Raw genomic sequence first — 115,343 nt, forward strand, 5'->3', positions numbered from 1 at the left:
TGCGACGGCGCGGTTACTGTCTTCAACCAGAGACTGGGCCTGATTCTGGGCGGTTTCCAGTTCGTTCATCAAGTGCTGTTGGGTTTGCAAACCGCGGCTAAAAGACAGCGCGCGCACCAGACCAATATAGAAGCGTTCCGGATAATCTAGATTCAGAATGTCATAAATACCTTTATGGACATATTGTGCGTATTGCTCAGCCTTATAATCTTCAGGCTTGAGTAAAATAATGGGAAGTTCAGGCTGGTGAGAAAGACGAACCAGACTCAGGGCCTGCTCATATTTCAGGTCATAGGCACGACCGAAAATAATCAGATCCCAATTAAAATTCAGCTGTTTTTCAAAAGACTGCAGATCATCCAGCAGGACGGCATCCACCTGATATTGATTATTGCTCAGAAGGTCACGGATTTGGTTATATCTAATTTGATTATCATCAATAATCAGTAAACGTGTTTCAGTACGTTTCAACTTTTTAGACAATAATGGATTTCTCACTTTAATGCTTCCCATAAATCGTGATTTCTAGCTTCATTTGTATGCTTATGAATAAAGCGTTCAATAAGCTCTTGTTCCTGATCATTTAATAATTCGTAATCAAAGCGGATAAAACTTTGGGTAATCAGGTGGGCCTTGGTTAGATAAATCTTGAGCTCTTGCTGGCCAAGACGTAAATGAATGGTTTGTTTTTCCCGGAACATCTGTGAACCCGGCACAATGATGCTGGTCGAAACCTGATCCAGTTGCGTGGTCTGGACCAACAGAGCTGGCTGGTAATTGGCCTTATGAAGTTCTGTACGGGTGTAGACGGCACATGGATATAGCTCCTGTGTCAGCATTTCCAGACCAATTTCTAGGCTTTTATCTGTAGATTGCTTGATCCAGCGAATCACACCGCCGCGCCATTGACTCTGTGATTTTTCCTGTACCAGAATAAATTCACCAGTTTTTAGAAGGGGCGGTGTTATGCCAGACCATTTAATCCGGTAACCATTGACACTAATATCCAGCACTTCGGCACTATGAATCTGTTTGGTTTCCCGGTCCAGTGCCTTGATACTGCTAAATCCATTTGGAATGGCGCTTTGCAGGGAGCTGACAAAGCTGCTTTCGCTTTGTAAGTTGTAATTGGCCTCTAAGTCCAGTGTCTCATTAAAGTTCTTACCTTTGGACAGATAAAAATGAGCAACCGTCAGGCCAAAGCAGATATTAATTTGTGCCGAATATTCATAACGTTCATGACGGCGTTCCACATTATTTGAAAGCAGATGATAAATATGAAAATGCAAGGCAGGGGTCAGGAACAGTTTTTCATTGCGTGACAGGTATTGGGCATTTTTGGTTTGCGTACCGGCCAGATGTTCCATCAGGCTCTGGGTAGCAATAAAGAAACTTGGCTTAAACTGCTCGCCCTGATGAGCGTTGAGTAAAGGTGGATGATCCTTGCTGGCATCTACCACATAACGAGACAGAGTGGTCTCTTTGGGCAGAATCTGAACCCGTTTCGCCCAGTCCGCACTGCATAAATATAAGCCCTGAATTTCTGCGGGACGAATCTGGTTGGTATTAAAAATATCCAGCAAGATGAGCTGTGCATAGGCTTGGGCAATATTCTGGATGTCATGTTCTGTTCCCAGAATCTGGTTGATATTGACCTGGTAGAAGTTATGCGCCATGGCACCTTCAAGCAACTGATGGGCAGCCAGCCATTGTCCCGGCCCGGGTGCGCTATACAGCATGTTTTGCTGGTAGAACAGCAGGCTCAGTTGCTGTAGCGCATAATAGGTGGAAACAATTCGGGCGGTTTGCAGACTTTTCTTTTTGCCTAGAGAAAAGAGCGAAAATTTTTGATGACTCAGCTGGTAATTGCAGCGTTTGACAATATCAATATAGATTTTGGTAAAGTAAGTACGTAACAGCATCGCCAATTCAATGATCTGGTCATTGCGGTCAGTCGTAATCAGGCCCTGATTAATGAAATGCTTTTCCAGACTGCCCAGCACATTTTCAAGCGTGGGATGAAGGATTTGAATCAGGTCAAAGCGTAAGGTCTCAGCACACTTCAGTTCTGAAATTTCGAGTAAGGCGCTAAACAGGGATTTAGAAGAATTACCCAGTTGCAAGACTGAAATACCGGTAACCCACTCCTGTAAAGCCTTGGCATTGGTCGCACAAAAGCTTAACTCGTCGAGTTGAAGCTCAGTCGGTGTCTGAAAGATATCTGAAGTAAGTTTACTCATCTTTATTATTTAACTCAAAAATGTTGAATCCCCAAAAAGCGGTGTCTTATTTTTTTCACCCGCTATTTCTCTCACCAGTTTAGGAACCAAATACCCCGGTAGGCTCGCTAAAACTTCAGTGTAAATTTCATGAATACATTCAGGTGATAAATCAAAATGCTGCGCACCTTTTACTTTATCAAGTACATGTAAATAATAAGGCATTACGCCGGCATCGAATAAGCGATAGCTTAAGTCAATCAAAACCTGGGCGGAATCATTGACTCCTTTTAATAATACGGCCTGATTGAGTACGGTGATATGTTGCTGAACCAGTTGATTTAACTGGGTACAGGTTGAATCATCCAACTCCGATGCATGGTTTGAGTGTACCACTAGAATAATTCGTAGCCTACTGTTTTTCAACATGCTCAGTAGCTCTTCATCGATCCGATTTGGGATCACAATAGGAACTCGTGAATGTATTCTTAAGAATTTGAGATGTGGTACAGATTCTAGACGCTCAATCCATAATTTTAATTTTCGGTTTGACAGCGTTAAGGGATCACCCCCGCTCAAAATAACTTCATTAATTTCTGGCTGGCTTTCCAGATACTGCCTGATATTGATCCAATCTTCATGTTTAGGCAGGTTTTCCTGATAAGGAAAATGCCGGCGGAAACAGTAACGGCAATGTACGGCACAGGCGCCTGTCAAGGTCAGCAGGAATCGGGAGCTATATTTATGCAGTACGCCTGGCTGCTGATTCGCCTGTTCTTCGCCCAGCGGATCTGTTACAAAGCCGGGATGCTCTTCCAGTTCCAGATGATGAGGCAATACTTGCAGTAACAGCGGGTCTAGAGGATCTCCAACCTGCATCCGTTCTACAAAAGCACGAGGTACGCGTAATTTAAACTGCTTGGACGCCAGCAGAGCGCCGGATAAAAGTTGCTCAGGGGAGAGTTTTAAAATTTCGAGAAGTTCATGCGGGTCGGTAATCAGGTCACTGAGTTGTGACTGCCAATTATGTTCTTGGTATAAATACTGTGTCATGCCGGAAGATTAAAAGAACTGAAAATTAAATGAAGCCAGCAGTTTAGCAGTTTGTCGGTCAATGAGAATAAAAGCCGGCTGCAAAATTTTTAAAAATCCCTGTAATTTGCTATGGTAGGAGAAACTTAGTGCTTTTCTGCTTTGTGAGCCTCAGCAAGTACACCGCTTTGTGATAGCTGCTGTTAAGTTAAGCAGAGTCAGCCAGTTAAATCAGATTTTTTCGTTGCGGCAAAGTGTATTGCTCATTTAGAATACGCAGCATTAAATGAATGTGCATGTGGCAAACCATGTTCTTGTCAGACTTGCTAAATGACATTGCAACAGCCCATAGCATCAATAGATTAAAGTTAGTAAGTTTGGAGTGAGCCAATCATGGCCTATTATTCTACGAACGATTTCAAGTCTGGCCTTAAGGTTATGCTTGATGGTAACCCATGTGCAATCATGGAAAACGAATACGTTAAACCAGGTAAGGGCCAGGCGTTCAACCGCGTTAAACTACGTAATCTTCGCAGTGGTAAAGTTTTAGAAAAAACATTTAAATCTGGTGATTCACTAGAAGCTGCGGATATTGTAGAAGTAGAAATGGAATACTTGTACAACGACGGTGAAATGTGGAACTTCATGGATCCGGTATCATTTGAACAGATCGCTGCTGATAAAACAGCAATGGGTGATGCTGCCAAATGGTTAAAAGACGATTCAAATGAAAAATGTACCATTATGTTATGGAATGGCGTGCCGCTTACCGTCAGCCCTCCTAACTTTGTGGTATTAAAAATTGTTGAAACTGATCCAGGTGTACGTGGTGATACCTCTGGCGGTGGTGGTAAACCTGCGAAACTGGAAACAGGTGCTGTGGTACGTGTTCCATTGTTTGTTCAGCAGGAAGAAAACGTTCGTGTAGACACCCGTACTGGTGACTATTTAGAACGTGTATAATGGTTTAAAAATAGACTATTATCAAAGGGGTGATGAAAATCATCCCTTTTTTTATGCCAAAGTCTTAGAGGAAATTAGAAAAAATTTGCCTAAAGTCGCAAAGGAAAAAACAGCAGTACCTCGAATAACACAATTATGCTGATTTGTATGCATCACAAATATGAGGGATTAAATGGAAACTTTACAGCAGAAGTCGACGCTGACTTCAAAAATCATCTGGCTTTTAGTAGCCATCGTCGGGGCAGTCTCCTTTGGAGTTCTAGCACTGAGTCGTGGTGAGCATGTCAATGCAGTCTGGCTGGTTCTGGCCGCAGCTTGTGTGTATAGCATCGCTTACCGTTTTTATAGTTTATTTATTGCCAATAAGGTTTTTGAACTGAACGAGCGCCGTCTGACACCTGCGCATCGCTTGGTCGATGGTCTGGACTATGTGCCTACCAATAAGAGTGTCTTGTTTGGCCACCATTTTGCAGCAATTGCCGGGGCTGGACCACTGGTCGGACCAATCCTTGCCGCACAGATGGGCTATTTACCGGGAACTATCTGGCTGCTGGTCGGTGTAGTGTTGGCCGGTGCGGTACAGGATTTCCTAGTCCTGTTTATTTCTACACGTCGAGATGGCCGCTCACTGGGTGAAATGGCGAAACAGGAACTCGGTACTTTTGCCGGGATTGTGGTCATGCTGGGTGCGCTGGGCGTGATGATTATCATTCTGGCGGTACTTGCACTGGTGGTGGTCAAAGCACTGACCAACAGTCCATGGGGGGTCTTCAGTATTGCCGCCACCATTCCGATTGCGATTTTTATGGGGATTTATATGCGCTTTATCCGTCCGGGTAAAATTGCAGAAGTTTCCATTATTGGTTTCGTATTGATGATGCTGGGCATCATTTATGGTGAAAACATCGCACAGCATCCGTATTGGGGACCCTTCTTTACGCTGTCGGGGACTGAACTGACTTGGGCCTTGATCATTTATGGTTTTATCGCTTCGGTATTGCCAGTGTGGTTGTTACTTGCACCACGTGATTATTTATCTACTTTCCTGAAAATTGGAGTGATTGCGGGTCTGGCCGTAGGTATTATTTTTGCAATGCCAGAAATGAAATTACCAGCCGTAACTCAATTCATTGATGGAACAGGTCCGGTCTTTGCGGGATCTATCTTCCCATTTCTGTTCATTACAATTGCCTGTGGCGCCATTTCCGGCTTCCACGCCTTGGTTTCTTCGGGAACCACGCCTAAACTGGTCAACAATGAACGCGATATCCGGATGATCGGTTATGGCGGTATGTTAATGGAGTCCTTTGTGGCGATCATGGCACTGATCTGTGCGGCAGTGCTGGATCCGGGGGTATACTTTGCCATTAACTCGCCGGCGGCATTGCTGGGTACTACGGCAGAAAGTGCAGCAGAAGCGGTGCGTAATCTTGGCTTTGTTGTTACCCCTGAGGCCCTCACTGTACTGGCTCAGGAAGTCGGTGAGAGCTCGATCCTGTCGCGTACCGGAGGTGCACCAACCTTTGCCATTGGTATGGCGCATATCATTACTGAAATCTTCAATAGCCGTGAAATGATGGCCTTCTGGTATCACTTTGCCATCCTGTTTGAAGCACTTTTCATTCTGACTGCCGTCGATGCTGGTACGCGTGCCTGCCGTTTCATGGTTCAGGATACAGTCGGAATTGTGATTCCTGCGGTAAAAAAATCGCATAATTTTTTTGGTAACCTGCTTGGTACAGCTGTGGCTGTTGCCGGTTGGGGCTTCTTTGTCTATCAGGGCGTAGTCGATCCATTAGGCGGGATTAACAGCTTATGGCCGCTATTCGGTATTGGTAACCAGATTCTGGCTGCAATGGCACTCATTCTGGGTACTGTCATCCTGTTCAAAATGAAGAAAGAAAAATATGTATGGGTCACTATTGTTCCCACCATTTTCCTGTTTATTACTTCGATGACTGCGGGCTGGCAGAAGATTTTCCATGACAATCCAAAAATCGGCTTTCTGGCACAAGCAGAGCGCTTTAATACTGCTATTGCCAAGAACGAAATTCTGGCACCTGCCAAAACAATGGCTGAAATGCAGACTGTCGCAATGTCCAACCAGATCAATGCGGTACTGTGTGCCTTCTTCATGATTGTGGCTTTTGTCATGCTGTTTGCCGCAATTGGGGTTATCCGTCGTGCACTTGCAAGTCCTGTACCGACTGTCAACGAAGCAGAAGCGGTTTATCGCGATCCCGAAGACATTCAGCCTGTAAAAACACATTAAGAGGGGTATGACTGATGAACCTGAAGTTTGCCAAAGCGGGTAAAACAGTGATGTATAAAATCATCAAGATGACAGTGATGGCCCAGAAGGAGTTAATTCTGAACCCGAAAAACTGGTCACGGATTGCAACTTTGTGGCAGCGTTTGCAGCAGAGCTTCCGCCTGATGGTGGGCGTGCCAGATTACCAGACCTATCTGGCGCATATGCAGCAGCATCATCCTGATCTGGAGCCAATGGATCCTAAAACCTTTTACCGTCATTGTGTGGATTCTCGCTATCCATCCGCTGGCGGAGAGATGAAAAAATGTCCATGTTAATCGGTTGAAAAATAAGCGCCTTTCGGGGCGCTTTTTTATGCAGGTGATTTAAGGCTTAAATAAGATAAAAATGGTCATTAATTTTGACGTTTAAGCCCTTAGGTTTTTCTGTTGTCGGGTTATTGGGGTAAACATTGGAAAGATGGTTTTTCAGTAAAACATAGAGCATTTTAAATAATTTTTTTGATTGGTTTATCGAAGAAAATGGTTTACAAAAGTTTATGGCCTTATAGCGTGAGAGTTTAAAAACCTGTTATCTGACAGGTCAGTGATCTGGAAAGAGGAGCGGACATTTGGGGGAATATTAAAAAAGAGTGTATGTTACTCTTAAGCCATGTTTTATTGGGGAAAATACTGTGATCTGGGGCATGAAACAAAAAGAAAAATTAGATATTGCACACGTTAATGATGAGCTTGAGCAGAAGGTGGTCAGTTATGCACCCAAAATCCAGCAATTTTTTGAAGAAATTAATGCCATTATTTTAGATAAACAGGCAAAAACCCGATTGGCGCTATGCTGCCTGATTGCAGGGGGGCACGTACTATTTGAAGATTTACCTGGTCTGGGAAAAACCACTTTAGCAAGCAGTCTGGCGCATCTGACAGGGCTTCAATTTCAGCGTATCCAGTTTACTAATGACATGCTGGCCAGTGATGTGATTGGGATTAATATGTTTAATCAGAAAGAACATCAGTTTGAATTTAAGCAGGGGCCTATTTTTACTCAGATTTTACTGGCAGATGAAATTAACCGTTCCAGCCCTAAAACTCAAAGTGCCTTGCTTGAAGCCATGGAGGAAGGCTATGTCACTGTCGATGCTGTACGTTATGCCTTGCCGAAACCATTTTGGGTAATTGCCACCCAAAATCCACTTTTCCAGAGTGGCACCTATGCTTTGCCTGAATCGCAATTAGACCGCTTTTTAATGCGGTTGTCTTTGGGCTATCCATCCCGACATGCAGAGAAAATGCTACTACAGCAGGAATCACGTTTTGCCCTCATTGCCAGTCTGGCGCATGTCTTTACAGAATATGAAGTATTGGCATTACAACAGCTGACCCAGCAGATTTTTATCAGTGAGGCGGTACAGGAGTATATGCTGGATCTGGCAGAAGAAACCCGCAAAAAACAGCATGGACTGTCTACCCGCGGCTTATTGGCACTCAAGCGCGCAGCACAGGCCCATGCCTTGATCCAGCAGCGGACCTTTGTCACGCCTGATGATATACAGGCGGTATTTGTGGCGGTCGCCTCACATCGTCTGGGTTTAAGTGAAGCAGAAACTTTAAACCTAATGCAACAGGTTGCAGTGAGCTAAAGGAGTTTTCTTTTGGATAAAACCTGGCGAAACTGGCTCACCAAGCGCTTTCAGTTTAGACAGCAAAAACAGTTTTCACAGCGCGATATTCTGGTCTTTATTTATCGGCAGGGTTATCTGTACCTGATTTTGATCCTGATTACTTTTATTGCTGGTGTGAACTATGCCAATAACCTGATTTTGGGATTCTGCTTTTTAATCAGCGCCATATTGTGTATCAGCTTTTATTTAACTTTTAAACAGTTACATGGCTTACAGATTGAACTGGTTGCAGATGAAGTGGGGCAGGTAGGGCATGATATGAATCTGCATTTTTATTTTCAGCAACAGCCGCCACGACCGCGTTATCTGTATATTCAGGCGGGTGAGCAGCTACATAAGGTATATCTGGATGAGTCCAGGCAGCACTGGATTCTCCCTTTTTATGCCGAACAACGTGGGAAATTTGACTATCCTCCGATTCGGATTTATTCAGTTTATCCTTTTGGGCTGGTGCGGGCCTGGACCTATTTATATCATCAGAATTTTGCCTGGGTTGCGCCTCAGGCCAAAGCTTTCAGTGCAGAACATCGTGCTTATCAAAACCGTTTTGAACCGGATATGGATGAGTTTCGCGAACTGCGTAACTATCAGTCTGGAGATTCTTTGCAAGCCGTCTCCTGGAAGCAGTTTGCGCGTGGACAGGGCTTATACGTCAAGGTCTTTGAACAGTATCAGGATGAGCACAGTATTGAAATTCATTATGAGCATATGCCCAGTCAATCGCACGAGGAAAAGCTGGAATTTGTCATGGGGCTGATTGAGCAGTATGAGCAGCAGCAATGCGCCTATATGCTGCATTTACCGCAGGCAGCATTGCCCAAAGGCGCTGGCGAGGAACAACTACGCAAAGCTAAGCGGCTTTTGGCACAGGCATAAGGGTACACATGGAGATAATCAATACAAAACTACGAGTATCGGTCGTGTTAAGTTTGGGATTCATCCTGCTGGCCCAGATCGCCTTTTTACCCGTTTTATTGAGTCTGATTTTTGCCATTAGTTTGATCTGTATCTGGATTTCACTAAAAAGACAGAGGGCCTTTTCTAAAAAATGGACCTTTTCACTGACAGTCTTGGCATTAGCCAGCATTTATCTGGATTATCAGAGTTTTTTAGGTGTAGAGGCAGGCGTAGCGGTACTGACAACTTTTCTCTATGCCAAATCCCTGGAAACCCGAAACAGACGTGATCTGATTATTGTTTTTAATTTTGCACTATTTGTGGCTGCCAGTTCATTTTTATTTAGCCAGTCGTTTATGATGGCATTGGCCATTCTATTGTGTCTACTCAGCTGTCTAATTGGGTTGTACCGAATCCAGACCAGCGAGTTTGAGCAAGACCAAAGCTCCCAGCGCCAGGCTTTGCAGCAAGATGCCAAATATGTCGGTAAATTTATCGTCTATGCCATTCCATTTTTTCTGCTGCTTTTTATCTTTTTTCCGCGTCTGCCACCCCTCTGGCATATTCCTATTCCTGAAAATAAAGGCATAACCGGCATTAGTGACAGCATGTCGCCCGGTGATATTGCCGAACTGTCGCAGTCCAGTGCGTTGGCATTCCGGATTATCGGGGACATGAGCAAGTTACCGCCGCGTTCGGAATTATATTGGCGAGCCTTGGTACTGGATGATTATGACGGCCAGCGCTGGACCAGCCATCCTGTGAATCAGCAGCCTTTAATCCAGCAGTCGCGGAACCTTGCTGCAATGAATCATCGCTGGGATTATCAGTATCTGGCAGCTGATCCTTCAGTGTTCTGGATCATGGGGCTGGAAAAATCCATCCCCTTGGAACGCCGTTATTATAATCGTCAGGACTGGAGCATTGTTCCAAGACGCCTGACCCAGAGGGTGGAGCCGATTCATTTACAGTGGATAGACCAGCCAAATGCAGGCCAGGCGTTGGCGCCCCACTATATGCAGCGTATCAATACCCAAATACAGTCCGGTTTAGATCCTGAGGCCCAGCGACTGGCTCAGCGCTTATATCAGCAAAGTGGTGCCGAGCCACGCCGTTATATACACAATGTGCTGAACTGGTATCAGCAGAATAATTTTGTCTATACCCTGAAGCCCGGCGTCATGGGAAAGAACCGGATTGATGAGTTTTTATTTAAATCCCGGCAAGGTTTTTGCGAACACTATGCTTCCAGTTTTGTCATGCTGATGCGCTACGCAGGAATTCCGGCCAGAGTAGTGACAGGTTATCAGGGGGGGGCAAGCCGCGCCGGATGGACGCAGCTGGGAGGTACGGCAACTGGATGCACATGCTTGGGCCGAAGTCTGGATAGATGACACATGGCAGCGTTTCGATCCCACTGCAATGGTTGCGCCACAACGCATTGATGACGGAATGCAAAATCTGATGACTGAGGATGAGCGAGTTCGGGCCAATTCATCCGGCTGGCCTACCCGGCATCATCTCTGGCTTACTACAATGCGGGTCTGGAGTGATTATGCGAGTTATCAATGGCAAAGCAAGGTGGTGGGTTATAATACAGAATCTCAGCAAAGCTGGATGTCTAAACTCGGTCTAAATTCAGTTTATTCCAGTATTATGCTTATGGTTGCTGGTATCGTCATTCTTGCTTTACTGTATGCGCTCAGCATTTATTGGAAAATTCGGCAGGCGCAATCACCTTTAGAACGCAGCATACAGCAGTTAAACCAGTCTTTAAGCCAGCCTTTAAAGCAGCAGTCTGCTGAGACCTTTCGCCAGTGGATGTTGCGTTTGTCGAAACAGGCAGATGGCACGGATCCGGCTTTATTTTCTGATGCCATTCAAATTTTTGAGAAACAGGCCTATTCAGGTGTGCAATTAGACACCCAAGAATTAAGCAGATTCAAGGATTTGCTTAAAACTTGTGCATCTGTTTTAAGAGCTAAATAAAAATGCTTGTCTTTGTCAGAAAAAATTTATAAGATGCGTGGCATATAGGCGTATAGCTCAGTTGGTTAGAGCGCTACGTTGACATCGTAGAGGTCTCCAGTTCGAGTCTGGATATGCCTACCATATTTACTGAGTAATCAGTTGCTTAAAACCCACCTTATCAGGTGGGTTTTTTGTTTTGGGATATCTTTGGAGGGAATTAATAGTTGTCGAGTGTGGACAAACACCCCTCTTGAATCTGTTGATTCTTAAATGAAGACTCCTTCATTCAGGATAAAACCCTTAAGTTGAAAGACACAAAATTATCTTCATCATTAAATATGATATGTATTGGTGATTATTATCATTTATTCTTATTGAATGTTTTGTCCAGCTTTAAAATTCATATTTATTTCCCAGCGTTTTATAGAAAGCTAAAAACTAACCATCTAACAAACAAATAAAACTTATTTAAAACTTAGATTAGCATTTGAAGTGCAACACCATGTTGTTGCCATAATACCTGACTCGGACTTTTAAAGCCGAGTCTTTTTCTTGGACGATGATTCAAGCACTGAGTAATTCCTGCAATGTATGCATCCGTATAGTCATTCAAGTCACTGCCTTTTCTAATATATTGTCTGATCAATCCATTCGTATTTTCATTTGTTCCTCGCTGCCAGGCGCTATAGGGATCAGCGAAATACCAGTCGACATCTAATTCCTGAGCAGCATACTCATGCAGACTGAACTCCTTCCCATTGTCCGCGGTAATTGTTTTTAGATGTGCTTTGATCGGTTCCAATAATCTGATCGTAGCCTGGCAAACTTCCTCAACCTTGCGCGTGCTGCACTTTTTCAGCCAAAGATAACCTGTCTTCCTATCTACAATTGAAACCAGGGATTGTTGGTGGTTCTTGCCAACTATCGTATCTATTTCCAAATCACCAAAGCGGGAGCGCTGCTCAATCTCAGCAGGTCTATCATGGATACTTTTGCGGTTTGTCAGTTGGCCACGAGTCTCAATGGAGCCATATTTTCTCTTTCTTTGATTTCTGAAACGTAAGTTGTGGAAGAGCACACCACCTCTGCTTTTATCCTGCTGTATAAACCTGTATATGGAATGCAGGCTGACTGAAACATGAGAAGCAATCTGTTCGGGGCTCCACTGAAGTTCAAGGTAAGCCATAACTTGTGCCCAAACCTCTCGAGAGATTCTTTTAGGATTAGGACAATGCCGTCTGCGAGCTAATTTATTGGCATGTTGAGCGAAGTAACCATTCCTTGCCCGATTGCGTGCTATTTCTCTGGAAATAGTGGAAGGCGAGCGATTTAGCCTCCAGGCGATATAACGCTTAGAAAAACCTTCACGTAACAATGTAGAAATCTGATATCTTTCTTCTTGAGTAAGATGCGTATAGTTCATGATGCAACTTTGACTTTGGTCGGTCGGAAGCAAAATGCTAGCTCATCTTGCTTCCTTCCAATAATTTAATCTCTGTTGCACTTCATTTGAGAATCCAAGAAAAATATATTATTGATTTTGTTTGGTTTATTTTAGGTTTGCTATATGGTTTTTATAGAGTGAATTTACCAATAAGTAAAAAGTGTAAATATTCCAAATTTCCAACCTTAAAATATTCCTATAAATTTAAGATTTTATTGAGCATTTTAGCTTTAGCTATTTAAGTCAAATTATGAGAAAATAGGATGAGCAGCAGGGGTAAAGGCTTCCTGTTTTAGACTTAAAATGTCTAAGATAAGAAACACCAACTCTTATTCTATTGTTGGTTTACGCAATAGGACGATAAGCTGCTATTTCGTACGAAAAGCATATGAACTATACCAGGTTGTGCTGTGTCGTACAGATTTGGAAAAAATCCGATTCTAACGTCAGTGTAAGGGCTTCAGTTTTGCAACTGCTGTTAAGAGCAGCCAGACCATGCAACGCTATCTTTGATCTGATGGTACGGTTCGAGCATTTATCTCAATATGATGAAAGAAATAAGGTGATCCCATCAGATCTGTATCCTTATAGGCTGGCTTCATGAGCTAAAGCATCATTTCGTTTATTTATGGTAAAGTACTCATTTCTCTACTGAGATGTCTATTCAGCCAAGTAAAATAGTTTTAAACCTATGTAAGTTTCATGGAAACTTAACCATGTATATCTATAAATAAAGCGTAAATATGCGCAAAGAAGGGATTACATGAGGAAAAAGCTAGAAACGGAATGAAAAAAAGAGTCGTTAAGTACTATTTCGTTTCGAAATGTCATCATCACAGGATATTTCGTTGACTGGAATGCAATCAGGCCCGATACTCTCAGGGTTTATTTAAGCAAATCGGTTCGCAGGAACTGGGTCAAAAGCTCGGTTCTTAAAAACTCAATCTAACGCAAGGGGCTATATATGGCTGGTGGAAAGTCAACCATCATTTACACACTGACTGACGAGGCGCCATTGTTGGCGACTTATTCGCTGCTGCCGATCATTGAGACCTTTACGAAGCCGGCTGGTGTTAAAGTTGTTAAAACTGACATCTCTGTGGCTGCACGCGTGCTCGCTGAATTTTCAGACTACCTCAGTGAAGAACAAAAGGTAGCAGACAATCTTGCAGAGCTAGGTCGTCTTACCCAAGATCCAGATACGAATATTATCAAACTTCCGAACATCAGTGCTTCTGTGGCTCAGTTGATGTCTTGTATTAAAGAGCTTCAATCTAAGGGTTATGCAATTCCTGACTATCCGGAAAATCCTGCGACTGAAGAAGAAAAAGCAATCAAGGCGCGTTATAGTAAATGTCTGGGTTCTGCAGTAAACCCTGTATTACGTGAAGGTAACTCTGACCGTCGTGCACCCGCTGCAGTGAAAAACTATGCGAAAAAACACCCGCATTCAATGAATGAATGGAAACAGTGGTCACAAACTCACGTTTCTCACATGGATGAAGGTGATTTCTACCACGGTGAAAAGTCAATGACTCTGGACCGTGCGCGTAATGTGAAAATGGAATTGATCACCAAGTCAGGTGAAACCATTGTTCTGAAGCCAAAAGTTGCGCTGCAAGACGGTGAAATCATCGACTCCATGTTCATGAGCAAAAAAGCGCTTTGCGACTTCTATGAAAAAGAACTAGATGATTGTAAAGAAGCTGGCATTTTGTTCTCTTTACATGTTAAAGCAACCATGATGAAAGTTTCACACCCGATCGTATTCGGTCACTGTGTGAAAATTTACTACAAAGATGCTTTTGAAAAACACGGTAAATTGTTTGATGAGCTGGGTATCAACGTAAACAACGGTATGGCAGGTCTTTACGAGAAGATCGAAACTCTACCGACATCTTTACGTGAAGAAATCATCGAAGATTTACACGCTTGCCAAGAACACCGTCCAGCACTGGCAATGGTTGATTCTGCAAAAGGCATCACCAACTTCCACTCACCAAACGACGTGATTGTAGATGCTTCTATGCCTGCAATGATCCGTGGTGGCGGTAAAATGTGGGGTGCTGACGGCAAGCCTTATGACTGTAAAGCAGTTATGCCGGAATCGACTTTCGCGCGTATTTACCAGGAAATGATCAACTTCTGTAAGTGGAATGGTAACTTCGATCCACGTACGATGGGTACTGTACCTAACGTTGGTCTGATGGCGCAAAAAGCCGAAGAATACGGTTCACACGACAAGACTTTCGAAATTCCTGAAGCGGGTATTGCGAACATCACTGACCTGGAAACAGGTGAAGTGTTGATGTCTCAAAACGTGGAAGAAGGTGATATCTGGCGTATGTGCCAGGTGAAAGACGCACCGATCCGTGACTGGGTAAAACTGGCTGTAACACGTGCACGTAACTCTGGCATGCCTGCAATCTTCTGGCTTGACCCGTACCGCCCACATGAAAACGAACTGATCAAGAAAGTTCAGGAATACCTGAAAGATCACGACACTGAAGGCCTGGACATCCAGATTATGTCTCAGGTTCGTGCGATGCGTTATACACTTGAACGTGTTGCTCGCGGTCTGGACACTATTTCTGTAACCGGTAATATTCTGCGTGACTACCTGACTGACTTGTTCCCGATCATGGAGTTGGGTACTTCAGCGAAAATGTTGTCTATCGTGCCGTTAATGGCAGGTGGCGGCATGTACGAAACAGGTGCAGGTGGTTCTGCACCTAAACACGTACAGCAACTGGTAGAAGAAAACCACTTACGTTGGGATTCTTTGGGCGAGTTCTTGGCGCTGGCTGTTTCTCTTGAAGAAATGGGTATTAAAGAGAACAACCCGCGTGCGAAACTGCTTGCAAAAACGCTAGATGCTGCAACTGGTAAATTGCTGGACAATGACAAGTCTCCATCACGTCGTACTGGCGAGCTGGACAACCGTGGCAGCCACTTCTACCTGGCTAAATTCTGGTCTGAAGAACTTGCTGCGCAAGATGAAGATACAGAATTGAAAGCGAAATTTGCTCCGATTGCTCAAGCTTTAGCTGAAAACGAAGAGAAGATTGTCGCTGAGTTGAACGAAGTTCAAGGTAAGCCTGCAGACATCGGTGGTTACTATGCGGTAGATCCGGCGAAAGTAAATGCCGTGATGCGCCCAAGTGAGACATTGAACCAGATCATTGGATCGCTACAAGCTTAGGTACAAGCTGTGCTGATCTTCGGGTCAGTCAAGTCAGATAAGAACCGGTGCTTAGGCGCCGGTTTTTTGTTTTTTATTTCTAAATTTTAATAAGATGAGTATTCAAGCTGTTTAAGGAATAATTGAAAATTTTCTTTTTCAATACAACATGCTGTCAGCAAAAATCTGCCAAAAATTGATTTTAAAAATATTTTTACTTTGGCCATATTGATTTAAAAAACCTGCATTACACTGAACCTACCTGCTCTCATTTCATTGAGGATATTGTCATGAGTCATGCATTTATACAGCCAACTTTCACAGGCCCAGTTGATATTATAGGGGATATTCATGGAGAGATTGAGGCACTGAATCGTTTGCTGCACGTGTTGGGCTATGATAAGGATGGGAATCAAGCAGAACAACGCAGGCTGATCTTTGTCGGAGATTTATGTGACCGTGGTCCGGATAGCGTGGCGGTACTCAAACGGGTTAAATGCTTGGTAGAAGCGGGTCGGGCACAATGCGTCTTGGGAAACCATGAAATTAATCTACTCACTGATACGTTTAGAGAGGGGAATGGCTGGTTCTTTGGCTCAGCGCATCAGGATGATTTTAAAGCTTTTGATTCAGTTCCAGCATCCGAAGGACATCGAAAATGGATTCTGGACTTTCTAAACAGCCTGCCTCTGGTTTTAGACGCGCCGCATTTAAGAGTGGTACATGCCTGTTGGGATCAACGCTCGGTTGATCAGTTGCGATCATCTTCTTTTTACTCACTGCGTCAGGCTTATGAGTATTTCCTGGAGCAAACTGCGCTTGAGCTACAGGCTCTGGGAATAAGTGAACAGATTCAGGCAGAACAGCAGCAATATCAGGGGCAATTGAAGGACCCCGCTGCAACCATTCCGTTATTAAAATCTCTCGCAGAAAAAGAGTGGCGCGACCAGATGCAGAATCCGATCCGAACCTTGAGTTCAGGTGCGGAAAAAATTGCCCAGAAACCGGTTTATGCCGGCGGGCGCTGGCGCATGATCGACCGTCTGGCGTGGTGGGAGAACTATGCAGATAGAGTACCAGTCGTAATCGGGCATTACTGGCGTAACTTTAAAAGTGCTGAAGAAAAGTCTGGCCTGTTTAAAGATATTGATGCGGTGATGTGGTTCGGGCAGCAGAGCAATGTATTCTGTGTTGACTACTCAGTTGGTAAGCGTTATCACGACCGACAGCAGCAGGCTGAGTTCAGTCAACATCTGGGCGCTTTGAGATTGCCTGAACAACGTCTGATCTTTGAAAATGGCAGGCAGTATCAGACGCAGAAATAACATAAAAAAGCAGCCTGAAAGACTGCTTTTTTAGTGAAATCAAAAGATTACTCTACTTCAATGATTTCATAATCATGGGTAATTTCGACACCACCGTCAGACAGCATTTTGCTGGCAGAACAATATTTTTCCGCAGACAATTCTACTGCTTTGGCCACTTGCTTGTCTTTAATTCCTTTGCCACTAACCACAAAGTGTAAGTGAATTTTGGTAAAGACGGCAGGAATCGTATCAGCACGTTCAGCTTTCAGTTCGCAGCATACATCGCTAATATCCTGACGTGCTTTCTTTAAAATCGTCACAATATCAAAAGAAGCACATCCACCTAAACCGGTTAAAATGAGTTCCATTGGACGCGGGCCACGGTTTTCACCGCCATATTCTGCTGAGCCATCCATGATGATACTATGTCCACTTTGGGTTTTTGCCTCAAAAGCAACATTCTCTAGCCAATGAACACTTGTTTGCATTGCAACTACCTAAAAAAAGCTATAAATTTGTAAAGTAACTGTACACTAACATAAATTGGGTTGATACGGAATTTCATCCCACTGTGTGATACGTTCACATTAGGTCTTGTGCGATCTATAAATTATCCATATTCGGAACCGTAAGCATGACTTCAAACTTTTCACAATTAAGCACAGACGCACTTTCTCCGGGACAATTACCGGAATCTGTGAAGGCGTTATTAAAACGTGCATATATTAATCGTTATCCGAAACGTACCACGATCGTGGATGCAGGATCAGAATCTAAATCTTTGTATTTAATTCTGAAGGGGTCTGTATCTATCATTCTTCGAGAAGATGATGATCGTGAAATTGTCGTTGCATATTTAAATGCGGGTGACTTTTTTGGGGAAATGGGTTTATTTGAAGCAAATCCACAGCGTACCGCGGAAGTGTGTACTCGTGATGTCTGTGAAATTGCTGAAATTACCTATGACAACTTTCACGAAATTAGCAAGCAATATCCAGACCTGAGTTATGCCGTATTTGCCCAGCTGGTACGCCGTCTGAAAAATACCACACGTAAAGTGACTGATCTGGCATTTATTGATGTGTCTGGCCGTATTGCACGCTGTCTGATTGATCTGTCATCACAGCCTGAAGCAATGATTTTGCCGAATGGCCGTCAGATCCGTATTACCCGCCAGGAAATTGGCCGTATTGTCGGCTGCTCCCGTGAAATGGTCGGTCGTGTCCTGAAAAACCTGGAAGAGCAAGGCATGATTGAAACTGATGGTAAGGCCATTCTGATTTTTGATGCCTCTTTGGAAGAGCCGGAAATCGTGGACACGGACGAGCTTGAAGACGAATAATTCCAAAGACAAAAAAGCAAATCTCCGGATTTGCTTTTTTTATTCCTTTTAAATGCTGTTTTTCTTTAAAATATAACAATTAAGTACAGAATTTTTGGAAAAGGTGATTTAGTCCTTCTTATAATTCCTATAGGTTAGACCTTACTCATATTAATAAACATTTACTTATTCTTAGGATGCGACTATGCAATTTAGACCCTTGGCCGATACTGGAATTTTATTGCCTGAAATCTGTTTGGGTACTATGACCTTTGGTGAGCAAAATACTCAGGACGAGGCATTTCAACAATTAGACTATGCGCTGGATCAGGGATTGTATTTCTGGGATACCGCTGAAATGTACCCGGTGCCGCCAAAGCCAGAAACTCAAGGGGCAACCGAGCAAATCATTGGTAACTGGATTGCCTCACGTGGTCGCCGCGACAAACTGTTTTTAGCTTCGAAAGTTGCTGGGCCTTCACAAGGGGGTAGCCATATTCGTGATGGAAAAACCCGTTTTGTGGCAGATGAAATTGCAGCAGCTATTGACCAGTCACTGGCTCGTTTGCAAACCGATTATATTGACCTGTACCAGCTGCACTGGCCGCAACGGCCGACCAATTTCTTTGGCAAGCTCGGCTATGGCAATGCAGAAGCAGTTGATGATCGTGCAATCACCGATCTGGCTGAAACCCTGAGCGCTTTGCAAGCAGAGATTCAAAAAGGCCGGATCCGTTATATTGGCCTATCTAATGAAACCCCTTGGGGAACGATGAAGTTTTTACATCTGGCAGAAAAGCTCGGCTTAAGTAAATTTGTCAGCGTACAAAATCCTTATAACCTGCTGAACCGTACCTATGAAATTGGCATGTCAGAAATTGCCAAATACGAAGGTGTTGGTTTATTGGCATATTCTCCGCTTGCTTTTGGTTATTTGACCGGTAAATTCCGTAACGGTGCACGTCCAGCTCAGGCACGTGTTACTTTATTCTCACGCTTTAGCCGTTATAGTAATCCACAGAGTGAGTGGGCGACCGAGCAATATGCGCAGCTGGCAGAACAGCATGGCCTGACTTTGACTCAGCTGGCACTTGCATTTATCAAGCAGCAGTTCTTTGTGACCAGTACCATTATTGGTGCGACCAATCTGGATCAGCTAAAAGAAAACATTCAGGCTTTTGAAATTGAACTGTCCGAAGAGGTGTTGCAAGGCATTGATGCCATTCATCGTCAGCAGCCAAACCCTGCACCTTAAAACTCCTATTTTTAAATACCCTCATCATGAGGGTATTTTTTATCTGCTTCTAACTGCCATTGCATAGAAATTATTTTAATTCATACTCTTGAAATCAAATGTTGCTATACCGATATTAATACTAAGATCTATCTACTTTAATATTTTAAGTTTTTGAAAAATATACGAAAAACTATTTGAAATTCTCTGCTGAGCACCCATATACCAATCAAGTGAAAAAATTGTTGTGAGGAATAACAAGAATGCGTTTTGAGAAATTTACCAATCGCCTGCAGCAAACCCTCTCCGATGCACAGTCTCTGGCAATGAGCAAAGATCATGCTTCTATTGACGGGATTCATATCTTGGCCGCCTTGATGGAAGAAGCATCGAATGCCAGTCTGCTACAACAGGCGGGGGCGAACCTGCCTGAATTGAAAAGCAAAATACAGACAGCCTTGAATGATACAGCCAAGCTTGGCAACCCTTCTGCTGATATTAATATCAGTCAGGAAGCAGCCAGAATGCTGCATCTGGCCGACAGTTTTGCCCAAAAAGCCGGTGATGAGTTTCTCTCAACCGACTGGGTATTATTGGCACTGGCAGAAACAGGTACAACCAAAACTCTATTAAACAGTGCTGGGGTGAAGAAAGACACTTTACAGCAGCTTATTAATCAAATTCGAGGCGATGAAAAAGTCATGAGCAATAATCATGAAGATCAACGGGACTCATTAAATAAATATACGATTGATTTAACTGAACGTGCTTTGGCAGGCAAGCTGGATCCTGTCATTGGCCGTGATGATGAAATTCGTCGTACCATTCAGGTCTTGTCACGCCGTACCAAAAACAACCCGGTACTGATTGGGGAGCCAGGCGTGGGTAAGACTGCGATTGTTGAAGGTCTGGCGCAGCGTATTATTCACGGTGAAGTTCCAGAGGGTCTGAAAGGTAAGCGTGTATTATCTTTAGACTTGGGGTCTTTGCTGGCAGGTGCCAAATATCGAGGTGAATTTGAGGAGCGTCTAAAAGCGGTTCTGAAAGATCTTGCCAAACATGAAGGCGAAATCATCCTGTTTATTGATGAGCTGCACACCCTGGTAGGTGCTGGTAAGGGTGATGGTGCAATGGATGCCGGGAATATGCTGAAACCTGCGCTGGCACGTGGTGAGCTGCGCTGCGTGGGGGCAACTACTCTGGATGAGTACCGTCAGTACATTGAAAAAGACGCTGCCCTGGAGCGCCGTTTCCAGAAAGTGCTGGTCGATGAACCTAGTGTAGAAGATACCATTGCAATTCTGCGTGGTCTGAAAGACCGTTATGCCACACACCACGGAGTACAGATTTTAGACTCGGCGATTATTGCTGCGGCGAAAATGTCACATCGTTATATCACAGATCGTCAGTTACCGGATAAAGCCATTGATCTGATTGATGAAGCGGCATCACGGATTAAAATGGAGCTGGACTCTAAACCTGAAGCGCTCGATAAGCTTGAACGCCGTTTGATTCAGCTGAAAATGCAGCTTGAGGCTGTGAAAAAAGATGAGGATAGCGGCGCGAAAGCCGAGATTCAGCATCTGACCCAACAGATTGAAACGGTCGAGAAAGAATATAGCGAACTTGAAGAGGTCTGGCGTGCAGACAAGGCGCTGGTGGCCGGGAATAAAGACATTCAGGTTAAACTGGATCAGGCGCGTATTGCCCTTGATAAGGCTCAGCGTGAGGGTGATCTGGCAGAAGCAGCACGTTATCAATATGGTGTTATTCCAGAGTTGCAAAAACAGCTAGAGCGTATCGAAGCTGCTGAAGAGAGTGAAGCACCGAAACTGCTGCGTGACAAAGTGACTGATAATGAAATTGCCGAAGTGGTCAGTGCAGCGACCGGTATTCCGGTGGCAAAAATGCTGCAAGGTGAACGCGACAAGTTGCTGCATATGGAAGAATTCCTGCACAACCGTGTGGTCGGACAGGACGAAGCTGTGATTGCTGTGTCTAATGCAGTCCGCCGTTCACGTGCTGGCCTGTCTGATCCGAACCGTCCGAGTGGTTCATTCCTGTTCCTCGGACCAACGGGTGTCGGTAAAACTGAGCTGACCAAAGCGCTGGCCAACTTCCTGTTTGACAGTGACGATGCCATGATCCGGATTGATATGTCCGAATTTATGGAAAAACACTCGGTCAGCCGTTTGGTCGGTGCGCCTCCGGGCTATGTGGGCTATGAAGAAGGTGGAGTATTGACTGAAGCCGTACGCCGTAAACCATATAGCGTGGTGCTGTTCGATGAGGTCGAAAAAGCACATCCGGATGTATTTAACATTCTGCTACAGGTGCTGGATGATGGCCGTTTGACTGACTCTCAAGGCCGTGTAGTAGATTTTAAAAATACCGTGATTGTGATGACTTCAAACCTGGGTTCACAGGATGTTCGTGAGCTGGGTGAAGGAGCAACCCGTGATGAAGTTCGTAACGTAGTCATGAATGCAGTATCGGAGCATTTCCGTCCGGAATTTATTAACCGTATTGATGAGCTGGTGGTCTTCCACTCACTGGAAAAAGACCAGATTCGCGGTATTGCCGATATCCAGTTGAACCGCTTGCGTCAGCGTCTGGCAGAACGCGATATGCGTTTGTCGGTCGATGACAGTGCTTTCGATCAGCTGATCGAGGCTGGCTTCGATCCATTGTATGGTGCGCGTCCATTGAAACGTGCCATTCAGCAACGTATTGAAAATAGTCTGGCACAAAGTATTCTTGCGGGGGAATTTAACCCGGGTGATACCATTGTCGTTCGGGCTGAAGGCAATGAGTTGATCTTTGAGAAAATGAAATTGAGCTAAGTTCATTTCCCTTAACATAAAAAACCCCAGCCTAGGCTGGGGTTTTTTATGTTGTACGAAAATATCGAGTGCTTGATAAATTATACCGCAGGAAGTGCAAGAAGCTGATTTAGAACAATCAGTACAATATGCCTGTCATGATGTGAAACCGTAACATTCATACCCCGGCGGGCACACTAATGTCGTTTTTAACTTCAGCATGCCTCTTATGCAAAAAACAGTTCATTCACTCTGAAATTACATTTGTGGATGAGTAATTTTCCAGGCACGGTGAATTTTCTGGTTACGCTTGAAATCAGGACCAATAGTTTCATGGGTAATTTCTTCCACATCAAACAGACCTTCAATCATCTCATCCATTTCAAAGCCGCGATAGTTATTGGAGAAATACAGGGTTCCATCAGTGGTCAAACGGTTCATGGCACGCTTGATCAATGAAGTATGGTCACGCTGCACATCGAAAGTACCGTAGAATTTCTTTGAGTTGGAGAAAGTTGGCGGATCGATAAAGATCAGTTCATATTGCTCATGACCTTCTTTTAACCATTCAAAACAGTCAGAAGCAAAGAACTGATGCTGCTGGTCAGCATGATCTACGGTGAGGCCATTCAGTACGAAATTTTCCTTTGACCAGTTCAGGTAAGTATTAGATAAATCCACACTGGTGGTACTGGCTGCACCGCCCAAAGCCGCATGTAAGCTCGCCGTAGAGGTATAGCTGTACAGGTTCAGGAAATGCTTGCCTTTGGCTTCTTTGGCAATACGTAAACGTATTTGGCGGTGATCCAGGAACAGGCCAGTATCCAGATAATCCGTCAGGTTAACCAGAATTTTGGCCTGACCTTCCTGTACGATAAAGCGTTTCGATGCCGTACTTTGCTTGGTGTACTGGTTTTTACCTTCCTGACGGGCACGGGTCTTGATAAAGATTGCATCACGGTTCAGACCGGTGACAGCACGAATCGCCTGTAAAGCCAGATTGAAACGTTTTTTCGCTTTTTCAGGATCAATTTTTTTCGGTGGTGCATATTCCTGAACGTGTAAGCGCTCGCCATACAGGTCTACCGCCACATTAAAATCTGGCAGGTCGGCATCGTATAGGCGCAAACAGTGGACATTTTCTTTAACCGCCCATTTTTTCAGGGTTTGCATGTTTTTGGTCAGACGGTTGGCAAACTCCATAGCACCTTCGATCGGCTCAAACTGTTGTGGCTGCCAGCCTTCTAAAAATGGACGCGCTACTGTGGCTGGTTTGACTGTACCGAAACGGATATAAATGGGTAATTTACCATTCATCAAACGCAGGATTTGCGGCTCATTAAAGGCCAGTACGTCGGCCTGTTCGACTTGTGCTGCAATGACTGCGGCTTTCTGATTCGGGAAGTTTTTCTGTAACAGGTTGGATAAACCCAGATACAAGGCACGGTTCGAGGCCTTATCACCCAGACGCTCACCATAAGGAGGATTGGTTACGAAGAAGACTTTCTTGCCTTCTGCCTGGAAATCTGGCCAGTCTGACAGGGTGCGCTCTTCAATGAGAATCCGATCCAGTAAGCCTTCAAAGCCCGCAGCAATAATATTCTGGCGAGTGGCTTTAATGGCTTCCCAGTCCGCATCAAAGGCATAAAATTTTGGTAGCGGATTTTCTAGTGCAGTTTGATGGCGCTCGGCAGCTTCGGCCTTAATGGCCATCCACAGTTCATGGTCATGACCACTCCAGCCATTGAAGCCGAAACGGCGGACCAGACCAGGCGCACGGTCGGTGAGAATCATCAAGGATTCAATAATAAAAGTACCTGAACCACACATCGGATCGACGATAAGGTCTGGGTTGAGCGCTTTTAAGCCACCTTTTTGCAGAATCGCAGCCGCCAGGTTTTCCTTGATCGGGGCATCCGTCATGAAACGGCGGTAACCGCGTTTATGTAAAGAGTCGCCAGACAGATCCAGGCAATAAGTATGTTCTTTCTTGCCCGCCAGAATATACATGGTGATTTCCGGGGCTTTGGTATCAATACTTGGGCGCTTGCCGACCGCTTCCATAAAGGAATCGACCACACCATCTTTGGCACGCAAAGTAGCGAACTGGGTATTGACCTTGATGTCACGCTCTACATGCAGACGGATAGCAAAGGTACTTTGTGGGGCAAAAATCAGTGACCAGTCAAAACTGATGGCGCCCTCATACAGCTCTTCAGCAACATCACGGGCATCATGTGAAAATTCAATTTCATGGGTGTGGATTGGCATCAGGACACGTGAAGCCAGACGTGACCACATGCAAATACGATACGCATTTTCCAGATTGCCTTTAAAAGTAAGACGTCCTGGAAAACGTTCAATATTCTGAACACCTAAGCCTTGTAATTCTTCTTCTAAGAGGGTTTCGAGTCCATCGGCACAGGTAACCCAATAGGTGCTTAAACGTGAAGAGGTATTCATAAAATAGAGAGACCAAAATAAACAATAAAAAACTCTAGCAAGTTTAACGTATTTTCTGTCTTAAAGCTTTTTAAATTCTGAAAAAGCCGGGTGACTGTTGTTAGAAAAAAGCCGCTCTTCATGGCTTAACTGATGCATGGCGATACATGTTAGCCTGTTTTAACCTGATCAAGCGGTCAAGTAAAGCAGGTGCGGGCAGTTGTTATTGAGCTTGTTTTAATCAATCGGAAGAAGAGATAACAGCTATTGAATAATGTAAAAATAAAATCTTTTCAATTTCTGGTTTATAGCTGTTTAAGATGGGTGTCGGGTGAGGGGAATCATGGATCTGGCCTGAAATCGCCGCTAGCTACAGGATTAATTGGCTTGCACAGCATAGACAGCAGAGTCGGAATGACTGCATCTACTTTAGAGTTTACAAGCTATTCTGGATGGATCGCCAGTATCGAGTTAATGATTGAAACAATCGGCCCAGAAGAACTGAAAACTGAAAACTGAAAAATTAAATCAGGATAATAGCTCTCGTGTTCAGCTTTTTTTCTTATGATATGAGGGCATGGTACTGAAAAGAAATGAGGGCGGATGCCCGAGGCTAAAACATTTATTTTTGTATACAAAGACATTCATATAAAAATCTGATCGAGATGATCTTATTGAAAAAATATAGAGGAATTTCAATTTCTACTCTTATTATCAAGATGGTTTTTGTACAACTAAACCGGCATCTAACTATAAAGATTCGCCAGTTTCTGTATAATACGTTGACTTAACGTATAAGGAATCTCTCATGCACTTGGCGGCATTGCATACACCGAGCCAGATTCAACTCAATAAAGCAGGAAATCTCAAACATTTCCTGACCATCGAAGGTCTTTCCAAAGAAACTCTTACAAAAATATTGGACACTGCGTTGTCCTTTTTTAATGACCAAAATCAGCTAATCACCAACAATTTGCTTGAAGGCAAGACGGTGATGAACCTTTTCTTTGAGAATTCTACGCGTACGCGTACGACCTTTGAGGCGGCAGCCAAGCGTCTGTCGGCTAACGTGCTCAATATCGACATTGCGCGTTCCAGTACATCTAAGGGTGAAACCTTGCGTGATACTTTGTGGAACCTTGAAGCGATGGCAACGGATATTTTCGTGGTGCGTCATTCTTCTTCAGGTGCAGCACATTTTATTGCCAAAGATGTGTGTCCAAATGTCGCGATTATTAATGCTGGAGATGGTCGTCATGCCCATCCGACGCAGGCTATGCTGGATATGCTGACTATTCGCCGCGAGACCAACAAAAAATTTGAAGATATGTCGATTGCGATTATTGGCGATATTAAACACTCACGGGTAGCCCGTTCAGATGTGGCTGCATTACAAACGCTGGGTTGTAAAGATATTCGCGTAATTGCACCGAATACCTTGCTGCCTTATGGTTTCGATGATTATGGTGAAGGTGTTCGTCTATTCAATAAGATGGAAGCGGGCATCAAAGACTGTGACGTGATTATTACCTTGCGCATTCAGAATGAGCGGATTGATTCACCGGCTCTGTCTTCTCAGGCTGAATTCTACAAAATGTACGGTCTGAACAAAGAGCGTTTAGCCCTGGCCAAGCCGGACTGTATCGTCATGCATCCAGGGCCGATGAACCGTGGTGTGGAAATTGATTCCAGTATTGCAGACGGTCCGCAATCCGTGATTTTAAATCAGGTCACCAACGGGATTGCCGTGCGTATGGCGGTATTAGCGCTGGCGATGCAAGGCCAGTTGCAGGAGCAGGGTTTGATTGAAGCGCTTGCGGTATAAGGAATAAGTCATGACTATAGTAAAAATTGAAAATGTTCGTGTTCTTGATCCGATTCAAAACACTGATACCGTAGAAACCGTTTATCTGCAAAATGGCAAACGCATTGCAGCAAGCGAAAATGTTTCAGAAACCCTGGATGGACAAGGTAAATGGCTGATGCCAACCATGGTGGACTTATGTGCACGTTTACGTGAGCCAGGCCAGCAGCAACATGGAACGCTGAAATCTGAAGGCAAGGCCGCTCGTGCAAACGGGATTTTACACGTATTCACCCCACCAGATTCAAAACCCATCGTACAAGACAATGGCGCACTGATTCATGGTCTGGTTGAAAAGGCCATGCTGGATGGCGGCATCTATCTGCAGGTGATTGGGGCACAAACCCAAGGGCTGCAAGGTAATCAGCCAGCCAATATGGCAGGTTTGAAAAAGGGTGGCTGTACAGCCGTTTCCAATGCAAATGCAGCCTTTGCCAATGATGATGTTGTTCTGCGCACTCTGGAATATGCCGCAGGTTTAGACCTGACAGTGGTGTTCTATGCAGAAGAGCCGCAAATTGCCAAAGATGGCTGTGTGCATGAAGGCTTTATTGCTTCACGCCAGGGCTTGCCTATGATTCCGGTGCTGGCAGAAACAGTCGCCATTGCCAAGTATCTGCTGATGATTGAAGCTACAAAGGTACATGCTCACTTTGGTTTACTGTCTTGCGGTGCATCGGTAGAATTGATTCGTGCTGCCAAAGAAAAAGGCTTGCCGGTGACCTGTGATGTGGCGATGCATCAGTTACATCTGACAGATCAGCTGATTGATGGCTTTAACTCGATTGCTCATGTGCGTCCACCGCTTCGTTCTGAGCAGGATAAGGAACTATTGCGTCAGGGCGTAAAATCAGGAGTGATTGATGCGATTTGTACCCATCATGAACCGCTGAGCAGCTCTGCAAAGATGGCGCCATTTGCAGAAACACAGCCAGGTTTTACTGCCTTTGATACCTATATTCCGTTTGGGATTCAATTGGTGAATGAAGGCCTGTTTACACCGCTAGAATGGGTTGAAAAAGTCACTATTGCACCCGCCAAAGTTGCCCATATGCTTGAGCGCTGGAAAAAGGAAGCCGGCTGGGTGTTGGTAGATCCTGAACAGGAATGGACGCTCAGCAAAGACACCATCGTATCTCAAGGTAAAAATACGCCCCTGATCCAGCAACAGGTAAAAGGAAAAGTGGTGCAGAGTTTTATTGCTGTATAAATATTGCCGAGTTAGAGCTTGGATGGAGATTTAAAAAGTCAGCTTCGGCTGGCTTTTTAAATGACTGGATAAAAATTACTGATAAAAATAGCTCACGATAAATCGTGAAGCTTTATGATATTAATACAATTATTTACATTTATAAGGGGATCGCTGGATACACTGGTTGAGAATATTACACATTAAAAAAGACATAAAAATATAAAAGGATCGACAGGATGAATATAGATCTCATTGAAAAGCTCAAAAGTGAAGTCAGTGCGATTGTTTTGCAGGGTGAAACCGAACATTTATATGCAAAAGATCAGGCATTGGTTCAGTTCTATCCGATACTTTTAAGTATTTTACGAGCCCGCCCCGCCTGGATTGATAGCTTAAGCCAGCAGTTAAATCCAAAAGTCGATGAATTATTCAATACCAACCCGGCCCTAAAACAACAGTTTTTTGACCAGCTGGCTGTGGATGCTCCGCAAGCTGAAATAGAAAAAACCTTGAATAAATCAATTGTTCCAACTATTAGCTTTTTACAGACTGAAGCCGGAGCACCCAGAGCTGAAGCGGTCAGTTATTTACTGGAAATGTATGCAGATTCAATTGAAAGGGCTTTACCGGCATGGGCCAAGCCATTTCTGGCTTCCTTAGGGGTTTCTACGCTAGCCGCACAGAGCCTGAATCAGGCACCTATACTGGAGGCGGAACATGTGGCAGAGGTTCGGGAGGAAAAGAAAAAAGCCGCCTTGCTATGGCCTTTTATTATTTTCGTGATTATTGCCGCTATTATTTTATTTTTCTTTCGCGGCTGCATGCGTGAAGATGATCCTGAAGTAGGTCTGGATGGCCAGATTCCTGCCAGTGAGGCTGCTGTTGCCCAGCCTGCGGCATTACAGCTGAGTACAGGCAGCAATGGTGAGCTGGTCAGCTGTCAGTTGCAACTCAACAATCCGCAATACATGCAAATTCTGCAAGACGAGATCAAGCAGATCTTTAATTATAATATTGGTTGTGGTGCACTTAGCAGTGACGTCTATCATTCGGAATTTATTGATCAGGATACCATTCCGACTGTGTTGAGAACAATCCAGGGAATGCCAAATGTATCACTCGACTGGATTGGCAAGCAGGTTTCGGTTCGTGCAGCAACTAATGCAGAAGCCGAGCGGCTGGCAGCACAAATTCGTAGTCTGGCCAAAAATGTCACTGTGGTTACCCAACAGCCACTCAATAGAAGCGATGTGATTAATACTGCCAACAACGAAGCAGAACAAGCCTTGGCCAGTATCAAGACCGATAATGTTAAAGCACTGGATGTGGCGACTGCACTGAATTTACAGATCATCAATTTTGATACCGCATCGACTGAAGTTCCAGAGGTCAATAAACTGGTGCTGGATCAAGCTGCTGCATTATTGCAACGAGCGCCTCATGTGCAGCTGATCGTGAAGGGCCATACCGATGCTGAAGGAAGTACCGCAGCAAATGAAACGCTTTCTTTACGACGCGCTCAAGCGATTGTGACTTATCTGGTTCAGAAGGGAGTAGATCCTGCTCAACTGCGCGCAATGGGGATGGGACAGGCACAACCTGTTGAAACGAATGCAACGCGTGCCGGGCAATTTCAGAACCGTCGCGTGACCTTTGAGGTTGTGAATACCGAAACAGGGGTTGTACGTGGAGTAGATGCTGAAGGTGTGGTTGAGAAGACAGCCAACTAAGAGCGCGGCCTAAACGAAAAAGGACGAATTTTCGTCCTTTTTTAGCCATTAGAGTTGCATTTGAAATGCCATCCTATGTTATTGCCATACTACCTGACTCGGACTTTTAAAGCCGAGTCTTTTTCTTGGGTGATGATTCAAACCTTGAGTGATTTCTGAGAGATATTCATCTATCTAGGTATTTAATCACTGTCTTTTTAATCTATTGCCTGATTAAAGTCGGCTTAAGCAGACTGATGCTGGTCTGGCAGATGTCCTCTGTCTTAGGTGAGCTACATTTTTAGCCATACATAACCGGTCTTGCGATCAACACTCGAGATCAATAATGGTTGATGGTCCTTACCAAGCACTGTATCTATTTTTAGATCATCAAAGCGACTTCGCTGTTTAATTTCAATACGTCTGTTATGCAGGCTTTACCCTTATTTTCATCTTGTTGGACGAAGCTCAAGACCAGAGATAATATATGCCCACATTTCAGCATGGATTTTTTAGGATTTGAAACATAACATCTTTGCGCTAATTTATGGGCCTGCTTGGCAGAACAATCATTTCTTGCTCGATTGCCTGTAATTTCCCTAGCAATCGTTGCAATCTTGAAGAGCGATATGCTGTTTAAAAAAACCTTCACCTAACACGGTATATATGTGGTGTCTTTCTTCTTGAGCAAGAGGAGTATAGGTCATGATGCAATTTTGACTTTGGTTGGTCGGAAGCAGAATGTTCGCTCATCTTACTTCCTTCCAACACTTGAATCTCTATTGCAGTTCTGAGAATCCAAGGTGTGAATTAAGAAAATACCGGCGGACTATAAGTTAAAGTTCGGCCCAAGAACCAGAGCAGGAACAGTACCAAAGGTAGGTGGAAAATTAGCTGGGTAACCGTAAATCCAATCACGTCTTTGGCTTTTAACTTTAAGATGCCCAGCATCGGCAGCATAAAGAAAGGGTTAATCAGATTGGGCAGGGCTTCTGCCGCATTATAAATCTGTACTGACCAGCCCAGATGCACTTTCAGGTCATGTGCGGCCTGCATCACATATGGTGCTTCAATAATCCATTTGCCGCCGCCAGATGGAATAAAGAAGCCCAGAATCGCTGAATAGAGTCCCATCACGATGGCAAAGGTTTCCTGCGAGGCAATTGAAACGAAAAATTCAGCAATATAATGTGACAGCGACAGATCGGCCGGGTTCAGCGCATTGGTCATCATAAAGGCAATACTGCCATACAGTGGAAACTGGATCAGTACCCCTGAAATAGCCGGAACAGCCTTGGAAACTGCATTTAAAAAATTTCGTGGCGTACCGTGCAAGGCCACGCCCAAAATCAGGAAAATAAAGTTATAGGTATTTAAGCTGGAAATGGCCAGAATCGGATTGCTTTTGGAAAATTCGTTAAACATCCAGACTGCACCCAGAATCACAATCAGAATACTCAAAATCGGTGAATTTTCCAGCCAGTCCCCCGGTCTTTTTTCAGCAGATACTTGCGGTTTTTCTTCTTCAATCTGAATCGGGAAGTGCTCTATAGTTTTAATGTCAGACCCTTTAGGTGCTGACCAGTAAGCAATCGCAATTGAAGCCACAATCAGTACCGCCGTCATGATCATGGATTGCGGCAAGAAAATAGTCTCGGTAAACGGAATGACCCCAGTCAGGTTATAAATTGGCTCAGGCAGACTGGATTTATTGGCCTGTAACTGGGCTGCTGAGGAACTGATGCCCAGTGCCCAGGTGGCTCCCATCCCGATAATCGCGGCTGCGGCTGCAGCGCGGTAATCCATATTAAGTTCTTTGCGCTGTGCCAGTGCAATGACAAGTAGTGCAGTCAGTACGGTGCTCATGGCCCAGTTAATCAGGGAGATGAGCAGGCTGACGGTGGCGACCAAGACAATCGCGCCACGTCCGGAATGCGGCAGGCGTGCCATTTTCTGAATTAGTATTTGTACCGGCTTGGACACTGAAACTACATAACCGACCACGATCAGCATGCACATTTGCAAGGTAAAGGGAATCAGGCTCCAGAAGCCGTCGCCAAAGGAAATCGCCACATCCTGTGCCGGTGCACCAATTCCGATTGCGGCAATCGCTACAATGATCACGCCAAGCAGGGCAAAAATATAAGAATCAGGAAACCATTTTTCTGACCAGTCGCTGACGCGCAAGGCGAAGCGCTGCAAGATATTTTGTTGTGTCGACATGATTAAAATCCATTTATTCTGCGATTATTATTTTGAAATGCAGCAGTTGAATATAAAAAAAGCCCTTAAGAAAATGTATTCTTAAGGGCTGGATAGATCAGGCAACGTTACGCAGTAGCGGTACGCCAGTAACTTGCTGGATTTCCTCAAAACTTACCTCCGGTGCCAGTTCAACCAGACGAATTCCATCAGGAGTAACATCCAGTACCCCCAGATCGGTAATGATCCTGTGGACGACTGCTTGGCCAGTCAGTGGCAGGCTGCATTCTGAGACGATCTTTGGTGTGCCATCTTTGGCACAGTGTTCCATCAGGACCACGACTTTTTGTACACCCGCGACCAGATCCATGGCGCCACCCATACCTTTCACTTTTTTACCGGGAATCATCCAGTTCGCTAGATCGCCTTGGGCTGAAACTTCCATGGCTCCCAGAATGGCGATATTGACATGACCGCCACGGATCATGGCAAAGGAGTCAGCGCTGGAGAAAAATGAAGCCCCTTTACGTGCAGTCACGGTTTGTTTACCGGCATTGATCAGGTCGGCATCGACAGTCTCTGCCGTTGGAAATTCACCAATCCCCAGCAGGCCATTTTCCGACTGCAGCCAGACATTGATATTTTCCGGAATATAGTTGGCAACTAACGTGGGCAGGCCAATCCCGAGATTGACATAGAAACCATCTTCAAGCTCTTGAGCGGCGCGCTGCGCCATTTGATTACGTGTCCAAGCCATGATCAAGCCTCCGCCTTTAAAGTCATCTGTTCAATACGTTTTTCCGGTTGAGCGTTCAGGACTATCCGGTTCACATAAATTCCCGGTAGATGAATTTCGTCCGGATCCAGTACGCCAATTTCGACAATTTCTTCCACTTCAGCAATAGTCACTTTGCCAGCCATGGCACAGACCGGATTAAAGTTCTGGGCGGTTTTACGGAAAATTAAATTACCCGCTTTATCGGCTTTATAGGCTTTGACTAGCGCAACATCGGCAGTTAGAGATTCTTCCAGAATATAAGACTTGCCATGAAACTCACGGACATCCTTACCTTCAGCGATCACTGTGCCGACACCCGTCGCGGTATAAAAGGCTGGAATGCCTGCACCACCTGCGCGTAATTTTTCGGCCAAGGTGCCTTGCGGAGTTAATTCCACTTCCAGTTCGCCGCTTAAGTATTGACGTTCAAATTCCTTATTTTCACCGACATAAGAGGAGATCATTTTTTTAATCTGTTTGGTTTCCAGTAGAAGTCCCAGACCAAAGCCATCCACGCCAGCATTATTGGAAATACAGGTCAGGTTTTTTGCCCCAGTTTCTTTTAAGGCCGCGATCAGTGCTTCCGGAATACCGCACAAACCAAAACCACCTACGGCCAGGGTCTGTCCATCCTGAACCACGCCGTCTAAAGCAGCTTCTGCACTGTCATATACTTTATTTGCCATTTATTACCTCGATTTATTTTTTTCTTGCAGTTCGTTTGAGAAGATCTGCGGACTTATATCTTTGAGGACTTTTTAGGTCCAAATTAGGCTGCTTTAAGCACAGGTTTTTTGCCAATAGGCATTGGCATAATTGGAGGGATTATTGCGCTGCAAGACTGCACTAATATTACGGCTGGCCTGCATCAGGGCATCCAGTTGAATTCCGGTTTCAAAGCCCATATTCGAGAGTAGGTAATACAGATCTTCGGTCGAGACATTCCCTGAGGCCCCTTTGGCATACGGACATCCTCCGAGGCCAGCAATGGAGGAATCAAATACCCGAATACCTTGCAATAATGACTGGTAAATATTGGCAATCGCCATGCCATAAGTATTATGAAAATGTCCTGCCAAAACTTTAGCATCAAGTTCAGCCAGACAAGTCTCCCAGACTTTTTTCACCCGATCAGGCGTGGCCGTCCCAATGGTTTCACCCAAAGACACTTCATAGCAGCCCATATCGAGTAAGCGCTGAGTGACTTTGACCACCTGCTTCGGATCAATCGCACCTTCATAAGGGCAGTCCACCATGCAGGACACATAGCCACGTACCTTAATATCATTGGCTTTGGCAGCACTCATTACGTCGCTGAATTTTTCAAAGCTTTCATCAATCGAGCAGTTGATGTTCTTGCGGGTAAAGCTTTCAGAAGCTGCGGTAAATACCGCAACCTCTTTACAACCCACAGCCAAGGCAGATTCAAAACCTTTCAGATTTGGGGTTAACAAACTGAACTGAATATTCGGATCTTTAGGCAGGCTGGCAAACAGCACATCACTGTCTGCCATTTGTGGTACCCATTTCGCTGAAACACAGGAACCCACTTCAATGGCCTGTAAACCGGTTTTCATCAGATCCAGAATCAGGTTTTTCCGGTCATCCAATGTCAAAGGTGTTTTTTCATTTTGCAGGCCATCGCGTGGCCCGACCTCTACGATTTTGACAAAATCTGTCATGCGACTTCCTCCGCCAGTGGCTGGAACTCTACCAGTTCATCACCCGCCTTGACCTGATCTCCTTTTTGGAAATATGAACTTGCGACAATGCCATCATGGGGTGCACGAATCGAATATTCGATTTTCATGGCTTCCAGCGTCATCAGCACATCGTCTTTTTTTACCTTATCATTGGCAGAAACCAGAACTTGGGTAATGACGCCCGGCATTGGCGCAGTCAGGTTGTTTTCGGTGCCTTGCTCATCTTGACCATTAAAATCAGTGTTTAAATAACTGAACTTATGGCTTTGCCCATTCTGGAATAGGGTAATGCCATGTTCAGTCCGGCTAAAAGCCAGTTTTTGCTGTCTCACACCAAGATTCAGCTGAAGTAAATGCCTATCCAGCAGTTTTCCTCTAAGCTCTACACATTGATCCGCATAAGTGGCCAAAAAGCCTTCATCCTGTGTAGTAAAGCGAACCTCACACAATTGATCATTGCATTGTAATTTGATGCAATGAGTATTTTGCTGATTGAGGCGCCAGAATGAGCTGTGCTGCCAGACCGGATTGTTTGGAAGCGGATTTTGCGCCTGACGTGACAGGAGTTCAATCAGTGCAGCACTGATCACGAGTTCGGCATCAATCTCTGCAGAAGGGGGGAGCAGGAATGCTTCTTCACGCTGAATCAGACTAGTATCTAAATGTGCATTTTTGAATGAGTCACACAGCACCAGGCGATCTAAAAAGGCGATATTATTACCAAGACCATCGACATGGAATTGGCCCAGTGCATGATGCATCTGGGTGAGGGCTGCTTCACGGTTTTTGCCCCAGACAATCAGTTTGGCAATCATCGGATCATAATAGGTGCTGATTTCATCGCCTTCGACAATACCGCTATCGACACGTACACAGTCACTTTGCTCCGGATAATGTAAATAGCTGATCTGGCCGATTGCCGGGATAAAGCCTTTTTCCGGTTCTTCGGCATAGACACGCGCTTCAAGGGCATGACCATGAATCTGCAATTCATCTTGCTGCTTTGGTAAAGGCTCACCGAAAGCCACACGTAATTGCCATTCTACCAGATCCTGACCAGTAATCATTTCTGTGACCGGATGCTCGACCTGTAGACGGGTGTTCATTTCCATGAAGTAAGCTGTACCGTCTTGCTCCACGATAAACTCGACTGTACCGGCACCGACATAGTTGACTGCACGCGCAGCATCAATCGCCGCCTGACGCATCGCCTCAAGTTTGTCTTCCGGCATTTTCGGTGCAGGCGCTTCTTCCAGCACTTTCTGGTGACGGCGCTGTACCGAGCAATCACGCTCGAACAGATGTACATAATTGCCGTGGGTATCACCAAATACCTGCACTTCAATATGACGTGGCTGTACCACATAACGCTCAATCAGCACATCGTCATTGCCAAAGCTGGAACGTGCTTCACTTTTACAGGAAGCCAGCGAACCTAAAAAGTCTTCACTGCGCTCGACCAGACGCATGCCTTTACCGCCACCGCCGGCACTGGCTTTAATCAGCACCGGATAGCCAATACTGTCTGCCTGCTGCTTCAGAAAATCGGCATCTTGATTGGTACCATGATAACCGGGTGTCAAAGGCACACCGGCTTTTTCCATCAATGCTTTAGAGGTGGCTTTGAGGCCCATCGCCAAAATAGCCTCGACTGGCGGACCAATAAAAACAATATTGTGATCCTGACAGGCCAGGGCAAACTGGTCATTTTCAGACAGGAAACCATAGCCCGGGTGAATGGCTTGGGCACCCGTGATTTTTGCAGCCTCGATAATACGCTCAATCTGCAAATAACTTTGTGCTGCCGGTGATTCACCAATATGGATCGCTTCATCTGCCAGTTTCACATGCTGTGCCTGCGCATCGGCATCGGAGTAGACGGCAACGGTGGCAATCCCTAATTTTTTTGCTGTACGAATGATACGGCAGGCAATTTCGCCACGGTTGGCAATTAAAATCTTTTCAAACATTGTAGGATCCTTCTTGTTGTTATGCCGTGGTCTTGATCCAGGCCGGGCTTTGTTTGTTCAAAAATGCATTCAGGCCATTTTTCGCCTCATCTCCCTGGCGAACATGGGCAATATGCTGTGCTGTTTTAAGCAGTAAATCTTCGCTCAAAACTTGCTGGTCGACCAGTTGAATCAGCTGTTTAGAGGCATGTTGTGCCGCTGGCCCACCGAGCAATAAGGCTTCCGCAATTTCATCAATTTTGCTATCGAGCTGCTCTGGGGCAGTCACTTCATGTGCCAGTCCAATGTTTTTGGCCTGTTCCGCTGAAATACGCTCGGCAGTCAGGAAATAACGTGACGCCTGACGGGCACCAATCGCCCGAATAACATACGGGCTAATGGTGGATGGGGCCAGACCTAAACGTACTTCTGAGGTGGCAAATTTGGCATCGGTGCTAGCCACACAAATATCACAGGCCGAGGCTAGACCCATACCGCCACCAAAGGCAATCCCATGTACCCGGGCAATGGTCGGCTGTTTTAAGGTCGCCAGACTTTGCAGCATTTTCGCCAGTTTTAAGGCATCGGCTTCATTGTCGGCTTGTGAGGCCTGACCGGCCTGTTTCATCCAGTTCAGGTCGGCGCCAGCCGAGAAGCTTTTGCCTCGTCCGGCCAGAATCACCACGCGCACATCATCACGTGCATTTAAAGACTGAAAGCAGGCATATAATTCTTCAATGACCTGAGTATTAAAGGCATTGTGCAGTTCAGCACGGTTGATCCAAACCGTTGCCACCTGATTCTGCTGTTCGAGCTGTAAAAACTGATAATCCATTGTCGTCACCTCTTACATACGGAACACGCCGAACTTGGTTGGCTGAATTGGCGCATTCATCGCTGCAGCCAGACTTAAGGCCAGCACTTCACGCGATTGTGCCGGATCAATCACACCGTCATCCCATAAACGGGCTGAAGCATAATAAGGATGACCCTGACGTTCGTATTGATCACGAATAGGCTGTTTAAACTGATCTTCTTCTTCAGCTGACCAGCTACCGCCTTTTTGCTCAATCTGATCACGTTTGAGGGTCGAAAGTACACTTGAAGCCTGCTCACCGCCCATGACCGAGATTCGAGAATTAGGCCAGGTCCACATAAAGCGCGGCGAATAAGCACGGCCACACATGCCATAGTTGCCGGCACCAAAAGAACCGCCAATCACCAAGGTCAGTTTTGGCACATTGGCATTGGCCACCGCCATCACCAGTTTGGCACCGTTCTTGGCAATGCCTTCATTTTCATACTGGCGACCCACCATAAAACCGGTAATGTTCTGAATGAAAATCAGCGGAATATTGCGCTGGGTACACAATTCAATAAAATGTGCGCCTTTTTGTGCAGACTCGGAAAACAGAATGCCGTTATTGGCAATAATCCCGACTGGCATCCCATAAAGCTTGGCAAAACCGGTCACCAGAGTCGTGCCGAAACGCGCCTTGAATTCGTCAAAGCGTGAGCCGTCAACAATACGTGCAATCACTTCACGCACATCAAAAGGCTTGCGGGCATCACAAGGAATAATGCCGTACAGTTCTGAACTGTCAAAGCGTGGTGCCTCAACTTCCTCTGCGGTCTTGTTGGGCTTTTTGTTCAGATTTGCCACAATGTTGCGTGCAATGGCAAGGGCATGCTCATCACTTTCTGCCAGATGATCAGCAACACCAGACAAACGGGTATGTACATCACCGCCACCGAGGTCTTCACTCGACACCACTTCACCAGTTGCAGCTTTGACCAGCGGCGGGCCACCCAGGAAAATCGTACCCTGGTTGCGCACAATAATAGTTTCATCCGACATGGCAGGCACATAAGCACCACCGGCAGTACAGCTACCCATCACCACTGCAATCTGGGCAATTCCCTGACTGGACATACGCGCCTGATTGTAGAAAATACGGCCGAAGTGATCGCGGTCTGGAAATACTTCATCCTGTAAAGGCAAATATGCACCACCAGAATCGACCAGATAAATACATGGCAAATGGTTCTGTTCGGCAATTTCCTGTGCGCGTAAATGCTTTTTCACTGTCAGCGGATAATAAGTCCCGCCTTTTACCGTAGCATCATTGGCCACGATCATGCAGGTCACACCATTGACCTGACCCACACCAGCGACCACACCTGCCGCAGGCACGTCATCCTGATAGACTTGATAGGCAGCCAGCTGACCGATTTCCAGAAAAGCGCTACCTGGGTCAATCAGCTGGTTAATCCGTTCACGTGGTAACAGTTTGCCACGGTCGAGGTGTTTCTGGCGGGCAGTTTCTCCACCACCCAAGGCAATTTTTTCAACTTTCTGCTTCAGGTCATCCACCAGTTGCAGCATGGCAGTCTGGTTGGCTTTAAACTCTTCACTACGAATATTGATTTTGCTCTGTAACTGATTCATGACGAACATCCTTGTTTTATTCTCAGTATTAAGGTTTAGGCTGTTTCGTTAAAAAGCTCACGGCCAATGAGCATGCGGCGGATTTCTGAAGTGCCGGCACCAATTTCATACAGTTTGGCATCGCGCCATAGACGGCCTGCTGCAAACTCGTTGATATAACCGTTTCCACCTAAAGTCTGAATGGTTTCACCGGCCATCCATGTGGCTTTTTCGGCCGCATATAAAATTGCGCTGGCAGCATCTTTACGCAGGCTGCGACTATGCTCGGCCTTGTCACATTCAGCGCCGACGGCATAAACCAGTGCCTTACATGCCAGCCAGGTCGAGTACATATCAGCCATTTTGCCTTGCATCAACTGGAATTCACCCAGCGCCTGACCAAACTGTTTACGGTCATGAATATATGGAATCACGGTATCCATGCAGGCATCCATAATGCCCAGCGGACCTGCACTGAGAACCGCACGTTCATAGTCCAGACCACTCATCAGCACTTTGGTGCCATTGCCGACACCACCGAGGACGTTTTCTTTAGGGACTTCGACATTGTCAAAGAACAGCGGGTAAGTGTTGGAACCGCGCATACCCAGTTTATCCAAATGGCTGCCGTGGCTGAAACCTGGCATATTTTTTTCAACCAGAAAAGCAGTCATGCCTTTGGCACCCGCCTGTAAATCGGTTTTGGCATAAACCACTAATACATCAGCATCACCGCCATTGGTGATCCACATTTTGGAACCGTTCAACAGATAGTGATCGCCTTTGTCTTCGGCCTTGAGTTTCATACTGACCACATCCGAGCCGGCATTCGGTTCAGACATCGCCAAGGCACCGACATATTCGCCAGAAATCAGTTTTGGCAGATAACGCTGCTTTTGTTCTTCATTACCATTACGCTTAATTTGGTTCACACATAGGTTAGAATGTGCGCCATAGGACAAACCAATGGATGCTGAAGCCCGGGAAATTTCCTGCATGACAATAATATGTGCCAGATAACCTAAATTGGTGCCGCCATATTCTTCACCAACTGTCAGACCCAGCAGGCCCATATCACCAAATTTTTTCCAGAGCTGAGCCGGGAATTCGTTATCGCGGTCAACCTGTTGGGCAATAGGGGCAATTTCCTTGGCGCAAAAGGCAGCCACTGAATCACGAAGCGCTATCAGAGTTTCATCTAAACCGAAATCCAAGCTTTGTAAATTCATTCTTCATCCATCCTGAGGTTATATTTGTTGTGTCCAAAAAAGCATTTTTGTTGTGCTTGCTTTTTAACATACAACGAAAAAACAAAAAAGTGAACCTATATTCACAAAATGATTTACAATTCATTTTATCTTGTTGAGAATAATATTATGAGTTATAAAAGATCATCACTGATGCAGGAGCGAATGGAACAAAATCGCTTGTCGATTTTACAGTCTGCTCGTGAACTGATTGCTCAGGGGGGCTTTAAAGAGGCGTCGATTCAGGCCATTGCAGAGCGTGCAGGCGTTTCTACAGGGCTGGTATATCGGTACTTTGATAGCAAAAGCCAGATTTTGATTGAGGTTTTGTCGGCAGCGATTCAGCATGAGGTGGGAATTTTAAACCACATCGTTCAATCAGATTTATCGCCAGAACTGAAATTGCAAAAATCTGTTACAACTTTTGTGAAACGCGCCATGAATAGCCCTCAACTGGCGTATTCACTTATGTTCGAACCGGTTGATCCGGAGATGGAGCATGAGCGTTTTCGTAGTAAACAGCTGATCAAGCAGAGTATTAAGGAGATTCTGGCCGAAGGAAAGGTAAACGGAAAGTTTGAGTTTGAAGACTTGAACACGGCGGCGCTAGGCGTGGTAGGTGCCATGACTTTTGTCGTAATCGAGCCTTTAAATCCATCTCGCAATATGATGTTTGATCAGAAGTATAAGGATCACTTTGTCAAACAGATTGCCGATTTTTGTGTAAACGCAGTACGTCGACAGGAGGGAAGTTCAGTAGCATAAATACACAAAAAACAGGCACACAGACAAGGTCGTCGTGGTCATAAAACAATTAGTAAAGTTGAAATCAGAATTACAAAGAATCAAGGAGATCGATTCAATGACACAAGTACGGTTAAGCTATGCCTATGGAACCAGCAGCCAGCCCTTATTGGGGATGACAATTGGTGAAAAATTTGACCAGGCTTGCGAGCAGTATGCGGATCGGGATGCAGTGGTAAGTCTGCACCAGAATGTACGCCTGAGTTATCGGCAGCTACAGGAACAGGTCAATGCTTTTGCCTGTCAGTTGCTGAAACTGGGCCTGCAAAAAGGTGATCGTCTGGCGATCTGGTCGCCGAACTGTGTGGAATGGACCATTACCCAGTTTGCTGCTTTCAAGGCTGGCATTATTCTGGTCAACCTGAATCCGGCCTATAAAAGCAATGAATTGGAATATGTGCTGAATAAGGTGTCCTGTAAGGGCTTGGTCATTGCTTCACAGTTTAAAACCACGGACTACCAGGAAATTCTGACCAAAATTGCACCAGAGTTAAAAGAGACCGAAGACAAGTTGCTTAATGCAGAGCGCCTGCCACATTTAAAGCATGTAATCAAAATTGATGACCAGCAGCATACAGGGATTCACCGTTTTCAGGATTTACTGCCTCCCCCAAGTGCCCAAGAACTGGAACAACTGCAACAGATCTCCAGTGAATTGCAGTTCGATGAAACCATTAATATCCAGTTTACCTCGGGCACGACTGGTAATCCGAAAGGCACCATGCTGACCCATAACAATATCCTGAATAATGGCTATTTTGTGGGTGAGGCAATTCACCTTGCACCGGAAGACCGGGTCTGTATTTCAGTGCCGCTATTCCACTGCTTTGGTATGGTGATGGGGAATCTGGCTTGTATTACCCACGGTTCAGCCATGATTTATCCGTCTGCAGTCTTTAATCCGCTGGAAACCTTAAAAGCCATCCAGCAAGAAAAATGTACGGCAGCTTATGGCGTCCCGACCATGTTTATTGCCATATTGGAACATGAACGGTTTGATGAGTTTGACCTGTCCAGCTTGCGTACCGGCATTATGGCAGGCAGTCCATGTCCACAAGAGATTATGCAGCGTGTGATTGAACGCATGCATATGTCTGAAATAACCATCTGTTATGGTATGACTGAAACTGCACCTGTGAGTGCACAAAGCTCGACTGAAGACAGTGTTGAGCAGCGAGTCAGTACGGTTGGTCGCGTCCATCCGCATCTGGAAGTTAAAATTGTAGATGAACAGGGTAAAGTGGTTCCGCGTGGTCAACTGGGCGAGCTTTGTGTACGAGGTTATTCCGTGATGCTCGGCTATTGGGAAGATCAGGAAAAAACCCACGAAGTTATTGATGCTGCCCGCTGGATGCATACCGGTGATATTGCTGAAATGGATGACGCAGGCTTTATTAAAATCAAGGGGCGTATTAAGGATGTGGTGATTCGTGGTGGCGAGAACCTGTTCCCGAAAGAAATTGAGGATTTTCTCTATACCCATCCTGCGATCTCAGATGTACAGGTCATTGGTGTCCCAGACCATAAATATGGGGAAGAACTCTGTGCCTGTATCATTCTGCATGAAAATGATTCATGTACTGAAGAGGCGATTCGTCAGTATTGTATCGAGCATATTTCTCATAACAAAGTGCCACGTTATGTGCGTTTCTTTCATGAATTCCCGATGACAGCTTCAGGTAAGGCGCAGAAGTTCAAGCTGCGTGAATTTATGCGTGAAGAACTAAATCTAAAAGAGATTGCTTAAATTAATTAAAGTTAAGTTTAAATAGTATTTGATCAGATGACCTGGCGGCATGGATGCCGCCGTTTCATTGTATGGCAAGGATGCCATATCAATGAAACAGAGGGGTTTGGTTACGTTGCCCAGTCAAAGTAACGAAGCACCTGCAGAATGGAAGAAGAATCCATCGTGCAAATTGAGGTCATGCGTTTAGCAATTTCTTTAAATAGATAAAAATGCATTTCTATATAAAGTCTTATTGCAATATAAAACTTCATATATCGACTATCTAAATCAGAGTAAACAGATGGCAAAAAACTTTCACAGTGAAGTGGTGGTCGCCAGTTATGATGATCACATCCGTAAATTAATTCCTGCTTATGAACTGGTGCATCAGCAGATTGAGGCTATTCTCAGTACGGAATTACCAGAAAATGCACATATTCTGATTGCGGGCTGCGGAACAGGATATGAGTTGTCCTATCTGTTAGAGCAGCATCCACACTGGACTTTTACGGCGATTGATCCTTCAGTCACCATGCTGGAACAGGCAAAAAAAAATCTGGCTCCTTTTGCTGCCGAGCAGAGAGTCCGGTTTATACAGAGCACTACCCACGGACTGGAGCGGGATACTTTCGATGCAGCACTGGCGATTCTGGTCGCTCATTTTATTCCTGAGCCACAGAAAACCGAATTTTTTCAGCATATTTATGAAAGTCTTAAAACAGGCGGGATCATGTTGACTTATGACCTGATGCAGCCAGAAAATGAAACTGCACTACAGATCATGCAAAAAATGGCGCAGCAGACGGGATTAAGTCTCCGGCAAAGTGAAAACATGCTGGCCAGATTACAGCAGGATTTTGCATTGATTCCGACTGAAGACTTCAAAGGCCTTTTGACAAAAGTCGGATTCAAGCACTGCAAAACTTATTGTCAAATTATGAATTATTATGGCTTTTTTTTGGAAAAATAAAGATCATAAAGCATTATATTTGCGATAAAGTTAAAGAGATTATTCAAGGAAGTAGAGAGAAGAATGTCGGCATATTACAGTTTAATTCAACGTGAGCAGCATGCAGATGGTAGTACTACGGCTTATTACCGTTCCAATATTCATGCCCAAGGCGCATGGAATCCTCATGAACAGCATATGGCCCCAGCAACAGGTATCCTCTGTGTAGAGCTGGAACAGTTTCAGCCACGAGAGGATATGCGAATTGGTCGGGTCGGACTGGATATCTTTGGATTGATTGCTTTTGGTGAGTTTTCAATTACCACCCGCATGCTTCGTCCGGGTAAAACCATTGAGCTGGTTGAAGCAGAAATGTGTGCGAATGGAAAAACCTGTATCGTTGCGCGTGCCTGGAAAATGCTAACTTCGGATACTCGCGCCATCGCCGGTCTAGAAGATTTTCCGATTGAAAGTCCAGAGTTTTTACCCGTGTGGGAAGGCATGCGCTGCTGGCCAGGCGGTTATATCCAGAGTATTGAAACGCGTGCGCATGCCGATCATCGGGCAGGCAAAGGGATTGTCTGGCTCAAAAACTCTTTGGACATGGTAGAGGGACAGACAACGACCGCCTTTAGCCGTTTGCTCGGTATGGTCGACACGGCGAATGGTATCGTGCCACGTCAGGACCCGAGTGCAGGCTGGGGATTCCCGAATCTGGACTTGCAGATTCACATGCACCGTCTGCCACAAGGTGAATGGTTGGGGCTGGAAGTAGTGCAGCAATATGGCGAAGATGGTATCGGTTTGACCAGCGGCATTCTGCATGATATTCACGGGCCATTCGGACGCAGTGAGCAGATTCTGACCCTTCGGAAATTTTAACATCTCTTTAAAAATCAGGACGAATTGCTTCGTCCTTTTTTTATTGGCATGCTGTGTGCAATTTATCAGGAATATATGCAGATGCGGATAAGTATCATCGGGGCAGGGCGCGTGGCTTATCACTTCGCCCGTGTATTGTCAGGCCAGCATGAAATTGTACAGATCTATAGCCGGAGTGTTGAAAAAGCCCAGCAACTGGCTGATCTATGCACAGCTCAGGCCATCACCAGCCCTGAACAGCTGGATAGTCATGTAGATCTGGTTATTATTGCAGTCAGTGACCAATCGATCCAAACAGTCATCCAGCAGGTACATAACTATCTGCCAGACGTATTGATAGTACATACATCAGGCAGTACGCACTTAAATGTGCTGCGTGATGTACATCCAAAATCCGGAGTGTTTTATCCTCTTCAAACCTTCAGTTTGGAGCGTGAAATTGACTGGTTAAATACCCCTTTGTTTATCGAAGCACATGATGATGAAGACGAGGGGAAACTTCATACTCTGGCAAATAGCCTGAGCAAGAAGGTCTATCTCTACAGCTCTGAGCAACGTTTAAGCCTGCATTTAGCAGCGGTATTTGCCTGTAATTTTAGCAATTACTGTTATGATATGGCCAAACAGGTGGTCGATGCGCAGCAGGTTGATTTTAGCCTGCTTTCTCCATTGATGCTGGAAACGGCCAAGAAAGCCACTCAGAATGATCCACGCCAAATGCAAACCGGACCTGCAATGCGAGGGGATGAAAATATCCTTAAAATGCATCAGCAGATGCTGGCGAAAATGCAACGAGACGATTTACAAAAGGTTTATCAGCTGTTAAGCCAGCAGATTTTAGCGCGTCATCAAAAATGAATGGGTTGATTTTTAATTGAATAAGCTAGATTTGGTTGCATTCACTCTTTAAATTTAAGTAAAAATGCGCAGAAAAAAATAATAAAAATGGACATGCTATAGGGGTGAAGCGTTGTTTGTCTTTTAAGCCCGATGATAGGCGCAGGATTTGCACTAATCTTCTGGCTGAAAGATAAAATTTTCCAATAAAAAAAGCGCTGATCAGGTCAGCGCTTTTTTAAAACTTAGATTAAGAAATTTTCTTGAAGATAAAATCATTAATCTTGTGGCCGGCTTCAATGCCGCGACGCTCAAATTTGGTTTGTGGACGCCAGTCCGGGCGTGGGTAGCTGTTGCCTTTGCCCGCCAGATTTTCCAGTCGTGGACGTTCTTCCAATACTTCAAGCATCCATTCCGCATACGGTTCCCAGTCCGTTGCGGCATGGAAAGTTCCGCCAAGCTCCAGCTTTTGCTCTACCAGTGGCATACGGTCATGCGAAACAAAACGGCGTTTGAAGTGACGTTTCTTCTGCCATGGATCAGGGAAATATAACTGAACTGTATTAATGCTATTGTCCGGCATTTCACGCAATACCTGAATTGCATCGGCATCTAGCACACGCAGGTTAGTCAGGCCTTCAATTCCAGCCTCATAGACACATTGGGCAATTCCTGGAACATGTACTTCAATCCCAATAAAGTTGCGCTCAGGATTGGCTTTGGCCATTAATACCAGGGAACGGCCCATGCCGAAACCGATTTCTACCGTTAACGGACGTTCAGGATGTTCAAAATGCTGACGTAAATCACCTACCGGATATTCCAAAATTAAGTGACCATATTGTTCAAGCGCAGTACGTTGAGAGGTATTTAATGGCGCTGAACGCCGCATAAATGTCACAATTTCACGGTGTTCGCTTAAATTGTCCAGCTCTACGACGTGCTGGTCTAATTGATCGTTCGACATAATTTTGGCAAAACTAAAAATTCAGAATGCGGTATTTTAAGTCCTGAGCGGAGCAAGTCAAACTTTTCTCGGTATTTATCCATAAAAAGCCGGTTGGATTCCCAAAGTCAAATAAAAAGAACTCTTGGCTCTATTTGTCAATAAAACTAAATGAGATGTTCAAATATTTTTGACTTTAAATTTCTGACCCAAGTGATCCAGTATATTCACCGAAGTCATCTCTTAAACCCATGCATGAGTCAGATCCAGTCCCGAATATTTAAGCTTGCTCGTAATTCAGGCTTCATCCTCTGCTCTGTCAATACACTCTCCAGACACTAGAAAACTTTCCACTTTTAAGGCGTATCACAAAATCGCCTCTCAATAAGGAAAGCCCGTGTCTCTTAAACAGATACAGATAAAAATCTACACAAGATAGGCTTGCAAAAGCTTGTGATTTCCTCAATATTGAAGAAGTAAATGTCTTGGAATGACAGTTACGCTTTTTTGCAATTTACAGGTTTGATCGCTTGAAAGTTTGTCAGAAGCGTTTTAAAACATTGAGAAGTGTAGAACAAGGATCAGAAATGAAGCTTTACTATTCGCCGGGTGCCTGCTCATTGGCAGCACATATTATTTTAAATGAAATTAATGTCGACTTTGATTTAGAACGTGTTGATTTAAAAAGCCATACAACAGAAAAAGGTACGGATTATTACGAAATTAATCCCAAAGGCTATGTACCTGCACTTGAAATTAACCCGGGTTTAACTCTGACAGAGAATGTGGCAATTTTACCGTTTCTTGCACAACATGATCCCAAACAGGATCTGATTCCACCCTCTGGCATGGGACGTGCCAAAGTGCTGGAATGGTTAGGTTATCTCAATTCAGAATTGCATGATGCTTATGCGGTGTTCTTTGGTGGCAAGTTATCCGATGATGAAAAGAAAAAAGCCTATGCAGAAGTCGATCGTCTATTAAGTTATATCGACAAAGCGATTGCTGAATCAGACAATGACTATCTGGTTGATGATAACTTTGGCCCAGCCGATGCTTATCTGTTTGTGTTGACTAATTGGTCGAATCATATTGAGCATGATTTAAGTCCGTATAAGAATATTATTCATCTTCGAAACAAAGTTGCGGCGCGGCAGTCTGTACAGATTGCAATGCGAGATGAAGGTCTAATTCCTTAAAATTTTAAAAAAAGCATAATTATTATGCTTTTTTTTTGACTTTCATTTAATAATTGCTATTGGAATAAATAAGATGAAGAAAATACTAAATTTAGTATTAAGTTTTGGGTTAACGGGCATGTTGGTTGCATGTAGTAATGTTAAAAATCCAGAAAATGTAGCTCAAGAATATGTTACAGCAGCCTATAAAGGCGACTCAGAAAAAATGCTCTCTTATATTTATATACCTGAAAATGTTAAAGCCCAAGCAGGTTCTGAAGAAATGATTCAAGGCAAAATAAAAGCTGGCGCGGCAAAGGCTAAAGAGCAAGCTGAACGTAAAGGCGGAGTCAAAGAAATTAGTGTGGTAGACAAAAATATCGATGAAGCAAATGGCAAAGGACGGGTGACTATCGGAGTCAGCTTTAAAAATGAAGGCTCTAATTCTGTAACAGATCGAGTAAAACTTATCAAAAATGAAGATAAATGGAAAGTTGATTTATAATCGGTTTATTTTGTTTTTGGGCGGATTAGTTATTCTAATCTGCCTTTTTATTGGGTTCTCCTCCAAAGATACTATAAAGCCAGATAAACAGATTTATATACCCGAGCATGCATTTCAAGTGGGTGATTGGATTGTTCGGGAGGGGGTGGGTTACGAAAGTTTTTTAATCAAAAAGCTGAGCGGGAGTGAGTATTCACATATTGGCGTGATTGCAGCGACTCAACCGAATATTTTGGTGGTGCATGCGACCACAGATGACGATCCCTCATATTTAAATCAAGTGATTCAATCAGATATCAGTGATTTTGTTGACTCAAAACGAGCAAAAAAGTGGGCGGTTTATAGAGAAAGCAGTTTAGAGCCAGATAAAAGAAAAGATATTGCTAGGGCCGTGGCAAGGCAGGTAGGAGAGCAATTTATTTTAGGATCAAGAGGTGAGACGCATCGTTATTGCACTACGATTATTGCGGAGAAACTTCCATTATCTTTACGTAATAAACTGGTCTGGAGTAAGGTTGAATTGCCAGGCTTGCAGGGGGAGTTGCTTTTTCCTGATGCTTTATTAAAGCGTGAATCCGTCGAACTGATTTATAAAAATAGATAATTTAGGATGAGTAAAAGCTAAATTATAGTCAAAGAATCATACAATTCTTTGACTATAATGAGATTTATTTAAAGAAATAACCAGTTTCCGGCGAACTGGCATTGGCCATACGCTTACGCGGCATGCGACCTGCCAGGAAGGCTTCACGGCCTGCTTCTACTGCTTTACGCATCGCAGAGGCCATCAGAATCGGGTTTTGTGCAGCTGCAATTGCAGTATTCATCAGCACGCCGTCACAGCCCAGTTCCATCGCAATGGCGGCATCACTGGCTGTACCTACACCTGCATCGACCAGTACCGGAACTTTGGCATTTTCCTTAATAATGGAAAGCGTATGCGGGTTGAGGATACCAAGTCCTGAGCCGATCAGACTGCCCAATGGCATGATCGCCACGCAGCCCATGCTTTCAAGCTCCTGAGCCACGATTGGATCATCTGAAGTATAAACCATGATTTCAAAACCATCGTCAATCAGAGTGCGAGCTGCTTTTAAGGTCTCAGTCACATTCGGATAAAGTGTTTTTTCATCACCTAAGACTTCCAGTTTGACCAGATTATGTCCGTCGAGTAGTTCCCGTGCCAGCATGCAGGTCCGTACTGCACTATTGGCATCAAAACAACCTGCTGTATTGGGCAAGATCGTATATTTTTCAGGGGGAATCACTGAAAGTAAATTTGGTTGATCCGGATGCTGGCCAATATTTACACGGCGAATCGCAACGGTCACAATTTCTGCACCACTGGCCTGAATTGCCTGATCCGTTTCATTTAAATCTTTGTATTTGCCTGTACCTACTAAAAGGCGAGACTGGAATTGGCGTGAACCAATCTGTAATAAATCTTGCATAGTTATCCCAAGTATTAGCCGCCACCGACTGCATGAATAATTTCTATCTTGTCTGCTTCGCAAATTAATGTTTCACCTAATCTGCTTTTAGAAATAATCATTTCATTGACCTCAACTGCAAAGCGCTTGCCTTCAAGTGCAAGACTTTGAACCAGTTCCAGCAGGTTTTTGCATTGAGTATCTTGTTGTTCGCCATTGATATAAACCAGCATTGGCAACCCTCCATGATTGATTAAAGCTTCAGACTTATTTGATATATTTTACGGCATTCCAGGCCAGAATTAACCAGCCGGCAATCATTAAAGCACCGCCAATGGGCGTAATAACAGCTAAACCACGTGGCAGGCCTAGTGCCATAATATAAAGAGAACCACAAAAGAAGAAAATTCCAGCCTGAATCAGGACAAAGCTCCACTTGATCGGCAACTCTGGAATGACTCGGCTCATGATGGCCAGAAGCAGTAAACCCAGCGCATGATAGAAAAAATAATCTGTCGCTGTCTGCCACCAGGCCAATTGCGCTTCAGTTGCCCGTGCCTTTAAACCATGTGCACCAAATGCACCGAGCAGGACTGCAAGTGCAAGATTGAGTGCTGAAATCGCAATCCACATTTGAATTGATCTTCCCCATAAAGTTTGCGCTTAACTTTAGCATAAAAGTCAAATTGCCGGCATAAAAAAGCCTTCTGGGAGGAAGGCTTTTTTTGACAATATCAAATCATGCAAATTCAAAATATCAGTTAGATGACATTGCAACTTTAATTTTTTCCATGGCATTTTTTTCCAGCTGGCGAATACGTTCGGCAGAAACATTGTATTCGGCTGCCAGTTCATGCAGAGTCGATTTTTCATCATCGAGCCAGCGGCGCTGCAAGATATTACGTGAACGGTCATCCAGTTGTTCCATGGCGTCGTGCAGGGCAGAGGTACTTTGTTCCTCATAGTCCTCATTTTCAATCAAACGCGCCGGATCATAACGGTTGTCTTCAAGATACAAAGCCGGTGCAACATGGGTTGAACCTTCGTCATCGTCATCGCCTGAGGCATCAAAAGCAGCATCATATGCCGTCAGACGGCCTTCCATTTCCAGTACTTGTTCTGGTGTGACATTCAAGTCATTCGCAATTGATTTTGCTTCTTCGAGCGTCAGTTTTTTCGATGACTTTTTCAGGCTGCGTAAATTAAAGAAGAGTTTACGTTGTGCCTTGGTGGTGGCAATTTTGACAATACGCCAGTTACGAATCACATATTCATGAATTTCAGCTTTAATCCAGTGCACTGCAAATGACACCAGACGTACACCCATGTTCGGGTCAAAGCGTTTTACTGCTTTCATCAGACCCAGGTTACCTTCCTGAATCAGGTCACCCTGAGGCAGGCCGTAGCCTGCATAACTACGTGCAATATGCACCACAAAACGCAAGTGTGACATGACCAGCATTTTTGCTGCATCGAGATCTTGGTCATAGTAATAGCGTTCAGCCAACTCTTTTTCTTGTTCGGCTGTTAAAATAGGAATTTGATTGACAGTACTAATATAAGCACCGAGATTGACACCTGGCGCCGATAATGACAGGGGCATCAATTGATTGCGGCTGTCACTCATGTGTTCTCCTTGAAGTGCGGGGGATTTAACCCTTAACTAGGTTTAATCTTAATCCAAACTCTCCGCAAATAATGGATATTTGGGTAGAGAAATGTAAAGTTTTATACGTTTGTGAAGCTATCCAGTCTAATTGAATTTTTTTAAGATTCAATCAGGTAGTGAAACTCTGTGGCCGAAATCTGTCTAAATTCATATGTTAAATGATGGATTTGACAATAGCGTGTCACATCAGTCTGGCTATGCGGATCAGAAGACTTTAGTAAAAATGTCAGACCAGGTTGAGCTTTTAATGCACGCTTTAACATAAGTAGCGGCATCGGACAGGGTTTGCCCATCGCATCTATGATACTGATTTGGTCGCTATTTTGCCCCATGACTGCTTTATCCGTACCACCTTTAAAAAAGACCATAAATAATAGCAAATAGGATGCCAAAACCCAAATTTTTGAGCAAAAAGATACATCAACTAACACTTATCTGCTATTTGACATATTTTGTGAAAAAAATAACTAAATCAAAAAGAACAAAGCTAAAAAATATCTATTAATTGTCATAAACCCGTGCTAAGCTCGTTGGGTAATTAGGATTTCAGTTAAACAACTTAGTTGTTTTTCACCCTATAACACCATGGATGTAACCGGGATTTTGTTAATAGTTTTACAGAATGATTACAAGCTTAAAAATAATATTTTCAAACTTGTTTGCTCTGCTGTTTGCAACACCGGGTGGTCCTTTTTTTAGTATCAATGAGGATTAACTAATGACAGCTGCTCGTGAACAAGGCGTAGTAAAATGGTTCAACGACACTAAAGGCTTCGGCTTTATTCAACGCAATGGCGGTGATGACGTATTTGTTCATTTCCGTGCTATCCAAGGTGACGGTCATCGTTCACTTCGTGACGGCCAGCGTGTTGAATTCAGTGTTGTAAAAGGCCAAAAAGGCTTCCAAGCTGAAGAAGTTCAACCTTTAGACTAATCTTCGGATTAATCTGAAAAGCGCTCCAATATAAATTGGGGCGTTTTTTGTTTATACTATTCCCATCTTTTTGATCATTGAATTAGAGCAGCGCTTTATGTCATCTGGTTTTGAAACCTTAAATTTACACCCCCAACTGAAAAAAGCAATTGATGCCTTAGGCTTTAACTCCATGACGCCGATTCAGCAGAAGGTTTTAAAATTCACACTGGCGGGTCATGATGCGATTGGTCGTGCACAAACAGGTACCGGAAAAACAGCAGCCTTTTTAATTAGTGTGATCAACGACCTGCTGAATAATCCGATTAAGGAGCAGCGTTATCGTGGGGAGCCGCGTGCCCTGATTTTGGCGCCTACCCGCGAGCTGGCTTTGCAGATTGAAAGTGATGCTCAGGACCTGACGAAATTCAGTGGTTTGAGTGTCGTGACTTTGCTGGGTGGTGTTGATTTTGACAAGCAGAAGGCACAACTGGATAAAGCACCCGTGGATATTATGGTCGCGACTCCAGGTCGTCTGATCGACTTTGTTGACCAGAAAGAAGTCTGGTTGGATCAAATCGAGTTTCTGGTCATTGACGAAGCGGACCGTTTGCTCGACATGGGCTTTATTCCATCAGTTAAGCGGATTGTGCGTTTCTCTCCGCGTAAGGAGCAGCGCCAAACTCTAATGTTCTCTGCAACCTTTAGTTATGATGTTCTAAATCTGGCACAGCAATGGCTCTTTGAACCTGTTACCGTAGAGATTGAGCCGGAAAAGAAAACCAATGCTGATGTTGAGCAACGTGTTTATATGGTCGCTAAAGCGGATAAATATAAATTGCTGCAAGAAGTGTTACGGGATGAGCCGATCGAGAAGGTCATGATTTTCGCCAACCGCCGTGACCAGGTGCGTAGACTGTATGATCATTTAAAACGTGATGGTTATAAAGTGGTGATGCTCTCTGGTGAAATTGCACAGGACAGACGTCTGAAGATGTTGGATCAGTTTAAAAATGGCAACCATAACATCATGATTGCAACGGATGTCGCAGGACGTGGTATTCATGTTGACGGTGTATCGCATGTGGTGAATTTTACTTTGCCAGAGCAGTCAGATGATTATGTACACCGTATTGGTCGTACTGGACGTGCAGGAAGTCGAGGTGTGAGTATCAGTTTTCTTTCTGAGGATGATGCGTTCTATCTGCCTGAAATTGAAAAAGCAATTGGGCAAAAGCTGCCATTAACCCGTCTGGAAGGTTACTGTTAATCAGATTGGCAGTGGATGAATATAAAAAAACCGCTCTTAAAGAGCGGTTTTTTATGCTTATTTATTAAAAAATTATTTAGCCTGACAGCGGAAAGTTAAGGTGGTTTGATAGTCATCCTTCTGGTTTAGCCCGGTATTGGTTCCGGCAATATTCCCTAAAACTGTTGCAGCGGCTTGAATAATTTGGCCTGTCTGCTCATCCACAACACCTTTTAATGCACCATTATAGGCAGTCTGCTCATCTACAACGATGGTGGTGCTACGCGACCCACAGGCTTTATTGGCTGCTGCAATTGCATTGTTTTTCGCAATTAACTGGGTTTTTCCTAAACCGGTTACCTCAAACAGATTGTTTTCTTTTTGCACTGCTAGTGAGGAAGTTGGGTTGGAAGCACATGCTGTTAAAATGAGCGTAGAAAGAGCTAGCCCGCCGAATGCCATTGTTTTTTTCATGATGCTGTCCTGATAAATCCGCTAAATAGAAGTTATTTCACCACAGAAAGAACTACAAATTTTGTGGTTGATGTATAAGTTTAGCAATTTTTAGTATAGCCCTGTGCACTTAAGCATGCTTATACTTTTGCTTTGTTAAACAAAACGATGCCTTGTTTCCGTTTATGTGGCTAAAACGATCTCAAATTTGGTTATGAAGCTTGCTATTAATATTCCGGCCTTGCTATTCGCTTCGTTTTATACCTGATCTGCTCAGTTTTAGCTTATGGCGCAATCCATTTCTGAAATTTCAATAGTTGCCGATTCTCTTTAAAACAGGAAATAATGGCTGTCAGCATCTGGTGTATGCTGGCAATACTTGTGAAGTTTCTAGAGTATTCAGCTATGAATATGCTAACCTTAAAAGTAGTTTTTAAGTGACAGATTTAGAAAGCAATGACGGAATCAGTGGTCGACATCGTTCATCAAAATATTCACCAGCGACAGTCTATTGGAAGTCTAGTAGCGCCTGCACCCACTGCAGAACAGTTAGAGTATGCTTTTCAGGCTGCCTTAACTGCACCGGACCATCACCGGTTAAAGCCTACCAGCTTTGTGGTGGTGCCTGATGAGCAGCGTGAAGCTTTTGGACTTTTATTGTCTCAGGCGTTGATTGATCTGGGTGAAACTGAAACGGCACAGATTGAGCGAGTTAAAAACCATCCTTTTCGTGCGCCATTGCTGGTGCTGGCATTGACACGTTTGCAGGATCATCCCAAAGTTCCGCATTTTGAACAAATCCTGAGTTCTGGGGCCGCAATTCAAAATTTCCTGTTGTCTTTGCAAGCACAGGGTTTTTCGACCATGTGGCGCAGTGGAGTAGTGGTGGAATCGACTTTGTTTAAGCAGGCTTTAGGAATCTCCAAAGATGACCTGATTTCTGGCATTATTTATATTGGTACGGCGGCCAAAACCATTGCATCACGCGCAGACATTCAGACCAGTAATTATGTCAGTTACTGGCATCCAAATAATTAAACTGCACTGCAAAACAGGATATTAAAAACAAGATGTCAGAGTTGAATTTTTCCGATTTGGTTGAACCGGTAGCAGTAAATCAGAATACTGCTTTAAGAGTTACGGTCCTGGGTGGTGGTAGTTTTGGAACTGCTATGGCCAATACCGCAGTGCGTAATGGTTGCAATACCATGATCTGGATTCGTGATCCGGAAGTCGCAGCTGATATTAATGCGACACATATTAATAAGCGCTATCTGGCGGATTTTCAGTTAGAGTCCAATTTGCATGCTGTATCTGACTTGGAGCTGGCTGTGCGTGATCGCGATATTATTCTGGTTGCGATTCCAAGTCATTCTTTCCGTGATGTCCTGCAGCAGATTAAGCCTTTTATTAGTTCTCAGGCAGTCATTTCCCTGACCAAGGGAATTGAGGCGAAAACATTTAGCTTTATGAGTGATATTATTCGTGAAGTTTTACCAGAAGTGCCTTGTGGTGTACTTTCCGGTCCTAATCTGGCCAAGGAGATTATGGCGGGGCAGCCGGCAGGTACAGTGATCGCCAGTGAATCTGAGCTGGTGCGTTATGCAGTGCAGCAGGCCTTGCATAGTGCCTTGTTCCGTGTTTTTGCCAGTGATGATGTGCATGGCGTGGAGCTGGGCGGAGCCTTGAAAAATATTTATGCGGTTGCCATGGGAATGGCCGCTGCCTATAACGTGGGTGAGAATACCAAAAGTATGATTCTGACCCGTGCATTGGCTGAAATGAGCCGCTTTGCAGTAAAGCTCGGTGCCAATCCGCTCACCTTTTTGGGGCTTTCTGGTGTGGGTGATCTGTTTGCGACCTGTAACAGTCCGCTGAGCCGTAACTATCAGGTGGGTTATGCCTTAGGTAAGGGTAAAACTCTGGAACAGGCCACCACCGAACTGGGCCAAACTGCAGAAGGGATTAATACCATTGTGCAGGTTAAGATGCGTTCTGAAGAGCTGGAAGTTTATATGCCGATTACCACTGCATTATATGAGGTGATTTTCCAGGGGGCGCCACCCTTGTCGATTGCGTTGTCGCTGATGAAAAATGGGCATCGCAGTGATGTTGAATTTGTTTTGCCCCATCATCAGGTCTAATTTATTACCCTAATTGTATAATGTCTGTCATATCTGATCGTTATCATACAAATACAAGAAATGAAGGAATGAAAGATGCAACTGACTTTAGTACGACATGGCGAGGCCGCTCCTCCGGTCAATGGTCATGACAGCAAACGTCCGTTAACGGAGCGTGGGCATCAGCAGGCAGAACAGACGGCGCAGTTTTTAAAAGATAGGATCAAGCCTGAAGTCTTTGTGGTCAGTCCTTTGGTGCGTGCACAGGAAACTTTGGCACATTTACAGCATTACTTTAAAGATGTGCCTGTGGTGATCTGTAATGCCATCAAGCCAGATGATGATGCAAAAGTAGCTGTGGAATGGTTATCGCAACTGCCTTATGAGTCGATTGCAGTGGTCTGTCATATGAATGTCGTGGCACATATTGCTTCAATTCTGGTGGGAGATTCTTTTCAGCCTTATGCGCTGGCTGAAGCGCGTATTTATGATCAGGCGGTGATTGCAGCGGGTTTATCAACCCAGATAAAAAGCTTTAGCCCAACAATATAAAACCAGTTAAAAAAACGGTAGAACACAATCGATGTTGTATTTATGGATGCCAGAAGCCAATGGAATTTGGCAATGGTCAGTGGGGGAGTTCTGGAACCAGGCAGCGACACTAGAGCAGCTGATTCAGGACATACAAGCTTATCAGGCCAAAGAGGCGGTGGTTTTTTTTCCAAGCCGTCATGTGCAAATCTTGCAGCAGACTTTGTCACGCAGCCAATATAAGAAAATGGGCAATGAAGGCATTAAATATTTGTTGGAAGAATATGTGGTGCTGCCGGTCGATGCCATGAAGGTTTTGCATCATTTTCAGCAGCCTGACCAGATCAGGCTTATGGGAATTGCAAACTCTACGGTAGAAACCTTGCAGCATGCCCTAAACTTGATTCCGGTAAAAGTTACCGCATTGTTGCCAGATTTTCTGATTGTGCCTGTGCCTGCGCATGCCAATCAGCGGGTGATTACACAAATTGGCGGACAATTGCTGGTTCGAGAAGATGAGTATATAGGCCAGTCACTGGATGACCTAAGCTTATATCTGGATTTTCAACCCAAAGATTTACAATACCAGGTCAGTGGTCTGGATGTTGAGCAGTTAAATAGCTTGGAAGCGGTGACGACGCGGGAGCAAATTGAATCTTTTCAGTACACATTACCAGTTATTAAAAAACCCAAGCAGCACCCGTTTAACATTCTGCCTAAGGCAAAATCTGAAGGTGTAATTTCAGGCTACTGGAAGGCTTGTGCTGCGGTTTTCGTGGGGATTCTGCTGGTTCAGTTTAGTTATGATGCAGTGCGTTGGTATCAATATAAAAAAGTTGCCAATCAGACGGCCATGCAGGCCATAGACCAGTTTAAATACTGGTTTGGGCAGAATTATCCGGTGACCGAGCAAAATATTGAAAGCCAGTTTGAGGCGCAGTTGCGTCAGAGCCAGACTGCCAATATGCATGCTTTACAGTTAATGAGCCGCGTGGGGCCAGTGTTGATGCAGAATCAGATGGTGGCGCAGCGCGTTCATTATGATGCGTCGGGACTGAGTCTGGAGTTACAAGCTGCAACCTCGGAAAGCTTGAATGGGCTTTCCCAGCAGTTGAATCAACAGGGATTCAAGGTGGAGTTAGGCAACATACAGGCAACAGCTACAGGTGCGGTAGGACTGGTGAAAATACAATAATGAAAACGATGCAACAATTACAAAACCGGCTTGACCAGCAGTTTGAAAGATTCAGTGATTATTTGGACAGCTTGTCCGTGCGTGAGCGGGTGCTGGTCATTTTCACCCTTATATTTGTGCTGGTTGCAGCAATTGGCTCTGCACTCTGGTATATGCATCAAGCTGCGGATACCCAGCAAAAGCGTTTAAATCAGCTTAAAGATACAATTGTGTGGATGCAGAGTAATGCCGTGACCATGAAACCCGCTGGAGACTTACAGCTGGATGCTGCGGAGAAAGTCCAGCGTGTTGCTCAGCAGCAAGGTTTGTCTGTTGCTTCCCAGCACATAGATGGAAAAATTCAGTTGGTCGTTCTGCATGAAAATTATGCAGTGCTGGCAAACTTCCTGACCCAGTTGACCCAAATGGGGCTAAGTATCGAAAAAATGGAGCTAAATAAGGAAGCAGAGCAGATTAAATTAGCAGCGACTGTGCAATAGCAGCTGAAAATAAAGATTTACAAAGCATGGTTTTTTGGGCTGCCTATGCCTATAATATGGCGACTTAAAAAGTAGCAGACTTTTCTAGATATGTTGTACTCTCTAGCCCGCCCTTTGTTGTTTTCTTTAGCACCAGAGCGTGCACATGAGCTAACACTATCATTATTACAATCAACCCATAAAATGGGCTTGGTGCATCAACGTGTAGCTGCAAAACCTGTCAGCTGTATGGGAATTGAATTTCCGAATCCGGTCGGTCTTGCTGCCGGTCTGGATAAAAATGGTGCCTATATTGATGCTCTGGCTAGCCAAGGTTTTGGTTTTATTGAAATTGGGACGATTACCCCACGACCGCAAGCCGGTAATCCACACCCGCGTTTATTCCGTCTGCCACAAGCCAAGGCAATTATTAACCGGATGGGTTTTAATAACGATGGGGTAGACAAGTTAGTTGAAAATGTCAAAGCGGCAAAATTTAAAGGTGTTTTGGGTATTAATATCGGTAAAAATGCCGATACACTGGTAGAAAAAGCTGTAGATGACTATCTCATTTGTTTAGAAAAAGTCTATAATTATGCTTCCTACATTACTGTAAATATCTCTTCTCCAAATACCAAGAACCTGCGTAGCTTGCAAAGCGGCGATGCGTTGACTGAATTGTTAGAAACGCTGAAAAATCGTCAACTGGAATTGGCGCAGGAACATCAGCACTATGTGCCGTTAGTATTGAAAGTAGCTCCGGATCTGGAATCAGAAGATATTGCCTTTATTGCCAAGCAGTTATTGCAATATAAAATTGATGGTCTGATCGTGACCAATACCACATTGTCGCGTGAAGGCGTTGAAGGTCTGGCGTATGCGGAAGAAGCAGGTGGTTTATCGGGTGCACCGGTCTTTGAGAAAAGTACGGCATGCCTCGCTGCGTTTGCAGGGATTTTGAAAGGACAAATTCCATTAATTGGTGTGGGTGGTATTCTTTCAGGTGCAGATGCTGTTGCCAAAAAACAGGCAGGAGCCAGCTTGGTACAGGTTTATAGTGGTCTTATCTATACTGGACCAAAACTTGTCAAAGACTGTGTAGACGCACTTTAAAACTTATGAATGCCATTGACATCTTTATACTGATTATCCTGCTTATTGGAGGGTTAAACGGTTTGCGTCAAGGATTTATCAAAGCCTTTGCGAACTTGGTGGGATGGATTTTCGCCTTAATTGTTGCGGCGAAATATTCAACACTACTTGCGCCTTCCATGGTGGCTCTCAGTACTGATCCGGTGGTACAGAAGATTGCGGCCTTTGCTTTTATTGTACTAATTATTGTTGTTTTGACCTGGATCGTCACCTTTCTTCTGAACCGTATTTTAAAAACACTTAAACTTGGCCCGCTCAATCGTCTTGCAGGCGGTGTTTTTGGAAGCCTGAAAGGGTTGCTGATTGTCCTGATCACACTTCAGGGAATTGGTCCATGGGTAGAAAGTTCCCCGCACTGGAAACAGTCCAAGCTCATTCAGGCTTTAATTCCGTATGCACCTTGGGCAACCGAGCTGTCGAAAGACGCTGCAAACGGTGCCTTAAAGCACATCAAATCTGAAGGTACACCGAGACTTTCAGATTCTTCATCTGAATCTTCTAAAGACGGAATTTCAGATGCATCTACGAATAATCCTTTTATTAATCCCTAGCTTGTCTGCGAGGTTGCTATGTGTGGAGTAGTTGGTATAGCTGGTAAAACGCCCGTTAACCAAATGTTGTTTGATGCATTAACGATGTTACAACATCGTGGACAAGATGCTGCTGGGATCGTGACATGCGATGAAGGACGCCTGTTCCTGCGCAAAGATAATGGTATGGTGCGTGACGTATTTCATACCCGTCATATGCGTGCCTTAAGAGGAAACTACGGCATTGGTCATGTGCGTTATCCCACTGCGGGTTCTTCAAGCAGTGCTGAAGCGCAGCCATTTTATGTGAACTCACCGTACGGAATTACCTTGGCACATAACGGTAACCTGACCAATTCGGCTGAAATTCATGAAGATCTGTTTAAAACAGATTTGCGTCATATGAATACCGATTCAGACTCGGAAGTTTTACTTAACGTTTTTGCACATGAACTGCAAAAACGCGGCAAACTGATGCCGACTTCAGAAGATGTGTTTCATGCGGTAACGCGTGTTCATGAGCGTTGTAAAGGTGCTTATGGGGTAGTTGCCATGATTACTGGCCAAGGTCTGGTAGGGTTCCGTGATCCGAACGGTATCCGTCCATTGATCTATGGTTCACGTCAGACTGAAGAAGGCATGGAATATATCATTGCTTCTGAGTCGGTTGCGATTACAGCGCTGGGCTTTAAGGTTGAACGTGATATTGAGCCGGGGGAAGCAATATTTATTGACCTCCAGGGTAATTTCTTTACCCAGCAATGTGCGAGTAAGCCGGCATATCGTCCATGTATCTTTGAATATGTGTACTTTGCCCGCCCGGATGCAATCATTGATGGTATTTCAGTGTATAAAGCCCGTCTGAAAATGGGTGAGAAACTGGCTCATAAAATCCTGCGTGAATGGAGTGAGGAGCATGATATTGATGTGGTCATCCCGATTCCGGATACATCACGGACTTCAGCGCTAGAGCTGGCGAATACGCTGGGCGTGAAATTCCGTGAAGGCTTTATGAAAAACCGCTATATCGGTCGTACTTTCATTATGCCAGGTCAGCAACAGCGTAAAAAATCGGTCCGCCAGAAACTTAACCCGGTTGAGCTGGAATTTCAGGGTAAAAATGTTTTACTGGTTGATGATTCGATTGTACGCGGTACCACCTGTAATGAAATTATCCAGATGGCGCGTGATGCAGGGGCAAAAAAAGTTTTCTTTGCTTCAGCTGCACCTATGGTGAAATATCCAAACGTTTATGGTATTGATATGCCGGCAAAATCAGAACTGATTGCTTCTGAACGTAGTGTAGAAGAAATCCGTGAGATTATTGGTGCAGACCGTCTGGTGTTTCAGGATCTGGAAGACCTGAAAGAAGCAGTACGTACGACCAAGGTGCCGAAATTACGTGAGTTTGATTGCTCGGTATTTGACGGTATCTATGTCACAGGTGGAATTGATAGAGAATATCTCGATAACTTACAGAAAAAACGTAAGGAAAGTGCCAAAAAAGGTGAGAACTATATCGATGTTAATATCGATGCCGCTTCAGTCGACCTGACGGGTGTACGTGAATCCTAAGCGATTAAAGCGATAAAAATCATAATGAAAAAGCGGGAACTTCCCGCTTTTTTGTTTTATGATGAGCGCATTGCAGATCATGTGACTTAGGGTGGTACATTGAGAAGCGTAAGCTATACGTTTATAAAGAATAAAAATATGTGGCTGCCAGCGAGCTTTTGCCTGATTGCAGTATTATTAACAATATTTATTATAAATATAATTGCCGGCTTATTTGCCTTCTATATTGATCCCACCCAGTCTTTAGTTTGGCATAGCTTCAGTCCTTATCTGATTGCGTTTGTCCTGTTTTTAATGGCAGTTTCGGTATCACATGAATTTTATGTACTCCGTGCCGGTGGCTATTCGCTTGCCAAGCAAATGGGCGCACGCCGGCTGAGCCAGATAGAAAGTATTCCTGAAGAAAGCGCGGCATTACGGATTACCGAACAGCTTGCGGAAACTTTTTTGATTGAGGCTCCAGCGGTTTATGTACTACCCGATGAAGTCGGAGTCAATGCCCTGACAGCAGGTTTCGGCCCGGCAGATACCGCAATTATTCTGACTTGGGGCGCTCTACAGACGCTAGATGAAATGGAATTGTATGGTCTGCTAAGCCATGAGTTTAATAAAATTCTGTCTGGTGAGGCTGCTGAAAATACCCGATTAAAAATCCTGTATAGCAGTCTGGTGACTTTTAGCCAGTGGGGCAGTAAGTTGGCCAAGTCCGGATTTTACCGTCATGGTATTCCGCGTGAAAACCGGTTTGAAACGCTATATGTGGCGCTGGGTGCAGTCATCTGGCTGGTTGGCAGTTTAGGGGTACTCATTTCTCGTTTTATCAAATATATATCGCTAAGCGGGCGAACTTTCAAGAATGACCAGAAAACCAGACGCCTGATTCAAAATGACGCCAACATTCAGACCTTATTAAGGATTTATGTGCATCATTCCGGTTCGCAAATTTATAGTGAATATGCTGAATCAATTTCCCATATGTGTTTTGCCAACTCCCTGAGCCAGCAGAACTGGTTGAATATTCATCCGGATATTAATCAGCGTATTTATGAGTTAAATCCTGGGCTGATTCAGGAACTGCAACTTGAAAATCTGAAAAAGTTGAAAAATCAGCCCTTATTTAGCTTGTTCCGCTCTTTAGAGGATGTGGTGCCTCAAAGCACAACCACCTGGAGCTCACCACAGCCGTTACCCTTGCTGCGCCTGTCACCCATTAGCTTTGCGATTAAAGATGCGATCAAGCCGCTGAATCCGGAATTTCGCACCAATATGCCACGTCCGGATCTGATTGAACGGGCTTTGCAGACTTCGACGGGTTCTCGTGAAGTCATGGTTGCTATTTTAATGATCCGGCAATATCGTGAATTTATACCGACTGAAGCAGAGGTCAGCCGTGCGATTGTGGACTCATTGTTGAATCTGGATGGTCGTGTTCATACTCCCATCTTTTTACAGGCTTGCAAAAATATTGGTGGCATGCCGATGACTGTTGCCCGGCAGTTTCTGATGAAGCTGGCACGGATTATTCAGGAAGATGGAGAAATTGGCTTGCTGGATGCTTTACTGCTGGAGCGAGTCAAGCATGAATTGAATTTGTTGCCTGTACATACACCCACTTCACTGGAAGAAGTTAAGTCCCAGATTGTGCGCCTGATTGATGCTTTACTGCATGTCCAGCAGATTAACAGCGGGAACCAGCTCGAAGTCCGGGAGCGGATTTTAAACCGTATTTTGACCTTAAAAGAGCAGGAGATGTATGCTGAAATTTCTGATGAACCAATTGATCTGGCTGAAATTTTGAATGATATTGCCGGGTTATTGTTGCGTGACCGTTTAAGCATATTGGGGATTGCGGAAGCCTGTTTGTGGAGCGACCGGATTGTGACTCAGGATGAGCTGGATGTGATGGAATTGCTATACTGGCGTCTAGGGTTTGAAACGGATGAGATCATTGAGCAAATGCTGAAAAAAAATAGCCTGATGATTGTCTAGGTTTCTCTTTAGGTCGCTGAGACGAAGTGGACCCATCTTCATGCTAAGATAGGCATTCAAATTTCAGGTCTGAGGTTATAGACATAACAGTGTGGAAAACAGGCAAGATAGAACCCTAAAACTAGAAAAAGTTCGGCAGAGTAAGGCGAATCCGGCTAAAATGTTTGACCTGAAATGGGTGATGATGAAAAAATGATAAGGCATCAGCGTGGCATACTGGCAGCATTGGGAATTGATATATGGATTCCTAGGGATGAGGCATGCCAGCAGCATCAGGTTTCCATCTGGCGAGATCAGGCAACTCCTGAGCTTCATAGCGAGATTATTTTACCGCAAACTGCGCGTCATGAGCCGCTGCCACAAGAAATTGTACCTGTACCAGTTCGCATCGTTGAGCTTGATGAAGTAAAGGAAGTTGTTGAAGCTCCAGTAACCGCTGCTCCAGTTCAGGAAGAGCGGCAAATACAGCATATTCCGCCATTCAGTTTACAGGCCCTTAATTTGCCGCATTGTGTCATTGTGATGAATGCCACAGAGATGACAGAAGAGACCCAGCATTTGTGGAGTAATATCCAGCGCGCCATGCAAGGTGAATTTTATGAGTTAAACTGGCCATTTCCATGGGCGAATATGCAGGACGGCCGTGGGGTAGAGTCTTATATTCAGGGCTTTCTGGATATGATGAGTATGGAGAAAAATATAATTTTTCTGGGCTCTGTTCCCTATGTCCATCCCGTAAAAATGATTCAGCTTGCTTCCTTGCAGGAGATGCTGGAACAGCCCATTCTGAAAAAACGTTTATGGCAATTTATGCAAAATAAACCGGATAGTGTGGATTAATATCCGTTAAGACCAAAAGGAATTGGAATAAGAAGTATGAAACAGAAAGTTGTAGTATTCAGTCAGATTGATCCAGACATTCAGGAAAAACTCGAACAGCGTTATCAGGTGGTCTGTTTACAGCCAAAGTTGGGTGATGTCAATGAACAGCTCTTGACGCATGTACAGGATGCAGAGGGCATGATCGGTGCAGGACGGTGGTTGAATCGTCATAATCTGGCCACTGCAAACCGATTAAAAATTATTTCCAGTGTCAGTGTGGGTTATGACAACTATGAGCTGGATTATTTAAATGAAAAGCAGATTTATCTTGCTCATACGCCACATGTATTGACTGAAACTACGGCTGACCTGGCTTTTTGCTTATTGATGTCCGCTGCCCGAAAAGTTCCTTATCTGGACCAATGGACCAAACAGGGACAATGGCAGCGTACTGTAGGCGAAGCACAATTTGGTGTAGATGTTTTTGGAAAAACGCTTGGGATTATTGGCCTTGGTCATATTGGTGCTGCAATCGCACGCCGTGGTTTTTATGGTTTTAATATGAATATTCTTTACCATAACCGCCACGAAAAACCGGAGTTGGCCCAAAGCCTTCGTGCAGAATATTGTACTTTAAGTCAGCTTTTACAGCGTTCGGATTTTGTGGTGATTGCGGTAGATTTAAATGCAGAATCAAAATCCCTGATAGCCGCAGCAGAACTGGCCCAAATGCAGCCTCATGCTGTGCTGGTAAATATTGCCCGTGGTTCAGTAATTGATGAGCAGACCTTGATTGATGCCCTAAAAGCCAGGCAGATATTTGCAGCAGGGCTAGATGTTTATCAGAAAGAACCTTTAAAAGAGTCAGAGCTGTTTAAGCTGGAGAATGTAGTCACTTTGCCTCATGTGGGTTCGGCGACAGCAGCGACACGGAAGAAAATGGCAGAACTGGCCTATCAGAATCTGGTGGATGCACTGGAGGGGAAAGTGCCACGCTATGTGGTTAATCCGCAGTTTTAGATTTATACGAAGTTAATATTAAATAACATTTTCTTGCATCTATGCTCAAGCTTCAATGCTATATTCTTGGGAGTTGGAAACATTAGGCTCAGAGAATTTTCATTGAAACGTTTGCTACTGGCTTGTAGTTTAAGTATATGTATGTCTGCAGGACATACCGACAGCACTTATTTTGATCGACCCACAGCATCATTTACTGTGCCCGATATTGGGGCTGGTATAGGCTTGCTGGATCAGCAAAAAGAAAAAATGATCGGTGAAAAAGTCTATCGCGAAGTACATAGGCAGATGCCAGTGATGCAGGATCCCTGGCTTGAAGATCAGCTCCTCTCAGTGTTTTCCCATATTCTCAGTCAAACCCAGTTATCCCAGCCGATTGGCCTGCTAGTTATTAATGATCCACAAATTAATGCCTTTGCCGTGCCCGGTGGCTTGTTTGCTTTAAATGCAGGTCTGATTAATTCTGCGCGTAATATGGATGAAGTGGCTGGGGTGATGGCGCATGAAATTGCTCACGTTTCCCAGCGCCATTATAGCCGTTCCCAGGAGGCCTTTAAGGGGCAAGGCTTATTGGCTTTGGCAGGAATTCTAGTGGGAGCCTTGGTGGCTTCGCAGGCAGATGGTGATGCAGGTGCTGCGGTCATGATGGGCTCTCAGGCAGCTTTACTTGATCAGCAGCTCACTTATAGCCGTAATCAGGAACGTGAAGCGGATCGCATCGGTATGCAGTACATGTACGCATCGGGTTATAATCCGCATAGCATGGCAGATTTTTTCGAGGTCATGCATCGATCTACCAGCCGTTTAAGTTTTTTACCGGATTTCTGGCTTACTCACCCTTTGACGACCGAAAGGATGAGCGAAGCGCGACTGCGTGCTGGTCAGCTTCCGGCAGTCAAACCAAAGCTGAATGATCAGGATTTTGAAATTATCAAATGGTATAGCCGGGTAGTGTCCCGTCAGGCCAGTGAAAAGCAGTTAAGTTTGCTGGCAGGGCGCAATAGTTTTGCTGGTCAATTGGCCTTGGCGACGTATCATCTGCAACAGGGAGACTTTCAGGCTGCACAGGCTGTGCTTGATCAGGTGAGTCAGAAGCACCAGAAGCATCCTTTATGGATATTAAGTCAGACGGATATATATCTGGGTCAAAATCATGTTAATGAGGCTTTAAAAAGTGTGAGTTCAGCAGCACGCATTATGCCGGAAAACCGGGCATTGAATTATAAGCATGCTGAGGCGCTGATTCGTGCCAAACAGCCTGATCATGCTAGAACTATTGTACAGCGCTTTTTAAATGCAAATCCGCGAGATGTCAGTGGTTGGCGTCTTATGCAAATGGCTGCAAATGCTCAGCCCGCCTCCGAGATTAAAGCCGCGACTGTTCTGCGCTATCGGGCTGAAGTGGAATACTGGTCAGGTCATGAGGAAACAGCGATTAAATCTTTATTACATGCACAGCGGGTCAGTAAAAGTAATCAGTCTTTATCGGCTACCATTAATCAGCGTTTAAAGCAGATGCAGCGGGAACGACAAGATAAAATCTAAAAATAGTTTTATACCGGTTTTGTGGGGGAAGATGTATCCCAATCCGGGTAAATCACGCTACAATCGGGCCAAAGAGAATTGTTTATTTAAATCATTGTATGAAAAAAATATTATTAGCGGTATTGCTATTGGGGTTTGGGGTGAATGGTTTTGCTGCAAGTGCAGTCGAGTATGTAGAAGCGGTTGAGCAGATTAATACCGATTATCAAAAAGAATCACGTCAGTTTTTAAAAGCGTTAAATCCACAGCAGCAGGGTTTTACGGCGTCGCAGCAGCAGCAGTTTTGCGCTATTGTGCAGCGTTATGTTGACCGTTTATATCAGGCAGCAGATCAGAACCGGGCCTATCTGGATCGTCAGTTTCAAAATGTAGGCAAACAAGAGGTGATATTGCAGGTCAAATCTTCTAAAGAGATGCAGTTGTTAAAACGTCATCATGTGAATTGTAATTTGCAATAAAACAGAAAATAAGAATATGACGAGAACTGTCTAAAAAGTGAGGCAGTTCAGCACGGATTTAGAGCTGAATTGAATAGGGGATTAAGCAAGCTTGGCTTTGATTTTGGCTGAAACCTGTGCAGGATCGGCGCGCCCGGCTATGAGCGGACGCAGAGAATTCATCACCTTACCCATATCTTTCATGCTAGTAGCTTGTTGCGCTGCAATCGTTTGCGCAATCACGGAATCAAGTTCTTCCTCAGTCATAGCTTCTGGTAGAAATTGAGAGAGAACCTCAACTTCGGCTTGTTCCTTACTAGCTAAATCTTCTCGACCAGCACCTGTAAAGGCTTTGATCGATTCTTTACGTTGTTTAATTTGTTTTTCAATGACCGCAAGAACTTGAGCGTCGTCAAGTTCTTTACGCTCATCGACTTCGATTTGCTTAATTGCGGCTTGGAGACTACGAATGACCGTTAACTTGTCCATTTCTTTAGCACGCATGGTGGCTTTCAAAATGTCAGTAATCTGGTTTTTTAAAATAGTCATTATTTATTCCAAGCGGTCAATCACAAATTAATCTTAGTAAAGGCGAGTTGTACGTACTGATTCACGCGCCAATTTCTTTTGGTAGCGTTTAACAGCAGCAGCTTTTTTGCGCTTACGTTCTTGAGTTGGTTTCTCGTAGAATTCACGCTTACGTACGTCAGCTAAAACACCCGCTTTTTCACATGAACGTTTGAAGCGACGGATAGCTACGTCTACTGGTTCGCCTTCTTTCAATTTAACTTGTGGCATGAAGAATCCTCATTAAGTTATGGATAAGATCAGGGCCGAATTGCCCTTGATCACAAGTGAAGGTCAGTATTTTACTCATTTACATCTCATACCACAAGTCTATAATAGTTGCTGCAATAGATTTGATACAGGTTATAGGCAGTTTAATGATCGTTTTGGGCTTGGAAACGTCGTGTGATGAAACAGGACTGGCACTGTATGATAGCGAGCTGGGGTTGCGCGGACAGGTGCTGTACAGTCAGATTAAACTGCATGCAGAGTATGGTGGTGTAGTTCCCGAACTGGCTTCGCGTGATCATGTGCGTAAGTTAATTCCGCTCATGAATCAGCTGCTTGAACAAAGTGGCGTGAAAAAATCTGAAATTGATGCAGTGGCATATACCCGTGGACCGGGCCTGATGGGTGCGTTAATGACGGGTGCATTGTTTGGTCGTACCTTAGCCTTTGCATTGAATAAGCCAGCGATTGGTGTACATCATATGGAAGGTCATATGCTGGCACCATTACTTTCGGCAACGCCACCGGAATTTCCGTTCGTGGCTCTTTTAGTGTCAGGCGGCCACTCGCAGTTGATGGCCGCTTATGGCATTGGTCAATATGAGCTCCTTGGCGAGTCGATTGATGATGCGGCTGGTGAAGCTTTTGATAAAGTCGCGAAAATGATGGGCTTGCCCTATCCAGGTGGTCCGAACATTTCTAAACTGGCGGAGCAGGGCGATCCGAATGCATTTCCTTTTCCACGTCCAATGCTGCATCAAGGCTTAGAGTTTTCATTCAGTGGTTTGAAAACTGCAGTTTCTGTGCAAATGAAGAAATTAGGTGATGAAAATCGTGATGCCGATATTGCAGCCAGTTTCCAGGAAGCCATTGTGGATACTTTGGTGAAAAAATCTGTCAAGGCATTGAAACAGACTGGCTTAAAACGTCTGGTGATTGCCGGTGGAGTAAGTGCCAACAAGCGTTTGCGTGAGCGACTGGAAGTGGATTTAACCAAGGCCTCTGTATACTATGCCGAACCTGCACTGTGTACCGATAATGGTGCAATGATTGCGTTTGCAGGTTACCAGCGTTTAAAAGCCGGGCAGCAAGATGGTCTGGCGGTTACTACCACACCACGCTGGCCGATGACGGAATTGAGTAATCCAAACGAAGTTTAAAATGTGAAAATGCCAATCGTTCAGATTGGCATTTTTTTGTTGGTTTATTTTGTAATGACAGCACTCCACACTCTTAAACCCCAACCAATAATTTTATTTAACTGAGCCTGTGTCAGGGAGGCGTGCAAAAGGCAGGCCGGCAATTGCATAAACCAATATAAATGAAGCAGCAATAACCCTAAACTGCAAGCCATTTAGATTAAATTCAAAATGTAAGCGCTCACTAATAATGGCAGAATTCGTGCGGTCAGTTGGATGATACGGCTTTCACTGTAGCTATGAAGCTTTCCTTGATTATTTCATCAGATTTTCCCGTGTCATTTTACTGATTTTTTGTTGTATTGCAGCGCGGGCCAGAGCAATAAAAGTGTTAGATTGGGCCATGTAAGGACAAGGTTTTATGTCAGAGCCATCCTTTTATTTTGCTGAAGATAAATAATATAATTTATTGTTTTCACAGTTATATTTAGATATAAACAAAATTGTATGTATAGAGACCAGCCGTTTTTTAATCTTTTATTACACCCTATAAATTTTTAGTAATCTCCAGCTTCTGGTGTATATCTCAAATAAATTATTTATAAGCCTGTTATTCCGAGTGACTCTCATCTCCTTATGGGTTTCTTAATTATCTTTAAAAGAAAATATGATCAGGTATCAAAAAGCCCAATCTTTTAAGGTTGGGCTGGGGTTGAATGATTATCTTCTGTTTTGGCTCTTTATATAAAATAGAAGATTGCTCAAAGTTGGTTTAACTGCTGTGAACCCACCCAGTGTTTGGAAAACTGATAAGCAGCACGACCTGAACGTTGCCCACGTGCCTGGCACCAGCGTAATGCTTCGGCACGTGCCTCTGCAGTCAGTTCCATACTGGATTTTTTGAGATAATGTTCCACAATTTCTAGATAGAGGTTTTGATCCATCGGGTAAAAAGACAGCCATAATCCGAAACGATCAGATAAGGAAATTTTTTCTTCGATCGCTTCCTGAGGATGTAACTCTGTATATTGCGGTACATCGACTTTGGTGACCGGCGTATTTTCATGCATAAATTCTGGCAATAAATGGCGACGGTTACTGGTCGCATAAATCACAAAATTGTTGGAACCAGATTGTAATGAGCCATCCAGAACACTTTTTAAACTGCGATAATTTTCATCTTCTGCATTAAAGGCCAGATCATCACAATAGACTATAAATTTTTCTGGACGGCCAGCGATCAGTTGCTGAATTTGAGGCAGATCTGAGAGGTCATCACGTTCAATTTCAATCAGGCGTAAACCCTGATCTGCGTATTCAGTCAACAAGGCACGGACAATTGACGACTTGCCTGTGCCACGCGAGCCGGTCAGCAGCACATCATTGGCAGGCAGGTCTTTTAAAAACTGTAAAGTGTTCTGAATCACTTTTTCTTTTTGTTTCTCGATTCCTTTTAAATCTTCCAGCGCAATCTGTTTAAGCTGATGAATCGGCTTTAGTTCCCCGTTTTGCCATTTATAAGCATGCGCAGAAAAATCCGGTGTCTGCTTCAGCTCAGGCAAGCTGTGTTGAAGCTGCAAAAGTACAGTAGAAAGCGCATTTAAAATATTGTCAGGTAAGTCGATTTTCGCCATGATGAAATAATGCAGATTTAAAATTATGTCTAGCATACTATCACTGTAAAATTCACAGTCAAAGTCTGAAAAGTGTGATAATTTACTTAAAGCAGAGAGTTTTGCTCCTTTAGTCTAGAAGGAGGAAAAGGGCGTTTTCCATATTTAAGACTACGGGCTGAATGAGAAATATATAGGGAAAATGACAGATGCTATTCAAAGATTTTACCCAGGATATTAATCCACATCAGGCCTATCGGATCAAAAAGCTGAAACAGCAGTTACAGCTTGCTGAGACTTATGAGGAGTGGAAACATATTGCGCTAAAGATTGATGAGGAATCAGGTGCACAAGAGTGGAAGTTTGATAATAGCTCGCCGTATTTTGATGCTGAAGTGATTGCGCATCGCTTAGGGAAATTAAGACGTTACCGCCAGCAAAAGCGTACCCGGGATCTGATGCATATCCTGTGTGAAGGGCTGAGCTATGATGTTGCCAATATTGCACATCCTTTGCTTTTTACCGAGACTTATGTCGGCACCAAAAGAATTATTGAAGAATATGTAGAAGAAGTCAGTCTGGGTCTGGCCTATATCGCCTCAGATGAATGTCAGTGCTTGAAATTTGAAGAAAAGATCGAATATTTTGAACATTGTCAGCGTGCTTATGGCCAGCCAGCTTTGATGTTTTCCGGTGGTTCAACTTTGGGGTTATTTCATACTGGTGTATGTAAGGCTTTAATGGAGCAAGACTTGCTGCCCAAAGTCATGTCTGGCTCGAGTGCCGGCGCTATTATGACTGCCATGCTGGGCGTGTCCAAGCCTTCCACTTATGTAGAACTGTTGAAGGGACATAACTTTTTTCATGAAGCCTTTCACTTTCGTAAGCTGAATGAACTGCTCAAAGGTAATGGTGGACTGGCCGATGTCAAATACCTGAAAAAGTTTCTGATTGAGAATCTGGGAGATGTCACTTTTGCAGAAGCCTTAAAAATTTCCGGTCTACATATTAATATTGCGGTTGCTCCTTATGATGCTGCGCAAGAGGCCCGGATTATGAATGCCTATACCTCACCAGATGTGCTGGTCTGGAGTGCAGTGCTGGCCTCTTGTGCAGTGCCAATTCTGTTTCCACCCGTACGTCTGACCAGTAAACGCTATGATGGTCAATATACCCCGTATATGGGAGCCACGCGCTGGGTCGATGGCAGTGTGCGCAGTGATTTTCCGCAAGAGAAAATGGCGCGGCTTTATAATATCAATTACACCATCGCCAGTCAGGTGAACCCGCATATCGTGCCATTTATGCAGGATGATGTAGCACGTTTTCGCAAAGGGACCTTAAGCTGGCCACAACGTATTGTACGCCGTCAAGGTGCGGTCATTACCAAAGGCATGATGGACTTTGCCCGTGAGCATGCCGGTCGGGTGCCACCAGTCCGCCGTCTGCTGGACCATGGGCATGGGGTAGTCAATCAGCGTTATTATGGCGATGTAAACATCGTCGGAAAATATGGCTTACGTCACTATACCTATATGCTCCAGAATCCGCGGCCACATCTGTTTAAAGTCTTGCAGCGTGAGGGCGAACGGGCGACTTGGCCTAAAATTTCCCTGATCGAAATGCAGGAGCGGGTAGGTAAAACTATTCAGCATTGTCTGGAACTGTTAAATTATCAGAAGACACCAGATCTACAGCACGAATATATTGCAACTTAATCCAGACACGCTCTCTTCTTTAAACTGGCAGCTAAAAACCAAAGCCCGTAGCCTGGGCTTTGGTCGCCGTCTCTATTATTTAAATGAACCGGGACCTTACTGGTTAAAGACCCTGCTTGCTGATTCTTCCGGTTCTGTATGGCAACAGGTTCAACAGGGTTTTCAGCATGAGCTGGAATTTTACCGTGCTTATCAGCATGCAGGTTTGCAGTGCCTATTGTCCGCTTTGATCATTCAGCAACCTGTTCAAATTGCTTATGACACTTTTCAGCAGGCTTTGATTCTGCCAGATTTTCCTGCTTATTTTGACCGTACACCAGCAAAGCTATCTATTCTGGAAATTCAGCAATATTTGCTGCGCGTCTTAGACCCCTTAATTGAATTACAGGAATTGGGCTATTTTCATGCCGATTTAAAGCGTGAACATTTTGTGCATGATCAGGGCAGGGTCTATCTAATCGATTTTGAGCAGGTACATTCCCTGTCTGAATCAGTAATAAAAGAAATGAATGCAACACCGCGTTATATGGCACCTGAGTTATTTCACGGCAAGCCTAAGTCTCTGCAAAGTGAGGTCTATGCTTTGGGAATCATTTTTTATGAATGGCTGTCCGGACAGCGTCTGCAAGCGGCCAGTTATGAAGATTGGGCATATATACATTGCCAGCGTTTCAAACTTGAGCTTCCGACGGGTTTAAAAGCCTTTCAAAAACTGTTGGAGGGAATGCTATGCAGGCAGCAGCAGAATAGACTGGCTGATTTCAAAGTGGTCAAATACTGCTTGATGACTGAAATTGAATGAGAAAAATACAATAAATTGCAGATTGTTTTTTATTTAATCAAATGGGTGGATTTTTCTTAAAAAGCTCTTGTCAGGGCAAAGTGATCTCTATAGTATACACAGCCATTGGGGACGTGGCGAAATTGGTAGACGCACTGGATTTAGGTTCCAGCGCCGCGAGGTGTGAGAGTTCGAGTCTCTCCGTCCCCACCAACAGTATTTAGGTCACTAGATATTGGGTGGAAGTAGAGGATTGGTGTAATGGTAGCATGACGGTCTCCAAAACCGTTCGTCAAGGTTCGAATCCTTGATCCTCTGCCAAAGTTTATAAAATCCAACTTTGAGTTGGTACCCTGATGGGGACGTGGCGAAATTGGTAGACGCACTGGATTTAGGTTCCAGCGCCGCGAGGTGTGAGAGTTCGAGTCTCTCCGTCCCCACCATCAAAAGAGACAAGGCGATGACCTTGTTTTTTTTCGCCTGAAATTTATAAATCTTAGAAGCATAAAAAAGCCCATAACAAAGGGCTGATGATATTTTACCCAATCCAAACTCCGTCAGCTCTAAATCTGTATTAGAGACTGGCTAGCGATTCAGTATTTATTTTTTTTCATAAAATGAATTGAATTTGTTCAAAAATAAGGGCTGTAAAATAAAATCCGGGTTAATTGATTAATTTTTGATATAACAGTACTTATTTTTCTAGATGGGTGCTTGTCAATACGAGTCGATCTCTATAATATACACAGCCACGGGGATATGGCGGAATTGGTAGACGCACTGTGTTCAGGTCGCAGCGCCTTCTAGGTGTGAGAGTTCGAGTCTCTCTATCCCCACCATATATAAAAGAAGCAAGGTAAATACCTTGTTTTTTTTTGCCTGGAATTTAGCAGGATGCTTTCTATTTCCTTGGCTTCTCAATTTTGTCTGAGATTTTGAATAGAAATGTCGTGAATTACTGCGTTAAGAAACCATTAAAATAATAGGATAAAAAGCATAGCAACCAGTAAGTAGGGCATTGGTATCGTTTTTATATTAATGAGATCAGTAAGGTTGAAACAAGAATAAAGGCCAGACGTTTAGAGTGGCTTTTAAATTCCTCAAATTTTATCGAATGTAAAAAATAAAGTTAACTGCTTAATTTATAGCAGGTTAGATTTCCTTTTACTGCAAAAACACTTGTCAACAGTGTGTGATCCCTATAGTATACACAGCCATTGGGGACGTGGCGAAATTGGTAGACGCACTGGATTTAGGTTCCAGCGCCGCGAGGTGTGAGAGTTCGAGTCTCTCCGTCCCCACCAACAGTATTTAGGTCACTAGATATTGGGTGGAAGTAGAGGATTGGTGTAATGGTAGCATGACGGTCTCCAAAACCGTTCGTCAAGGTTCGAATCCTTGATCCTCTGCCAAAGTTTATAAAATCCAACTTTGAGTTGGTACCCTGATGGGGACGTGGCGAAATTGGTAGACGCACTGGATTTAGGTTCCAGCGCCGCGAGGTGTGAGAGTTCGAGTCTCTCCGTCCCCACCATCAAAAGAGACAAGGCGATGACCTTGTTTTTTTTCGCCTGAAATTTCTAAATCTTAGAAGTATAAAAAAGCCCATAACAATGGGCTGAAAAGATTTAAAATTTTATTGCATTCACTTCTTTGACTCGACATCCCTATCTTCAAGTGTATCAAACCTGCTGATCAGGCTTTTAAGTGATCTTCAAATTCTTCACCGAGCTGCATGGCTAAAGCATTGCCGGAGAGGTCACAGGTCACCAGGCCATATTCTTTTTTAAAACTGAAACTGAAGCCACGGTCATCGGCCAGAGTGCGAACTGAATAACCTAATTTTTCTAACCACAGGCGAAAGGCGATCAAGTTTTTAGCTTTAACCACTTTTTTCATGAGATAACTCCTTCATCATTGTTAAATGATAGATAAGGATGAAAAAAATTGTTTTAAAGGGCGATTGCCTTAAATAATTTTAATTTAAAGGAAAATGCAGATTTAATGAACATTCATAGCTTGAGAAAAGCCATTAAATATAGCTTAAATGTTTGATATTTATATATTTTAAGATGTTGTAACTAAATGTTGTATGTTTTTAAGTTATAAAAATTATAAATTATTTTTAATATTCAACTGGTTAAGAGGGAATTATGAAGGAGACAGTTAAGTAAAAGATTTATTGCATGCCTTTTCATGATAAACCGGTTGGATTCTATTTTATTCAAGCATGCTTAGCCGGAGATTTTCTGAGCAGTATTTCTGTTCCTCTGATTTATACTATGAAAAAACAGATTGAAATTGAAAGATTATGACTCAGCCCAACATTGAACAGTATGTAAAGCAGCAGATTGAACAGATGCAGCAACAGGCTCTAACTCCGGTTGCCGTCATGCTGGGGCATGAAGACTGGCTGGAGTTTAGTGTGCAATCCCAGGTGGCTTATACACCCTTTGGAAGTGCACGTCGCTACCAGCCAGCACTGGGTGGTTTGCTGCTGGTTAGAGTGAATGAAATGAATACGCTACGCGTAATAACGCAGGCAGAACTGGATGCTTATGCACAAAGCAACCAGATTCTTTAGAAGGATTTAAAATCCTGAGAATGAGGAATTAGAAATTGTCTTTTTGCATTCTCAGTTGCTGGAATTCTTCAACACTATTGGCGCGTAAAAATGGATTGGTTTGAAGTTCTAGCTCAATGGTACTTGGCAGAGTGTTTTGACCGAGCATACGCAAACGCTTCACCTGTTCCAAACGTTCCTGAATCTCCAGGTTGTCTGGCTCAACATGTTTGGCGAACTGTGCATTAGACAAGGTATATTCATGGGTGCAATAGACCTGTGTACGGGGAGGCAAGGCAGCCAGACGCGACAGAGAATGATACATTTGCTGATACGTACCTTCAAAAACACGGCCACAGCCCATCGCAAATAGGGTATCACCACAGAACAGCACATCAAGCGTATCAATAAAATAAACGATATGGCCTAAGGTATGCCCGGGAACGGAGATAACCTGAACTTCAATATCATGAAAGTTAAATTGATTTTCATGTTCAAGCGGATGGCTAATCACCGGAATTTTACTCAGTTCTGCGCGTGGACCATAAACAGGGAGGTTCTGCTCCTGAATTAATCCGGCTACACCGCCAGTATGGTCTTTGTGCCAGTGAGTCAGCCAGATCTGGCTGAGTATCAGAGCATGTTCGGTGCAATAGGTTTTAACCAGTTCTGCTTCAGTCGGATCAATCACCACGACTTGATGGGAAGGTAGATGTTCCAGTAACCAGATATAGTTTTGTAAGGAGTTTTTGACATCAATGCAATGAATTTTGTATGAGGACATAGCGAATCAGCCTAAAGGGTTTTGCTGATAACCTAACATATTTACCGATGTTTTAGCGTTCGCATAAAGTGCCGATTGATCAAGAAATTATATTAACGATAGTGCTTTGCGATTTTGACGTGGCTACTTCCATAGCCTTTTCAATATTGATGGCTATTTGCCATTCTTTTGATATTGTATGCAGATGTGATTTTGCAGAAGTTATTTTAAAGCAAGAGTGTACAGGACGAAATAGCCTGAATTTTAATAGTGTTTCGGATTTTGCTGCTGTGATTTAGTAGCGCAGTTGTTTTGGCGATTGAATTTCAGTGCATCATTGCCTGCCATATCTTCGCTAAAAATAGTGCGAGATATTCCTTTTACGTCACAAACATAGACATAGATAAATGGTCAACAGACCTTAATATACAGGAGCATAAAAATGAAAATGTACCAGGTGGATGCCTTCACTACAGCACTGTTTAAAGGAAATCCGGCCGCAGTGATTGTGCTGGAGCAGTGGCTAGATGACAGCCTGATGCAGAATATTGCCCTGGAAAATAATTTGTCCGAAACCGCTTTCGTTCAGGTATGGGATGCAGAAAATTATGCGATTCGCTGGTTTACTCCGACCAGAGAAGTGGATTTTTGTGGACATGCTACTTTAGCCAGCAGCTTTGTGCTGTTTAAAGATTTTACATCAGCCAAGACTATTCAGTTTCATGTTAAAGATCTGGGGATTTTTACGGCCACTCAGGATACAGATGGCAAAATCAGAATGGATTTTCCAGTTCGTCGAGCCAAGCAGGTGACAGAATATCCGGATGAACTCAGACAGGCCCTGAGCAAACCTTTTAAAAATGTCTATTTGAATGCTCAAGGCTATATTATTGAATATGAATCGGTACAGGATGTTCTGGACGAACGGCCGAACTTTGAACTGCTCAGACAGTTAAATGGCAAGCGAACGGCCATTACGGCAAAGGGGAGCTTGCTGGATGTGGCGATTACCACAGGTGCTACGCAATATGACTGTATTTCTCGTTACTTTGCGCCCAGTAACGGAATTGATGAAGATCCGGTGACAGGCTCAATCCATACTGGTATTGCACCGCTTTGGGCGGAAAAACTGAGTAAGACCGAACTGGTCGCCTATCAGGCTTCGGCACGGGGTGGCGAGCTGTATTGCAGTCTGAAAGCTGAAGATCGGATTGAAATTTCGGGCTATGCCAGGTTATATATGCAGGCTGAAATTTTTATCTAAATTACATTGTAAAACATAATATCGTCTTGGCAGACGGTATGGTATTTCTGGCAATCCGGTTTAAAAGATTATTCAGAGTAAGAGTCATTTTCTAATATAGACCGGTAATAAAAATTCACCTTTAAAATTTTGGATAAAGAATGTTAATACGCTTTAAAAGTTTAACACTGGCGATTTTATTATCTGGTTATTCGGTGCTGAGTCTGGCCCAGCCAGTGCTACTAAAAACTGAGCAGAATGTTGAAGAATATAAATTAGAAAATGGCTTAAGAATTATTCTCGTGCCAAATGACAAAGAAAATAAAGTATTTATGAACACGGTTTATCTGACCGGTTCACTGAATGATCCGCAAGGCAAGGGGGGATTGGCTCATCTTCTGGAACATCTGGCCTTTAAAGGCACTCGCAATGTCAAAGGGGATGAATTCCAGCGTCGACTGGATCAATATACTTTAATGACCAATGCCAGTACCGACTATTATTCTACCAAATATACCAATGTGATTCGTCCTGAGCAGACGGCGCTCAATGAAGTGATTTTTCTTGAAGCCGAGCGGATGGACAAACTGGTGCTGCAAGAAAAATATGTCCCGACTGAAATTGATATTGTGAAACGTGAGCGCGAAATTCGTCTGGATCAGCCCTTTTCGGTCATGATGGATCAAATCTTTAAAGCGGCTTATGGCAATCAGTATCTTGGGCGTTTGGCGATTGGCGATCTGGAGGAACTGCAATCCATTAATATGCAGGAGCTGAACCAGTTTTACCGTCAATGGTATGCACCAAATAATGCCTTCATGGTGATCTCAGGCAAGTTTAACAAGGCGGATGTGCTCAAGCAGATTGATCGCCATTTCAGCCCGATCCAGTCGCGCAACATTCCGGCACAGGCCCAGGTACCGCCTTTAAAACCTGAACAGATCGCACCGCGTGAGTTTACCGTGCAAAAAGGCAGTGATCTGGCAAAATATAGTATTTATTTAACGGGTGCCAATGAAAGTGTTAAAACAGCATTGGCGATTTCGCCGACGCTATATACGCTGCAACCGAGCGGACATTTGTATCAAAGTATGGTGGAAACCGGGAAATCCACCACAGTGCAATCCGCAACCTGGCTCGACCGGGATTTTAATCTGGTGATGATGGGTGCGATTTATGGACCGAATCATCAGGCACCAGGTGTAAAGGAAGGATTGATACAAGGCATAGAGCAGAGTCAGCCTTTTAATGAAGTCGAACTTAACCGTACAAAAAATCTGGTGCGTAACCAGGCCGATATGATCAAAAATAGTGCAGCCGCGATAGGTTCCCGTCTGAGTGATTATGCAGTGGCTTATTCTGGGGACTGGAGCCAATACTTTAAAGATCTGGATTCGATCCAAAAGCTGAGTGTGAATGATGTCAATCGAGCCTATCAGGTCTTTTTTAAACCAGAGCATCGTGTTTTCGGGAATATTCTGCCTACACCAGAAGATCAGAAAAAAGCACAGCAACTGGCGCAGAGCGAAGCCCCACAAAAAAGTTTAGCGCCTTCGGCTGAAGCAGAAGAACCATTAAAGGATGTCAGGGTTTATCAGGCGGAAGTGAAAGATTATGTGCAGCAGTCCAAGCAATATCTGCATGAAAAAGAAAAGCAGATCCAGCGCGGTAAGCTGAAAAATGGCATTAAATATGCGCTGTTTCCGACCACTACACGTGATGATAAGGTATATGCCACCATTGCCCTGGATTTTGGTACAGCACAAACCTTATTGAATAAGGGTGAAGTACTGGATCTGATGGCATATCTATTATTGCGTTCTTCAGAAACCCAGAGTTTGCAGCAGATTGCAGACAAGATTATCGAAGTTGGCGGATCTGCCACTGCAAGTGCAGCGGTGAATGGCTTGACCATTCAAATCAGTGCCAAAAAAGAAAAATTCGAAGAGTTTTTTCAGTATGTGGTTGAGGTGCTTAAAAACCCGGTATTTGAACAAAGCCAGTTTGATCTGATCAAGGGGCAGACTTTATCAACTCTGGATCGTCCTTATACGGAGCCAGATACTGTTGCTGGGCTGACCATGTCGCGAATCATTGAAATCTACCAGCCAGGAGATATTCGCTATCATTTTGAACCTGAGCTGGCGACCCGACAGTTTAAAGCGGCCACCCGTGAACAGGTAGTGGCCTTGTATCAGCAGTTTTTTAAAACCCATCATGCACAAATTGCGGTTACGGGTGAATTTAACCCCAAGTCCATGCAAAACATCCTGAAAAAAAGTTTTGCTGACTGGAAAACCCAACAGCCTTATGAGCGCCTGAAATCGGTATATAGAGCTTATCCTGCCCAACAAGTTCATGCCTTATCCGAGCAGCGTGAGTTTGGCAGCTATCAGGCACTGATGACTTTGCCGGTGGGGGCGGACAATCCTGATGTGCCGGCTTTGCAGGTCTTTGAATATATTCTGGGGAATTCCCAGTTGTCTTCCCGTTTGGCTCAGGAGCTACGTGAAAAAAATGCCTTGGTCTATGGATTTGGTGCCAATCTCCAGTTTGATGAATGGGCGGAGTCAGGCGCGCTCTCCATTGATGCAAACTATACGGCAGGGAAATCAGCACAAGTTTCACAAGCAGTATATAAAGTGCTGAATGAGCTATTGACCCGGGGTGTCACGGAACAGGAAGTGGAAGCTGCCAAAGCCAGTATTCTAAAAAAACGCTTAAATGCGCTGGAAGATGATCGCCGTATTCATAACATGCTGGTTCCGCAACTGGATAAAGACCGTAATCTGTTGTATCGGGAAAAACGTGATCAGGCGATTGCTAAACTGAGTAAAGCCGACATTGATGCCGTGATTAAAAAATACATCAAGCCAAATCAGCTGGTGGAAGTGATGGCCGATCAGTATGGAAAAGAAGTTAAGCAATCATAGTGTGAGTAGGTAAATAGAAAAATCCCCTCAAGTCGGGGATTTTTTATTTTTCAATATTATTTAAAGCCCTAATTTAAGTAACTTTTCTGGTAAACAGGATTCCACCTAAAACGCCAGATAGCACAGCACTGGCTAAGCTCCACCAGAAAGTGGCAAAAAGAAACAGGAAAATACCACCTGATATTAAGATTGCTCCGAAAGCAATATCTTTATTAAAGGGTAAGTGAATCATATGTTGGTAATAGCAGGATGCCATTCCACTAAAACAGATCACCAGGCAAATATATAAAAGTTTTTCTGACAAGGGACTAGCGATCATTTCTTCCCAGAGCATATGTATTTTCCTCCTTTTTTAAGGATCCAGACGCTTATTCTTATAATTTATAAAACGCTTTAGCATTTTCATAAAAAATCGGCTTTAAGGCATTTTCATCATAAGCCTGCACAATATCGCTAAACGCATCAATAATGTTAGTGAGTGAGCTGCTGACACGGTCCATCGGAAAGTTGGACGCAAACATCACGCGCTTAGCCCTAAAGCAGTTTAAAGCATGCTGAATCAGGGGAGCTGCACGTTCTACTAGTTCCTGTTTAGTTGCCAGTCGTTTCTGCTGATGAAAATCATGCCCTAAAACAGGCATAAACAAGCCAGACATTTTAGTCGATACATTCGTGCATTGTGCCAGTTCAGCCAGATCCTCTTTCCATGCCTGAAAAATATATTCACGTTGCTGAGCTGTCTTGCCCGTGCCTTTACCCACCTTGCCAAATAAACCAGCAGGCGTACCCAGATGATCCAATACGATAGGTGTGTCTGGAAAGGCTTTGGCCAGCGCAGTAACATCTGCAAGCTGGGTCGAATATACCCAGGCATCAAAGCTTAAATCTTGCTTGGCCAGTTCTTCAAAACCTTTGAGGAATTTTTTATTGCGGTACAGATGCGGTTCATCTGCCCATGCATGAATAGCTTTATCTGCATGGACTGCTGCCATTTTACGGATGCCACGAAACTTGGGTGAGGCTTCGCGATGTAATTGCAGGAGCTGTTTAAAATTTTTCTGTCGTGGATCCGCCGTGGCGACAATGCCACCTAACTGGATATTATGCTGATCAAAAGGAAGTCCAGCGATGAAGCGGGTTTCGTTTACCACGCCCGTACCTTTCTGTTGATGCCAACTGGCTTCGACATGCACAATCTGCTCCACCTTATAATGACCTGCATCTTTCTTGTAATTTCCAGGCAGGTAGGGTGCAGTCAGATGTTCAGTCAAGCCAATCGTTTCAATCACATCTTTGGGTTTTAACAGTCGAACCATCTTGTCTAGCAATCTAGGATGTTTGCCAAACAGCTTCACCGCGAAAGCCGCGGCATGCGGGGTAGTATAGGGATCCCATTGGTGGATATGCGGGTCAATGATCGGAAAGGGAAGTGATTGCATAATATTCTTGGTCTATCCTTAATTTTTATTATTTTTTATATAGGCCTACAATCAGCCTAAAGTCAATTTTTTGTATCCATAAAAAAAGCCCCGTAGGGCTTTCATTAATGATCGTGGTCGTGTTGATGCTTATTGGCATGAAACTCTTCATTACGACGGAAACGTAAATAGTTTTCAAACTGCTCGCAGTATTCATCATAATTGTCTTCCAGCATCATCTGGAACTGCTGCAAGATATAAGACATGACCTGATCTTTAGCATCGCGCATTTCATTGCCATCTTTAAAATTGTTGGCAGCGACCCAGGTATTAAAACGGGCTGTGCCAAACAGCATTGCAGCGCTGACCTGACCGCGTTTGTCTGCCGGATTTTCCTGAGAACCTTTTTCTACGCGGCTAAATTCATTGGCCTGTTTAATAAATTCATCAGCACGTTCAAAGAATGCAGCATTTAACGCTTCTTCTTCGGTTACATCGGTTGCTTCAATCTTTTGAACCATGAATTTTTCCTGACTATAAAATCTTGATGTCTAATTATAGGCAAAGCCTTGCAGAAACTAAACCTTTGCCTTAATCTAAAAATAGCCTAAGCAATTAAAGTGTGAATACCATGCAAGATGCAATTGCGGTACAAAGCCTGAAAAGTGATATTGCCTTGTTGCGCCAGAATATATGGCCACCCGCAAATCTGGCCAATGTTGAAGGTTTGCCGATTTACTATGGCACCAAGTCGCAGGTGGATGAATATTACAAACAATGGCTGGGTCTGATTGAAAGGGCACAAGACCTGTTTCAGCCGTTTATGGAAGATGAGGTCGTAGATGCAGTTCATCTGCCCGGTCACCTGAATCTCCCCTTATTCTATTTTCATGTGGATCGCATCCGTATTAATAAGACTCGGGCCAAAGAATCCAAAACCTTTCGCGGTATTGCCAGTCTGATAGAAAAATGCGGACAGTTTGAAGCAGAACAGGTGGCTGCCATGCAGCGTTGGCTGGACAGTGATGAAACAGCAGCGTTGGTGGCCCACCGTGAATTTGTTGACTTACGGACTTATGTATTTCAGCATGGGCAAAGTGAATATACGCGCACCCGATTTTATGTAAATGGGATCGTGCTGAGTGTCGAGCCAGACTTTGAGCTGGTGGATGCACGCGATAAGCCACGCAAACAACGCAGTGACAGTTATAGCGATCCATTGGCGGATAATAATATCTGGAAAGTATATGGCAAAAATCGTTAAAGCCATATCGCTATGACCAGAATGGCCCGGTTTTAGTAAATTGTACTAACCGGGCCGCAGCCTCAGCAGACAGGCGCTGTTGTTCAGCTTTAATCCATCCCAGCACAAACCAGGCTTTGGGCTGCTTTTTCACATAGGGAAGGAATAGCTCTTCTGCAACGAACAGATCGTTATAATGTCCTAAACTTTCCTGAACGGGCTTTAATGCTTTGAGATACGCTTTCACTTTCTGCTCAGCAAACAGGCTTTGCAAAAATTCAATATTATAGCGTAAACGCTTGACTCGCTTGCGAGTGCGATGCCGTGCCTCAATATCCGGCTGTATATAATTGGCTGCATCCTTACAAATTTTGTGGTGCAAGCTGCTGAGACTGGTGCAAAGTGTTTTATGGGAAGATGGATGTGGCTTAAATTTGCGCTGGCTAAAGCCTAAAAGTTCAAGAAACAGCTTTGTAGTCGCGGGCTGTTGAAACAGTTGACTGATATTGAGCTGCCCTTTAGGAGCAGGAGGTAATACTAAAAGTGGTGAACCGGCTTGTTTTAATTGTGGGAGCAGGCTTCCAGCTAAGGCATCCCGATCGCGGGTAGCGCCTAACTGCTGAAAAATATCCCGCAGCTGATCCTGCCATTCAGCCGGGCATTCTTTGGTTTCGGACTGGAAAATTTTTAAGGCACTGCGTAAACGACGGACTGCAACACGTGCCTGATGCACATGGTCACTATTATAGTGTTCTAAGGCAATTGCCGTTGCATTCGGAAAAAGATGAGTCAGACAGTTTGCTACAATTTTTTGCAGGATTTTAGCAACATTATTTTCCTCTTTTAAATTGAGTACAACCTGATGCTGAACTGGAAGCTGCTGTTCATCCTTTAATAGGGCATAACCGCGTTCGGATTTGTTGCGTACATCCAGCCACAACTGATAAGGTTCAACCCAAGTTTCTACACATTCAATCAGTTGATCCAGTGTACCAGTTTTAAGCTCAAATTCGACTTCATAAATATGAGCAATCTGGTCTCCAGAGCGAATTTCTCCAATATCGAAAGCTATTTCTATCTGGCTCTGCTGGTAATTATACTGGATGACCTGACGTTTGACCTCTGTTTCGAATTGGAGCAGTAGGGGAGTATTCAGCTTGCCTATTGCCTGCTTGAGTATTTTTTTGGCCTGCTTATCTTTTTGATATAGATGAAAATTACACGATTCTGGCTGGGTTTCTCCCAGGCAATGTTCCAGTTCAAAACGCTCAAACTCATGCCGCGCAGGTGCCTTTAACGTCTGAAACCATTGTTTATCTTCCAGACGTTGCCGCAGTGCGATTTTATGTTGCTGTAATTGCTGATCGTGAGTATCAAAATATTGGGCATATAGATGATGCCGGGCAGGCGCATACTGCTGAAAATCTTGTTCAAACTGGCTGCGTGTATGTAAAGGGATTTGAAATTTCAGTTCAACTTCTGCCATCGGATCACACCTGCACGATGTAACGGGATAGCATTCAATATATCCCAAAGATCCATAGCTGTGTGAGGCACTTCTGCAACAAAAAAGCACGCCGTAGCGTGCTTGAAACTCTTTGATGAGATTTATTTAAGAAATTTGCGACTGACCAGAAACTGTTCGGTCGTTTCTAGCAGCTTTTGTGCATAAACTTCCTGCTTGGCGGTCAGCCACCCCAGAACAAACCAGTCACTGGCCTCCAGTTCAGTCTGCTGGATATAAAGCGCTGAAGATGCCAGAGTTTGATATTCTTGGGCGGCCTGCTGGGCATCATTCAGTGCCTTGCTGTATTTTTGCAGATTCTTTACATCATAGACATGCGTCAAAATCGGGAAGCTGAATTTCAATTCCTGAATACGCATCGACAACTGATCCAGACTGTCAAAATCGGCACTATCTGTTTGATTCATTTGTTCTTGCAAGGCTTTATACTGTTGTTGCAGACAGGTTTGCGCCGCAGTTTTCAGATCTGCCCCGGATTTCTGATGACCGCTTAAACTGAAAATCAGCAATTCCAGATAATGATGCACATTTTGGGTGGATTTCACCAGATGATTCAGTTTCTCCTGAGCATACAGAATATCTTTGGTCAGGTTTTCTGCGGTGGTCGGATTTTGCAGGAAACTGGCCAGCGTGTTTTGCATATGTTGCAAATGCTGTAAATGTTCAAACTGTTTTTTAAATGCTTCCAGCTGATGTGCCCATTTATCCGAAACGCCTGTATGCCAGTCCTTAAACAGTAGCAGACTTAAATGGAGATGATGCAGGGCCTGTTGTGCCTGCTCAATGTGCTCCTGTTCAGCCACATGCGCCGATATGGCCGCGATATTAGGTAAAAGATGCTGCATCTGCTGGGCAATCAGGCTGCATAGATTCTCGCCTGCACTGGATTTTTTGCTCAGCTGAAATTCTTTAGCCTGTGTTGCCGTGCTAACCGTTTGGGCACTGGCCAGGAGATTGCCTATTTCAGCCTTGCTGCGTACATCCAGCCAGAGCTGATATTTTTTGACCCATTCAAAGCTCATAGCCAGCAGATTTTGCACAGAACCCTGTTTAAGCTCAAACTCGACCTCGTGTACGTCCTGTTCAGCATCTGGCGTGCGGATATGACCAACATCCAGACTGACTTCAATCTGGCTGTCTTCATACTCAATAACACGTAAGGTACGTACAATATCCGTTTCAAACTGAAGTTTTAGATGATCAAATTGTTGCCCTAGGGCACCCACCAGAATTTCCTGAGCTTCAGGACACTGCTGATAAATACTCAGCTCCAGTTCAGGCGAATGAGCCAGTTCTCCAAGATCATGATTATGCTCAAAGCGTTCAATATGACTTTTGCCAGCTGCTTTTAGAGTCTGGATCCAGCGTGTTCCTTCAAGGCGTTGACGCAATGCCACACCATGCTGAGCTAGCTGACGGTCAGTGGTATCATAATATTTGGCCTGAAGCTGGATCTGTTGCGATTTCTTAGGATCAAGTGCCTTGAGCAGGGCTTGACGGCGTGCTGCCGGAATCTGAAACTTGAGTTCAACTTCAACCATGATAATTATCCTGTCTGCTCAGCTATTCAAATAAGACTGAAGCCTGCTTGCTGTAATGAGGTTGCGAAAGATCGCGGAAATATTTTTAGATTTTTAAGCAGCAGATTGTAACCAAATTCAAATCACATGTAAGACTTGACCAAAGGGAAAAAGTGCTGATTAAAGAAATTAATATAAAATTTCATAGGTATATGTTTATTTAATACTAGAAAATTCAGTCATTAATAGACCAAGAATGAGATTGAGACTATAGGATGAACAGTCTTTTAATTGTCCAAATTATGCGCTAATGTTGCAGAAAGACTTCAGGATGATGTTATGAATGCACCGATTCAAGTAGAGCAGGGAAATATAGTTGCGGCGTCTCCGCAAATGCCAATTCGTGATTATCATGAATTTTACCGATTTTATCTGACTGAACATCGCCACATTATGAGCCGTCGTCTGCATATTACGGGAAGCAGTATAGGACTTTATTTTTTTAGCAAGGCGCTTCGTCAGCGTAAGGCCAAATATCTAGCTTATGGGCTGCTTTCAGGTTATGCCTGCGCATGGATTGGACATTTTGTTTTTGAAAAAAATAAACCGGCCAGCTTCAAGCAGCCTTTCTACAGCTTTATTTCTGACTGGCGTATGTTTGCTGATGTGTTACGGATGAATATCAGTTTGATTGATACTCAATACGATAAAATTTCTGTTTAATTCATATCCATGTTTTATTGAATAGTGCTTTAATGGATAAGTGCAAACAGATAAAAAGACTTGTAAGCGAAATTTTATTATTTTATTAATCGTGATATGACTTAGTTGAGGTTTTTATCAAGGTAAATTATTCTGAATCAACCAGTTTTCCAAGCCTGGAGCGACCTTCTCCGGGCTTTTTTTATGCCTAAAAATACTGAATCGATCAAGCTGCCGGTGACAGCAATGGGCCAAATTTTTTTATACAGCAGATGATTACATAATTTTTCTACTTACAAAAAGACTTTTGAGGTTGGAGAACAAGTACACGGTCTCCCCTTAGATAAAAATAGATTCAGGCTTTGATATTCAGCGGTTTACTTCACTGAACCACAAAAATAACAACGCTTCGGGCTATAATAGAGCCATTCTATTAGTGGCGAGTACGATGCGCGGTCTATATTTAATTACCAATGATGATGCATTGGAACTTTTATTAGAGAAACTCGAAGCAGCCTTGGCGACAGGCCATATTGCGATCTTGCAATACCGCCGTAAAAAAGTGGCAAAACCGGATCAAGACGCAGAAGTTGAGCTAATAAAAGCGTTAGCAGAGAAATACCGGACACCTTTTGTGATTAATGATGATCTGGCTATGGCAGAAAAATTCGGCTTGGGGGTGCATCTGGGACAGTCGGATGGTGAGATTTCCGACGCTGCTGCACGTTTGCCACATGGCGCAATTATTGGACGTTCATGCAATAATTCAATTGAACTTTCGGACAAAGCGATTGCTGATGGCGCCACTTATGTCGCTTTCGGAGCGGTCTATGCCACCGATACCAAACCTGAAGCAGGTAATATCGGGCTTGAAACGCTAAAGCAGGCGAAAGCAAAATATCAGTTGCCGATTTGTGCAATTGGGGGGTTAAGCGTAGAAAACTCTCAGGCCGTGATTGAAGCAGGGGCTGACCTTTGTGCGGTGATCAGTGATATATTAGCCTTAGCGGTTCAAGACATTCCTGCGCGTGTAAATGCGTGGGCTGCATTGTTTGCAGAAACAGTTTAATTTGATTTTTTTTGTTTATATTTCATTTTTTAGTTGAGTGCATCCATGAGCTTATCTCCAAAGCAAGAGCAATTGTTTAAACAGGCCAGTAAACATATTCCAGGCGGCGTGAACTCACCAGTGCGTGCATTTAATAGCGTAGGCGGTACGCCAGTTTTTATTGAGAAGGCGCAAGGGGCTTATCTCTATGATGTCGATGGCAAGCGCTATGTAGACTACGTTGGTTCGTGGGGCCCAATGATTTTGGGTCATGCACATCCTGCGATTATTAAGGCTGTACAAGATGCCGCTGTAGACGGCTTGAGCTTTGGTGCGCCGACTGTGCATGAAACGACACTGGCGGATATTATCTGTGACATCATGCCATCAATTGAATTGGTTCGTATGACCAACTCGGGTACTGAAGCGACCATGACTGCGATCCGTCTGGCACGTGGTTATACAGGCCGTGACAAGATTGTCAAATTTGAAGGCTGTTACCATGGTCATTCCGACTCTCTGCTAGTCAAAGCCGGCTCAGGTCTTTTGACTACGGGTGAAGGTGAGGCGACATCTGCAGGTGTGCCGGCTGATTTTGCCAAACATACTTTAACTCTGCCATACAATGATATTGCAACTTTAAAAGAATGCTTTGCCAAGTTCGGTTCTGAAATTGCTGGTGTAATTGTCGAGCCAGTTGCAGGTAACATGAACCTGGTCGCACCCGTTGAAGGGTTTTTGCAAGCGATTCGTGATGTGTGTGATGAACACGGTTCGGTATTTATTATTGATGAAGTCATGACCGGTTTCCGGGTCGGATTAGGCGGTGCGCAGGCGCATTATGGGGTTACGCCAGACTTGACGACTCTAGGTAAAATTATTGGTGCTGGTCTGCCAGTGGGTGCTTTTGGTGGTAAACGAGAAGTCATGGAGTGCATTGCACCACTTGGTAAGGTCTATCAGGCAGGCACATTGTCTGGTAACCCGCTGGCAATGCGTGCAGGTATTGAGATGTTTAAACATCTGCGCGAGCCAGGCTTCTATGAAAAACTGACTGCACAACTTGAAAAACTTCTTACAGGCTTGCAAGCGGCGGCAGATGAAGCGGGTATTCCATTCAAGACTCAACAAGTGGGCGGCATGTTCGGTCTGTATTTCACGGATCAGGTAGACATCACCAGTTTTGATTCCATGTTGAAATGTGATGTTGATGCTTTCCGTAAATTCTTCCACGGTATGTTAAAACGTGGAGTAAATCTGGCGCCATCCGCTTTTGAAGCTGGCTTTATTTCAGCAGCACACAGTGATGACGATATTGCCTTTACGCTTCAGGCTGCGGCTGAGACGTTTGCCGAAATGAAAGCCTAAACTTTTTAGTTTTCTACTATTTATTTAAGCCTGAATTCGTTCGGGCTTTTTTTATAGAGATCTTGAACAAGGAAAAAGAGGGATGCACATCAAACATTATCTAACTTTAAATGATGCCGAATTTTTATTAGATCAGGCATATCAATATGCCATGCAGAACAATTTTAAGGTTAGTATTGCGGTTATGGATGAAACCGGTCATTTGCTGTTAATGAAGCGTATGGATGGTAGTTCACCAATGACTGCAAATCTGGCAATTGAAAAAGCAAAATGCTCAGCCATAAGTGGCCGTCCATCCAAACTATTCGAAGATATGATTAAAGGTGGTCAGATGGGTTTTCTGACTATGGAAAGTTTTTCGGGCATGCTAGAAGGTGGAGAGCCGATTTTATATCAAGGCCAACTGGTGGGGGCGATGGGTGTTTCCGGGGCGAAATCATTTCAGGATACTGAAATAGCACAAATGGCCATTGAGAAGTTTTTGGCCCAGCAAGCGGTGTGATTATTTGTAAATGAGACATTTTTATAATCAGTTGCCGGGATATTGATTAAGAAAATGCGTGTCATCTTAAGTTTAAATAAAAAATTATGATCTCTTTTAAGATCTTGATTATAAATATATTTTTTGAATTTATCAGGTCTATATTAATTTTAGGAAATCTTGGGATAAAAATGAAATTACTGCTGAATAATAAAAAATTCATGAATACCAACAATACAGCGAATGGAGAAGTATCCGGTGAAACTATTTTTCACTATCACCAAGTCGGTAAACAAATAGAAGCTACATATTCTGGAGGCCGGATTATAAGTGGACATTTAATAGGTTTCATGACTTCTGAAAGCACATTTACAATGAGCTACCATCACATAAATGAAAAGAATGAATTACGTGTAGGTCAGTGTAATACTGAGATTGAAATCCAGAATAATGGAAAAATTAAACTCATAGAAAATTGGCAATGGCTTAATGGAGATTGCTCTAAAGGTGAATCATTTCTTTTAGAAATCTAGCAATTACGTAAAAGAGGTTTAAAAGATGTGCTGCTCTGATTTTATATCAGGGCTGCATAGTATATTGATTTTAGATAAATTGCTATTTAGCACAATCTATAGTTGTATGACTATATCTTCCTTATGGATAAGTTCAGGATTGTGAGTAATAGCTATGATCGTCACGCTATCTTTTAGGCTACGCATATGAGACATAATTTCATGCTCTGTTTCTATATCTAAATTTGAACTGGCCTCATCCAAGAGCAGAAATTCGGGATCAGCATATAGTGCTCTCGCTATAGAGATCCTTTGTTTTTCTCCGCCAGAAAGAGTCATGCCTCTTTCCCCAACTTTGGTATCGAAACCATCGGGCATCATGATAATACGATCTAAAATTTGTGCTTTTTGAGCTGCCTGATAAATTTTATGGTCATCATAAGGCCGCCCTAAACAAATATTATTTTTAATCGAATCATTCAGTAACATTACTTCTTGTGGAACTACACCTACTTGTGAAAACCATGTATTACGGTCAATACTGTTTAAAGAAATATTGTGCACTACAATATCTCCTTGATCAGGTTCAATTTGTTTTAAAATCAACTTGAAAATAGTCGATTTACCTGCCCCACTATCACCTGTTAGAAAAGTGATTTTTCCACGTTTTGCAGTAAAGTTAATATTCTGAATTCTACGTCCATTTGAATAAGTGAAAGATACATCCTGAAATTTTAAGACACCAGAAAGATGTTTACTCTCTGGACAGTTTGCTGTTAATTGTTTTGAGTTGTCTGCTAATTCTGGTTCGTTCCACATTCTGGCAAAAGGTTTGAATTCTATATAAGATTGATTAAATTCAAGTATACATCTCCCGATCATTTCAAAAGGTGTATTAAGTTGAAGCAATAGAGTATTAAATAAAACCAGATCGCCCACACTCATACGACCTGCCTGAACATCAGGAATAAGAATATAAAAAGTAATAATAAACTGAATGCTAAGAGCCAAACCAAAAATAACAGCATAGTAAGTACGCTTTAAAGAATATGAGGTCAGGCTTTTCAATATTTGTTTAGAGCCTTCCTGAAACCGATGCTCTATCCAGGCAGCTGCATTAAAAAATCTTAAGGTATCCATCATAGACATGGCATTGCCCACCAACTGGGTATTTTTTTGTCTTTCACTGGTTGCTACTTTTAAATATTCTTCTATGCGTTTACTTGAAAAATATGATAATCCAATAAAAAATGACCCGTATAAAAGAACAATAGTCACCACCTTAGGATCTAGCTTCAGGCCGAGAATAAAGCATGAAAAAACAATTTGTAAGACACTTGGGATAAAGGAAATCAGACTTAATTGCATCACTTTATTCAAGGCAAATGCTCCCTGATTTTGCATTGCCTGAATTTCAGCGGGATTATGATCAATAAAAAAGTGGGATTCTTTTAGAATGATTTTCTTAAAAAAGTTTGTAGAGCTAATATAATTCAAGGTTTCTGCAAGAATGACAGATAGGTAAATTACAGCTTCTTTAAAAATTAAAGACAGCCCAAGTAACACTGCATAAAAAAAGAAGCCTAAACCTATAGTCTCTACAGAATTACTTAAGGTAACTTTGTCAATCATTGATGCAAAGGTGTAAGGAGCCAAAACTGCAAGTATTGTTGACAACAAAATAGAACAGCATAATAAAAAGATATAAATCTTTGATTGTTTAATAAATAATTTGCTGTTTTCAAATAATGTATGTTTAACGTTCTGTAGATCATTCTGAGGGGAAGTGTGCAAATTTCTCTCCACCTTTATCTCAAATAATTTTAGTTCACTTTATCAATTATTTCTTAAATTCCCTATCTCATTTAATATGGTGGCACTTGGATGAACTTCTATTGGTTTGATTTCAGATAGGTTTTTCATCAGCAAACTTTGTTGAGGAGAGCTGACGTTTATTAAGCTACTAAATTCTGCCTACTATAATAATCGAAGAGAGGGAAAAATTAAGTAAGCCTGATCATTAATTAAAACTCCGTAAAACTTATACTGTCGTCATTCAAATCCATAAAAATGAAAATAATACTTTTAAGATGAAAGAATTAAATCAAATTGATAGTATCTCTAGGGAAAGAGCCATAATTCATTAACTCATTCACTATTTTGTAAAAAGACAGTATGCTTAGGCCTGTAACAAGGAGCATACATGTATCAAGTACTTGCGCGAAAATATCGTCCTCGTAATTTTAATGAGTTGGTGGGTCAAAACCATGTTTCACGTGCCTTAACCAGTGCACTTGAGCGCGGCCGTTTGCATCATGCCTATTTATTTACAGGAACGCGTGGAGTGGGGAAAACCACCATTGCCCGTATTTTGGCAAAGTGCTTGAACTGTGAAACGGGTGTGACTGCAACACCGTGTGAAGTTTGCCCGACCTGTACGGCGGTCAATGAAGGACGTTTTATCGATCTGATCGAGATTGATGCCGCATCCCGTACTAAAGTGGAAGATACCCGTGAGCTGTTGGATAACGTACCTTATGCGCCAACCCAAGGTCGTTTTAAGGTTTATCTGATTGACGAAGTGCATATGCTGTCTACGCATTCTTTTAATGCCTTGCTCAAGACTTTAGAAGAACCCCCAGAACACGTTAAATTCCTGTTTGCCACCACCGATCCCCAGAAGCTCCCGATTACGGTGATTTCCCGCTGTCTGCAATTTACCTTGCGTCCTTTGGCGATAGATGAAATTACCGAACATTTAGGCAATATTTTAAGCAAAGAAAGCATTCAGGCTGATCAGGATGCAATCTGGCAAATCGCGGAATCTGCCCAAGGGTCTTTACGTGATGCTTTGTCTTTAACTGATCAGGCGATTGCCTATGGTCAAGGAGCCATTCAGCATCAAGATGTCAAAGACATGTTGGGTCTGATTGACCGTACCATTATTTATGACCTGATTCTGGCAGTTCATCAGAATCAAAAAGTACGGGTTAGCGAACTCCTACTTCAGTTCCGTCAGCAGGCACTGGATGTATCTCTAGTTCTGGATCAGCTGATTTCGACCTTGCATGAACTGGCATTACTCCAGTATCTGCCAGATTTAAGCCTGAAATATAGTGCTGAAATCAATAAAAAAATCATGCAGCTATCTGTGCTGATTTCTCCACAGGACCTACAGCTTTACTATCAGATTGCCTGTAAAGGGCGGGCCGATTTACAGCTGGCCGTCACTCAGGAGCAGGGCTTTGAAATGACAGTATTGCGTTTACTGGCTTTCCGTCCACTCCAGCCTCATGAAATTCCGGTCACTCAGGCTACGCCAGCTCCAGCAGAAGAGACGCCTTCGACCCGTTTGCAACCGCCCCTAAAAAACAGTCAGACGGAAGCTGTAGAGGCAGCCCCTGACTTTGATGAATTTTCATTAGAAGATACAGATAAGGCTGAAACACTGTCATCATCATCTGAACCATCTTCGGATGATTTTCTGGAAGATGAAGTAGCAGAGACTGAATCTGGTACTCCTGCATCCAGTCAAACTCCAGATGTAACCGTTCAGCCTGTCAGTGAGGTCGTTAGGGCCGACACTGAATCTGCCTCTATACTATTTGATCCGGAAAGTGGCGATGCGCTGTTTGGATTTGAAGACATTGCGACAGAGACTGTTGAAGAAAGTACCTCCAGTAGTGATGATTTTCTTTTGGCGGAATATTTGCCGGCTGAGGCAGCTTCCATTCATCCTGAAAAGACCGGGCAAAACCTTGCACTTGAAGCAGCATGCGAAGAGGTGGTGGCCGAGCAGCAGCTGAATGAAACAGCTATTACATTAGAATCTCAGCCAAGGGCACAGCTTGCAAAAACTGAGCAGAATAATTCTGCAGATTTAATGCCTCAGGATATTCTAAAAACACCTGAACAGGTGCTGGAAGGTGAGTGGACGGTGGAGAAATGGGAATACTGGTTTAGAAATAGCCAGCTTTCTCCAGCGGTACAAGAGTTGGCACAATACGGTATTATGAGTGGCCAGATTAATGCAGCATCGGTATTTCATCTGCCTGAACAATATCAGCAGTTGTTTAGCCAGTTGCAGCACATTCTGGAAGAAGCGCTGAAGGAGAAATGGCCACAGACTTTCTTTACGGTCAAATTTGAAGATGTCGAGCAACTTACGCCATATGTCATGCAACATGAACGTAAAGCACGAGCTTTTAAACGTGCTAAAGAGCTACTCTATGCCGAGCCGGCAGTGCGTGACCTGATTCGGCAGTTTGATGGCGAACTGCAAAATATTCAGCTGAAATAGAACATATCTCAAGGCGAAGCATATTCTGCTAAAGCATCCCGCATTTCTTTAGAAATCGGGGTGCTTTTTCGTGTCTGACGGTCTACAAATACATGAATAAAACTGCCCTGAGCTGCTGCGCTGTCTGAACCTTGCTTAAAAATTGCCAGATCATAACATAGGGAAGATTGTCCTATTTTTTCAATTGCCACAGCCACCTCAATAATCTCGGGATAAGACAATTCTTGATTAAACTGACAGTTGGAGCTAACCACCAGTCCGATAAAAGCAGAAGATTTCGGGTCGAAACCTGTTTTTTGAATGAGCAGTGTATTCGCTGCCGTGTCAAAATAGCTGTAATAGGTGACATTATTGACATGTCCATATAAGTCATTATCGGCCCAGCGGGTCTGAATAGGCAGAAAAAAAGAATATTGCGCGCGCTGTTTAATGGTTAATTTCATAAATTTTAAGATTCAAGCGATTAGGTCAGAAAATATGGTCTATTTTTTTTAGATAAAAACTAGGGGCTGTCCTCATTTGATAAATAGTTCAAAAAATGACTATTTAGATGCTTAAAATTGAATGTTTAATGAAGGAATTGCTGATTTATTAAACAAGATACAGAGTAATTTGCTTCGTTAAATGAAATGAGGACACGCCCTAATAAATTGCCTGATAAATCTGGTAAGCATCCTCTACGCTCAGCTCACGTGGATTGTTCTGCAACAGACGTCCTTGTTTCATGGCATCCTCTGCCATAACTATGAGCATATGCTCAGGAATATCCAGTTGTCTGAGTTGTAAAGTTAGCCCGCTGTTGGTTAAGTGATTATTAAAATGGTCAATAAACAGATCCGCCAGCCCATCATGACAGCCCTTGCTTTGTGGTTCCAGCCAAGTCATAAGCTCAGCATAGCGCTGTTTGGCAGCCGGTATATTGAATTTCAGAACTTCAGTCAGTACCAACGCATTACTATGCCCATGAGAAATATGGAAATGTCCACCTAAAGGGTAGGCCAGCGCATGTACCGCACCGACAGGTGCATTGGCAAAAGCCTGCCCGGCCAGCATTGAACCGACCAGCATATTCTGTCGTGCTTCCAGATTACTGCCATCTTTGAGTACCAGAGGCAGATTCTGGTTCAGAAGTGTCAGGGCATGCTTGGCCAGTATATCTGTATAAAAGTTTTTCTTGAGCTTTGAGGTATAAGCTTCAATTGCATGCACCATGGCATCAATGCCGGTCGCTGCTGTGATATGTGCCGGCAGGCTCTGGGTAAAACCGGCATCTAAAATTGCCGTATCAGCATAGAGAATAGGGGCCACAATCCCACTTTTAGTGGTTTCTCCGGTTGTTACAATGGAAATAGGCGTGACTTCAGAGCCGGTTCCTGCCGTAGTAGGCACCAGAATAAGCGGCAGACGTGGGCCAGTGGCCTGATCAACCCCATACAGGTCGGACAGGCTTTGATGCTGCGTCGGGTGACTCAAGATCGCAATCAGTTTGGCGACATCCATGGAGCTGCCGCCACCAAAACCCAGCACCACATCAATATTTTCCTGCTTGGCAAAAGCGGCTGCCTCAAGAATTACAGTATCGGCCGGATCAGCCTGAACCTGAGCATAAATGGCATAGTCCAGTCCAGCATCTTCAATAATATCTAGAATAGGAAGATGGAGTTTATGTTGAAACATGCCGGGATCAGTGACCAGCAACAGACGTTCATAACGGCCTTTTTTAAGAATCTGGGACAATTCCTGAATCGCGCCAAGTCCGGCAATAATATTGGGTACGGTTTGAAACTGAAAACGATCCATGGGCTTATCCTTTCTTTTTATGCTAAATACGAGATTATTCTAGGGGGGTGATATAGGATTCATGCAGTAAATAACTTAACATAAGAATCCAGAAATTGATTAACTTTGAGGTTGTTTATGTCATCCAGAACGCCATATAAGGTGTTATGTGTCTGTTTGGGAAATATTTGTCGCTCTCCCACGGCAGAAGTGGTGCTCAGACATTATTGTGATGCAAGGAAACTCAACATTATGATCGATTCAGCTGGCACCAGTAATTATCATCCGGGCAAGGCACCCGATTTGCGCAGTCAGCAACATGCTTTAAAGCGTGGCTATGACTTATCTAGCTTACGGGCACGTCAGCTGACTATTCAGGACTTTCTTGAGCATGACCTGATTCTGGCTATGGATCTGGAAAACCTGTCTAATATTCAAGACTTGCAAGCCAAGGCGGAAGCCCAATTCGGTGCTTTACGTGCCCGTATTGCCTTGATGAGTGAGCATGATCAGGACTATCCACAGCAGGCCTTACCCGATCCTTATTATGGAGGTGCTGAGGGCTTTGAGCGTGTGCTGGATCAATGTGAATCTAGCAGCAAAGCTTGGGTCGAGATTTTTCAACAGCATCAAAGCAGCCAGGTTTAAGTTATGCAGATTCAAACTGAAGTTCAGCTTAAACCCTTTAATACCCTGAATCTTGACGCGGTGGCTTCTTATTATACGGAAATTCAGTCGACGGATGATCTGACTGTTGCACTGGATTTTGCAGCACAGCAGCAGCTGAATAGTTTAATTCTGTCAGGCGGCAGTAATATGCTGTTGCCTGAACGCATCAATGCGCTGGTATTGCATATGAATATCCGCGGAATTGAACTGCTGCATGCAGATGAGCACCATCAATTTCTACAAGTTGGCGCAGGTGAAGTCTGGCATGATTTTGTGCTCTGGACCACTGCACAGCAGCTGTATGGATTACAGAATCTGGCGCTGATTCCCGGACGTGTCGGCGCCTCTCCGGTACAGAATATTGGCGCTTATGGGGTTGAGGTCGGCGAGTTTATCGACTCGGTACAGGTATATGATCGCCAGTCCAAGCAGTTTAGGTCGATTGCTGCGGCAGATTGCCAGTTTGCCTATCGGCATAGTATTTTCAAAGATGACCCGACTCGTTATGTCATTACGCACGTTACGTTTAAATTACTCAAACATGAAGATCTGAAACTGAATTATGGAGATCTGAAGGTTGCGGTAGGTGATCATCTCACTGCAGAAAATCTGCAACAGCAGGTGATTGCTATCCGCCAAAGCAAACTGCCTGATCCTAAAGACTATCCTAATGTGGGGAGTTTCTTTAAAAATCCGGTGGTGGATCAGGCAGATTTTGACCAAATTGCAGCAAATTTCCCGCATTTACCCCATTATCCGCAGCCTAATGATCGGGTTAAAATAGCGGCAGGCTGGCTGATTGATCAGGCGGGCTGGAAAGGTAAACAGCTGGGGCCGGTAGGGATGTTTCATAAACAGGCACTGGTACTGGTGAATTATGGTCAGGCATCGCTGAAAGATGTGCAACATACATATCATGCGGTACAACAGGCAGTCTGGGCACAATTTAGGATCATGCTAGAACCGGAGCCGGTATTATTTGATATAAATGGCTTAATCCGTTCTCATCAAGGATGAATAATTAAATGAAAAACACCTTTTGGATGGTCCGTCTGGTACAGCTAATCACGGGATTATTTGTGCTGCTCGGCTGTTTGCTGGTGTTATTCTATTCGCCTTTTTATTCGCATCTGGTGGTTAAGGGACTCAATCAGTTTGTCTCTCTGGAAGTGAATGAAGTTGCGGCACAAAGCCAAAAAATGGCTGCTTTGAGTGAGCATGACACACTGGAGCCAGGCTCAGATTTATGGATTGCCCGTCAGGCTTATTTACAGGTAATCGAGCAGGATATTCAGCAAAATAACTCAGCTAACCTGGTGCTGATTCAGGCCCGTTATAAAGCGTTGCAACAGCTAATCGAAGACTACCAACGTCAACAGCAGGAAGAAAAAGCTGAGCAAACTCCTCCGCCGCAAGTGCCGTTATTGCCCACTCAGGCCGTCGCTGTGGAAATCAGTGACCCCACCGAAAATGTCCGCCAGTTACTGGAATGGGACAGCAATGAAAATAAAGAGCGTATAGAGCAGTATATCGAGTTTTTGACTACTCATTCTTTGGAGCAGGAAGAAGCCAGCGCAGCAGAACTGGTGGACGAGAAAGCCATCCAGCAGGAATTGGCATTGTTACAAGATCAGCAACAAAAGCCACTTAATAATGCCAAACCTTATGCAATTGTAGTGGTGGGTGGTGGTCTGACGCTGGACGAAAATGGCAAAGATATAGTGGTTAATAATTATACTCGACTGCGTTTGGAAACAACGCTAGAAGTTGAAAAACGCTTTCAGTTGCCGATTGTATTAAGTGGCGTTGAAGCACCTTATATGCAACGCTGGCTACAACAATATGATGTCGATGCCAAACTGCTTGAAGATCGCAGCATGAATACTTGTGAGAACAGTCGCTTTAGCTCGTTATTATTACAAAAAAAAGGTGGGGCACCGACAGTGATACTGATTACAGACCGTTATCATATGCCGCGTACCCGCCGTTTATTTGCATTAAACGGAATTCAGACCATTCCGGTAGAAGCACCAATGCCGACGTCATTAACCAGATGGCGTCCAAGTACACAAAACTATGATCATAGTCGCCGGGCCAATTATGAACTATTGGCCACCATACGCGATGTGTGGTTCGGATCCAGTGACTGTCGGGAGGTACCATAATGTCTGATATTCCATTTTTAAATCCTGCAATCCTGAAACAGCTTGACCTGCCTGTACCGAGCCGGGACATTACGCCGCAATTATTAGAATCGCTGAATTTAAACCGGCTAGACGAGCAGGTATCACCTGATTTGCAATCCTATCGTAAGCTATATGGCTTTGATTCACTGGATTGTAAACACTGGCAGGGCTATATCGAAATGCCCCTGTTCAGGCTGCATGTTCAGGTCTTTGAGCCTCATCTGGAAAATACCCGTTTTGACAAGATACAGGGCACGGCTTTTTTATTACATGGCTATTTGGAACATAGCGGAATCTATCAGCCGATTGTACGGGAACTGCTGGAACAGGGGTTTAGCGTACTGACCTATGATTTGCCGGGGCATGGGCTGAGCGATGGTTCACCGGCCAGCATTCAGAATTTTGACCATTATCAGCAGGTCTTGCATGCCGTGTATCATTATGTCAAACATGCAACGCAATTACCGAAGCCCTGGGTTGGTATTGGACAAAGTACCGGTGGCGCGATCTGGATGCATCACTTATTGGAATTTGCAGAACGCCGCGAGAATCCTTTTGTGGATCGTGTGCTGCTGCTCTCTCCACTGATTCGCCCAGCCAAGACAGCCTGGTGGCATAATCCGCTTGGACTGGGAATTATTAGTCGGATTAAGCGTGAAGTGCCACGGCATTTTAGACGAAATAACCATAATCCGGAATTCCTGCGTTTTATCCGTTTAAAAGATCCTTTACAGCCCCGTATGATGGGGATGGACTGGATTCTGGCCATGTCGCGCTGGATGCTGGAAATGGAAGAGCGTCCAGCTTGTCGTATTCCGGTCTGGCTAGCGCAGGGTGCGCAGGATCAGACAGTGGACTGGCGTTATAATATCGAGTTCATCCGGCGTAAGTTCCGTTTGCAGACCTTATTGATGCTGGAAGAAGGTTCGCATCAGCTGATTAATGAGCGTGCAGATATACGGGCAGCCTTAACAGGTCTTATTCCGGCTTTCCTGCATGCGCATGGCAGCAAAACTTATTATTAAGCAGCATCCAAAATCTTAAAGAGGCGTTGAATAACGCCTCTTTAATTGAGTAGGAATCTGAGACCTGTAAAATCAAAAGCGTTCCAGTTCAGCCATATTCCACATCCGGAAGTAAAAATTCTCCTCATCCTTGTTTTCACAAGACAGTAATTCGCCTTCTTTTAACCAGAAATGAATCTGCGCAAAATTCTTGATTTCATGATTGCTAATCCGCTGTGCCAGATGATGCGGCTTAATGGCTGAAGGATGCTCTAAACCTGCAGAGGCAATCAGTTCTGCCAGAGCATGCAGGGTGTTTTTATGAAAATGAAATGCCCGTTCAGCTTTGGTTGGGACATGCAAAGCCTTCTGGCGGTTGTGATCCTGAGTGGTTACGCCGACTGGACATTGGTTGGTATGACAGCTTTGTGCCTGAATACAGCCTACGGCGAACATGAAGCCTCGCGCTGAATTGACCCAGTCAGCACCCATTGCCAGAGTACTGGCAATGTCAAAGGCACTAATAATTTTACCACTGGCACCAATCTTGATTTTATCCCGGATACCTGCACCTACCAGCGTATTGTGTACAAAAAGCAAACCTTCGCGTAGAGGGGCGCCTACGTAGTCCACTAGCTCAATGGGGGCCGCGCCCGTCCCGCCTTCAGAGCCATCTACCACAATAAAATCCGGGTAAATCTGGGTATGCAGCATGGCTTTGACCATACTCATAAACTGCCAGGGTTGTCCCAGACAAAGCTTGAGGCCGACAGGCTTGCCTTTAGAAAGTTCACGTAATTGCTGAATGAAATGCATCATTTCAATAGGGGTGGAAAAGGCCGGGTGGTTGGAAGGGGAAATACAGTCATGCTCACGACTGATGCCACGAATTTGGGCAATTTCTTCGGAAATCTTGCTTTTTGGCAGAATACCGCCATGGCCCGGCTTGGCACCTTGTGAGAGCTTGATTTCAATCATTTTTACCTGAGGCAGTTGAGCTTGGGCTGCAAAGCGTTCAGGATCAAACTGACCACTTAGCGTACGGCAGCCAAAATAGCCGCTACCGAGTTCCCAGACCAGATCACCACCATGTTCCAGATGATAGGGACTAATGCTGCCCTCACCAGTATCATGATAAAAGTCACCTTTTTTAGCACCCAGGTTAAGAGCGCGAACAGCATTGGCACTCAGGCTGCCGAAACTCATGGCCGAGATATTAAAAATAGAAGCAGAGTAGGGCTGACTACATTGTTCATTCCCAATCAGGATACGGAAGGTTTGTGGATCTGCAATCTGGCATGGGGTCATAGAATGGGTCACAAACCTGTAATTATCTTCATAAACATTCAGGATTGAGCCAAAAGGCTTGTCAGCATTTTCATTTTTAGCTCGCTGATAGACTAGACTGCGCTGCATACGTGAAAAAGGCAACGCATCACGGTCTGCTTCAATAAAATACTGACGAATTTCGGGGCGGAATTCCTCGAAAATAAAGCGGAAATGCCCCATGATTGGGTAGTTTTTAAGAATGGAATGTTTGGTTTGCAGGACATCATATAGCCCAAGTAAGCTCAGTAGAATAGTCACAATCCATAAGGTATTCACGAGGGTTTGTGGCATAAAATAATTAATATAATGCGGCTCATAACCGATATGAAACGTGGTAAAAATCACGGCAATAATAATGCACGCAAACCAGATCGAGTGGCGTGAAAAAAAAGTATTCAGTAGTTTGTGACGTATTAATTGAGCGGGGTTAGCCATTGTGATTTTATTTCCCTGAAGCTACATAGGCTTTATCATGTACAAACCAAGGGCTGAGATACAAGCAAAGAATTGTTGTTTAATTTTATAGGCTTATTGTAATAGCCCTGAATCGAGGAAAAGCTGGATAGATAATAGTGATAAATTTTGCAAAAATTATTTTAAGGGAAAAAATTTATAAAATTCATGTATTTTTGATATTACTTCAAAGACTGAACTATGGTTATACGCAATACATGGCAATACTAAAGATAGAAATGACACCTCAAAAATCCCTTCATTTGAATGATGCAGAACTGACCTGTCTATAAGTCATGCTAGGTGTTTAGTCCCGGCATTTCCTGCAGTGGAACAAATTCAAAACTTCAGGTTCATCTGTCCGCGGTTTGCAGAGGAACTCCTAGGAACTCAGCTTCTTGGGTTGTTTTGAGTCTGCGGCCAAAGTTGTATACAGGCATAAACGCAGCAAGGTGAATGCATAATTGAGTATGATCGTCATACTGGAGCCTTTAATGGCAGCTTCTTCTCTTCCCTTGGGTTATTGATAAAGCAGACAAAGACAATAAATGGATTTGCTGGCCGATTGATCAAATCTAGATAATCAAAAAATATAGTCCCCAATAGGGGGACTTTTTATACTATGGGATTTTTAAAGTTGAGTGGATATTCTATTGAGAATCCTGACTATCAAGCTGATAGACTGCATTCGCTACAGTGGTAGGCTCTATCTGTTTGATTTTTTTTCCAAAGCTGCGTAACCACCAGGTCAGTTGCGAAGTAAAGGGGACAGTCGCACTGATCAGGAACATGCCATTTTCCAGCTTCTCAATTTTTTGGTCTTTGCTGAGCTGGCTTTCTTCAAAATAGTGGGCATCTACCTCATCCATGGTCAGTTTCAGGGTGACATTTTCAGTTGGATGGTTGAAATCGACGCGAAAGCCCAGTGCCCCTGATTCAATATAATCATCAATATCAAAATTTACAGGATGCAAAGCACGGGAATTTAGCACAATTGCGGATTTAAAGCGGTGCAGGGCAAAGGTTTGAATATCGGACTTATCATGACGGGTACAGACCAGATAAATAATGGAACCTTTTTGTACCAAAGCCAGCGGATTCAGAATATAGGTTTTTTCCTCACTTTGAAGACCACGGCCCTGATAGACACATTCCAGTTGCTTGTCCTGTAATAAAGCTTCATAAATGGCTTGCTGGGCGACCTTATCGACAAAAGGCGGAATCAGCGGTTGGGTGGCCGGTACAATCCGGACCCGGTTGATCCATTGCCGGACATTATTTTGCGAAGAAAGACTACGTCGTGCCAGATCAAACCAGGGATTCATTTCATCAATCAGGCTAGGCGGTAGCAGATGCTTCAGGTGTTCTTCTACCATCATAAAGGTTACAGCCTGCGAGCTGGTCATATGAGGCAAGCTTTGAATAGGAGCATCTGAACGCCAGCGCCAGCCTTGTGGTGTTGTTTTACTGCTTTCAATCGGAAAGCGCTGGGCAATCTGGTTTAGGTCACGCTGAATGGTCCGCAAGCTGATTTCAATGCCTTCACGGTTCAGGATTTCCTGTAATTCACGTGTTCCCATCCATTTACCGGTAGAAAGACGCGACAAGATTTGCCATTGGCGATAAAGGCTATTCGAGGTTTCTTTTTCTTGTGCTGACATAATATATTTTACTGGCTATCAATAGGACAAGTGTAGATCAAGAGAGTAACACAATATGAAATCCGCATTTTTTTCGCAAGTCATTCTGCGCAACAAAGGTTCTATAATACAAAAACTCAGGTTAGAGACGAAATTAATTCAGACCCTGTAATTATCAAAGTAATTAAGCTCCGCCCTTCGCAACTTTTATACCAGCAGTTGCCTTTAAAAAGTTATCCATGAAATATAGCCAGATTCGCAGGATTAATGTGATCTGTGATTCCACGGCCGAATGAGTCATGCTCGAAGATAATTTAAGAACATCTTTCGAAGTTGTCGAAATGATAAAATACCTGAAGATAAGTCAAAAATTAAAGCCTATATTATTTGAATAGTTTCATGTTTTTAGCACGGAAATAATCAAAATTATTAAAAGGGATTCTGATTGAAAGAGCTGATACTGACCGGTCTTTGGTGGTGGTCTTAATATCGGTTACTATAACAGCGCACATTATGAACTGTTTTTCTGGCAAGAGTAATAGATAGGCTCTTGGTAACATCGCGTAACCTTTTTGTGGGAAGCATGAAGGTTTATGTAAAAACCATAGGTGACTATCATCTAGTTAATGTTATTTATAAATGTATCGATGGTGTATCTTGATTTTTTACTTTAAAGCAGAGAGGAACTCAGGTACTCCCAATTTAATAGTAATCTTTTTATAGCATCATATTGTAATTGCCCATGCATCAAGAGCAGGGGGCAGTAAATGATAAATCAACCTTTCCCTATATCGATAACATAATCGGATTTTATTTGGATGAGACAGTACTTGTCAAAATGTTCTGAGCTACCAAAGTCCTCAGGCAAAATATGTGAAATATATTTCGTCTTGTAGAGCTTAGTGGATCGTGAGAGCAGCTTAAGGTTTGGGTCACTGAATACTGGTCGGGCGACTGGCTTCTAAGCAGTCAATTGAAATATTTGAAAAAAGAATTTTGGTTAGCCTGTATCTTTATAGTGTGCAGCCTACTTTGAAATTGGTTCTAACTCAAATAATTCAATATCAATATTTTAGAGCACCTTATTGATTTACATTTTTTAAGTTCAGTTTAGTGCGCTGAAATAGTATCGAGCAGTTTAACGCGATAAGCGATCTCTGGTGGTAGTTTATCCTAAGGGTAAGAAAAAAATACGGGAGTAGTTGACAATCTGCATTCACAGCCAACGAAGGAAAACGTCATGGTCTTGTTGAATACCAATGCGCAGCATATTTTTTGGTTAGGTCGATATTTATCTCGAACCCAGTTTTTATGTTCGCATTTTCCATTTCTGGATGATGAGGCGGCACTTAATTATGCTCATGCCTTTTGCCTACCGGCTTTTGATGCCAGTTCGTTAAATGAGTTAATCCTGGATGCGAAGCAACCCGCTTCTTTCAGGTACTATTTTAAGCAAGCTCAGGAGAAGATTCAGAAGTTACGGGGAGTTTTATCAGCCAGCGCCTATTCAGAACTGAGCAGGCTGATTAAAACTACTCATGAAAATGCTGCTTATATCTGTGATGTTGTTCATGATTGCGAAGATGTCTTGGAGGCAGAATCCCCAGACATCTTTTTATTTTTCAGCTTGGGCCAGTCTTTAGATCAACTGGATCAACAGCTACGTTTAGCCATAGACACTCAAAAGACCTTAACTAAAATTGATTATCTTGTTGAAACTTTGGTGGAGATGGGATGGGAAGATTTGGAGGAATACTGGCAGCAATTACGCCGTACACCGAGTTCCATCCAGTTTTATCAGTTCAGTGATCATATTCATCAGTTATTCGAGGCTGATCTCTAATTGAAGGTGAACCGACTTATTACAGGCGATATGCTATTGGTTTTGAAGCTACCATTTCTGCATGTATCTTGTTTAAGTCGAAATAGGTGTGCTATGCGATATTTTTGAGGCCCGTCATTTAGTAAGTCATGCTTGGGCAGAAGTATAAATTAAGAAAAAGTAGTATTGTCTTGATATTAGTCATCAGCTGTGTAGGGCAAGTACCGAGGTGTATATTGCCGCTGGTTGGGATGATCGGGATGTAACCCGCACGCAGGGTAAGGGAAAAGGAGGAGAGGAATCTATGTATTCTATCTTCCAGATATTAGGCTGTTAACAGGAGTCAAATAATGACCTATTGTTGTGCGCTACGTTTAGAACAGGGAATGGTTTTTATTAGTGACACCCGAACCAATGCGGGTGTGGATCATATTTCAGTATTTCGTAAACTATATACTTTCGGGGTGGATGGAGAGCGTCTGATTGTGGTGCAAGCCTCAGGAAACCTGGCGACAAGCCAGGCGGTGATTGGTCACATTAAAAACCATCTGGAGCTGAAACAGGAGCCGAATATACTCAGTTTGCATACCATGTTTGATGTGGCAGAGCTGATTGGCAGTATACTGAAAAAAGTCATCGCCAATGTTACTGAGGATGTGCAGGAGCAAAGTACCTATTATTGTAATTTGCTGGTGGGCGGACAGATTAAAGATCAGGAAATGCAGCTTTACCATATTTATCCGCAAGGTAATTTTATTTGCTCGACAACGGATACGCCATATTTCCAGATTGGAGAAAGTAAATACGGCAAACCGATTCTGGACCGCGCCTTGACCTATGATATGCCATTAGATGAGGCGCTGCGTTGTTCTCTCATCTCCTTTGCCTCAACTTTACGTTCTAATGTATCTGTGGGGATGCCACTGGATGTGCTGGTGTATAAAAAAAATAGCCTGATGATGCCGAAGGGTAAGCGGATTGCAGAAGATGATAAGTATTTTACTGATATTAGCCGTCAATGGTCGGAAACTTTAAAAAAGGGTCTGGCAGAATTACCGACGCCTTCAAGTGAGTATTTTCTTTAATAAGTAATAGAATGATCTCGGACAATACAAAGCCCCACTCAAGGTCGGGCTTTGTATTGCTGATAAAATTTATGTTTACAGCACTTTACGTCGTGGGCGGTTGGTCAGACGGCAAAGCAGCTCATAACCAATGGTGCCATTGGCTTCAGCCACATCATCCACCAAACGGGTTTGCCCCCAAAGCTCAACCTCGGTGCCTAAATCTACATTTAAGCTCGTGACCTCAATTGCAATCATGTCCATGGCTACGCGACCAATCACACGGGTAGTCTGGCCATTAATCGCAACATAGTTTTGTTGAGGGAAAGCACGTGGATAGCCATCCCCATAGCCAATTGAAACAATGGCTAAATCCATATCTTGATCAGCGGTAAGGGTTGAACCATACCCCACAGACTCTCCCGCTTTAATTGAATTCAGCGCGATAATTTCTGCGGTAAATGTCATGACAGGTTTTAAGTCCAGGTTATGAATTGTTTTATCTGCAAAGGGGGAGGCGCCGTAAAGCATAATCCCGGGACGAACAAAATCAAAATGCAATTCGGGATACTTATAAATTGCTGCTGAATTACAGCAGGAACCCATGAGCGGCGCACAGTCATTTTTGACTTCAAGGAACTGGCGAATCTGTTCGTCATTTAAAGGATGATCAGCATCGGCATTGGCAAAATGCATCGCCAGGATGCAATTAAAGCCTTCGGCTTTGAGCCGATGAATAACATCTTTAATGTGCTCAAGCTTAAAACCAAGACGGTTCATGCCACTATTCAGTTTAACCCAGACTTTCAGTTTTTTAGCGTTATAGGCCTCTTTATAGGCCAGTAGCCAGTCTAGCTGTTGCTGGTGATGCACAACAATTTCAATATTTTGTTCAATGACCACTGGCATTTCATCAACTGAAAAAACTCCTTCAATCAGGGTGATGGGCTGCTGATATCCGAGTTGGCGGATTTCCAGAGCTTCTTGCAGGCAGGCGACCCCGAAGGCATCACTCTCTTTTAAGGCTGCTAAGCAGTCTTTAACTCCATGTCCATAAGCATTGGCTTTGACCATGCTGACGATTTTAGCGCTTGGGGCAAGTTGTTTGACACGGTTTAAATTATATTGCAGGGCAGAACTGTCAATATAAACTGTAGCTTGACGCACCCTAAATTACTCCTTAAGGGACGGTGGAAATGTGAGAATGATTACTCATCATCCTCATACTGAGCATAGAACTCAGGAGACAGATTACTAAAACGGGTATATTGACCTTCAAAGGCCAGACGAACGGTGCCAATTGGACCATTACGCTGTTTACCAATAATAATTTCGGCAGTCCCGGCTTCTTTGGATTCCTTGTTATAAACCTCATCACGGTAAATAAACATAATCAAGTCGGCATCCTGCTCGATCGCACCAGATTCACGCAGATCCGACATCACCGGACGTTTATTTGGCCGGTTTTCCAGAGAACGGTTGAGCTGGGACAAGGCAATGACCGGACACTGCATTTCTTTGGCCAGTGCCTTCAGGCTGCGAGAAATTTCCGAAATCTCACCGACACGGTTATCTCCCATACCGGGAACTTTCATCAGCTGCAAATAGTCGACCATGATGCAGCCCAGTTTACCGCCATGCATTTTGGCAATACGGCGCGCACGCGCACGAACTTCTGTTGGTGGCAGTGCAGATGAATCATCAATATAGAGATGCTTTTCCTGTAAATGTACAATCGTACTGGTCACTTTAGACCATTCATCACTGTCCATTTTACCGGCCCGTAAATGCCCCTGATGCACACGGCCAAAAGAAGAAATCATACGCATGGCAATGGAGTCAGCGGGCATCTCCATTGAATACACCAGAGCTGGCAAATTATTATTAAACAGGACGCTTTCGACCAGATTCATGGCAAAAGTGGTTTTACCCATAGATGGACGCGCTGCAACAATAATTAAATCACCGGCCTGCATCCCGGAAGTTTTATTATCCAGTTCTACAAAGCCTGTAGTCAGACCAGTAATACTGCCTTCCATTTGTGACAGTTCGTTCAGCTTGTCAAAGACATCGGCAACGACGGTGTTAATGGCTTTTGGGCCTTGTGCCTTGGCATTATTATTATGCTGTTCGGCAATCGAGAAAATATTGGTTTCGGCCAGATCCAGAATTTCACTGACTGGACGACCTTTGGTGTCATAGGCGTTCTGCAAAATTTCAGAACTGACCTTGATCATGCTACGAAGGGTAGAGAATTCCTTAATTTTACCTGCATAAGTTTCCAGGTTATAGAAACTCGAAGGAGAATCTGCCATCAATTGCATCAGATATTCTTCACCGCCAACCGCTTCCAGTAAGTTTTGCTTGATCAGCCAGTCATGTACCAGCACTGCATCATAAGGTGAGTTTTCTTTGGACAGCTGTTCAATTGCACGGAAAATATATTTGTGGCGTGTTGCATAGAAATCATTTTCGGTCAGTACGTCGCCAACCTGTTCAAAAGATTCAGCCACAGTCATCAGGGCAGCAAGTACAGCTTGTTCAATCGCTAAATTGTGAGGTGGAGTGCGAAACTCCTTGAGACTGCTATTTTCAGTAACAATTTCTGGTTTAGCGCTAGTTGCCTTGATGCTGGCATTCGCCTGTGACATATAAATCCCTGATTTTAAAAACAATGGTCAAATATTATCGGAGATGAATAGCTTTCATTCACTACGATATGAAATGATACGCGCTCTGGCATCAAATGCGAAGCCTAATTTTTTATCAACACGAATAATAAAATGAATTTTAAACAGTCGAGTGGGAGGACTGATATTTTTTAGAGATAAAAAAAGAGCATGCTCACGCATGCCCTTTTTATGGTGAGAAATTACTCAGCTACGATTGTAACGAGAACTTCTGCAACAACATCATGGTGCAATTGAATTGCGATGTTGAATTCACCAGTGTTGCGAAGTGCGCCATTTGGAAGACGAACTTCAGCACGGTCAACTTCAAGACCAGCATTTGTCAACGCGTCAGCGATGTCACGAGTACCGATTGAACCGAATAGTTTACCTTCGTCACCTGACTTAGCAGTAATAACGATGTTTACTTCGTTCAATTGGTCAGCACGTGCTTGAGCAGCAGCTAAAATATCAGCTTCTTGCTTCTCAAGTTCAGCACGACGAGCTTCAAAAGCAGCAGTGTTTGCTTCAGTAGCAGCAACTGCTTTACCTTGAGGGATAAGGAAGTTACGGCCGTAACCAGCTTTAACTGAAACTTTATCGCCTAATTTACCAAGGTTTTTAATGCGTTGTAATAAGATAATATCCACAGCTCAACCTCACTTATGATTGTCAGTGTAAGGGATCAAAGACAAGTAGCGAGCTTGTTTGATAGCAAGCGCTAATTGACGTTGATAACGAGCTTTAGTACCTGTAATACGGCTAGGAACAATCTTGCCATTTTCAGTGATGTACTGTTTTAAAGTGTCGATATCTTTGTAGTCGATATATGTAACGTTCTCAGCTGTAAAGCGGCAGAACTTGCGACGACGGTAGAAACGTGCCATGTTATGTTCTCCTTATGCTTCAGCAGAGTCTTGAGCTTGTTGTGCTTCTTCACGTTGAGCTTTACGCGCACGTTTTTCTTCAGCACTTTTAGCCAGTAAAGACTCTTCAGTGATAGCGTTTTCACGACGGATGATAAGGCTACGAATGATTGCGTCATTATAACGGAATAATTCTTCAAGCTCATCAAGAGTAGTTTGACCACACTCAACATTCATTAGAATGTAGTGAGCTTTGTGGATCTTGTTGATTGGGTAAGCCAATTGACGACGGCCCCAGTCTTCAAGACGGTGGATTTGACCTTCAGCTTCTTTGATGTGAGTTAGGTAACGTTCTACCATACCCACAACTTGATCGCTTTGGTCTGGATGTACCAATAGTACGATTTCGTAGTGACGCATTGTCAGCTCCTTACGGTTTACACAGCCCCAATTTGGATAAATTGAAGCAAGGAGTCACAACCTGGGTTGTGTCGCAGTGTTTGCGAAGCGTGAATTTTAGTGGGTTTTGGTAAAAAATACAATAGGATTGGCATAAATTGCATGATCAAAATCTTGGTTTTGTTCTGAGCAGCAAGAGGATATGGTCTTTAAATAGGGGAGACTGCTGATAATTTAAGTGAGGGTTGAATCTTCCATGTTGTACCAAGCCCACCTTAAAAGCCAAACCCAATTGGCGAGTGTGTTGCAAAGAAGTTTCATAATCCACAGCGGTGCGTATCCCTGTTTGAATAGACATTTCATCATTATTGGCCAGCTTGGGGGCATCCCGAAAACTGGTCCAGTCCAACAAATTGGTAATACTGAGTTGATATTGACGAGGCAATTTCTGACGCAGCTGATGTAAAAATAAAGCACACTCATATAGATTTTGGATTTTATTATCGAAATCAATCTGTAAGCCTTTTACCTGATTTTCTCGCTACTACCACTGACTGAGTAAACTCAGCACCTGTTGATAGTCTTGTGTACTCCAGCTTAGATGATAACTGCTGATGACTAGCCGGATTTTTTGCTCTTATGGTCGTGGTGCAATACCTTGCCGAATAACTGACAGAATGAAGACTAGAAAATAATAATAAAGCGGCTAAATACAGTATGGAGCTTTTTATAATTGCTATATGAAATGAACATTTTTATTTATTTTGAATATTCTGTTTTAGCAAAAATTCCATAAAGAGAAATAAAAAAAGATAGAGACTAACTCTATCTTTTTAAAAAAATACGATTGGATTGGCGGGTAGAGTAGAGGTAAAACTGAATGAAATACTGATAATGGTAATCAGCAGGACAGAAAACAGAAAATAACGTTTTGCCCAGAGCTGGTCATTTTCAGCCTTAAATCCAATTACTCCTAAATACAGCCAATAAATACAAAGCGCATTGAGAATAATGACATAAATCCAGTTTGCATAGCCGTAGATAAATAGTGCATTCATTGTCAGTGTAAATAATACGACATAAATAAATGACTCAATCTTGGTTCGATAAATCGAACGAGCTACAGGCAAAATTGGAATATTGGCATTTTTGTAGTCATCAAAGCGGTAAATAGCAATTGCCCAAGAGTGGGGCATTTGCCAGAAGGCATAACCCAAAAAGATGAGTAATGCACCCATGTCAAACTGACCGACTACAGCCGTATAGCCAATGACAGGTGGAGATGCGCCGGAAATACTGCCGACAATAGTTTGATGAATAGTCGTTCGTTTTGTCCATAAGCTGTAAAAACCAACGTATACGACAAAACCAATGACCGCGAATAGGAAAGCGTATGCATTTACCCAAAACCATAAAATACCAAAACCAATCACACCTAGCACCAGGGCAAAAGCCAAGGCTACAGGAACAGAAATAGTTTTTTGCACCAGAGCACGGTTTTGCGTGCGCTGCATTTTCTGGTCGATGTCCTGATCAATAACGTTATTGACCACACATCCTGAGGCAACTACAAGCGTAGTACCCAGAAGAGTAAGGAGCAAGAGAAGGAAATCTACAGAACCTTGAGTGGCTACAAAGTAGCCACCCAAAGTGGTAACGAAGTTACCAAAGAGAATCCCTGGCTTCGTCAGGAATAAATACTTTTTCAGCATGACAACCAGTTTAGATCATCATGTTGTAGTGTAGGTAATTCATGATCCATACAGAACCCACTAAAAGAATAGAGATGGTTAAGATGGTATACACGAATGCAATCACGTTCCAGCGCTGCTCTGAAGAAGAGTTCATGTGCAAGAAGTAGATTAGCTGTATAAGAATCTGGGCAACTGCAGTAATCGCAATGACTGTGATCAAGATACCGCGACCAAAACCGCCTGCCATGACCATACCAAATGGAATGATAGTCAGAATAACAGACAGGATAAAGCCGATTGTATATTGCTTAGTGTTACCGTGTGCTGCACCAGCTGAGTTATGATCGTGACTCATTACAGAACTCCCATCAAGTAAACTACGCTGAATACACAGATCCAAACGATGTCAAGGAAGTGCCAGAACAAGCTTAGGCAAGCAAGACGACGTGTGTTTGCCAGAGTCAAACCATATTTCTTGATTTGAACCATTAACACGATCATCCACACCAGACCAGAAGTTACGTGAATACCATGCGTACCAACTAGAGTAAAGAACGCAGATAAGAACGCACTTGCGCTTGGACCGTGACCTGCATGAACTAAATGATTGAACTCATATAGCTCCATGCCGATGAAGATTGCACCGAATACCCAGGTAATTGCTAACCAAGTTAATACTTTTGCAACATCTTTTTTGTATGCAGCAAGAACCGCAAAACCAAAAGTTACAGAAGAGATCAAGAGAGCAAAGGTTTCAGTTAATACAAAACCTAAAGAATCGCCAAAAAGATCTTTTGCACTTGGCGTATCCACTGGAATGTGGCTACTTAAAACAGCGAACGCAATGAAGAGTGTACCAAACAGGATAAGGTCACTCATCAAGTAAGTCCAGAAACCAAAGACCGTGATGTCAGTATCATCGTGATGATGCTCATCGTGTCCGTGGTTCTGATGATGAAGTACTTCAGCCATTGTCTTAGTCCTTCTTCAAGTGTTTATCAAGGATCGCATAGCGTTCGTTTTCAATACGCTCTACTTCAGCAGCCGGAACATAGTAATCCACTTTCTTGGTGAAAGAAGAAACGATGAAGCTGATAATTGAAGCAATGAAAGTAACGAATACTAACCACCAGATGTGCCAGATTAACGCAAAGCCCATTACGGTGATAAACATAGCGATAACGAAACCAGCAGCACGGTTAGTCGGCATGTGGATGTCTTCATACTTCGTTGGTTTTGCATAAGCAACACCATTTTCTTTGTCAGTCCAGAAAGTATCAATACCATTGATCTTTGGAAGATAGGCAAAGTTATAGAACGGAGCAGGGGAAGAAGTAGACCACTCAAGCGTACGACCATCCCATGGATCGCCAGTCAAATCTAGACGTTGGTCACGCTGTAGGAAGCCAACTACGATTTGCATAATGAAACATACGATACCAAATGCAACCAGGACAGAACCGAACATTGCAATGTTTACATACGGATCCCAGTCTGGATTATCAAATGTATTCAGACGACGAGTCATACCCATGAAACCAAGGATATAAAGCGGCATGAATGCAAAGTAGAAACCGAAGAACCAGAACCAGAACGCCAGTTTGCCCCAAGTTTCATTCAGTCTCCAGCCAAACATTTTTGGCCAGTAGAAAATGATACCTGCAAACATTGCAAATACTACACCACCAATAATTACGTTATGGAAGTGAGCGATCAGGAACAAAGAGTTATGTACCAGGAAGTCCGCTGGTGGAACTGCCATCAATACACCAGTCATACCACCAATACCGAAAGTTACCAGGAAGCCCAGTGTCCATAGCATTGGCGTAGTGTAGACAATACGACCCTTATACATGGTGAATAACCAAGAGAAGATTTTCACACCTGTAGGAATCGCAATAATCATGGTCATGATACCGAAGAACGCGTTAACGTTGGCACCTGCACCCATGGTAAAGAAGTGGTGAACCCATACAACGAATGACAATACTGTGATTGCTACTGTTGCATACACCATCGATTTATAACCAAATAGCGTTTTGCGGCAGAATGTTGCTACAACTTCTGAGTAAATACCAAAAGCAGGTAAAATCAGAATATATACTTCCGGGTGACCCCATGTCCAAATCAGGTTTACGTACAACATCGGGCTGCCGCCTAGGTCGTTCGTAAAGAAATGGAAACCGAAGTAACGGTCAAGCGTTAGCATTGCAATAGTTGCAGTTAACACCGGGAATGCGGCAATGATCAGTACAGACGTACATAGTGCAGTCCAGGTAAAGATTGGCATTTCCATCAGTTTCATGCCAGGTGCACGCATTTTAATGATGGTAACAAAGAAGTTAACACCCGTTAGAAGCGTACCGAGACCAGAAATCTGCAGTGCCCAGATATAGTAATCCATACCAACGCCAGGTGAATATTCAATACCTGACAGTGGTGGATACGCCATCCAACCTGTTGCTGCGAATTCACCTAGAGCAAGTGAAACCATCATCAGACCCGCAGCACCAGCGAATAGCCAGAAGCTTAAAGAGTTCAATAATGGGAATGCAACGTCACGTGCACCGATTTGAAGCGGTACAGAGATGTTCATTAAACCAACAACAAGACCCATCGCTACGAAGAAGATCATGATTACACCGTGTGCGGTGAAGATCTGGTCATAGTGTTCAGGGTGTAAGTAGCCTTCGCCGCCACCTTTTGCAAGGAACTGCTGAAGACGCATCATGATCGCATCGGCGAAACCACGCACCAGCATGATCACTGATACGAGGATATACATGATACCAATTTTTTTATGGTCTACCGATGTGAACCATTCGTTCCACAAGTAGCCCCATTTCTTGAAGTAGGTAATACCAGCAACAACTGCGATACCACCCAAGATCATCATTGCAACTGTGACCAATACGATTGGATCGTAAGGAATTGCATCTGGACCTAACTTACCTAAGAAGCTCATTCTTATTCTCCTTGAGAAGCAGTCGCATGTTCAACAGCTACATGAGCTTCAGAAGCCGCAGCTTCATCATGAGCAACAGCGTCAGTCGCTGTAGCCTCTACAGCCGGAGCTGAATGGTCAGCACCATGGTAGTTACTCATATAGTTATTAATCACAGATTCAAACAAGCCCGGCTCTACAGAAGAATAATAAGTCACAGGATGTGGCTGAGTCTTATATGGACCTTCTGCCTGAGCAGTTGCAGCGAGTTTTTTCTCTAGATCTGTTCTTGCATTACGAACCATTGCATCAATTTGTTTTTGTGAACGGTTGCCATCACGTAAGGCTGCAAATTCAGCTTGATCTAGAACAGTCTTTTGAACT

General features: G+C 43.7%; 101 protein-coding genes, 8 tRNA genes and 2 pseudogenes (2 of these 111 cut by a window edge). 64 read left to right on the forward strand and 47 right to left on the reverse strand.

Going from position 1 to position 115,343, the window contains the following annotated elements:
* The 3 genes in view from NI467_RS01575 to epmB are tightly spaced (at most 9 nt apart) and all read right to left on the reverse strand, a layout consistent with a single transcriptional unit that may run on beyond the window.
* On the reverse strand, window positions 1-513 hold the start of the coding sequence (locus tag NI467_RS01575; RefSeq protein ID WP_253150578.1) for an EAL domain-containing protein. 1,656 nt of this gene lie to the left of the window's left edge; the window shows 513 of its 2,169 coding nt (coding positions 1-513); its start codon is at window positions 511-513; its stop codon lies beyond the left edge, outside the window.
* On the reverse strand, window positions 495-2,240 hold the full coding sequence (locus tag NI467_RS01580) for a GTPase (RefSeq protein WP_151206103.1): 1,746 nt from the start codon (window positions 2,238-2,240) through the stop codon (window positions 495-497). The genes NI467_RS01575 and NI467_RS01580 overlap by 19 nt, the downstream gene beginning before the upstream one ends.
* Window positions 2,241-2,249: 9 nt before the next feature.
* The gene (gene epmB / locus NI467_RS01585) at window positions 2,250-3,272 is read right to left on the reverse strand and encodes an EF-P beta-lysylation protein EpmB (RefSeq protein ID WP_253150580.1); all 1,023 of its coding nucleotides are present in this window, start codon (window positions 3,270-3,272) and stop codon (window positions 2,250-2,252) included.
* A 372-nt stretch (window positions 3,273-3,644) separates the two neighbouring features.
* Here epmB and efp point away from each other — a divergent pair, with 372 nt between their 5' ends.
* The 7 genes and pseudogenes from efp to NI467_RS01620 all read left to right on the forward strand — a co-directional run bounded on the left by efp (window position 3,645) and on the right by NI467_RS01620 (window position 11,173).
* Window positions 3,645-4,214: an elongation factor P gene (gene efp, locus NI467_RS01590; RefSeq protein WP_151204865.1), complete on the forward strand. Its 570-nt coding sequence runs from the start codon at window positions 3,645-3,647 to the stop codon at window positions 4,212-4,214.
* Between the two features lie 172 nt (window positions 4,215-4,386).
* Window positions 4,387-6,486 (forward strand): carbon starvation CstA family protein, encoded by a 2,100-nt coding sequence (locus tag NI467_RS01595; protein WP_253150583.1) that lies wholly within the window; start codon window positions 4,387-4,389, stop codon window positions 6,484-6,486.
* An 11-nt stretch (window positions 6,487-6,497) separates the two neighbouring features.
* Window positions 6,498-6,803, forward strand: coding sequence for a YbdD/YjiX family protein (locus NI467_RS01600; RefSeq protein ID WP_171480640.1), 306 nt, complete (start codon window positions 6,498-6,500; stop codon window positions 6,801-6,803).
* Between the two features lie 356 nt (window positions 6,804-7,159).
* Window positions 7,160-8,122: an AAA family ATPase gene (locus tag NI467_RS01605; protein ID WP_374982190.1), complete on the forward strand. Its 963-nt coding sequence runs from the start codon at window positions 7,160-7,162 to the stop codon at window positions 8,120-8,122.
* Window positions 8,123-8,134: 12 nt separating this feature from the next.
* Window positions 8,135-9,040 (forward strand): DUF58 domain-containing protein, encoded by a 906-nt coding sequence (locus NI467_RS01610; protein ID WP_253150587.1) that lies wholly within the window; start codon window positions 8,135-8,137, stop codon window positions 9,038-9,040.
* Between the two features lie 14 nt (window positions 9,041-9,054).
* Window positions 9,055-11,050: pseudogene (locus NI467_RS01615) on the forward strand (transglutaminaseTgpA domain-containing protein).
* Between the two features lie 46 nt (window positions 11,051-11,096).
* Window positions 11,097-11,173: transfer RNA gene (locus NI467_RS01620), tRNA-Val, on the forward strand.
* 334 nt (window positions 11,174-11,507) lie between these two features.
* On the opposite strand, the gene NI467_RS01625 is transcribed toward NI467_RS01620, so the two are convergent.
* Complete coding sequence (locus tag NI467_RS01625) at window positions 11,508-12,455, reverse strand: IS30 family transposase (RefSeq protein ID WP_253150589.1); 948 nt, start codon at window positions 12,453-12,455, stop codon at window positions 11,508-11,510.
* A 985-nt stretch (window positions 12,456-13,440) separates the two neighbouring features.
* Between NI467_RS01625 and NI467_RS01630 the strand changes: the two genes are divergently transcribed.
* The gene (locus tag NI467_RS01630; protein ID WP_253150591.1) at window positions 13,441-15,678 is read left to right on the forward strand and encodes an NADP-dependent isocitrate dehydrogenase; all 2,238 of its coding nucleotides are present in this window, start codon (window positions 13,441-13,443) and stop codon (window positions 15,676-15,678) included.
* Between the two features lie 269 nt (window positions 15,679-15,947).
* Entirely contained in the window at window positions 15,948-16,982 is a 1,035-nt protein-coding gene (locus NI467_RS01635; protein ID WP_253150592.1) for a metallophosphoesterase, read from the forward strand.
* Window positions 16,983-17,029: 47 nt separating this feature from the next.
* On the opposite strand, the gene NI467_RS01640 is transcribed toward NI467_RS01635, so the two are convergent.
* Window positions 17,030-17,452 (reverse strand): OsmC family protein, encoded by a 423-nt coding sequence (locus tag NI467_RS01640; RefSeq protein WP_151206108.1) that lies wholly within the window; start codon window positions 17,450-17,452, stop codon window positions 17,030-17,032.
* Window positions 17,453-17,598: 146 nt separating this feature from the next.
* Between NI467_RS01640 and crp the strand changes: the two genes are divergently transcribed.
* The 3 genes from crp to clpB all read left to right on the forward strand — a co-directional run bounded on the left by crp (window position 17,599) and on the right by clpB (window position 22,362).
* Entirely contained in the window at window positions 17,599-18,306 is a 708-nt protein-coding gene (gene crp / locus NI467_RS01645) for a cAMP-activated global transcriptional regulator CRP (protein ID WP_151204456.1), read from the forward strand.
* A 184-nt stretch (window positions 18,307-18,490) separates the two neighbouring features.
* Entirely contained in the window at window positions 18,491-19,540 is a 1,050-nt protein-coding gene (locus NI467_RS01650) for an NADP(H)-dependent aldo-keto reductase (RefSeq protein ID WP_151204457.1), read from the forward strand.
* Between the two features lie 242 nt (window positions 19,541-19,782).
* Window positions 19,783-22,362, forward strand: a complete 2,580-nt coding sequence (gene clpB / locus NI467_RS01655; protein ID WP_174659952.1) for an ATP-dependent chaperone ClpB — start codon at window positions 19,783-19,785, stop codon at window positions 22,360-22,362.
* 237 nt (window positions 22,363-22,599) lie between these two features.
* Here clpB and rlmKL read toward each other — a convergent pair whose 3' ends face one another.
* Complete coding sequence (gene rlmKL / locus NI467_RS01660) at window positions 22,600-24,804, reverse strand: bifunctional 23S rRNA (guanine(2069)-N(7))-methyltransferase RlmK/23S rRNA (guanine(2445)-N(2))-methyltransferase RlmL (protein WP_253150594.1); 2,205 nt, start codon at window positions 24,802-24,804, stop codon at window positions 22,600-22,602.
* Between the two features lie 787 nt (window positions 24,805-25,591).
* Between rlmKL and NI467_RS01665 the strand changes: the two genes are divergently transcribed.
* From NI467_RS01665 to NI467_RS01675, 3 genes are all read left to right on the forward strand, one after another.
* Window positions 25,592-26,608, forward strand: coding sequence for an aspartate carbamoyltransferase catalytic subunit (locus NI467_RS01665; protein ID WP_151206112.1), 1,017 nt, complete (start codon window positions 25,592-25,594; stop codon window positions 26,606-26,608).
* A 10-nt stretch (window positions 26,609-26,618) separates the two neighbouring features.
* Window positions 26,619-27,857 (forward strand): dihydroorotase, encoded by a 1,239-nt coding sequence (locus NI467_RS01670; RefSeq protein WP_151206113.1) that lies wholly within the window; start codon window positions 26,619-26,621, stop codon window positions 27,855-27,857.
* Between the two features lie 218 nt (window positions 27,858-28,075).
* Window positions 28,076-29,569: an OmpA family protein gene (locus tag NI467_RS01675; protein ID WP_253150596.1), complete on the forward strand. Its 1,494-nt coding sequence runs from the start codon at window positions 28,076-28,078 to the stop codon at window positions 29,567-29,569.
* Between the two features lie 789 nt (window positions 29,570-30,358).
* On the opposite strand, the gene NI467_RS01680 is transcribed toward NI467_RS01675, so the two are convergent.
* The 8 genes from NI467_RS01680 to NI467_RS01715 form a co-directional block, all read right to left on the reverse strand.
* Complete coding sequence (locus tag NI467_RS01680) at window positions 30,359-31,771, reverse strand: short-chain fatty acid transporter (RefSeq protein ID WP_151206115.1); 1,413 nt, start codon at window positions 31,769-31,771, stop codon at window positions 30,359-30,361.
* Between the two features lie 97 nt (window positions 31,772-31,868).
* Window positions 31,869-32,507, reverse strand: coding sequence for a CoA transferase subunit B (locus NI467_RS01685; RefSeq protein WP_151206116.1), 639 nt, complete (start codon window positions 32,505-32,507; stop codon window positions 31,869-31,871).
* A gap of 2 nt (window positions 32,508-32,509) precedes the next feature.
* Window positions 32,510-33,214 carry a CoA transferase subunit A gene (locus tag NI467_RS01690; RefSeq protein ID WP_151205245.1) on the reverse strand — a complete coding sequence of 235 codons (705 nt, stop codon included), beginning with the start codon at window positions 33,212-33,214 and terminating at the stop codon, window positions 32,510-32,512.
* A gap of 93 nt (window positions 33,215-33,307) precedes the next feature.
* Entirely contained in the window at window positions 33,308-34,210 is a 903-nt protein-coding gene (locus NI467_RS01695; protein WP_151206117.1) for a hydroxymethylglutaryl-CoA lyase, read from the reverse strand.
* Window positions 34,207-36,201: an acetyl/propionyl/methylcrotonyl-CoA carboxylase subunit alpha gene (locus NI467_RS01700; RefSeq protein ID WP_253150598.1), complete on the reverse strand. Its 1,995-nt coding sequence runs from the start codon at window positions 36,199-36,201 to the stop codon at window positions 34,207-34,209. Before NI467_RS01700 ends, NI467_RS01695 begins: the two co-directional genes overlap by 4 nt.
* A 19-nt stretch (window positions 36,202-36,220) precedes the next feature.
* Window positions 36,221-37,015, reverse strand: coding sequence for an enoyl-CoA hydratase/isomerase family protein (locus NI467_RS01705; protein WP_253150600.1), 795 nt, complete (start codon window positions 37,013-37,015; stop codon window positions 36,221-36,223).
* A gap of 12 nt (window positions 37,016-37,027) precedes the next feature.
* Window positions 37,028-38,629 carry a carboxyl transferase domain-containing protein gene (locus NI467_RS01710; protein ID WP_253150602.1) on the reverse strand — a complete coding sequence of 534 codons (1,602 nt, stop codon included), beginning with the start codon at window positions 38,627-38,629 and terminating at the stop codon, window positions 37,028-37,030.
* A gap of 35 nt (window positions 38,630-38,664) precedes the next feature.
* Window positions 38,665-39,837, reverse strand: a complete 1,173-nt coding sequence (locus NI467_RS01715; protein WP_151205240.1) for an isovaleryl-CoA dehydrogenase — start codon at window positions 39,835-39,837, stop codon at window positions 38,665-38,667.
* Between the two features lie 147 nt (window positions 39,838-39,984).
* Here NI467_RS01715 and NI467_RS01720 point away from each other — a divergent pair, with 147 nt between their 5' ends.
* The 5 genes from NI467_RS01720 to NI467_RS01740 all read left to right on the forward strand — a co-directional run bounded on the left by NI467_RS01720 (window position 39,985) and on the right by NI467_RS01740 (window position 45,077).
* Window positions 39,985-40,620, forward strand: a complete 636-nt coding sequence (locus NI467_RS01720) for a TetR/AcrR family transcriptional regulator (RefSeq protein WP_253150604.1) — start codon at window positions 39,985-39,987, stop codon at window positions 40,618-40,620.
* 97 nt (window positions 40,621-40,717) lie between these two features.
* Window positions 40,718-42,406 (forward strand): AMP-binding protein, encoded by a 1,689-nt coding sequence (locus tag NI467_RS01725; RefSeq protein ID WP_151206121.1) that lies wholly within the window; start codon window positions 40,718-40,720, stop codon window positions 42,404-42,406.
* A gap of 283 nt (window positions 42,407-42,689) precedes the next feature.
* Window positions 42,690-43,358 (forward strand): class I SAM-dependent methyltransferase, encoded by a 669-nt coding sequence (locus tag NI467_RS01730; protein ID WP_253150606.1) that lies wholly within the window; start codon window positions 42,690-42,692, stop codon window positions 43,356-43,358.
* A 63-nt stretch (window positions 43,359-43,421) separates the two neighbouring features.
* Entirely contained in the window at window positions 43,422-44,219 is a 798-nt protein-coding gene (locus tag NI467_RS01735) for a thioesterase family protein (RefSeq protein WP_253150608.1), read from the forward strand.
* A gap of 75 nt (window positions 44,220-44,294) precedes the next feature.
* Complete coding sequence (locus NI467_RS01740) at window positions 44,295-45,077, forward strand: Rossmann-like and DUF2520 domain-containing protein (protein ID WP_258170000.1); 783 nt, start codon at window positions 44,295-44,297, stop codon at window positions 45,075-45,077.
* Window positions 45,078-45,306: 229 nt separating this feature from the next.
* Here NI467_RS01740 and trmB read toward each other — a convergent pair whose 3' ends face one another.
* Window positions 45,307-46,023 (reverse strand): tRNA (guanosine(46)-N7)-methyltransferase TrmB, encoded by a 717-nt coding sequence (gene trmB, locus NI467_RS01745; RefSeq protein ID WP_151204178.1) that lies wholly within the window; start codon window positions 46,021-46,023, stop codon window positions 45,307-45,309.
* 566 nt (window positions 46,024-46,589) lie between these two features.
* Between trmB and NI467_RS01750 the strand changes: the two genes are divergently transcribed.
* The 3 genes from NI467_RS01750 (at window position 46,590) to NI467_RS01760 (ending at window position 48,289) form a co-directional block, all read left to right on the forward strand.
* Window positions 46,590-47,201 carry a glutathione binding-like protein gene (locus NI467_RS01750; protein ID WP_253150610.1) on the forward strand — a complete coding sequence of 204 codons (612 nt, stop codon included), beginning with the start codon at window positions 46,590-46,592 and terminating at the stop codon, window positions 47,199-47,201.
* Between the two features lie 73 nt (window positions 47,202-47,274).
* Entirely contained in the window at window positions 47,275-47,685 is a 411-nt protein-coding gene (locus NI467_RS01755; RefSeq protein WP_151204180.1) for a DUF4878 domain-containing protein, read from the forward strand.
* Window positions 47,657-48,289, forward strand: a complete 633-nt coding sequence (locus NI467_RS01760) for a YiiX/YebB-like N1pC/P60 family cysteine hydrolase (RefSeq protein WP_253150612.1) — start codon at window positions 47,657-47,659, stop codon at window positions 48,287-48,289. The genes NI467_RS01755 and NI467_RS01760 overlap by 29 nt, the downstream gene beginning before the upstream one ends.
* 64 nt (window positions 48,290-48,353) lie before the next feature.
* Here the strand turns inward: NI467_RS01760 and NI467_RS01765 are convergent, their stop codons facing one another.
* The 5 genes from NI467_RS01765 to NI467_RS01785 all read right to left on the reverse strand — a co-directional run bounded on the left by NI467_RS01765 (window position 48,354) and on the right by NI467_RS01785 (window position 51,116).
* On the reverse strand, window positions 48,354-49,136 hold the full coding sequence (locus tag NI467_RS01765) for a thiazole synthase (protein ID WP_151204182.1): 783 nt from the start codon (window positions 49,134-49,136) through the stop codon (window positions 48,354-48,356).
* A gap of 14 nt (window positions 49,137-49,150) precedes the next feature.
* Window positions 49,151-49,348, reverse strand: a complete 198-nt coding sequence (gene thiS / locus NI467_RS01770) for a sulfur carrier protein ThiS (RefSeq protein ID WP_151204183.1) — start codon at window positions 49,346-49,348, stop codon at window positions 49,151-49,153.
* Window positions 49,349-49,382: 34 nt separating this feature from the next.
* A complete protein-coding gene (locus NI467_RS01775) occupies window positions 49,383-49,748 on the reverse strand; it encodes a DUF423 domain-containing protein (RefSeq protein ID WP_151206128.1) in 366 nt (121 codons plus the stop codon).
* Between the two features lie 124 nt (window positions 49,749-49,872).
* Window positions 49,873-50,742 carry an RNA polymerase sigma factor RpoH gene (gene rpoH / locus NI467_RS01780; protein ID WP_151204185.1) on the reverse strand — a complete coding sequence of 290 codons (870 nt, stop codon included), beginning with the start codon at window positions 50,740-50,742 and terminating at the stop codon, window positions 49,873-49,875.
* Window positions 50,743-50,882: 140 nt separating this feature from the next.
* The gene (locus tag NI467_RS01785) at window positions 50,883-51,116 is read right to left on the reverse strand and encodes a sulfurtransferase TusA family protein (protein ID WP_151204207.1); all 234 of its coding nucleotides are present in this window, start codon (window positions 51,114-51,116) and stop codon (window positions 50,883-50,885) included.
* 386 nt (window positions 51,117-51,502) lie between these two features.
* On the opposite strand from NI467_RS01785, the gene NI467_RS01790 reads away from it, so the two are divergent.
* Together NI467_RS01790 and rhlB are read left to right on the forward strand one after the other, a co-directional pair.
* Complete coding sequence (locus NI467_RS01790; protein WP_004280099.1) at window positions 51,503-51,718, forward strand: cold-shock protein; 216 nt, start codon at window positions 51,503-51,505, stop codon at window positions 51,716-51,718.
* Between the two features lie 97 nt (window positions 51,719-51,815).
* Window positions 51,816-52,967 carry an ATP-dependent RNA helicase RhlB gene (gene rhlB, locus NI467_RS01795; protein WP_151204186.1) on the forward strand — a complete coding sequence of 384 codons (1,152 nt, stop codon included), beginning with the start codon at window positions 51,816-51,818 and terminating at the stop codon, window positions 52,965-52,967.
* A 72-nt stretch (window positions 52,968-53,039) separates the two neighbouring features.
* On the opposite strand, the gene NI467_RS01800 is transcribed toward rhlB, so the two are convergent.
* Window positions 53,040-53,420, reverse strand: coding sequence for a hypothetical protein (locus tag NI467_RS01800; protein WP_151206130.1), 381 nt, complete (start codon window positions 53,418-53,420; stop codon window positions 53,040-53,042).
* Window positions 53,421-53,855: 435 nt separating this feature from the next.
* Between NI467_RS01800 and NI467_RS01805 the strand changes: the two genes are divergently transcribed.
* The 13 genes from NI467_RS01805 to NI467_RS01865 all read left to right on the forward strand — a co-directional run bounded on the left by NI467_RS01805 (window position 53,856) and on the right by NI467_RS01865 (window position 66,797).
* Window positions 53,856-54,437: a nitroreductase family protein gene (locus NI467_RS01805; protein ID WP_253150614.1), complete on the forward strand. Its 582-nt coding sequence runs from the start codon at window positions 53,856-53,858 to the stop codon at window positions 54,435-54,437.
* Window positions 54,438-54,469: 32 nt separating this feature from the next.
* Complete coding sequence (locus NI467_RS01810) at window positions 54,470-55,543, forward strand: NAD(P)H-dependent glycerol-3-phosphate dehydrogenase (RefSeq protein WP_151204189.1); 1,074 nt, start codon at window positions 54,470-54,472, stop codon at window positions 55,541-55,543.
* Window positions 55,544-55,618: 75 nt separating this feature from the next.
* The gene (gene sixA / locus NI467_RS01815; protein WP_253150616.1) at window positions 55,619-56,074 is read left to right on the forward strand and encodes a phosphohistidine phosphatase SixA; all 456 of its coding nucleotides are present in this window, start codon (window positions 55,619-55,621) and stop codon (window positions 56,072-56,074) included.
* A 31-nt stretch (window positions 56,075-56,105) separates the two neighbouring features.
* Complete coding sequence (gene gspL / locus NI467_RS01820; protein ID WP_174659936.1) at window positions 56,106-57,248, forward strand: type II secretion system protein GspL; 1,143 nt, start codon at window positions 56,106-56,108, stop codon at window positions 57,246-57,248.
* Window positions 57,248-57,727 carry a type II secretion system protein GspM gene (gene gspM / locus NI467_RS01825; protein ID WP_253150617.1) on the forward strand — a complete coding sequence of 160 codons (480 nt, stop codon included), beginning with the start codon at window positions 57,248-57,250 and terminating at the stop codon, window positions 57,725-57,727. Before gspL ends, gspM begins: the two co-directional genes overlap by 1 nt.
* A gap of 90 nt (window positions 57,728-57,817) precedes the next feature.
* Window positions 57,818-58,819, forward strand: coding sequence for a quinone-dependent dihydroorotate dehydrogenase (locus tag NI467_RS01830; protein WP_253150619.1), 1,002 nt, complete (start codon window positions 57,818-57,820; stop codon window positions 58,817-58,819).
* 5 nt (window positions 58,820-58,824) lie between these two features.
* Window positions 58,825-59,409: a CvpA family protein gene (locus tag NI467_RS01835; RefSeq protein ID WP_151204194.1), complete on the forward strand. Its 585-nt coding sequence runs from the start codon at window positions 58,825-58,827 to the stop codon at window positions 59,407-59,409.
* A gap of 18 nt (window positions 59,410-59,427) precedes the next feature.
* The gene (gene purF / locus NI467_RS01840; RefSeq protein ID WP_151204195.1) at window positions 59,428-60,963 is read left to right on the forward strand and encodes an amidophosphoribosyltransferase; all 1,536 of its coding nucleotides are present in this window, start codon (window positions 59,428-59,430) and stop codon (window positions 60,961-60,963) included.
* Window positions 60,964-61,062: 99 nt separating this feature from the next.
* On the forward strand, window positions 61,063-62,952 hold the full coding sequence (locus tag NI467_RS01845; protein WP_253150620.1) for a M48 family metalloprotease: 1,890 nt from the start codon (window positions 61,063-61,065) through the stop codon (window positions 62,950-62,952).
* A gap of 192 nt (window positions 62,953-63,144) precedes the next feature.
* Complete coding sequence (locus NI467_RS01850; protein ID WP_253150622.1) at window positions 63,145-63,792, forward strand: hypothetical protein; 648 nt, start codon at window positions 63,145-63,147, stop codon at window positions 63,790-63,792.
* Between the two features lie 36 nt (window positions 63,793-63,828).
* Window positions 63,829-64,794 carry a D-glycerate dehydrogenase gene (locus tag NI467_RS01855; RefSeq protein ID WP_253150624.1) on the forward strand — a complete coding sequence of 322 codons (966 nt, stop codon included), beginning with the start codon at window positions 63,829-63,831 and terminating at the stop codon, window positions 64,792-64,794.
* 102 nt (window positions 64,795-64,896) lie between these two features.
* Complete coding sequence (locus NI467_RS01860) at window positions 64,897-66,339, forward strand: M48 family metalloprotease (RefSeq protein ID WP_374982189.1); 1,443 nt, start codon at window positions 64,897-64,899, stop codon at window positions 66,337-66,339.
* Window positions 66,340-66,437: 98 nt separating this feature from the next.
* Window positions 66,438-66,797 (forward strand): hypothetical protein, encoded by a 360-nt coding sequence (locus tag NI467_RS01865; protein WP_253150627.1) that lies wholly within the window; start codon window positions 66,438-66,440, stop codon window positions 66,795-66,797.
* An 81-nt stretch (window positions 66,798-66,878) separates the two neighbouring features.
* Here the strand turns inward: NI467_RS01865 and NI467_RS01870 are convergent, their stop codons facing one another.
* Window positions 66,879-67,325 (reverse strand): GatB/YqeY domain-containing protein, encoded by a 447-nt coding sequence (locus NI467_RS01870; RefSeq protein ID WP_151204201.1) that lies wholly within the window; start codon window positions 67,323-67,325, stop codon window positions 66,879-66,881.
* Window positions 67,326-67,358: 33 nt separating this feature from the next.
* Window positions 67,359-67,574, reverse strand: coding sequence for a 30S ribosomal protein S21 (rpsU, locus tag NI467_RS01875; protein WP_001136722.1), 216 nt, complete (start codon window positions 67,572-67,574; stop codon window positions 67,359-67,361).
* Between the two features lie 146 nt (window positions 67,575-67,720).
* Here rpsU and tsaD point away from each other — a divergent pair, with 146 nt between their 5' ends.
* Window positions 67,721-68,731: a tRNA (adenosine(37)-N6)-threonylcarbamoyltransferase complex transferase subunit TsaD gene (gene tsaD, locus NI467_RS01880; RefSeq protein WP_253150629.1), complete on the forward strand. Its 1,011-nt coding sequence runs from the start codon at window positions 67,721-67,723 to the stop codon at window positions 68,729-68,731.
* A 740-nt stretch (window positions 68,732-69,471) separates the two neighbouring features.
* Here the strand turns inward: tsaD and NI467_RS01885 are convergent.
* The gene (locus NI467_RS01885) at window positions 69,472-70,344 is read right to left on the reverse strand and encodes an ATP-binding protein (protein WP_253150729.1); all 873 of its coding nucleotides are present in this window, start codon (window positions 70,342-70,344) and stop codon (window positions 69,472-69,474) included.
* Between the two features lie 188 nt (window positions 70,345-70,532).
* Here NI467_RS01885 and NI467_RS01890 point away from each other — a divergent pair, with 188 nt between their 5' ends.
* From NI467_RS01890 to NI467_RS01930, 9 genes are all read left to right on the forward strand, one after another.
* Window positions 70,533-72,041 (forward strand): DUF3336 domain-containing protein, encoded by a 1,509-nt coding sequence (locus NI467_RS01890; protein ID WP_151206143.1) that lies wholly within the window; start codon window positions 70,533-70,535, stop codon window positions 72,039-72,041.
* A complete protein-coding gene (locus NI467_RS01895; protein ID WP_253150630.1) occupies window positions 72,031-72,843 on the forward strand; it encodes a protein kinase in 813 nt (270 codons plus the stop codon). The genes NI467_RS01890 and NI467_RS01895 overlap by 11 nt, the downstream gene beginning before the upstream one ends.
* A 107-nt stretch (window positions 72,844-72,950) precedes the next feature.
* Window positions 72,951-73,035 (forward strand) — tRNA-Leu (locus tag NI467_RS01900).
* 34 nt (window positions 73,036-73,069) lie between these two features.
* A tRNA-Trp gene (locus NI467_RS01905) sits at window positions 73,070-73,143 on the forward strand.
* 37 nt (window positions 73,144-73,180) lie between these two features.
* Window positions 73,181-73,265 (forward strand) — tRNA-Leu (locus tag NI467_RS01910).
* 310 nt (window positions 73,266-73,575) lie between these two features.
* Window positions 73,576-73,661, forward strand: a tRNA-Leu gene (locus tag NI467_RS01915).
* Window positions 73,662-74,041: 380 nt separating this feature from the next.
* Window positions 74,042-74,126: transfer RNA gene (locus NI467_RS01920), tRNA-Leu, on the forward strand.
* Between the two features lie 34 nt (window positions 74,127-74,160).
* Window positions 74,161-74,234: transfer RNA gene (locus NI467_RS01925), tRNA-Trp, on the forward strand.
* Between the two features lie 37 nt (window positions 74,235-74,271).
* Window positions 74,272-74,356 (forward strand) — tRNA-Leu (locus NI467_RS01930).
* Window positions 74,357-74,517: 161 nt separating this feature from the next.
* Here the strand turns inward: NI467_RS01930 and NI467_RS01935 are convergent.
* Window positions 74,518-74,721 carry a hypothetical protein gene (locus NI467_RS01935; protein ID WP_151204559.1) on the reverse strand — a complete coding sequence of 68 codons (204 nt, stop codon included), beginning with the start codon at window positions 74,719-74,721 and terminating at the stop codon, window positions 74,518-74,520.
* A gap of 412 nt (window positions 74,722-75,133) precedes the next feature.
* Between NI467_RS01935 and NI467_RS01940 the strand changes: the two genes are divergently transcribed.
* Window positions 75,134-75,406 carry a hypothetical protein gene (locus NI467_RS01940; RefSeq protein WP_151204561.1) on the forward strand — a complete coding sequence of 91 codons (273 nt, stop codon included), beginning with the start codon at window positions 75,134-75,136 and terminating at the stop codon, window positions 75,404-75,406.
* A gap of 28 nt (window positions 75,407-75,434) precedes the next feature.
* Here NI467_RS01940 and gloB read toward each other — a convergent pair whose 3' ends face one another.
* Window positions 75,435-76,169 (reverse strand): hydroxyacylglutathione hydrolase, encoded by a 735-nt coding sequence (gene gloB / locus NI467_RS01945; protein ID WP_151204562.1) that lies wholly within the window; start codon window positions 76,167-76,169, stop codon window positions 75,435-75,437.
* A 421-nt stretch (window positions 76,170-76,590) separates the two neighbouring features.
* Between gloB and NI467_RS01950 the strand changes: the two genes are divergently transcribed.
* Both NI467_RS01950 and NI467_RS01955 read left to right on the forward strand, forming a co-directional pair.
* Window positions 76,591-77,412, forward strand: coding sequence for a PhzF family phenazine biosynthesis protein (locus NI467_RS01950; protein ID WP_253150632.1), 822 nt, complete (start codon window positions 76,591-76,593; stop codon window positions 77,410-77,412).
* Between the two features lie 140 nt (window positions 77,413-77,552).
* On the forward strand, window positions 77,553-80,324 hold the full coding sequence (locus NI467_RS01955; RefSeq protein ID WP_253150634.1) for a pitrilysin family protein: 2,772 nt from the start codon (window positions 77,553-77,555) through the stop codon (window positions 80,322-80,324).
* Between the two features lie 73 nt (window positions 80,325-80,397).
* Here NI467_RS01955 and NI467_RS01960 read toward each other — a convergent pair whose 3' ends face one another.
* The 3 genes from NI467_RS01960 to NI467_RS01970 form a co-directional block, all read right to left on the reverse strand.
* Window positions 80,398-80,658, reverse strand: coding sequence for a hypothetical protein (locus tag NI467_RS01960; protein ID WP_174659924.1), 261 nt, complete (start codon window positions 80,656-80,658; stop codon window positions 80,398-80,400).
* A 40-nt stretch (window positions 80,659-80,698) separates the two neighbouring features.
* Window positions 80,699-81,763, reverse strand: coding sequence for an amidohydrolase (locus NI467_RS01965; protein ID WP_253150635.1), 1,065 nt, complete (start codon window positions 81,761-81,763; stop codon window positions 80,699-80,701).
* A gap of 104 nt (window positions 81,764-81,867) precedes the next feature.
* Window positions 81,868-82,263 carry a DUF3144 domain-containing protein gene (locus tag NI467_RS01970; protein WP_151204571.1) on the reverse strand — a complete coding sequence of 132 codons (396 nt, stop codon included), beginning with the start codon at window positions 82,261-82,263 and terminating at the stop codon, window positions 81,868-81,870.
* Between the two features lie 110 nt (window positions 82,264-82,373).
* On the opposite strand from NI467_RS01970, the gene NI467_RS01975 reads away from it, so the two are divergent.
* Complete coding sequence (locus tag NI467_RS01975) at window positions 82,374-83,006, forward strand: hypothetical protein (protein ID WP_151208179.1); 633 nt, start codon at window positions 82,374-82,376, stop codon at window positions 83,004-83,006.
* A 10-nt stretch (window positions 83,007-83,016) separates the two neighbouring features.
* On the opposite strand, the gene NI467_RS01980 is transcribed toward NI467_RS01975, so the two are convergent.
* Window positions 83,017-84,471 carry a CYTH and CHAD domain-containing protein gene (locus NI467_RS01980; protein ID WP_253150636.1) on the reverse strand — a complete coding sequence of 485 codons (1,455 nt, stop codon included), beginning with the start codon at window positions 84,469-84,471 and terminating at the stop codon, window positions 83,017-83,019.
* Window positions 84,472-84,593: 122 nt separating this feature from the next.
* Window positions 84,594-86,051 (reverse strand): inorganic triphosphatase, encoded by a 1,458-nt coding sequence (locus NI467_RS01985; protein ID WP_253150637.1) that lies wholly within the window; start codon window positions 86,049-86,051, stop codon window positions 84,594-84,596.
* A 318-nt stretch (window positions 86,052-86,369) separates the two neighbouring features.
* Here NI467_RS01985 and NI467_RS01990 point away from each other — a divergent pair, with 318 nt between their 5' ends.
* From NI467_RS01990 to NI467_RS02010, 5 genes are all read left to right on the forward strand, one after another.
* A complete protein-coding gene (locus tag NI467_RS01990) occupies window positions 86,370-86,753 on the forward strand; it encodes a DUF962 domain-containing protein (protein WP_151204577.1) in 384 nt (127 codons plus the stop codon).
* Window positions 86,754-87,180: 427 nt separating this feature from the next.
* Window positions 87,181-87,801, forward strand: coding sequence for a thiamine phosphate synthase (gene thiE / locus NI467_RS01995; protein ID WP_253150639.1), 621 nt, complete (start codon window positions 87,181-87,183; stop codon window positions 87,799-87,801).
* Between the two features lie 45 nt (window positions 87,802-87,846).
* Window positions 87,847-89,148: a glutamate-1-semialdehyde 2,1-aminomutase gene (gene hemL, locus NI467_RS02000; RefSeq protein WP_151204580.1), complete on the forward strand. Its 1,302-nt coding sequence runs from the start codon at window positions 87,847-87,849 to the stop codon at window positions 89,146-89,148.
* Between the two features lie 82 nt (window positions 89,149-89,230).
* A complete protein-coding gene (locus NI467_RS02005) occupies window positions 89,231-89,650 on the forward strand; it encodes a heme-binding protein (RefSeq protein WP_151204582.1) in 420 nt (139 codons plus the stop codon).
* Window positions 89,651-89,820: 170 nt separating this feature from the next.
* Window positions 89,821-90,162, forward strand: a complete 342-nt coding sequence (locus NI467_RS02010; RefSeq protein ID WP_151204584.1) for a hypothetical protein — start codon at window positions 89,821-89,823, stop codon at window positions 90,160-90,162.
* 96 nt (window positions 90,163-90,258) lie between these two features.
* Here NI467_RS02010 and NI467_RS02015 read toward each other — a convergent pair whose 3' ends face one another.
* Window positions 90,259-91,935 carry an ABC transporter ATP-binding protein gene (locus NI467_RS02015; protein WP_253150641.1) on the reverse strand — a complete coding sequence of 559 codons (1,677 nt, stop codon included), beginning with the start codon at window positions 91,933-91,935 and terminating at the stop codon, window positions 90,259-90,261.
* A gap of 409 nt (window positions 91,936-92,344) precedes the next feature.
* Between NI467_RS02015 and dnaX the strand changes: the two genes are divergently transcribed.
* Window positions 92,345-94,441, forward strand: a complete 2,097-nt coding sequence (gene dnaX / locus NI467_RS02020) for a DNA polymerase III subunit gamma/tau (protein WP_253150642.1) — start codon at window positions 92,345-92,347, stop codon at window positions 94,439-94,441.
* 8 nt (window positions 94,442-94,449) lie between these two features.
* Here dnaX and NI467_RS02025 read toward each other — a convergent pair whose 3' ends face one another.
* Both NI467_RS02025 and NI467_RS02030 read right to left on the reverse strand, forming a co-directional pair.
* Entirely contained in the window at window positions 94,450-94,884 is a 435-nt protein-coding gene (locus NI467_RS02025; protein WP_253150643.1) for a thioesterase family protein, read from the reverse strand.
* 199 nt (window positions 94,885-95,083) lie between these two features.
* Window positions 95,084-96,241 (reverse strand): iron-containing alcohol dehydrogenase, encoded by a 1,158-nt coding sequence (locus NI467_RS02030; protein WP_253150645.1) that lies wholly within the window; start codon window positions 96,239-96,241, stop codon window positions 95,084-95,086.
* 117 nt (window positions 96,242-96,358) lie between these two features.
* Here NI467_RS02030 and NI467_RS02035 point away from each other — a divergent pair, with 117 nt between their 5' ends.
* From NI467_RS02035 to NI467_RS02050, 4 genes are read left to right on the forward strand one after another with little or no spacing between them, the layout of a single operon-like run.
* Window positions 96,359-96,868, forward strand: coding sequence for a low molecular weight protein-tyrosine-phosphatase (locus tag NI467_RS02035; RefSeq protein WP_253150646.1), 510 nt, complete (start codon window positions 96,359-96,361; stop codon window positions 96,866-96,868).
* Between the two features lie 3 nt (window positions 96,869-96,871).
* Window positions 96,872-97,906, forward strand: a complete 1,035-nt coding sequence (murB, locus tag NI467_RS02040) for a UDP-N-acetylmuramate dehydrogenase (RefSeq protein WP_253150647.1) — start codon at window positions 96,872-96,874, stop codon at window positions 97,904-97,906.
* Between the two features lie 8 nt (window positions 97,907-97,914).
* Entirely contained in the window at window positions 97,915-99,054 is a 1,140-nt protein-coding gene (locus NI467_RS02045; protein ID WP_151208104.1) for a YdcF family protein, read from the forward strand.
* Window positions 99,054-100,100, forward strand: coding sequence for an alpha/beta hydrolase (locus tag NI467_RS02050; RefSeq protein WP_151204416.1), 1,047 nt, complete (start codon window positions 99,054-99,056; stop codon window positions 100,098-100,100). The genes NI467_RS02045 and NI467_RS02050 overlap by 1 nt, the downstream gene beginning before the upstream one ends.
* 72 nt (window positions 100,101-100,172) lie before the next feature.
* Here NI467_RS02050 and NI467_RS02055 read toward each other — a convergent pair whose 3' ends face one another.
* A complete protein-coding gene (locus NI467_RS02055; RefSeq protein WP_253150648.1) occupies window positions 100,173-101,843 on the reverse strand; it encodes an FMN-binding glutamate synthase family protein in 1,671 nt (556 codons plus the stop codon).
* A gap of 668 nt (window positions 101,844-102,511) precedes the next feature.
* Window positions 102,512-103,522, reverse strand: a complete 1,011-nt coding sequence (locus NI467_RS02060) for a YafY family protein (protein ID WP_151204414.1) — start codon at window positions 103,520-103,522, stop codon at window positions 102,512-102,514.
* A gap of 1,219 nt (window positions 103,523-104,741) precedes the next feature.
* Here NI467_RS02060 and NI467_RS02065 point away from each other — a divergent pair.
* Window positions 104,742-105,344, forward strand: a complete 603-nt coding sequence (locus NI467_RS02065; protein WP_151208106.1) for an alpha-E domain-containing protein — start codon at window positions 104,742-104,744, stop codon at window positions 105,342-105,344.
* A gap of 329 nt (window positions 105,345-105,673) precedes the next feature.
* Window positions 105,674-106,408, forward strand: a complete 735-nt coding sequence (locus NI467_RS02070) for a proteasome-type protease (RefSeq protein WP_151204412.1) — start codon at window positions 105,674-105,676, stop codon at window positions 106,406-106,408.
* 75 nt (window positions 106,409-106,483) lie between these two features.
* Here NI467_RS02070 and alr read toward each other — a convergent pair whose 3' ends face one another.
* The 11 genes and pseudogenes from alr to cyoA all read right to left on the reverse strand — a co-directional run.
* Window positions 106,484-107,554: an alanine racemase gene (gene alr / locus NI467_RS02075; protein WP_253150649.1), complete on the reverse strand. Its 1,071-nt coding sequence runs from the start codon at window positions 107,552-107,554 to the stop codon at window positions 106,484-106,486.
* Window positions 107,555-107,595: 41 nt separating this feature from the next.
* A complete protein-coding gene (dnaB, locus tag NI467_RS02080) occupies window positions 107,596-109,038 on the reverse strand; it encodes a replicative DNA helicase (RefSeq protein WP_151204410.1) in 1,443 nt (480 codons plus the stop codon).
* A 221-nt stretch (window positions 109,039-109,259) separates the two neighbouring features.
* Window positions 109,260-109,706: a 50S ribosomal protein L9 gene (gene rplI / locus NI467_RS02085; RefSeq protein ID WP_151204409.1), complete on the reverse strand. Its 447-nt coding sequence runs from the start codon at window positions 109,704-109,706 to the stop codon at window positions 109,260-109,262.
* A 9-nt stretch (window positions 109,707-109,715) separates the two neighbouring features.
* Complete coding sequence (gene rpsR / locus NI467_RS02090) at window positions 109,716-109,943, reverse strand: 30S ribosomal protein S18 (protein ID WP_004278792.1); 228 nt, start codon at window positions 109,941-109,943, stop codon at window positions 109,716-109,718.
* A gap of 12 nt (window positions 109,944-109,955) precedes the next feature.
* The gene (gene rpsF, locus NI467_RS02095) at window positions 109,956-110,342 is read right to left on the reverse strand and encodes a 30S ribosomal protein S6 (RefSeq protein ID WP_004696436.1); all 387 of its coding nucleotides are present in this window, start codon (window positions 110,340-110,342) and stop codon (window positions 109,956-109,958) included.
* Window positions 110,343-110,487: 145 nt separating this feature from the next.
* Window positions 110,488-110,841, reverse strand: a pseudogene (locus NI467_RS02100) (DUF3142 domain-containing protein); the annotation flags it as partial.
* A 313-nt stretch (window positions 110,842-111,154) separates the two neighbouring features.
* Window positions 111,155-112,033, reverse strand: a complete 879-nt coding sequence (cyoE, locus tag NI467_RS02105) for a heme o synthase (RefSeq protein WP_174659703.1) — start codon at window positions 112,031-112,033, stop codon at window positions 111,155-111,157.
* 10 nt (window positions 112,034-112,043) lie between these two features.
* The gene (locus NI467_RS02110; RefSeq protein ID WP_151204407.1) at window positions 112,044-112,370 is read right to left on the reverse strand and encodes a cytochrome o ubiquinol oxidase subunit IV; all 327 of its coding nucleotides are present in this window, start codon (window positions 112,368-112,370) and stop codon (window positions 112,044-112,046) included.
* Window positions 112,370-112,987 carry a cytochrome o ubiquinol oxidase subunit III gene (gene cyoC / locus NI467_RS02115; protein WP_253150651.1) on the reverse strand — a complete coding sequence of 206 codons (618 nt, stop codon included), beginning with the start codon at window positions 112,985-112,987 and terminating at the stop codon, window positions 112,370-112,372. The genes NI467_RS02110 and cyoC overlap by 1 nt, the downstream gene beginning before the upstream one ends.
* 4 nt (window positions 112,988-112,991) lie before the next feature.
* Complete coding sequence (gene cyoB / locus NI467_RS02120) at window positions 112,992-114,980, reverse strand: cytochrome o ubiquinol oxidase subunit I (RefSeq protein WP_151204405.1); 1,989 nt, start codon at window positions 114,978-114,980, stop codon at window positions 112,992-112,994.
* A 2-nt stretch (window positions 114,981-114,982) separates the two neighbouring features.
* A protein-coding gene (gene cyoA, locus NI467_RS02125) for a ubiquinol oxidase subunit II (protein WP_151204404.1) crosses the window boundary here: on the reverse strand, window positions 114,983-115,343 show its 3' end. It continues 749 nt past the right edge of the window; 361 of the gene's 1,110 nt are visible here — the last part of the coding sequence; its start codon lies beyond the right edge, outside the window — the gene reads right to left on this strand; it ends in the stop codon at window positions 114,983-114,985.

The organism is Acinetobacter sp. S4397-1 (genome assembly GCF_024129285.1).
In the GTDB taxonomy this organism is placed as follows: Bacteria; Pseudomonadota; Gammaproteobacteria; order Pseudomonadales; family Moraxellaceae; genus Acinetobacter; species Acinetobacter lwoffii_C.

Coding starts and splice junctions, on each gene's coding strand:
- NI467_RS02065 (WP_151208106.1), top strand. CDS start 104,742: ATGGTCTTGTTGAATACCAATGCGCAGCATATTTTTTGGTTAGGTCGA.
- NI467_RS01775 (WP_151206128.1), bottom strand. CDS start 49,748: ATGTGGATTGCGATTTCAGCACTCAATCTTGCACTTGCAGTCCTGCTC.
- NI467_RS01870 (WP_151204201.1), bottom strand. CDS start 67,325: ATGACTATTTTAAAAAACCAGATTACTGACATTTTGAAAGCCACCATG.
- clpB (WP_174659952.1), top strand. CDS start 19,783: ATGCGTTTTGAGAAATTTACCAATCGCCTGCAGCAAACCCTCTCCGAT.
- NI467_RS01700 (WP_253150598.1), bottom strand. CDS start 36,201: ATGTTTGAAAAGATTTTAATTGCCAACCGTGGCGAAATTGCCTGCCGT.
- NI467_RS01810 (WP_151204189.1), top strand. CDS start 54,470: ATGTCAGAGTTGAATTTTTCCGATTTGGTTGAACCGGTAGCAGTAAAT.
- NI467_RS01735 (WP_253150608.1), top strand. CDS start 43,422: ATGTCGGCATATTACAGTTTAATTCAACGTGAGCAGCATGCAGATGGT.
- NI467_RS01595 (WP_253150583.1), top strand. CDS start 4,387: ATGGAAACTTTACAGCAGAAGTCGACGCTGACTTCAAAAATCATCTGG.
- NI467_RS02055 (WP_253150648.1), bottom strand. CDS start 101,843: ATGGCTAACCCCGCTCAATTAATACGTCACAAACTACTGAATACTTTT.
- NI467_RS02030 (WP_253150645.1), bottom strand. CDS start 96,241: ATGGATCGTTTTCAGTTTCAAACCGTACCCAATATTATTGCCGGACTT.
- cyoB (WP_151204405.1), bottom strand. CDS start 114,980: ATGAGCTTCTTAGGTAAGTTAGGTCCAGATGCAATTCCTTACGATCCA.
- efp (WP_151204865.1), top strand. CDS start 3,645: ATGGCCTATTATTCTACGAACGATTTCAAGTCTGGCCTTAAGGTTATG.
- NI467_RS01635 (WP_253150592.1), top strand. CDS start 15,948: ATGAGTCATGCATTTATACAGCCAACTTTCACAGGCCCAGTTGATATT.
- NI467_RS01765 (WP_151204182.1), bottom strand. CDS start 49,136: ATGCAAGATTTATTACAGATTGGTTCACGCCAATTCCAGTCTCGCCTT.
- NI467_RS01865 (WP_253150627.1), top strand. CDS start 66,438: ATGAAAAAAATATTATTAGCGGTATTGCTATTGGGGTTTGGGGTGAAT.
- NI467_RS01970 (WP_151204571.1), bottom strand. CDS start 82,263: ATGGTTCAAAAGATTGAAGCAACCGATGTAACCGAAGAAGAAGCGTTA.
- NI467_RS01980 (WP_253150636.1), bottom strand. CDS start 84,471: ATGGCAGAAGTTGAACTGAAATTTCAAATCCCTTTACATACACGCAGC.
- NI467_RS01695 (WP_151206117.1), bottom strand. CDS start 34,210: ATGACAGATTTTGTCAAAATCGTAGAGGTCGGGCCACGCGATGGCCTG.
- purF (WP_151204195.1), top strand. CDS start 59,428: ATGTGTGGAGTAGTTGGTATAGCTGGTAAAACGCCCGTTAACCAAATG.
- NI467_RS02025 (WP_253150643.1), bottom strand. CDS start 94,884: ATGAAATTAACCATTAAACAGCGCGCGCAATATTCTTTTTTTCTGCCT.
- NI467_RS01630 (WP_253150591.1), top strand. CDS start 13,441: ATGGCTGGTGGAAAGTCAACCATCATTTACACACTGACTGACGAGGCG.
- NI467_RS01830 (WP_253150619.1), top strand. CDS start 57,818: ATGTTGTACTCTCTAGCCCGCCCTTTGTTGTTTTCTTTAGCACCAGAG.
- NI467_RS01640 (WP_151206108.1), bottom strand. CDS start 17,452: ATGCAAACAAGTGTTCATTGGCTAGAGAATGTTGCTTTTGAGGCAAAA.
- crp (WP_151204456.1), top strand. CDS start 17,599: ATGACTTCAAACTTTTCACAATTAAGCACAGACGCACTTTCTCCGGGA.
- NI467_RS02035 (WP_253150646.1), top strand. CDS start 96,359: ATGTCATCCAGAACGCCATATAAGGTGTTATGTGTCTGTTTGGGAAAT.
- NI467_RS02050 (WP_151204416.1), top strand. CDS start 99,054: ATGTCTGATATTCCATTTTTAAATCCTGCAATCCTGAAACAGCTTGAC.
- NI467_RS02110 (WP_151204407.1), bottom strand. CDS start 112,370: ATGAGTCACGATCATAACTCAGCTGGTGCAGCACACGGTAACACTAAG.
- NI467_RS01675 (WP_253150596.1), top strand. CDS start 28,076: ATGAATATAGATCTCATTGAAAAGCTCAAAAGTGAAGTCAGTGCGATT.
- NI467_RS01720 (WP_253150604.1), top strand. CDS start 39,985: ATGAGTTATAAAAGATCATCACTGATGCAGGAGCGAATGGAACAAAAT.
- NI467_RS01855 (WP_253150624.1), top strand. CDS start 63,829: ATGAAACAGAAAGTTGTAGTATTCAGTCAGATTGATCCAGACATTCAG.
- rhlB (WP_151204186.1), top strand. CDS start 51,816: ATGTCATCTGGTTTTGAAACCTTAAATTTACACCCCCAACTGAAAAAA.
- NI467_RS01885 (WP_253150729.1), bottom strand. CDS start 70,344: ATGGCGAAAATCGACTTACCTGACAATATTTTAAATGCGCTTTCTACT.
- NI467_RS01965 (WP_253150635.1), bottom strand. CDS start 81,763: ATGCAATCACTTCCCTTTCCGATCATTGACCCGCATATCCACCAATGG.
- hemL (WP_151204580.1), top strand. CDS start 87,847: ATGAGCTTATCTCCAAAGCAAGAGCAATTGTTTAAACAGGCCAGTAAA.
- thiE (WP_253150639.1), top strand. CDS start 87,181: ATGCGCGGTCTATATTTAATTACCAATGATGATGCATTGGAACTTTTA.
- NI467_RS02010 (WP_151204584.1), top strand. CDS start 89,821: ATGAAATTACTGCTGAATAATAAAAAATTCATGAATACCAACAATACA.
- NI467_RS01625 (WP_253150589.1), bottom strand. CDS start 12,455: ATGAACTATACGCATCTTACTCAAGAAGAAAGATATCAGATTTCTACA.
- sixA (WP_253150616.1), top strand. CDS start 55,619: ATGCAACTGACTTTAGTACGACATGGCGAGGCCGCTCCTCCGGTCAAT.
- NI467_RS01975 (WP_151208179.1), top strand. CDS start 82,374: ATGCAAGATGCAATTGCGGTACAAAGCCTGAAAAGTGATATTGCCTTG.
- NI467_RS01710 (WP_253150602.1), bottom strand. CDS start 38,629: ATGAATCAGTTACAGAGCAAAATCAATATTCGTAGTGAAGAGTTTAAA.
- NI467_RS01850 (WP_253150622.1), top strand. CDS start 63,145: ATGATAAGGCATCAGCGTGGCATACTGGCAGCATTGGGAATTGATATA.
- NI467_RS01950 (WP_253150632.1), top strand. CDS start 76,591: ATGAAAATGTACCAGGTGGATGCCTTCACTACAGCACTGTTTAAAGGA.
- murB (WP_253150647.1), top strand. CDS start 96,872: ATGCAGATTCAAACTGAAGTTCAGCTTAAACCCTTTAATACCCTGAAT.
- NI467_RS01580 (WP_151206103.1), bottom strand. CDS start 2,240: ATGAGTAAACTTACTTCAGATATCTTTCAGACACCGACTGAGCTTCAA.
- NI467_RS01685 (WP_151206116.1), bottom strand. CDS start 32,507: ATGGCTTGGACACGTAATCAAATGGCGCAGCGCGCCGCTCAAGAGCTT.
- NI467_RS01800 (WP_151206130.1), bottom strand. CDS start 53,420: ATGAAAAAAACAATGGCATTCGGCGGGCTAGCTCTTTCTACGCTCATT.
- rpoH (WP_151204185.1), bottom strand. CDS start 50,742: ATGAGTGACAGCCGCAATCAATTGATGCCCCTGTCATTATCGGCGCCA.
- NI467_RS01705 (WP_253150600.1), bottom strand. CDS start 37,015: ATGGATTATCAGTTTTTACAGCTCGAACAGCAGAATCAGGTGGCAACG.
- NI467_RS01730 (WP_253150606.1), top strand. CDS start 42,690: ATGGCAAAAAACTTTCACAGTGAAGTGGTGGTCGCCAGTTATGATGAT.
- gloB (WP_151204562.1), bottom strand. CDS start 76,169: ATGTCCTCATACAAAATTCATTGCATTGATGTCAAAAACTCCTTACAA.
- trmB (WP_151204178.1), bottom strand. CDS start 46,023: ATGTCGAACGATCAATTAGACCAGCACGTCGTAGAGCTGGACAATTTA.
- tsaD (WP_253150629.1), top strand. CDS start 67,721: ATGATCGTTTTGGGCTTGGAAACGTCGTGTGATGAAACAGGACTGGCA.
- NI467_RS02060 (WP_151204414.1), bottom strand. CDS start 103,522: ATGTCAGCACAAGAAAAAGAAACCTCGAATAGCCTTTATCGCCAATGG.
- gspL (WP_174659936.1), top strand. CDS start 56,106: ATGTTGTATTTATGGATGCCAGAAGCCAATGGAATTTGGCAATGGTCA.
- gspM (WP_253150617.1), top strand. CDS start 57,248: ATGAAAACGATGCAACAATTACAAAACCGGCTTGACCAGCAGTTTGAA.
- NI467_RS01670 (WP_151206113.1), top strand. CDS start 26,619: ATGACTATAGTAAAAATTGAAAATGTTCGTGTTCTTGATCCGATTCAA.
- NI467_RS01985 (WP_253150637.1), bottom strand. CDS start 86,051: ATGGTTGAAGTTGAACTCAAGTTTCAGATTCCGGCAGCACGCCGTCAA.
- NI467_RS01935 (WP_151204559.1), bottom strand. CDS start 74,721: ATGAAAAAAGTGGTTAAAGCTAAAAACTTGATCGCCTTTCGCCTGTGG.
- NI467_RS01680 (WP_151206115.1), bottom strand. CDS start 31,771: ATGTCGACACAACAAAATATCTTGCAGCGCTTCGCCTTGCGCGTCAGC.
- NI467_RS01960 (WP_174659924.1), bottom strand. CDS start 80,658: ATGCTCTGGGAAGAAATGATCGCTAGTCCCTTGTCAGAAAAACTTTTA.
- rpsF (WP_004696436.1), bottom strand. CDS start 110,342: ATGCGTCACTACGAAATCGTACTATTGGTACATCCAGACCAAAGCGAT.
- epmB (WP_253150580.1), bottom strand. CDS start 3,272: ATGACACAGTATTTATACCAAGAACATAATTGGCAGTCACAACTCAGT.
- cyoE (WP_174659703.1), bottom strand. CDS start 112,033: ATGCTGAAAAAGTATTTATTCCTGACGAAGCCAGGGATTCTCTTTGGT.
- NI467_RS01990 (WP_151204577.1), top strand. CDS start 86,370: ATGAATGCACCGATTCAAGTAGAGCAGGGAAATATAGTTGCGGCGTCT.
- rpsR (WP_004278792.1), bottom strand. CDS start 109,943: ATGGCACGTTTCTACCGTCGTCGCAAGTTCTGCCGCTTTACAGCTGAG.
- dnaX (WP_253150642.1), top strand. CDS start 92,345: ATGTATCAAGTACTTGCGCGAAAATATCGTCCTCGTAATTTTAATGAG.
- NI467_RS01785 (WP_151204207.1), bottom strand. CDS start 51,116: ATGGGGCAAAATAGCGACCAAATCAGTATCATAGATGCGATGGGCAAA.
- NI467_RS01755 (WP_151204180.1), top strand. CDS start 47,275: ATGAAGAAAATACTAAATTTAGTATTAAGTTTTGGGTTAACGGGCATG.
- thiS (WP_151204183.1), bottom strand. CDS start 49,348: ATGCTGGTTTATATCAATGGCGAACAACAAGATACTCAATGCAAAAAC.
- NI467_RS02045 (WP_151208104.1), top strand. CDS start 97,915: ATGAAAAACACCTTTTGGATGGTCCGTCTGGTACAGCTAATCACGGGA.
- NI467_RS02070 (WP_151204412.1), top strand. CDS start 105,674: ATGACCTATTGTTGTGCGCTACGTTTAGAACAGGGAATGGTTTTTATT.
- cyoC (WP_253150651.1), bottom strand. CDS start 112,987: ATGGCTGAAGTACTTCATCATCAGAACCACGGACACGATGAGCATCAT.
- NI467_RS01790 (WP_004280099.1), top strand. CDS start 51,503: ATGACAGCTGCTCGTGAACAAGGCGTAGTAAAATGGTTCAACGACACT.
- NI467_RS01750 (WP_253150610.1), top strand. CDS start 46,590: ATGAAGCTTTACTATTCGCCGGGTGCCTGCTCATTGGCAGCACATATT.
- NI467_RS01690 (WP_151205245.1), bottom strand. CDS start 33,214: ATGGCAAATAAAGTATATGACAGTGCAGAAGCTGCTTTAGACGGCGTG.
- NI467_RS01740 (WP_258170000.1), top strand. CDS start 44,295: ATGCAGATGCGGATAAGTATCATCGGGGCAGGGCGCGTGGCTTATCAC.
- NI467_RS01955 (WP_253150634.1), top strand. CDS start 77,553: ATGTTAATACGCTTTAAAAGTTTAACACTGGCGATTTTATTATCTGGT.
- NI467_RS01890 (WP_151206143.1), top strand. CDS start 70,533: ATGCTATTCAAAGATTTTACCCAGGATATTAATCCACATCAGGCCTAT.
- NI467_RS01760 (WP_253150612.1), top strand. CDS start 47,657: ATGAAGATAAATGGAAAGTTGATTTATAATCGGTTTATTTTGTTTTTG.
- NI467_RS01805 (WP_253150614.1), top strand. CDS start 53,856: ATGACGGAATCAGTGGTCGACATCGTTCATCAAAATATTCACCAGCGA.
- dnaB (WP_151204410.1), bottom strand. CDS start 109,038: ATGTCACAGGCGAATGCCAGCATCAAGGCAACTAGCGCTAAACCAGAA.
- NI467_RS01715 (WP_151205240.1), bottom strand. CDS start 39,837: ATGAATTTACAAAGCTTGGATTTCGGTTTAGATGAAACTCTGATAGCG.
- NI467_RS01835 (WP_151204194.1), top strand. CDS start 58,825: ATGAATGCCATTGACATCTTTATACTGATTATCCTGCTTATTGGAGGG.
- NI467_RS01940 (WP_151204561.1), top strand. CDS start 75,134: ATGACTCAGCCCAACATTGAACAGTATGTAAAGCAGCAGATTGAACAG.
- NI467_RS01665 (WP_151206112.1), top strand. CDS start 25,592: ATGCACTTGGCGGCATTGCATACACCGAGCCAGATTCAACTCAATAAA.
- NI467_RS01650 (WP_151204457.1), top strand. CDS start 18,491: ATGCAATTTAGACCCTTGGCCGATACTGGAATTTTATTGCCTGAAATC.
- NI467_RS02005 (WP_151204582.1), top strand. CDS start 89,231: ATGCACATCAAACATTATCTAACTTTAAATGATGCCGAATTTTTATTA.
- NI467_RS01725 (WP_151206121.1), top strand. CDS start 40,718: ATGACACAAGTACGGTTAAGCTATGCCTATGGAACCAGCAGCCAGCCC.
- rpsU (WP_001136722.1), bottom strand. CDS start 67,574: ATGCCACAAGTTAAATTGAAAGAAGGCGAACCAGTAGACGTAGCTATC.
- rlmKL (WP_253150594.1), bottom strand. CDS start 24,804: ATGAATACCTCTTCACGTTTAAGCACCTATTGGGTTACCTGTGCCGAT.